Annotated in this window: 102 protein-coding genes and 1 tRNA gene (1 of these 103 running past the window's edge); 57 read left to right on the plus strand and 46 right to left on the minus strand. The window is 70.7% G+C overall.

Features of this window, described 5'->3' with window-relative positions; genetic code table 11:
• The first annotated feature begins 47 nt into the window (after positions 1-47).
• The 3 genes from ACF1B9_RS08640 (at position 48) to ACF1B9_RS08650 (ending at position 2,681) form a co-directional block, all read left to right on the plus strand.
• Positions 48-533: a peroxiredoxin family protein gene (locus ACF1B9_RS08640; protein WP_391741440.1), complete on the plus strand. Its 486-nt coding sequence runs from the start codon at positions 48-50 to the stop codon at positions 531-533.
• 120 nt (positions 534-653) lie between these two features.
• Positions 654-1,163 (plus strand): hypothetical protein, encoded by a 510-nt coding sequence (locus ACF1B9_RS08645; RefSeq protein ID WP_376278345.1) that lies wholly within the window; start codon positions 654-656, stop codon positions 1,161-1,163.
• 69 nt (positions 1,164-1,232) lie between these two features.
• Positions 1,233-2,681: a flotillin family protein gene (locus ACF1B9_RS08650; protein WP_391741439.1), complete on the plus strand. Its 1,449-nt coding sequence runs from the start codon at positions 1,233-1,235 to the stop codon at positions 2,679-2,681.
• Positions 2,682-2,748: 67 nt separating this feature from the next.
• Here the strand turns inward: ACF1B9_RS08650 and ACF1B9_RS08655 are convergent, their stop codons facing one another.
• The gene (locus tag ACF1B9_RS08655) at positions 2,749-3,144 is read right to left on the minus strand and encodes a nitroreductase/quinone reductase family protein (RefSeq protein ID WP_391741438.1); all 396 of its coding nucleotides are present in this window, start codon (positions 3,142-3,144) and stop codon (positions 2,749-2,751) included.
• Positions 3,145-3,751: 607 nt separating this feature from the next.
• Between ACF1B9_RS08655 and ACF1B9_RS08660 the strand changes: the two genes are divergently transcribed.
• The 6 genes from ACF1B9_RS08660 (at position 3,752) to ACF1B9_RS08685 (ending at position 9,821) form a co-directional block, all read left to right on the plus strand.
• Positions 3,752-4,201, plus strand: a complete 450-nt coding sequence (locus ACF1B9_RS08660; protein ID WP_391741436.1) for a helix-turn-helix domain-containing protein — start codon at positions 3,752-3,754, stop codon at positions 4,199-4,201.
• 22 nt (positions 4,202-4,223) lie between these two features.
• Positions 4,224-4,598: a hypothetical protein gene (locus tag ACF1B9_RS08665; RefSeq protein WP_391741434.1), complete on the plus strand. Its 375-nt coding sequence runs from the start codon at positions 4,224-4,226 to the stop codon at positions 4,596-4,598.
• 340 nt (positions 4,599-4,938) lie between these two features.
• Positions 4,939-7,092, plus strand: coding sequence for an FG-GAP repeat domain-containing protein (locus ACF1B9_RS08670; protein WP_391741433.1), 2,154 nt, complete (start codon positions 4,939-4,941; stop codon positions 7,090-7,092).
• 346 nt (positions 7,093-7,438) lie between these two features.
• Positions 7,439-7,909 (plus strand): TrkA C-terminal domain-containing protein, encoded by a 471-nt coding sequence (locus ACF1B9_RS08675; protein ID WP_351071796.1) that lies wholly within the window; start codon positions 7,439-7,441, stop codon positions 7,907-7,909.
• 2 nt (positions 7,910-7,911) lie between these two features.
• On the plus strand, positions 7,912-9,159 hold the full coding sequence (locus tag ACF1B9_RS08680) for a cation:proton antiporter (RefSeq protein ID WP_391741431.1): 1,248 nt from the start codon (positions 7,912-7,914) through the stop codon (positions 9,157-9,159).
• Positions 9,160-9,365: 206 nt separating this feature from the next.
• The gene (locus tag ACF1B9_RS08685) at positions 9,366-9,821 is read left to right on the plus strand and encodes a TerB family tellurite resistance protein (RefSeq protein ID WP_351071801.1); all 456 of its coding nucleotides are present in this window, start codon (positions 9,366-9,368) and stop codon (positions 9,819-9,821) included.
• Positions 9,822-10,193: 372 nt separating this feature from the next.
• On the opposite strand, the gene ACF1B9_RS08690 is transcribed toward ACF1B9_RS08685, so the two are convergent.
• Positions 10,194-11,264: a PucR family transcriptional regulator gene (locus ACF1B9_RS08690; protein ID WP_391741429.1), complete on the minus strand. Its 1,071-nt coding sequence runs from the start codon at positions 11,262-11,264 to the stop codon at positions 10,194-10,196.
• A 277-nt stretch (positions 11,265-11,541) separates the two neighbouring features.
• On the opposite strand from ACF1B9_RS08690, the gene ACF1B9_RS08695 reads away from it, so the two are divergent.
• The 4 genes from ACF1B9_RS08695 to ACF1B9_RS08710 all read left to right on the plus strand — a co-directional run bounded on the left by ACF1B9_RS08695 (position 11,542) and on the right by ACF1B9_RS08710 (position 21,747).
• Positions 11,542-12,270: a hypothetical protein gene (locus ACF1B9_RS08695; protein ID WP_391741427.1), complete on the plus strand. Its 729-nt coding sequence runs from the start codon at positions 11,542-11,544 to the stop codon at positions 12,268-12,270.
• Between the two features lie 108 nt (positions 12,271-12,378).
• On the plus strand, positions 12,379-14,538 hold the full coding sequence (locus ACF1B9_RS08700; protein WP_391741426.1) for a flotillin family protein: 2,160 nt from the start codon (positions 12,379-12,381) through the stop codon (positions 14,536-14,538).
• 198 nt (positions 14,539-14,736) lie between these two features.
• Positions 14,737-19,728, plus strand: a complete 4,992-nt coding sequence (locus ACF1B9_RS08705; RefSeq protein ID WP_391741425.1) for a DNA repair ATPase — start codon at positions 14,737-14,739, stop codon at positions 19,726-19,728.
• A 30-nt stretch (positions 19,729-19,758) separates the two neighbouring features.
• Positions 19,759-21,747 carry an NAD-binding protein gene (locus tag ACF1B9_RS08710; protein ID WP_391741424.1) on the plus strand — a complete coding sequence of 663 codons (1,989 nt, stop codon included), beginning with the start codon at positions 19,759-19,761 and terminating at the stop codon, positions 21,745-21,747.
• Between the two features lie 77 nt (positions 21,748-21,824).
• On the opposite strand, the gene ACF1B9_RS08715 is transcribed toward ACF1B9_RS08710, so the two are convergent.
• The 3 genes from ACF1B9_RS08715 to ACF1B9_RS08725 all read right to left on the minus strand — a co-directional run bounded on the left by ACF1B9_RS08715 (position 21,825) and on the right by ACF1B9_RS08725 (position 25,873).
• Positions 21,825-23,096: a choice-of-anchor A family protein gene (locus ACF1B9_RS08715; RefSeq protein ID WP_391741422.1), complete on the minus strand. Its 1,272-nt coding sequence runs from the start codon at positions 23,094-23,096 to the stop codon at positions 21,825-21,827.
• 112 nt (positions 23,097-23,208) lie between these two features.
• Positions 23,209-24,339, minus strand: coding sequence for a tryptophan--tRNA ligase (trpS, locus tag ACF1B9_RS08720; RefSeq protein ID WP_391741421.1), 1,131 nt, complete (start codon positions 24,337-24,339; stop codon positions 23,209-23,211).
• A 394-nt stretch (positions 24,340-24,733) separates the two neighbouring features.
• Positions 24,734-25,873, minus strand: coding sequence for a Fic family protein (locus tag ACF1B9_RS08725; RefSeq protein ID WP_391741419.1), 1,140 nt, complete (start codon positions 25,871-25,873; stop codon positions 24,734-24,736).
• Between the two features lie 136 nt (positions 25,874-26,009).
• Between ACF1B9_RS08725 and ACF1B9_RS08730 the strand changes: the two genes are divergently transcribed.
• The 3 genes from ACF1B9_RS08730 (at position 26,010) to ACF1B9_RS08740 (ending at position 28,354) form a co-directional block, all read left to right on the plus strand.
• On the plus strand, positions 26,010-27,101 hold the full coding sequence (locus ACF1B9_RS08730; protein WP_391741417.1) for an LLM class flavin-dependent oxidoreductase: 1,092 nt from the start codon (positions 26,010-26,012) through the stop codon (positions 27,099-27,101).
• Positions 27,102-27,124: 23 nt separating this feature from the next.
• Complete coding sequence (locus tag ACF1B9_RS08735) at positions 27,125-27,778, plus strand: FMN reductase (RefSeq protein ID WP_391741527.1); 654 nt, start codon at positions 27,125-27,127, stop codon at positions 27,776-27,778.
• A gap of 153 nt (positions 27,779-27,931) precedes the next feature.
• On the plus strand, positions 27,932-28,354 hold the full coding sequence (locus ACF1B9_RS08740) for a universal stress protein (RefSeq protein WP_391741416.1): 423 nt from the start codon (positions 27,932-27,934) through the stop codon (positions 28,352-28,354).
• 79 nt (positions 28,355-28,433) lie between these two features.
• Here the strand turns inward: ACF1B9_RS08740 and ACF1B9_RS08745 are convergent, their stop codons facing one another.
• A complete protein-coding gene (locus ACF1B9_RS08745) occupies positions 28,434-28,868 on the minus strand; it encodes a hypothetical protein (RefSeq protein ID WP_391741414.1) in 435 nt (144 codons plus the stop codon).
• A 119-nt stretch (positions 28,869-28,987) separates the two neighbouring features.
• On the opposite strand from ACF1B9_RS08745, the gene ACF1B9_RS08750 reads away from it, so the two are divergent.
• The 4 genes from ACF1B9_RS08750 (at position 28,988) to ACF1B9_RS08765 (ending at position 33,237) form a co-directional block, all read left to right on the plus strand.
• Positions 28,988-29,869 carry a hypothetical protein gene (locus ACF1B9_RS08750; RefSeq protein WP_391741413.1) on the plus strand — a complete coding sequence of 294 codons (882 nt, stop codon included), beginning with the start codon at positions 28,988-28,990 and terminating at the stop codon, positions 29,867-29,869.
• Between the two features lie 123 nt (positions 29,870-29,992).
• On the plus strand, positions 29,993-30,946 hold the full coding sequence (locus tag ACF1B9_RS08755; RefSeq protein WP_391741411.1) for an NADP-dependent oxidoreductase: 954 nt from the start codon (positions 29,993-29,995) through the stop codon (positions 30,944-30,946).
• Between the two features lie 34 nt (positions 30,947-30,980).
• Positions 30,981-31,256 carry a DUF2630 family protein gene (locus tag ACF1B9_RS08760; RefSeq protein WP_391741410.1) on the plus strand — a complete coding sequence of 92 codons (276 nt, stop codon included), beginning with the start codon at positions 30,981-30,983 and terminating at the stop codon, positions 31,254-31,256.
• Positions 31,257-31,278: 22 nt separating this feature from the next.
• Positions 31,279-33,237, plus strand: coding sequence for an FUSC family protein (locus tag ACF1B9_RS08765; protein ID WP_391741409.1), 1,959 nt, complete (start codon positions 31,279-31,281; stop codon positions 33,235-33,237).
• Positions 33,238-33,276: 39 nt separating this feature from the next.
• On the opposite strand, the gene ACF1B9_RS08770 is transcribed toward ACF1B9_RS08765, so the two are convergent.
• Positions 33,277-33,678, minus strand: coding sequence for an RNA-binding S4 domain-containing protein (locus tag ACF1B9_RS08770; RefSeq protein ID WP_351071840.1), 402 nt, complete (start codon positions 33,676-33,678; stop codon positions 33,277-33,279).
• Positions 33,679-33,781: 103 nt separating this feature from the next.
• Between ACF1B9_RS08770 and ACF1B9_RS08775 the strand changes: the two genes are divergently transcribed.
• Entirely contained in the window at positions 33,782-34,105 is a 324-nt protein-coding gene (locus ACF1B9_RS08775; RefSeq protein WP_391741408.1) for a hypothetical protein, read from the plus strand.
• A 473-nt stretch (positions 34,106-34,578) separates the two neighbouring features.
• Positions 34,579-36,321, plus strand: coding sequence for a VWA domain-containing protein (locus ACF1B9_RS08780; protein ID WP_391741407.1), 1,743 nt, complete (start codon positions 34,579-34,581; stop codon positions 36,319-36,321).
• Here the strand turns inward: ACF1B9_RS08780 and ACF1B9_RS08785 are convergent.
• Positions 36,255-37,502: a sensor histidine kinase gene (locus tag ACF1B9_RS08785; protein ID WP_391741406.1), complete on the minus strand. Its 1,248-nt coding sequence runs from the start codon at positions 37,500-37,502 to the stop codon at positions 36,255-36,257. The two genes, ACF1B9_RS08780 and ACF1B9_RS08785, sit on opposite strands and share 67 nt — an antisense overlap.
• Positions 37,499-38,152 carry a response regulator transcription factor gene (locus tag ACF1B9_RS08790; RefSeq protein WP_376209250.1) on the minus strand — a complete coding sequence of 218 codons (654 nt, stop codon included), beginning with the start codon at positions 38,150-38,152 and terminating at the stop codon, positions 37,499-37,501. The genes ACF1B9_RS08785 and ACF1B9_RS08790 overlap by 4 nt, the downstream gene beginning before the upstream one ends.
• Before the next feature lie 159 nt (positions 38,153-38,311).
• On the opposite strand from ACF1B9_RS08790, the gene ACF1B9_RS08795 reads away from it, so the two are divergent.
• Positions 38,312-38,464: a hypothetical protein gene (locus ACF1B9_RS08795; protein WP_391741405.1), complete on the plus strand. Its 153-nt coding sequence runs from the start codon at positions 38,312-38,314 to the stop codon at positions 38,462-38,464.
• 131 nt (positions 38,465-38,595) lie between these two features.
• Here the strand turns inward: ACF1B9_RS08795 and ACF1B9_RS08800 are convergent, their stop codons facing one another.
• Complete coding sequence (locus tag ACF1B9_RS08800; protein ID WP_391741403.1) at positions 38,596-39,219, minus strand: hypothetical protein; 624 nt, start codon at positions 39,217-39,219, stop codon at positions 38,596-38,598.
• A 50-nt stretch (positions 39,220-39,269) separates the two neighbouring features.
• Here ACF1B9_RS08800 and ACF1B9_RS08805 point away from each other — a divergent pair, with 50 nt between their 5' ends.
• A complete protein-coding gene (locus ACF1B9_RS08805) occupies positions 39,270-39,773 on the plus strand; it encodes a hypothetical protein (protein WP_391741402.1) in 504 nt (167 codons plus the stop codon).
• A 42-nt stretch (positions 39,774-39,815) separates the two neighbouring features.
• A complete protein-coding gene (gene metG, locus ACF1B9_RS08810) occupies positions 39,816-41,420 on the plus strand; it encodes a methionine--tRNA ligase (protein WP_391741400.1) in 1,605 nt (534 codons plus the stop codon).
• 163 nt (positions 41,421-41,583) lie between these two features.
• Here metG and ACF1B9_RS08815 read toward each other — a convergent pair whose 3' ends face one another.
• From ACF1B9_RS08815 to aspS, 4 genes are all read right to left on the minus strand, one after another.
• Positions 41,584-41,868, minus strand: a complete 285-nt coding sequence (locus tag ACF1B9_RS08815) for a hypothetical protein (protein WP_391741399.1) — start codon at positions 41,866-41,868, stop codon at positions 41,584-41,586.
• 66 nt (positions 41,869-41,934) lie between these two features.
• Complete coding sequence (locus tag ACF1B9_RS08820) at positions 41,935-42,783, minus strand: L,D-transpeptidase family protein (protein WP_391741398.1); 849 nt, start codon at positions 42,781-42,783, stop codon at positions 41,935-41,937.
• Positions 42,784-43,013: 230 nt separating this feature from the next.
• Positions 43,014-43,706 (minus strand): dioxygenase, encoded by a 693-nt coding sequence (locus ACF1B9_RS08825; RefSeq protein ID WP_391741397.1) that lies wholly within the window; start codon positions 43,704-43,706, stop codon positions 43,014-43,016.
• Positions 43,707-43,873: 167 nt separating this feature from the next.
• Positions 43,874-45,658, minus strand: coding sequence for an aspartate--tRNA ligase (gene aspS / locus ACF1B9_RS08830; protein WP_391741395.1), 1,785 nt, complete (start codon positions 45,656-45,658; stop codon positions 43,874-43,876).
• Between the two features lie 195 nt (positions 45,659-45,853).
• Here aspS and ACF1B9_RS08835 point away from each other — a divergent pair, with 195 nt between their 5' ends.
• Positions 45,854-47,947: a SpoIIE family protein phosphatase gene (locus ACF1B9_RS08835; protein WP_391741393.1), complete on the plus strand. Its 2,094-nt coding sequence runs from the start codon at positions 45,854-45,856 to the stop codon at positions 47,945-47,947.
• Between the two features lie 47 nt (positions 47,948-47,994).
• Here ACF1B9_RS08835 and ACF1B9_RS08840 read toward each other — a convergent pair whose 3' ends face one another.
• The 3 genes from ACF1B9_RS08840 to ACF1B9_RS08850 all read right to left on the minus strand — a co-directional run bounded on the left by ACF1B9_RS08840 (position 47,995) and on the right by ACF1B9_RS08850 (position 50,724).
• The gene (locus tag ACF1B9_RS08840) at positions 47,995-49,095 is read right to left on the minus strand and encodes an AI-2E family transporter (protein ID WP_391741392.1); all 1,101 of its coding nucleotides are present in this window, start codon (positions 49,093-49,095) and stop codon (positions 47,995-47,997) included.
• 84 nt (positions 49,096-49,179) lie between these two features.
• Complete coding sequence (locus ACF1B9_RS08845) at positions 49,180-50,136, minus strand: pirin family protein (RefSeq protein WP_351071882.1); 957 nt, start codon at positions 50,134-50,136, stop codon at positions 49,180-49,182.
• Positions 50,137-50,283: 147 nt separating this feature from the next.
• Entirely contained in the window at positions 50,284-50,724 is a 441-nt protein-coding gene (locus ACF1B9_RS08850) for an SseB family protein (RefSeq protein ID WP_072487501.1), read from the minus strand.
• A 170-nt stretch (positions 50,725-50,894) separates the two neighbouring features.
• On the opposite strand from ACF1B9_RS08850, the gene ACF1B9_RS08855 reads away from it, so the two are divergent.
• From ACF1B9_RS08855 to ACF1B9_RS08880, 6 genes are all read left to right on the plus strand, one after another.
• A complete protein-coding gene (locus ACF1B9_RS08855) occupies positions 50,895-52,721 on the plus strand; it encodes an acyl-CoA dehydrogenase (RefSeq protein WP_391741391.1) in 1,827 nt (608 codons plus the stop codon).
• A gap of 168 nt (positions 52,722-52,889) precedes the next feature.
• Entirely contained in the window at positions 52,890-53,513 is a 624-nt protein-coding gene (locus ACF1B9_RS08860; RefSeq protein WP_391741390.1) for a Uma2 family endonuclease, read from the plus strand.
• A gap of 102 nt (positions 53,514-53,615) precedes the next feature.
• Positions 53,616-54,914 carry a M18 family aminopeptidase gene (locus ACF1B9_RS08865; RefSeq protein WP_391741389.1) on the plus strand — a complete coding sequence of 433 codons (1,299 nt, stop codon included), beginning with the start codon at positions 53,616-53,618 and terminating at the stop codon, positions 54,912-54,914.
• 105 nt (positions 54,915-55,019) lie between these two features.
• Positions 55,020-55,241 carry a DUF6458 family protein gene (locus ACF1B9_RS08870; RefSeq protein ID WP_391741388.1) on the plus strand — a complete coding sequence of 74 codons (222 nt, stop codon included), beginning with the start codon at positions 55,020-55,022 and terminating at the stop codon, positions 55,239-55,241.
• A 132-nt stretch (positions 55,242-55,373) separates the two neighbouring features.
• Positions 55,374-58,160, plus strand: coding sequence for a BTAD domain-containing putative transcriptional regulator (locus ACF1B9_RS08875; RefSeq protein ID WP_391741387.1), 2,787 nt, complete (start codon positions 55,374-55,376; stop codon positions 58,158-58,160).
• 173 nt (positions 58,161-58,333) lie between these two features.
• Entirely contained in the window at positions 58,334-59,089 is a 756-nt protein-coding gene (locus ACF1B9_RS08880; RefSeq protein WP_391741386.1) for a hypothetical protein, read from the plus strand.
• Positions 59,090-59,197: 108 nt separating this feature from the next.
• Here the strand turns inward: ACF1B9_RS08880 and ACF1B9_RS08885 are convergent, their stop codons facing one another.
• The gene (locus ACF1B9_RS08885) at positions 59,198-61,024 is read right to left on the minus strand and encodes an NHL domain-containing thioredoxin family protein (protein ID WP_391741384.1); all 1,827 of its coding nucleotides are present in this window, start codon (positions 61,022-61,024) and stop codon (positions 59,198-59,200) included.
• Between the two features lie 82 nt (positions 61,025-61,106).
• Here ACF1B9_RS08885 and ACF1B9_RS08890 point away from each other — a divergent pair, with 82 nt between their 5' ends.
• A complete protein-coding gene (locus tag ACF1B9_RS08890; protein WP_391741383.1) occupies positions 61,107-61,601 on the plus strand; it encodes an LURP-one-related/scramblase family protein in 495 nt (164 codons plus the stop codon).
• A gap of 143 nt (positions 61,602-61,744) precedes the next feature.
• On the opposite strand, the gene ACF1B9_RS08895 is transcribed toward ACF1B9_RS08890, so the two are convergent.
• The gene (locus tag ACF1B9_RS08895) at positions 61,745-62,545 is read right to left on the minus strand and encodes a carbon-nitrogen family hydrolase (protein ID WP_391741382.1); all 801 of its coding nucleotides are present in this window, start codon (positions 62,543-62,545) and stop codon (positions 61,745-61,747) included.
• Positions 62,546-62,875: 330 nt separating this feature from the next.
• Here ACF1B9_RS08895 and ACF1B9_RS08900 point away from each other — a divergent pair, with 330 nt between their 5' ends.
• Positions 62,876-63,700, plus strand: coding sequence for a maleylpyruvate isomerase family mycothiol-dependent enzyme (locus tag ACF1B9_RS08900; RefSeq protein ID WP_391741381.1), 825 nt, complete (start codon positions 62,876-62,878; stop codon positions 63,698-63,700).
• Between the two features lie 114 nt (positions 63,701-63,814).
• Here the strand turns inward: ACF1B9_RS08900 and ACF1B9_RS08905 are convergent, their stop codons facing one another.
• Positions 63,815-65,125, minus strand: a complete 1,311-nt coding sequence (locus ACF1B9_RS08905; RefSeq protein ID WP_391741380.1) for a nitrate/nitrite transporter — start codon at positions 65,123-65,125, stop codon at positions 63,815-63,817.
• A complete protein-coding gene (locus tag ACF1B9_RS08910; protein WP_391741379.1) occupies positions 65,122-65,844 on the minus strand; it encodes a GntR family transcriptional regulator in 723 nt (240 codons plus the stop codon). The genes ACF1B9_RS08905 and ACF1B9_RS08910 overlap by 4 nt, the downstream gene beginning before the upstream one ends.
• A gap of 220 nt (positions 65,845-66,064) precedes the next feature.
• On the opposite strand from ACF1B9_RS08910, the gene ACF1B9_RS08915 reads away from it, so the two are divergent.
• Both ACF1B9_RS08915 and ACF1B9_RS08920 read left to right on the plus strand, forming a co-directional pair.
• Positions 66,065-66,964: a serine hydrolase gene (locus ACF1B9_RS08915; protein WP_351071906.1), complete on the plus strand. Its 900-nt coding sequence runs from the start codon at positions 66,065-66,067 to the stop codon at positions 66,962-66,964.
• A gap of 357 nt (positions 66,965-67,321) precedes the next feature.
• Positions 67,322-67,507: a hypothetical protein gene (locus tag ACF1B9_RS08920; protein ID WP_391741378.1), complete on the plus strand. Its 186-nt coding sequence runs from the start codon at positions 67,322-67,324 to the stop codon at positions 67,505-67,507.
• 5 nt (positions 67,508-67,512) lie between these two features.
• On the opposite strand, the gene ACF1B9_RS08925 is transcribed toward ACF1B9_RS08920, so the two are convergent.
• Positions 67,513-67,947 (minus strand): VOC family protein, encoded by a 435-nt coding sequence (locus tag ACF1B9_RS08925; RefSeq protein WP_391741377.1) that lies wholly within the window; start codon positions 67,945-67,947, stop codon positions 67,513-67,515.
• A 195-nt stretch (positions 67,948-68,142) separates the two neighbouring features.
• Between ACF1B9_RS08925 and ACF1B9_RS08930 the strand changes: the two genes are divergently transcribed.
• Positions 68,143-68,331: a hypothetical protein gene (locus tag ACF1B9_RS08930; protein ID WP_391741376.1), complete on the plus strand. Its 189-nt coding sequence runs from the start codon at positions 68,143-68,145 to the stop codon at positions 68,329-68,331.
• Between the two features lie 82 nt (positions 68,332-68,413).
• On the opposite strand, the gene ACF1B9_RS08935 is transcribed toward ACF1B9_RS08930, so the two are convergent.
• Positions 68,414-68,593 (minus strand): DUF397 domain-containing protein, encoded by a 180-nt coding sequence (locus ACF1B9_RS08935; protein WP_391741375.1) that lies wholly within the window; start codon positions 68,591-68,593, stop codon positions 68,414-68,416.
• Positions 68,590-68,958 carry a DUF5753 domain-containing protein gene (locus ACF1B9_RS08940; RefSeq protein WP_391741374.1) on the minus strand — a complete coding sequence of 123 codons (369 nt, stop codon included), beginning with the start codon at positions 68,956-68,958 and terminating at the stop codon, positions 68,590-68,592. Before ACF1B9_RS08940 ends, ACF1B9_RS08935 begins: the two co-directional genes overlap by 4 nt.
• A gap of 107 nt (positions 68,959-69,065) precedes the next feature.
• Here ACF1B9_RS08940 and ACF1B9_RS08945 point away from each other — a divergent pair, with 107 nt between their 5' ends.
• Positions 69,066-69,245 carry a hypothetical protein gene (locus tag ACF1B9_RS08945; protein ID WP_391795898.1) on the plus strand — a complete coding sequence of 60 codons (180 nt, stop codon included), beginning with the start codon at positions 69,066-69,068 and terminating at the stop codon, positions 69,243-69,245.
• Between the two features lie 138 nt (positions 69,246-69,383).
• Here ACF1B9_RS08945 and ACF1B9_RS08950 read toward each other — a convergent pair whose 3' ends face one another.
• From ACF1B9_RS08950 to pdhA (ACF1B9_RS08960), 3 genes are read right to left on the minus strand one after another with little or no spacing between them, the layout of a single operon-like run.
• Positions 69,384-70,778, minus strand: coding sequence for a dihydrolipoamide acetyltransferase family protein (locus tag ACF1B9_RS08950; RefSeq protein ID WP_391741371.1), 1,395 nt, complete (start codon positions 70,776-70,778; stop codon positions 69,384-69,386).
• Between the two features lie 10 nt (positions 70,779-70,788).
• Positions 70,789-71,769, minus strand: coding sequence for an alpha-ketoacid dehydrogenase subunit beta (locus ACF1B9_RS08955; protein WP_351071911.1), 981 nt, complete (start codon positions 71,767-71,769; stop codon positions 70,789-70,791).
• Positions 71,770-71,771: 2 nt separating this feature from the next.
• Positions 71,772-72,989, minus strand: coding sequence for a pyruvate dehydrogenase (acetyl-transferring) E1 component subunit alpha (gene pdhA / locus ACF1B9_RS08960; protein ID WP_391741370.1), 1,218 nt, complete (start codon positions 72,987-72,989; stop codon positions 71,772-71,774).
• Positions 72,990-73,329: 340 nt separating this feature from the next.
• Between pdhA (ACF1B9_RS08960) and ACF1B9_RS08965 the strand changes: the two genes are divergently transcribed.
• From ACF1B9_RS08965 to ACF1B9_RS08975, 3 genes are all read left to right on the plus strand, one after another.
• Complete coding sequence (locus ACF1B9_RS08965; protein ID WP_391741524.1) at positions 73,330-73,989, plus strand: response regulator; 660 nt, start codon at positions 73,330-73,332, stop codon at positions 73,987-73,989.
• 133 nt (positions 73,990-74,122) lie between these two features.
• Positions 74,123-74,551, plus strand: a complete 429-nt coding sequence (locus tag ACF1B9_RS08970; protein WP_391741369.1) for a pyridoxamine 5'-phosphate oxidase family protein — start codon at positions 74,123-74,125, stop codon at positions 74,549-74,551.
• Between the two features lie 126 nt (positions 74,552-74,677).
• A complete protein-coding gene (locus ACF1B9_RS08975; RefSeq protein WP_391741522.1) occupies positions 74,678-75,670 on the plus strand; it encodes a phosphotransferase in 993 nt (330 codons plus the stop codon).
• Between the two features lie 46 nt (positions 75,671-75,716).
• On the opposite strand, the gene ACF1B9_RS08980 is transcribed toward ACF1B9_RS08975, so the two are convergent.
• Positions 75,717-77,345, minus strand: coding sequence for a protein kinase (locus ACF1B9_RS08980; RefSeq protein WP_391741368.1), 1,629 nt, complete (start codon positions 77,343-77,345; stop codon positions 75,717-75,719).
• Positions 77,346-77,639: 294 nt separating this feature from the next.
• Between ACF1B9_RS08980 and ACF1B9_RS08985 the strand changes: the two genes are divergently transcribed.
• The 6 genes from ACF1B9_RS08985 (at position 77,640) to ACF1B9_RS09010 (ending at position 85,301) form a co-directional block, all read left to right on the plus strand.
• The gene (locus ACF1B9_RS08985; protein WP_391741366.1) at positions 77,640-79,289 is read left to right on the plus strand and encodes a protein kinase; all 1,650 of its coding nucleotides are present in this window, start codon (positions 77,640-77,642) and stop codon (positions 79,287-79,289) included.
• A gap of 161 nt (positions 79,290-79,450) precedes the next feature.
• Positions 79,451-80,146, plus strand: a complete 696-nt coding sequence (locus tag ACF1B9_RS08990) for a hypothetical protein (protein ID WP_391741364.1) — start codon at positions 79,451-79,453, stop codon at positions 80,144-80,146.
• Positions 80,147-80,229: 83 nt separating this feature from the next.
• Complete coding sequence (locus tag ACF1B9_RS08995) at positions 80,230-80,859, plus strand: PadR family transcriptional regulator (protein WP_391741363.1); 630 nt, start codon at positions 80,230-80,232, stop codon at positions 80,857-80,859.
• A 157-nt stretch (positions 80,860-81,016) separates the two neighbouring features.
• On the plus strand, positions 81,017-81,790 hold the full coding sequence (locus ACF1B9_RS09000; protein WP_391741362.1) for an ABC transporter ATP-binding protein: 774 nt from the start codon (positions 81,017-81,019) through the stop codon (positions 81,788-81,790).
• Positions 81,787-84,633, plus strand: a complete 2,847-nt coding sequence (locus ACF1B9_RS09005; protein ID WP_391741361.1) for an FtsX-like permease family protein — start codon at positions 81,787-81,789, stop codon at positions 84,631-84,633. Before ACF1B9_RS09000 ends, ACF1B9_RS09005 begins: the two co-directional genes overlap by 4 nt.
• A 119-nt stretch (positions 84,634-84,752) precedes the next feature.
• Positions 84,753-85,301: a bacterial proteasome activator family protein gene (locus tag ACF1B9_RS09010; RefSeq protein ID WP_351071932.1), complete on the plus strand. Its 549-nt coding sequence runs from the start codon at positions 84,753-84,755 to the stop codon at positions 85,299-85,301.
• A 241-nt stretch (positions 85,302-85,542) separates the two neighbouring features.
• Here the strand turns inward: ACF1B9_RS09010 and ACF1B9_RS09015 are convergent, their stop codons facing one another.
• The 7 genes from ACF1B9_RS09015 to pdhA (ACF1B9_RS09045) all read right to left on the minus strand — a co-directional run bounded on the left by ACF1B9_RS09015 (position 85,543) and on the right by pdhA (ACF1B9_RS09045) (position 94,633).
• Complete coding sequence (locus tag ACF1B9_RS09015; protein ID WP_391741360.1) at positions 85,543-86,529, minus strand: NAD(P)H-quinone oxidoreductase; 987 nt, start codon at positions 86,527-86,529, stop codon at positions 85,543-85,545.
• A gap of 222 nt (positions 86,530-86,751) precedes the next feature.
• Positions 86,752-87,888 carry a potassium channel family protein gene (locus ACF1B9_RS09020; RefSeq protein WP_391741358.1) on the minus strand — a complete coding sequence of 379 codons (1,137 nt, stop codon included), beginning with the start codon at positions 87,886-87,888 and terminating at the stop codon, positions 86,752-86,754.
• Positions 87,846-89,342: a molybdopterin molybdotransferase MoeA gene (locus ACF1B9_RS09025; RefSeq protein WP_391741357.1), complete on the minus strand. Its 1,497-nt coding sequence runs from the start codon at positions 89,340-89,342 to the stop codon at positions 87,846-87,848. The genes ACF1B9_RS09020 and ACF1B9_RS09025 overlap by 43 nt, the downstream gene beginning before the upstream one ends.
• 644 nt (positions 89,343-89,986) lie before the next feature.
• Positions 89,987-90,835 carry a DUF6457 domain-containing protein gene (locus ACF1B9_RS09030; RefSeq protein WP_391741356.1) on the minus strand — a complete coding sequence of 283 codons (849 nt, stop codon included), beginning with the start codon at positions 90,833-90,835 and terminating at the stop codon, positions 89,987-89,989.
• A gap of 98 nt (positions 90,836-90,933) precedes the next feature.
• Positions 90,934-92,442 (minus strand): dihydrolipoamide acetyltransferase family protein, encoded by a 1,509-nt coding sequence (locus ACF1B9_RS09035; RefSeq protein WP_391741354.1) that lies wholly within the window; start codon positions 92,440-92,442, stop codon positions 90,934-90,936.
• Positions 92,442-93,473, minus strand: a complete 1,032-nt coding sequence (locus tag ACF1B9_RS09040; RefSeq protein ID WP_391741353.1) for an alpha-ketoacid dehydrogenase subunit beta — start codon at positions 93,471-93,473, stop codon at positions 92,442-92,444. The genes ACF1B9_RS09035 and ACF1B9_RS09040 overlap by 1 nt, the downstream gene beginning before the upstream one ends.
• The gene (gene pdhA / locus ACF1B9_RS09045) at positions 93,470-94,633 is read right to left on the minus strand and encodes a pyruvate dehydrogenase (acetyl-transferring) E1 component subunit alpha (protein ID WP_391741351.1); all 1,164 of its coding nucleotides are present in this window, start codon (positions 94,631-94,633) and stop codon (positions 93,470-93,472) included. Before pdhA (ACF1B9_RS09045) ends, ACF1B9_RS09040 begins: the two co-directional genes overlap by 4 nt.
• Before the next feature lie 260 nt (positions 94,634-94,893).
• Here pdhA (ACF1B9_RS09045) and ACF1B9_RS09050 point away from each other — a divergent pair, with 260 nt between their 5' ends.
• Positions 94,894-95,400 carry an Lrp/AsnC family transcriptional regulator gene (locus ACF1B9_RS09050; protein ID WP_391741521.1) on the plus strand — a complete coding sequence of 169 codons (507 nt, stop codon included), beginning with the start codon at positions 94,894-94,896 and terminating at the stop codon, positions 95,398-95,400.
• A 180-nt stretch (positions 95,401-95,580) separates the two neighbouring features.
• Here the strand turns inward: ACF1B9_RS09050 and ACF1B9_RS09055 are convergent, their stop codons facing one another.
• Positions 95,581-96,174: a TetR/AcrR family transcriptional regulator gene (locus ACF1B9_RS09055; RefSeq protein WP_351071955.1), complete on the minus strand. Its 594-nt coding sequence runs from the start codon at positions 96,172-96,174 to the stop codon at positions 95,581-95,583.
• A gap of 123 nt (positions 96,175-96,297) precedes the next feature.
• Between ACF1B9_RS09055 and paaN the strand changes: the two genes are divergently transcribed.
• Positions 96,298-97,998 carry a phenylacetic acid degradation protein PaaN gene (gene paaN / locus ACF1B9_RS09060; RefSeq protein ID WP_391741350.1) on the plus strand — a complete coding sequence of 567 codons (1,701 nt, stop codon included), beginning with the start codon at positions 96,298-96,300 and terminating at the stop codon, positions 97,996-97,998.
• A 210-nt stretch (positions 97,999-98,208) separates the two neighbouring features.
• Here paaN and ACF1B9_RS09065 read toward each other — a convergent pair whose 3' ends face one another.
• The 3 genes from ACF1B9_RS09065 to ACF1B9_RS09075 form a co-directional block, all read right to left on the minus strand.
• Positions 98,209-98,859, minus strand: a complete 651-nt coding sequence (locus tag ACF1B9_RS09065; protein ID WP_391741348.1) for a TrmH family RNA methyltransferase — start codon at positions 98,857-98,859, stop codon at positions 98,209-98,211.
• A gap of 131 nt (positions 98,860-98,990) precedes the next feature.
• A complete protein-coding gene (locus ACF1B9_RS09070) occupies positions 98,991-100,283 on the minus strand; it encodes an HTTM domain-containing protein (protein WP_391741347.1) in 1,293 nt (430 codons plus the stop codon).
• Positions 100,280-101,041 (minus strand): DUF5819 family protein, encoded by a 762-nt coding sequence (locus ACF1B9_RS09075; protein WP_391741346.1) that lies wholly within the window; start codon positions 101,039-101,041, stop codon positions 100,280-100,282. Before ACF1B9_RS09075 ends, ACF1B9_RS09070 begins: the two co-directional genes overlap by 4 nt.
• 119 nt (positions 101,042-101,160) lie before the next feature.
• Between ACF1B9_RS09075 and paaA the strand changes: the two genes are divergently transcribed.
• From paaA to ACF1B9_RS09105, 6 genes are all read left to right on the plus strand, one after another.
• On the plus strand, positions 101,161-102,165 hold the full coding sequence (paaA, locus tag ACF1B9_RS09080) for a 1,2-phenylacetyl-CoA epoxidase subunit PaaA (RefSeq protein WP_391741344.1): 1,005 nt from the start codon (positions 101,161-101,163) through the stop codon (positions 102,163-102,165).
• Positions 102,162-102,452, plus strand: a complete 291-nt coding sequence (gene paaB, locus ACF1B9_RS09085) for a 1,2-phenylacetyl-CoA epoxidase subunit PaaB (protein WP_327368469.1) — start codon at positions 102,162-102,164, stop codon at positions 102,450-102,452. The genes paaA and paaB overlap by 4 nt, the downstream gene beginning before the upstream one ends.
• A complete protein-coding gene (gene paaC / locus ACF1B9_RS09090) occupies positions 102,449-103,150 on the plus strand; it encodes a 1,2-phenylacetyl-CoA epoxidase subunit PaaC (protein WP_391741343.1) in 702 nt (233 codons plus the stop codon). Before paaB ends, paaC begins: the two co-directional genes overlap by 4 nt.
• Positions 103,144-103,650: a 1,2-phenylacetyl-CoA epoxidase subunit PaaD gene (gene paaD / locus ACF1B9_RS09095; protein ID WP_391741341.1), complete on the plus strand. Its 507-nt coding sequence runs from the start codon at positions 103,144-103,146 to the stop codon at positions 103,648-103,650. Before paaC ends, paaD begins: the two co-directional genes overlap by 7 nt.
• Positions 103,651-104,709, plus strand: a complete 1,059-nt coding sequence (locus ACF1B9_RS09100) for a 2Fe-2S iron-sulfur cluster-binding protein (protein WP_391741340.1) — start codon at positions 103,651-103,653, stop codon at positions 104,707-104,709.
• A gap of 136 nt (positions 104,710-104,845) precedes the next feature.
• Entirely contained in the window at positions 104,846-106,045 is a 1,200-nt protein-coding gene (locus ACF1B9_RS09105; RefSeq protein WP_391741339.1) for an acyl-CoA dehydrogenase family protein, read from the plus strand.
• A 113-nt stretch (positions 106,046-106,158) separates the two neighbouring features.
• On the opposite strand, the gene ACF1B9_RS09110 is transcribed toward ACF1B9_RS09105, so the two are convergent.
• The 4 genes from ACF1B9_RS09110 to ACF1B9_RS09125 form a co-directional block, all read right to left on the minus strand.
• On the minus strand, positions 106,159-106,503 hold the full coding sequence (locus ACF1B9_RS09110) for a rhodanese-like domain-containing protein (protein ID WP_391741337.1): 345 nt from the start codon (positions 106,501-106,503) through the stop codon (positions 106,159-106,161).
• A 46-nt stretch (positions 106,504-106,549) separates the two neighbouring features.
• Entirely contained in the window at positions 106,550-107,539 is a 990-nt protein-coding gene (locus ACF1B9_RS09115) for a hypothetical protein (RefSeq protein ID WP_391741335.1), read from the minus strand.
• A 58-nt stretch (positions 107,540-107,597) separates the two neighbouring features.
• Positions 107,598-109,049, minus strand: a complete 1,452-nt coding sequence (locus ACF1B9_RS09120; protein WP_391741334.1) for a DUF2252 domain-containing protein — start codon at positions 109,047-109,049, stop codon at positions 107,598-107,600.
• 162 nt (positions 109,050-109,211) lie between these two features.
• Positions 109,212-110,348: a hypothetical protein gene (locus tag ACF1B9_RS09125; RefSeq protein WP_391741332.1), complete on the minus strand. Its 1,137-nt coding sequence runs from the start codon at positions 110,346-110,348 to the stop codon at positions 109,212-109,214.
• Between the two features lie 87 nt (positions 110,349-110,435).
• Here ACF1B9_RS09125 and ACF1B9_RS09130 point away from each other — a divergent pair, with 87 nt between their 5' ends.
• Positions 110,436-110,906 carry a MarR family winged helix-turn-helix transcriptional regulator gene (locus ACF1B9_RS09130; protein WP_391741331.1) on the plus strand — a complete coding sequence of 157 codons (471 nt, stop codon included), beginning with the start codon at positions 110,436-110,438 and terminating at the stop codon, positions 110,904-110,906.
• A 214-nt stretch (positions 110,907-111,120) separates the two neighbouring features.
• On the opposite strand, the gene ACF1B9_RS09135 is transcribed toward ACF1B9_RS09130, so the two are convergent.
• The 3 genes from ACF1B9_RS09135 to ACF1B9_RS09145 form a co-directional block, all read right to left on the minus strand.
• Positions 111,121-111,780, minus strand: coding sequence for a response regulator transcription factor (locus ACF1B9_RS09135; RefSeq protein ID WP_351071995.1), 660 nt, complete (start codon positions 111,778-111,780; stop codon positions 111,121-111,123).
• 28 nt (positions 111,781-111,808) lie between these two features.
• Positions 111,809-113,530, minus strand: a complete 1,722-nt coding sequence (locus ACF1B9_RS09140) for a sensor histidine kinase (RefSeq protein ID WP_391741329.1) — start codon at positions 113,528-113,530, stop codon at positions 111,809-111,811.
• Positions 113,531-113,781: 251 nt separating this feature from the next.
• Positions 113,782-113,864, minus strand: a tRNA-Leu gene (locus tag ACF1B9_RS09145).
• Positions 113,865-114,179: 315 nt separating this feature from the next.
• Between ACF1B9_RS09145 and ACF1B9_RS09150 the strand changes: the two genes are divergently transcribed.
• Positions 114,180-114,186, plus strand: partial view of an FhaA domain-containing protein gene (locus tag ACF1B9_RS09150; RefSeq protein WP_391741328.1) — the 5' end (the start) only. Its footprint extends 866 nt past the window's final position; the window shows 7 of its 873 coding nt (coding positions 1-7); its start codon is at positions 114,180-114,182; its stop codon lies off the right edge, out of view.

Consider the following 114,186-nt stretch of genomic DNA (forward strand, 5'->3'; position numbering starts at 1 on the left):
GCACCACCCGGAACACTTCCGCAGCACCGAACCTCGGAGGAACCGACATGGGATCGTCACCGCACATCGGCCGGACCGCACCGGACTTCACGCTGCCGGGCGGCGCGCTCACCGGCGAGACGTTCGAGCGCCGCGACTACACCCTCTCCGCGGCACAGGGGCGCGCCGTGGTCCTCGCGTTCTACCCGGGCGACAACACGGCCGTGTGCACCAAGCAGCTCTGCTCGTACTCCTCGGGCATGGAGACCTTCGACGAACTCGACGCGGAGGTCTGGGGAATCAGTCCACAGGGCGTGGACAGTCATGAGTCCTTCGCCCGCGCCCACGGACTGCGGATGCCGCTGCTCGCGGACGCCGGACGGGAGACCGCCCGCGCGTACGGCGTCGCGGCGCCCGGGATCGGGGTGCGCCGCGCGGTCTTCCTCATCGGACCGGACGGCGTACTGCGCTGGAAGCATGTGGCGCTCCTCGGGGCCACGTTCCAGTCCCTGGACACGTTGGCCGAACGACTGTCCGGCATCAAAACCGCATAAAGATTGCCGGAACCCGGCAGTGTCCGTTGCCGGGCGCGTGTGGGAGCATGCAGCAAGTTCGACGGAAATGTTCGGGGGAGACATGCGCGGGGGATTCCGGAGACCGGGGAAGGTGATCACGTGACGTTGTTTCTCGGTCTCGGAATCGCGGGAATCGTCCTGCTCGCCCTGTCCCTGATCTTCGACGGGATCCTCGAAGGCCTTTTCGGAGGCGTACTGGACGGCCTCTTCGACGGCCTCCTGTCCCTCCCCGTCATCGCCGGATTCCTCTCCATGCTCGGCTTCGGCGGCGCGATCGTGCTCGGCACCACCGGCGCGGGGACGGTCGTCGCCACCGCGGCCGGAGTGCTGGCGGGGATCGTCGCGGCCTGGCTGACCTGGAAGTTCAGCAAGGCCCTGATGAGGGACCAGACCAGCACCACACCGCGCGGCGAGGATCTCGTCGGCACGTCCGGGTCGGTCGTCACGGCCATCCCGGCCGACGGCTACGGCGAGGTCCTCCTGCGGCTCGCGGGCCAGCCCGTGAAGCTGGCGGCGAAGAGCCCGGTTCCGGTCGCACGCGGGACCGAGATCTGGGTGGAGGCGGCGCTGTCGACCACCTCGGTCGCGGTGCGCCCCGTCGAGCACTGAGCACCGTCAGCCGTTACACCGTCCGAAAACAAGCTGCCGTCCCCGCAGGGAGGCAGGGGGGACACCCTTATGAGCCCAGTCGTGACCGCAGTCGTCGGAGTCGTCGTACTCCTGGTCCTGCTCGCCCTCGTCGTCATCACCCGCTACAAGGTCGCCGGGCCCAGCGAGGCGTTCATCATCACCGGACGCCGCGGCAAGAAGTCGACCGACCCGGTGACCGGCCGTACCAGCATCGACAACAGCGGCCAGAAGGTCGTCGTCGGCGGCGGCGTCTTCGTCGTCCCGTTCGTCCAGCAGAAGTTCACCCTGGACCTGTCCAGCCGGCACATCCCGGTGGCCGTGCGCGGAGCCGTCACCCTGCGGGGTGTGAAGTCCAACCTCGAAGGCGTCGCGATCGTCAAGGTCGGCGGCAGCGAGGAAGCGATCCGGGCCGCCGCCCAGCGATTCCTCCAGCAGCAGGACGGCATCGTCGGCTTCACCCAGGAAGTGCTCTCCGGCGCCCTGCGCGCCATCGTCGGCCGGATGTCGGTCGAGGACATCATCCGCGACCGCGCGGCGTTCGCCGGTCAGGTCGCGGAGGAGGCCGAGGCCAGCCTCTCCGGCCAGGGCCTGATCCTGGACGCCTTCCAGATCCAGGACATCACCACCGAGGGCTCCTACCTCGAAGACCTCGGCCGCCCCGAGGCCGCCCGCGCCAAGCAGGAGGCGGACATCGCCGAGGCGATCGCCAAGCGCGCCTCCGAGCAGGCCCGGCTCAAGGCGGCCGAGGAGATCGCCATCGCCGAGCGGACCTTCTACCTCAAGCAGGCCGAGATCAAGGCCGAGACGGAAGCCGCCGCGGCCAAGGCCAACGCGGCGGGCCCGCTCGCCGAGGCCGCCCGCCAGCAGGAAGTTCTGGAGGAGCAGGAGAAGGTCGCCCAGCGGCAGGCCGCACTGACCGACCGCGAGCTCGACACCAAGGTCCGCAAGCCCGCCGACGCCGCCCGCTACCAGGCCGAGCAGGAAGCCGAGGCCCGCCGGATCGCCCAGGTCAAGGAGGCCGAGGCGGACGCCGAGCGCTCCCGGCTGACCGGTCAGGGCGAGAAGCTGCACCGTTCGGCACTCGCCGACGCCGTACGCATCGAGGGCGAGGCGGAGGCCGCGGCCATCGCGGCCAAGGGCGCCGCCGAGGCCGAGGCCATGCAGAAGAAGGCGGACGCGTTCGACCGCTACGGCGACGCGGCCGTGCTCCAGATGCTGGTCGAGGTGCTGCCGCAGGTCGTCGCCAAGGCGTCCGAACCGCTGAGCGCCATCGACAAGATGACCGTGATCTCGACGGACGGCGCGAGCCGGCTGTCGCGTACCGTCACGGACAACGTCGCGCAGGGCATGGAACTCCTCAGCTCCGCCACGGGGGTCGACCTCGCCGCCCTGCTGAAGAACCTCAAGGGCTCCGGCGCCACGGCGGAGGTCCCGGCCCAGCCGGCGACCGCCGCCCCGGCCGGCGACCAGAACGGCAAGATCGAGATCACCGACTGATCCGGCACGCCGACGCCCCTACGTGCCCGGGTGGTCCCACACCACCCGGGCACACCCATGTCCGGACTCAGTCCGCGAGATCCACCCGCACGGTCAGCAGGTCCGTCCCCAGCGCCCGCACCGCGGCGCTGTTGTACCGCGGCAGCTTCTTGAGCCGGGCACGGGCGTCGTCCTCGGGCAGGAGGTGGGCGGTACCGGTGTGCCACCGCCCCTTGATCCTGACCCGGACCCGGGGGTCGGCCTGGATGTTGCGGATGTAGTGCGACTTCTCGCCGTACTCCGACACCAGCCAGAACTCCCGGCCCACGCGTCGGCCGCCCACCGGCGTGGGGCGCGGGAGGCCCGAGGTGCGGCCCGTCGTCTCCAGGAGGGTCTGCGACCGCAACCGCCGGGTGAGCGGGTTGGCGACATGCCGCTGGAACGCCGTGACCGCCCGGAACTTCAGATCCCGAAAGTCCGCCATCGCGTGCTCCTTGCGCCCGTAGCCGCCCATGGGCATCCCGGTCGATCCCTGACGACTGTGACCGCGAGCTTACGACCCTGTCGCCGCATCACGGAGGCTGCCGGAAGCGGGCGTGGCGGCCTGCCCGAAGCGGCTTTTCTCAGGGCGACTTGACCAGCCCCGGAAAGCCGACCGCGAGCCACGGGGGCGAGCGAAGCGGGAACGTTCCCCGCGAGGGCTGAGCCGAGCGCACTGACCGACCTTGCGAACGGTAGGCGGACCAAGCATCTGCGGTGCTCCGATCCGACCCAGCAAGGGACTCGCCGACGCAGCGGGGCCACCCCTCACCCTGACACAGAAAGCCGAGCAGTGCCGCGGCGAGACATCCGTCGGCTCCCTGCTCAAGCTCGCCCACGCACCGAACACGGACACATCCGTGGTCCTGCCGCCACCCACATATCCAGTCCGAGGGCCTCGCCAAGCCGGTGAGCAGCAGCACCGGGAAGCAGAGCCAGCCACTCCCACACAGGGCAAGGCGGGACGCATTCTCCCCGGTTGCCCACGCCGGACCATCCGGTTACAGTTATTGCAGATACATTCACCGGCGGGTCAGCGATGGGAGGCGGCCATGGCTCGTTCCAGCGTTCTTGCCCATGCCGAGAAGGTCGAACCGGATCCGTCGCACCAGTGCGCGCTCGCCGCGACTGCTCGGATGGCGCCGGAGTCGGTCGAGGTGTTGGTGCGCACCCCGGATGGCGGCGAACTGATACTGCCGGGGGAACTGGTCCGCATCCTTCTGGCCTCGGCCGGTGAGCTGTCCCGCGGACATGCAGTTACGGTACTGGCGTCCGAGGTGCAGTTGTCGCCCGCTGAGACCGCTGAACTCCTGGGCCTGTCCCGGCCGTTCGTCTCCCGCTTGCTCGATGTCGGCGACATCCCCTCGACGAACCTGCCTGGCAGCAGCCACCGAGTGGTCCGCCTTGCGGACGTACTGGCGTTCCAGCAGCGGCGCGAGCGCCGCAGGGAGGGGCGGCGTCAGATCGCGGATGCCTTGGAGGGCGTCGAACCGCCCTATTGATTGCGGGTGTCATCGGCAGCCAGTGAAGGAGAAGAGGGGGAGCGTGGCAGCGCGGGTCTTTGTGGACCCCAACGTCTTGTTTCCGTTCTCGGTGATGGACGTGATGCCGGCCCTCACTGAGGACTCCGTCCACGAGATCGTGTGGTCCGAACGGCTGCTCGCGGAGTGGGAGCGGGTCATCGTCCGGGAGGGCAGGCGCTCGGCAGCGGTGGCTGCCGCGGTCGCCCAAGCCGTCCGACGTTTCTTCGCCGACTGTGAGATCGAGGCAACGGCCTACAGGCATCTTGTGGACGAAATGCCGGGTGATGACCCCGACGACCGGCACGCGCGCGGGTTGTCGAGGTGTCGGCCGTATTCGACACAGGATTCGCCGAGTTGGACCGCCTCGGCCCGGTAGCCGAGATCGACGCACTGCACGGCCGGCCCCCGCAGTGCGGTCGCCGATAGCTGCAGATCACCGGCCTCAGCTGCGAGGCGGAACGCGTGCGCACCGCCGCCACCTCACCGTGGCCGACGCGGACAGCTCCTGGAGGGGCGATCCCGGTCCGGCGGGTGATGCTGTCCATGTCGGGCCGGCCGAGACCCTGCCGGTGCTGCGCGCGCCGACCGAATCCCTCTGAGCAGGGGGAGGGAAACCCCGAACGGGCCGATCTTGGCTGATATACGCTGCGCCTGATTTGATCGAACAGTTCGGCGAATCCGCGCCGCCGGATACGCCTGCCCGGGGGGGCATTCCCATGACTTCGCACTCCCGCGTGGTGCTCGGCATCGCGCTCACTCCCATCCTCGCTCTGGCGGCCGCGGCCCCGGCCGCCGCCCACCCCACCGCCACGGTCGCGGCCGCCGGCGCCACCGCCACGGCCGCCGTCGAGACGCGTGTGCCGGGCCCGTGGGGCACCCGCACCCTGCACGCCCCGAGCCCCGACCCCGCCTCCGCCTCGGGCGGGCTGTACGCCCTGGAGTCGGCCGGGGACGGCGCCCTCGTCTCCCTCACCGGCGACGGGCTCTCCCGTTCCACCCGGATCCGGCCCGCCGGCAGCACCCGTTGGCTCGCCCCGCAGACCTGGCCGGACGCCGGCGGGTACAACACCGAGCTCGTCTCGCTCAACGACGGCTCGGTGCGCCTGGTCTGGCGGGCCAAGCGCGCCGACGACCACAACGACTACTGGCTGAAGGTGGCCACCCTCGCGCCCGGCGCGACCGCCTTCTCCGAGCCCGAGTACGTCGCCGCGGTCCCCGAGAAGGGCTACCACCATCTGGCGGCGGCCCCCCATGGCCGGCTGGTCGCCCTGTGGTCGGTCTCCGGCGTGGTGAAGGCCGCCGAGAAGACCGGCCCGCAGGCCGCGTGGACCGCTCCGGCCGACCTCGACGAGCAGCCGCCGTCCGGCAGCCGGGACATTTCCGCCATGGACCTGGCGGTGGCCAAGGACGGCACCGCCCTGCTGGTGTGGCAGTGGCAGGCGAGCAAGGCCGTCGTCGCCCTGGAGAAGGCCCCCGGCGCGTCCGCCTGGACCGCGGTCAAGGGCTTCCCGGTCCCGGGCGTGGACCTGGCGCGCCCGAAGGTGTTCGCCGATCCACGGGGCGGCTTCGACGTGTTCTACGACGACACCGCGCACCTCATGCACACGCGCCGGCCCGTCGGCGCCACGCAGTGGAGCACCCCGCGGTCCGCCGCCGGCTCCGGCAGCACGTACGGGATGACGGCACCCGTCCACCTGCCCAACGGCGACCTCTTCGTCGCCGGCGGGCCCGGCTACTCGACCGGCCCCTGGTACGCGGTGCGCTCGGCGGCCACCGGCGCCTGGCAGCCGTACACGCAGCGCTTCTCCACGCACAAGAAGGTGCGCGCGGTCGACGCGGCCGCCACCTCGGGCGGCACGGTCACGGTGACGTGGCGGGAGGGCTACTCGGGCGAGGAGTACACGATGGCCGCCGTCTTCAAAGGCGGCACCTGGTCCGCCCCGCGGCGGCTGAGCGCGACGAGTGCCCGGTCCACCGGGGCGCCCCAGGTGGCCCCCGATGCGCTCGGCCGACCCGTCGTGCTGTGGGACGAGTACAAGCTGACCAAGACGAACAGCATCGTCCTGGACGGCGTCCACCAGGCCACCACCACCAGCCGCGCGCTGCCCAAGTGGCGTGACCACACGGACGACGGCAAGTCCGACCTGTTCGGCCGGAACAGCACCGGGCTGAAGGTGTACGCGGGCGACGCGACGAAGCTGTCCGCGGGGCAGCGCGCGAGCAGCTGGCCGACGGGCACGCTCGTGCTGCCGTTCGGCGACCTCGACGGCGACCGCTGCAACGACGTGTTCGTCCGCTACCCGAAGGGCGAGGCCCGCGTCTACCCGACGATCTGCGGCGGGCTGCCCGACCAGCAGTCGTTCCACGTCAAGGTCTCCTCGGACTGGAGCGGGTACGACGCGGTCGTCTCGCTCGGCGACGTGACGGGCGACGGCCGGGCCGACCTGCTGGCCCGGTCCGCCTCGACCGGGAAGCTGTACGTGTACGCGAACAACGGCGCGGGCGGCTTCAAGGCCCGCTCGCTCGCCGCGTCCGGTATCGGCGGCTACAAGAGGCTGATCGCCGCCGGGGACCTCGACGGTGACGGCAAGAACGACCTGCTGGCCCTCGACGCGTCGAACGAACTGTGGCGGTTCCGAGGAACCGGCGCCGGCACCTTCAAGCCCCGGTCGTTGGTCTTCAAGGACTGGGGCACCTCCTACAAGGACGTGGTCGGCGGGCTCGACCTGTCCGGGGACGGCCGGGCCGACCTGGTCTCTCTCGACAAGAACGGCCGCGCCTGGCTGAACCGGGGCAACGGTCACGGCGGCTTCGCCAGTCGGTCGCAGATCGGCAAGGCCACGAACTGGTCGGACATCCGCATCTCCTGACGGTGCGGATCCGGGGGCCGGCTTCGCGTCGGGTTTCCGGTTCCGGCGGGCCCGGCCGGTCCACCTCACCCCGGAAGGGACAGGTGGACCGGCCGGGCCCGTTCCACGTACGCCGCCACAGCCACCGCGTCCACGGCGGCCGGGTCAGGCACCCGCAGCCGCACCGCGACGCCCGGCCGAGCAGGGCGCCAAAGCGGTCTCAGCGGTCGGAGGGCATGACGCACGCCGGATGCGAACCCGGCAGCCCCGCGCCCCGGAGGCGGCGGGATCCTCCGGATAGGGTAATGGGCATCTAAAGAGATCACCAAGTGCGTCGCCGCGCCGCCGCACCCCTCGGGAGGACGTCATGGGAACCCACCGCACCACGCTGCCCGGAGTCGGTGTGCAGTACGACTACACGACCGAGTCGGGACAGCACATCTCCGTCGTCGTCCACCACGACGGGCGGCGGTTCATCGGCTTCTACGACCAGGACGACCCTGATTCGTGCCGCCTCTCGGTACCCCTGACACCGCAGGAGGCCACCGGCCTCGCGCACCTCATCGACTCCGCGCCCATCGACGCGGTACGCACCGAGGGCATCGATCTCGTCACCGAGCACATACCGCTCGGAACCCGCTCCCCCTACGGCGGGCGGCTGCTCGGCGACACGAAGGCGCGGACGCGGACGGGGGCCTCGATCGTGGCCGTGCTGCGGACGCACAGTGCGCATCCGTCTCCCGGGCCGGACTTCCGGCTGGCCATCGGGGACACGCTCGTCGTCGTGGGTACGAGGGAGGGCGTCGACGCGCTCTCCGAGATCATTTCGGAGGGCTGACCGTGCACGACACGACCGCGCTGCTGGTGGAGCTCGGCTCCGTCATTCTGGGACTCGGCATCATCGGGCGCTTCGCCGGGCGGATAGGGCTCTCGCCGATCCCGCTGTACCTGCTGGCGGGACTCGCCTTCGGGCAGGGCGGGCTGCTGCCGCTGGGGGCCAGTGAGGAATTCACCGCCGTCGGCGCCGAGATCGGCGTCATCCTCCTGCTGCTCCTGCTCGGCCTCGAATACAGCGCCTCGGAGCTGGTGACCAGTCTCAAGACGCAATACCCCTCCGGGGCCGTGGACTTCGTGCTCAACGCGACCCCCGGAGCGGTGGCGGCGCTGCTGCTCGGCTGGGGGCCCGTGGGGGCCGTGGCGCTGGCCGGCGTCACCTGGATCTCGTCGTCCGGGGTGATCGCGAAGGTGCTCACCGATCTGGGACGGCTGGGAAACCGGGAGACACCCGTCATCCTGGGCGTGCTGGTCATCGAGGACCTGTCGATGGCCGTGTATCTGCCGCTGCTCACCGCGATGCTCGCGGGAGTGGGGCTCGCCGGCGGCAGCATCGCGCTGCTCATCGCGCTCGGTACCGTCGGGTTCGTGCTCTATCTGGCGCTGCGGCACGGACGGCTGATCAGCCGGGCCGTGTCCTCCGACAATCCGGAGATGCTGCTCCTGGTCGTACTCGGCCTGACCGTCCTGGTGGCCGGTGTGGCACAGGAGTTGCAGGTGTCCGCGGCCGTCGGGGCGTTCCTGGTCGGCATCGCGCTGTCGGGCGAGGTCGCCGAGGGGGCGCGCAAGCTGCTGACCCCGCTGCGGGATCTGTTCGCCGCCGTCTTCTTCGTGTTCTTCGGACTCTCCACCGACCCCTCCGCGATTCCTCCGGTGCTGCTTCCGGCGGCGCTGCTGGCGATCGTCACCGTCTTCACCAAGATCGGCACCGGCTGGTACGCGGCCCGGCGGGCCGGGATCGGTTCGCGCGGACGGTGGCGGGCCGGCGGAACGCTCGTCGCCCGCGGTGAGTTCTCCATCGTCATCGCCGGCCTGGCCGTGGCGACCGAGCCCCGTATCGGGCCCATCGCCACCGCGTACGTCCTCATCCTCGTCATCGTCGGACCGCTCACCGCCCGCTGGACCCAGCCGGTCGTGGCCCGGATCCAGACGTGGCGCGGCCGGGACGGCGGGGACACCACGGGCAGCGCCCGGCTTCCCACGGCCCGGCCGGCGCCCGCCGCGCAGGAGGAGTTCGCCTCGTCCGCCGACTGAGGCCGGACGAAGCGATCGGGACGACGTTCCAGCCCGAGGCCCGGACAGCGCACGGGGCCCGGACGGCGCACGGGCCCACCGCGCCCGCGGCATCGCACTCACCACCGTTTCCGGACACGGCGGGCACCCGCCCTGCTAATTTCTACACGTCTGTAGAGTTGGATTTCGTTCCGGCAACACAACGCAACGCAACGTATGGAGACGACATGGCACTGTGGGATCGGATCAAGGAATCCGCTTCGTCGATGCAGTCGCAGCTGGAAGCGAAGAAGAACGACCTGAAGAGCGGTGCGTTCCGCGATGCGAGCATGGCGATGTGCGCCCTGGTCGCCGCCGCCGACGGTTCCATCGATCCGTCCGAACGCCAGCGTGTCGCCTCGCTGATCGCCACCAACGAGGTTCTCCAGAACTTCCCGGCGGACGATCTCCAGCGCCGCTTCAACGAGTATGTGAACAAGCTCACCGCAGACTTCGCCTTCGGCAAGGTCAGCGTGCTCCAGGAGATCGGCAAGGCGAAGAAGAAGCCCGCCGAGGCGCGTGCCGTCATCCAGATCGGCATCGTCATCGGCGGCGCCGACGGCGACTTCGACAAGACGGAGCAGGCCGTCGTGCGGGAGGCGTGCTTCGCACTCGACCTTCCGCCGCACGAGTTCGACCTGTAGGACCTCTCGTTCGGATCACGCCGGGCTCGCGTGCCCCGGTGGCCGATCCCGGCTGATCCGGACGAAAGACCCGAGGTACCCCGCGCGGAGCGGCCTCCCGGCCCGCCCTCCGTACCGCCGGAGCGTCCGCGGACCGACCGACCACCGGTCCGCGCCCGGCAGGCCGGGGGTGCGCCGGGGTCACGGTCCTCACCGTCGATCCCCCACTGACCGCGCAGGCCCCCGGACGGACCGCCCCCGCCACGGCCAGGGTGCGCCGGCCCGGCCCGTACCCGAGGTCGGGCCCCGCCGCCGCCACCCGTTGCGGACGTTGACGACCGGTCGGGCAGGACCCGGCGCCCGCACGGGGCCGCGCGGTCGGTGCGGGGCGGGTCACAGATCCTTGGACGGCCAGTCCAGCAGCCGGGCGCCGATGACCGCCGTCTGCAGGGTGTATCGGTGCATCGGATCGGACGGATCGGCACCCGTCAGCTGATGGATCCGCTCCAGCCGGTAGGTCAGCGCCCGCACGCTCAGCGACAGCCGCCGCGCCGTCTCGGCGGCCACACAGCCCGAGTCGAAGTAGACGGTGAGCGTCCGCAGCAGGGGTTCGGCGCCGCCGCGCGCCTGCTGGAGCGGGCCCAGTTGACTGCGCACCAGATCGGCCATCGCCTGCCGGTCACGGGTCAGCACCGGATAGACCAGCAGGTCGGCCGCGTACAGCACCGGATCGTCCAGATCCATCCGCTCCGCGAGATCGAGTGCGTCGAGCGCCTCGTCGTAGGACTGGACCACGCCGCCGGGGCCCCGGTGCGGGCGGCCGACGGCGACCCGGCCGCCGTCCGTCGCCGCGTGCGACTGCTTGGCGAAGTACCGCAGGACATCGGGCTGGCTGCCGGGAGCGATGCAGACCAGCCGCCCGTCCTTCGTCGTGATCAGGATCTTCCGGCCGCTGAACCGCGTGAGCAGCGCCGCCTCCACGGTGCGCGGTACGGAGTCCGTCTCGGTGTACGCCTGCGGGCCCGTCGCCACCGCGACCGCGTGGGCGCGCGAAAGGCGCAGCCCGAACCGGGTGGCCCGCTCGGCGAGCCGGCCCAAGTCGCTGCGCCCGTACAGCAGATCGTCGATGAACTCGCGGCGGGCCGCCTCCTCGCGCCGCACGGTGAGCCGCTGGGCCCGCTCGAAGCCCTCGGCGAAGGCGTCGACGGCCTGCTCGACCGCGGCCAGCACGGAGCCGGTGGACGCGTCATCGGCCGACGCGGCGCGCGGCCAGTCGGTGCGGGTCGCGGCGAGATGGAGGCCGACCAGGGCTCGCAGCTGGCATCCGGCCTCGGCGGCCTCCCGGCCCAGGACCCGGCGGGTGTCCAGCTCGTCCCGGGTCAGTCGGCGCCCGGTGGCGGCGACATCGGCCAGTATGCGGACGTAGTCCCCCAGATACTCGTCGGAAATCTCCGGCACCGCCACGCGTACTCCTCCACTCCTGAACCGACCTCGACACCCACCTCAACGCACACCGGCCGGTGCCGGTGCCCGGCATCGAGAGCGTACAAAGATTGCCGGATTCCGGCAGTGCCATGCCATGGCTTCGAATGACACGATCAGGTCAGCACCAACCGGGGGAACACGGGGGATACGGGGGAAGATCCGGCTGCTGCGGCGCCGCTGTCCGCGGGCCGCAGCACCGGAATCGCCACCGGAACCACCACCGCAACCGCCCCCGACGACAGGGAGGGGGTGGACGATGCGGGAGTTCCTGAGCGCGACAACCGCCTTCCCGGCCGTCCTGTTCGCCGCCGCGCTGGCCGTGGTCGTCTTCTTCTGGCTCCTCGTGCTGGCCGGTGCGGCCGATCACCATTCCTTCGACGGGGACCTCGACACCGGCATGGCCGGGATCGGCGGAGTGCCGGTCACCGTCTCGGTGTCCGTGATGGTCGTCGTCGGCTGGTTCACGAGCCTGGCCGGTACGGTCCTGCTGCACCGCAGCGGTGTCACCGGCCTCACCCGCGCCGGGCTGGCCTGTGCCGTGCTCGCCGGGGCGCTGCTGACCGCCTGGGCCGTGATGCGGATGCTGGTGCACTGGGTGCGCCGGCGGTTCCCGGACGAGCCCCCTCCGTCGCGGCAGGACTTCCTCGGCCGGGTCTGCACGATCCGTACCGGTTCCGTCAGTGCCGACTTCGGCCAGGCCGAGGTCGCCGCGGCCGACGGCTCCACCGCGATCGTCCAGGTGAGGCTGTTGCGTCCGACGGACGGCCCGGAGGCCACGGACGACGCGGACGACACGTGTGCCACGGACGACGCGGTTCTCGTCTCCGGCAGTGCGGGGCTTCTCTACGCGTACGACGACGAGGGCGAGTTCTTCTGGGTCTCGCCGTACGACAGGGCGCTGGACCCTGGACCGCCGAAACCACGCACGAGCCCGCGCCAGGACACCGGTCCCGCGTCACGCCGGACTCCGCGCCGCGCCGGCTGACCGACCTGCCCGTACCCGTCGCGGTCGCGGTCGCGTCCGACGACCGCCCGGCCGCCCGTCCGGGCCCCTCTTCCTCTCCACCTTCCTCACCAGCCGTCAAGGACTGCCATGGATGCCATCACCCTGGGCTTCGGTGTGCTCGTAGCCGTTGTCCTGCTCATCGCCGTCGCCCTGCTTCTCGTCATCAGCCGGCTCTTCCGCAAGGTGGAACAGGGCAAGGCACTGATCATCTCCAAGACCAAGAAGGTCGATGTCACCTTCACCGGGGCCGTCGTCCTGCCGGTGCTGCACAAGGCCGAGTACATGGACATCTCGGTGAAGACCATCGAGATCCGCCGCACCGGGCGCGAGGGCCTGATCTGCCAGGACAACATCCGCGCCGACATCCACATCAACTTCTTCGTACGCGTCAACAAGACCGTCGAGGACGTCATCAAGGTCGCTCAGTCCATCGGCACGGAGCGGGCCAGCGACAAGGTGGCGATCCAGGAGTTCTTCGCCGCGAAGTTCGCCGAGGCGCTCAAGACCGTCGGCAAGCAGCTGGACTTCGTCGATCTGTACACCAAGCGCGAGGAGTTCCGGGACCGGATCATCCGGGTCATCGGCACGGACCTGAACGGCTACCACCTCGACGACGCGGCGATCGACTTCCTGGAGCAGACGCCCATGGCGCAGCTCGACGGCGCCAACATCCTCGACGCCCAGGGCATCCGCAAGATCACCGAGCTGACGGCGATCGAGCACGTGCGCACCAACGAGTACCAGCGCACCGAGCAGAAGGAGATCACCCGGCAGAACGTCGACGCCCGCGAGACCATCCTGGAACTGGAGCGCCGGCAGGCCGAGGCCGAGATCAAGCAGCGCCGCGAGGTCGAGACGCTGCGGGCCCGCGAGGAGGCCGCGACCGCCAAGGTCCAGGAGGAGGAACGGCTGGGCGCCCAGGCCGCGTTCATCCGCACCGAGGAGCAGCTCGGCATCCAGCGCGAGAACCAGGCGCGGGAGATCGCCGTCGCACAGAAGAACCGCGAGCGGGTCATCGCCGTGGAGAACGAGCGCATCGAGAAGGACCGGCTGATCGAGGTCATCGGGCGCGAGCGGCAGACCGAACTCGACCGGATCGCCGCGACGAAGGAGGTCGAGGCCGAGCGCCGCGAGGTCGCCGATGTGATCCGGGAGCGGATCGCCGTGGACCGCACGGTCGCCGAGCAGGAGGAGTCCATCAAGACCCTGCGGGCCGTCGAGGAGTCGGAGCGCACCCGCAAGTCGGTCATCATCGCCGCCGAGGCGGAGGCCCAGGAGAAGCTGGTCAAGGACATCAAGGCCGCGGAGGCGGCGGAGGCGGCGGCCGGCCACCTGGCGGCCGAGCAGCTGACGCTCGCCGAGGCCCGGCTGAAGACGGCGGACCTGGACGCCCAGGCGAAGCTGCGGCTGGCCGAGGGCATCCAGGCGGAGTCCGCGGCACCGGGCCTCGCGGAGGTCCAGGTGCGCGACGCGGAGGCCGACGTCATCGAGAAGACCGGTCTCGCCGAGGCCGAGGCCGCGTCCGCCCGGCTCAAGGCCGAGGCGGAGGGGGCCAGGCTCAAGGCGCTGGCCACCGCGGAGGGCACCCAGGCCCAGGCGACCGCCGACGCGGCGATGATCGGCGAGAAGCTGAAGGCCGAGGCCGCGGGCCTCACCGAGAAGGCCGCCGCGATGGCGGCGCTGGACGACGCCTCGCGCGGTCACGAGGAGTACCGGCTGCGGCTCGCCGCGGAGAAGGAGATCCGGCTGGCCGGGCTCGATGTGCAGCGGCAGGTCGCCGAGTCGCAGGCGACGGTGCTGGCCACGGGGCTGGAGAACGCCGACATCGACATCGTCGGCGGGGAGTCGGTCTTCTTCGACCGCCTCGTCTCGTCCATCTCGATGGGCAAGAGCTTCGACGGCTTCGTGGAGAACTCGGACACGGCGAAGGCGCTCGCGGGTCCGTGGCTGAACGGCACCTCGTCGTTCACGGACGATCTGACGCGGGTGCTGGGCTCGGTGTCGACGGGGGACGTGCAGAACCTCACCGTGTCGGCGCTGCTGATGCGGATGATGCGGACGCCGGGCGCGGGGCTCGCGCCGGGGCAGGCGCAGAAGCTGCTGACGACGGTCCAGGAACTGGGCCTGGCCGACGTGCCGGTGTCCGCGGTGACCGGGGCGGCCGGCGGCACCGCGGTGAGCGGTCCGACGGCCACGGCGGGTGACTCGGACGTACCCGCCGCACGGAACGGGTCGCCGGTCGCGTAGGGCCTCTCGTTCGGATCACGCCGGGCTCGGGTCCTGATCCGGCCTGATCCGAACGAAGGACCCCAGCGGCATCCGGGGCCGGGCGGCAGGGCCCGGCCCCGGGCGACCCCCGGGCCCGTCCGGTGACCGCTCCCCGTCCCCAGCACCGGGCGGGCCCGCACCACCCGCACCACAGACCTCGTAGGGAAGGCCGTACGTATGGAAACCGACACCACGACCGCACCGCCCGCCGGCGGCCCCGTGGACGCGGGGACGTACGACGTGCTGCGCCGCCGGCTGGCCGACCGGGCCGCCGAACTCGCGAGCCGCGCCGAGACGCTCAACGCGCGGCGCACCGAGGAGTTCGGCTCGACCGAGCTGCGGCTCACCGGCTCCGAGCGGATCCGTACCGAGCAGGCGTCCGTGCCCCGCGACCTGGTGGCCGTCGGCGGCCGGCTGCTGTTCGGCTTCGAGCGGGGCCCGGGGGCGGCACAGCCGCCCGAGGTCGCGGACGTACTCGCGCTGTACGACCCGGAGTTGACCGCCCAGGACCAGGGCGGCCTGCTCGGCGACGAGGCCTTCGTACGCGAATTCACCGCACTGCACCGCTACTACCGCGACGCCCGGCTGCTGCGGCTGCGCCGCGTGGACGGCAGGCTGCTCGCCGTCTTCCGTACCGGCGAGAGCGCCGACGGCATCCGCGTACTGCGCTGGGCGCTCGCCCCGGACGGTTCGCCCGGCGCCTTCCTCGACGCGCGCGGCGACCGCGACCACGTCTTCCCGCCGTCGCACGACTTCACCTGGACCGTCGCGGGCCGCGAGTCCCACGTCCTGGGCCGGCACCCGCACATCGCGGTGGGCGGGGACGCGGACGGCACGGGCGCCGCCCTGTTCGTCGACACGCTCGGCGGCACCCTCACCGTCAAGACGGTCGACGACACCGACACCCCGGACGGGATCTACAAGGAGCCGGTCACCGAGCCCCTCCAGTCCCTCGCCGACGCGGATGTCGAGCATGCCGTGATCGGACCGCTGGTCCTGCTCCGCGTGCGCCCGTACAACGAGGAGTCGTGGCGGTACCTGGTCTTCAACACGCTGCTCGGCACGGTCCTGCGCCTGGACGGCATCGGGCCCGCCTGCCACCGGCTGCCGGAGGACCAGGGGATCATCTTCCCCGGCGGCTACTACCTCACCACCGGCACCGTGAAGACCTTCGACATCGCCGAGCCGCTCACCGACCCGGCCTTCGAGGGCGTGGTCCGCTCCCCGAACGGCGAGGACGTCCTGTACGTCTTCCGCTCCCCCGACGACGGCCGGAGCCTGCTCCTGCCCTACAACCTGATCCGGCAGGAGGTCGCCACCCCGCTCCAGGGCCGCGGCCACGCCCTGCTCGACGACGGCACGCTGGTCCTGCTGCGCTCCACCGCCACGGGTGACGAACCGGCCCGGGTCCACCCGGTGCAGCGCTGGCTGACCCCCTACGTCTCCGACACCCACGCCGCCTCCCGCCCCGCCGGGTCCGGTCCGCTCGCCCGGGTCGGCAACGCCGATCTGGTGCGCGGCATCTCCGACTGCCTGGCACTCGCGCACAGCGCCGCCGAGACGACCCCGACCGCCGCCGTGTACGCCCAGCTGGTCGCGGACTGCACCCGCGCCACCGACCGCTACCACTGGCTCACCGACCCCGACCTCGGCGCGCTCGCCGCCCCGCTGGCGGAGCTGCGGGACACCGCCCAGCAGGTCCTCGCCGAGTTCGAGACCGTGCGGGAGCTGACCCGGCAGGCCGCCGACGCCCTCACCGGGACGGCCGACCGGCTCACCGCGCTCGTCCGCCGCATCCGTGGCGAGGCGCCGCGCACGGCCGCCGCCTGGGTGGCCCAGCTCACCGAACTGCGCCGGGCACACGGTCATTTGGCGACCCTCGCCGAGATGCGGTACGCGGACACCGAGCGGATCGCCGAGCTGACCACCGCCACGGCCGACGACATCGACGCGGCCGGCCGGCGCGCGGTGGCGTTCCTCGGCCGGGACGACGCGTTCGCCGGCTACCACGAGGACATCGCCCGCCTGGCCGCCGAGGCCGCCGCGCTCACCACCGTCGTGGACGCCTCGGCGCTCGGCGACCGGCTGACAGGGATGACGGAGGGCCTGGGCACCGTCACCGACGTGGTCGGCGGGCTCGACATCGGTGACGCGACGGTCCGTACGTCGATCCTGGAGCGGATCGCCGAGGTCCTCGGCGGGGTCAACCGGGCCCGCGCCGTCCTCGACGCACGACGCCGCGAACTCCTCGACCACGAGGGCCGCGCCGAGTTCGCCGCCGAGTTCGCGCTGCTCGGGCAGGCCGTCACAGGGGCGCTGGCCGCCGCCGACACCCCGGACGCCTGCGACGACCAACTGTCGCGGCTGCTGCTCCAGTTGGAGAACCTGGAGTCGCGGTTCGCGGAGTTCGACGACTTCCTCGCCGAGCTGGCCGAACGGCGCACGGAGGTGTACGAGGCGTTCTCGGCGCGCAAGCAGACCCTGCAGGACGCCCGCGCCCGGCGGGCCGAGCGGCTGGCGGATTCGGCGGCCCGGGTCCTGGAGACGGTCTCCCGGCGGCTGGCCGCGCTGCCCGACCTGGACGCCGTCCACACGTACTTCGGCTCCGACCCGATGGTCGCCAAGGTGCGCCGCACCGCGGACGAGCTGCGCGAGCTCGGCGACCCGGTGCGCGCCGAGGAGCTCGACGGCCGGCTGCTGGCCGCCCGGCAGGAGGCCGGGCGCGCCTTGCGCGACCGCGGGGAGCTGTACGCGGACGGCGGCGCCACGATCCGGCTCGGCCGGCACCGGTTCGCGGTGAACACCCAGCCCTTCGACCTGACGCTCGTCCCGCACGGGGACCGGCTCGCGTTCGCGCTCATCGGCACGGACTACCGGGCGCCGGTCACCGACCCGGAGTTCAAGGCCACCCGCCCGTACTGGGACCAGACGCTGCCCTCGGAGTCCCCGCACGTCTACCGCGCCGAGCACCTGGCGGCCCGGCTCCTGGACGAGCACGGCGCCGACGCCCTCGCCGCCCTGGACGCCTCGGAACTCGCCTCCCTGGTACGGGAGTCGGCCGCCGCCGCGTACGACGAGGGCCACCAGCGCGGTGTCCACGACGAGGACGCCGCCGCGATCCTCACCGCCCTGCTCGGCCTGCACGCCGGGGCCGGACTGCTGCGCCGCCCGCCCGCCGTGCGAGCGGCGGCGCAGCTGTTCTGGGCGTACGGGACGGACGAGGTTCGGCGCACCTCCTGGACCCGGCGGGCCCTCTCGCTGGCCCGCGCGCGTGAAACGTTCGGCCTCGCCCCGGCCGTCCAGGCGCTCCAGGAGGAGTGGGCGGACGTCATCCGGGCCGAGGAGTCCGGGGGCTCCGGCGTCCGGGGCGCGGACTGCGGGGCCGTCGCCGCGTACCTCTTCGAGGAGCTGACGAGCGGACCGGCCGGATTCGTCACGAGCGCCACCGTGCGCACGTTCCTGGACAAGTTCCGTCGCGCGACCGGCTCTTCGGCGTACGACGAGGATCTCGCCGCCCTCCACGACGACCTCCGTGCCCGGCGTCAGCTGGTCGAGGGCTGGCTCGTCCCGTACGCCGCCGCGAGCGGCAACGAGATCGACGCGGGCGATCTGGCGGAGGCCGTCGCCGTGGAACTGTGCCCGGAGCCGCTGCTCGACCGGTACGAGTGCGAGGCGCCGCTCACCGCGACCGTGGACGGCCTGCTCGGCACCCATCCACGCATCGAACGGGGCCGGCTGACCGTCCGCATCGACGAACTCCTCGCCCGTACCGCCGAGTTCCGTGCCGGCACCGTTCCCGGGTTCCGGGCCTACCAGCGTCGGCGCACCGCACTCGTGGCCGCCGAACGCGCCCGGCTGCGGCTGGACGACCACCGGCCGCGCGTCATGTCGGCGTTCGTCCGCAACCGCCTCCTGGACGAGGTGTATCTGCCGCTGATCGGCGACAGCCTCGCCAAGCAGCTCGGCACCGCCGACGCCGAGCGGCGCACCGACTCGCAGGGCCTGCTGCTGCTGGTGTCGCCGCCCGGCTACGGCAAGACGACGCTCATGGAGTACGTGGCCGACCGGCTCGGACTGGTCCTCGTCAAGATCAGCGGGCCGAACCTCGGCCACGACGTGACCTCCCTCGACCCGGCGCAGGCGCGCACCGCGACCGCCCGCCAGGAGATCGAGAAGATCAACTTCGCCCTGGAGACGGGCAACAACACGCTGCTCTACCTCGACGACATCCAGCACACCTCGCCCGAGCTGCTTCAGAAGTTCATTCCGCTCTGCGACGCCACTCGCCGGATCGAGGGCGTGCGGGACGGCGAGCCGCGCAGCTACGACCTGCGGGGCAAGCGGTTCGCGGTGTGCATGGCGGGCAATCCGTACACCGAGTCGGGGGCGCGGTTCCACGTCCCCGACATGCTCGCCAACCGGGCCGACGTGTGGAATCTCGGCGAGGTGCTGAGCGGCCGGGAGGACGTCTTCGCGCTGAGCTTCGTCGAGAACGCGCTGACAGCCAACCCGGTGCTGGCGCCGCTCGCCGGGCGTTCCCGCGAGGATCTCGCCCGGTTCCTGCGGCTCGCCTCCGGCACGGCGCCCGCAGTCGGCGCGGACCGGTTCGACCATCCGTACGCGCCCGCCGAGGCGGAGCGGATCGTCTCGGTCCTGCGCCATCTGCTGACCGCGCGGGACACGGTGCTGGCCGTGAACGCCGCGTACATCGCCTCGGCCGCGCAGACGGACGCGACGCGCACCGAACCGCCGTTCCGGCTGCAGGGCTCGTACCGCAACATGAACAAGATCGCCGAACGGATCGTGCCGGTGATGAACGACGCGGAACTCCTCGCCGTCATCGACGACCACTACGCGGGCGAGGCCCAGACGCTGACCACCGGCGCCGAGTCCAACCTGCTGAAGCTCGCGGCGCTGCGCGGCCGTCTCACCGCCGAGCAGTCCGCGCGCTGGTCCGCGATCACCGCCTCCTACGTCCGCACGCAGACGCTCGGCGGCCCGGACGGCGACCCCGTGACACGGGCGGTCGCCGCACTGGGGCTGCTCGCGGACCGGATCGCGGCGGTGGAGTCGGCGATCGTCCGGGCCACCGACCCCCGCCATCTGCTCGCGGGCCCGCCGCCCCGGCACGCGGCGCCGCCGCCCGATGTTCCACAGGAAGATCACTGACAGCCCGGGTACGACGGAGAGGATCAAGGCATGCTGGGCACCGTGCCTCCATTTCCCCAGCAACCCCAACGCTCTCCGTTCAGCGGACACATGGTCGTCTGCGGTGACGACGCACTGGCCCAGCGGCTCGCCGTGGAGCTGCGCTATGTGTACGGGGAGAGAGTCACCCTCGTCCTGCCGCCCCGACGCGACGCGCGCCGGTCCGAACTGCCGCTGACCGGGCGGGGCCGGGCGGCGGCGCTGTTCGGCCGGATGTCGCAGGCGATGAACCGCAACGGCGGGAACGGAGCCGCGGGTGGTACCGGGGACGGCGACACCGACGCCGGGGTCGAGGCGGTACGCATCCTGGAGGCGCCGGAGCCCTCCGACGAGGTCTTCGAGGAGGCGGGCGTCGAATCGGCCGCCGCGCTGGCCCTGGTCTACGACGACGACGAGCGCAACATCCGCGCCGCGCTGACCGCCCGCCGCCTCAACCCCCGGGTCCGGCTGGTCATCCGGCTCTACAACCGCAAGCTGGGCCAGTATCTGGAGACCCTGCTCGACCAGGCCGCCGCCGTCTCCGCACCCGGCCTCGACCCGGCCGCGCTGGACGCCTCGACCACCGTCCTGTCCGACGCGGACACCGCCGCGCCCGCCCTCGCGGCGACCGCCCTCACCGGCTCCAGCAAGGTCATCCAGGCGGAGGGCCTGCTGCTGCGCGCCGCCGAACGCACCCCGCCCGGGGACGGCCGGGTCGCCGACCCCGGCCTGTGCACCCTCGCGCTGCTCTCCTCCACCACCCATGACCCGGCGGGCACCGAGGGATCCGACAGCAGTGGCGACGAGGGACCTCAACTCCTTCCCGACGAAAGCCAGGTGGCTGCGGCGACGGGCCGTGGCACGGTCGTCCTGGAGGCGGTCAGCCAGTCGGGCCCGGCCGGTCCGCCGCCCCGGATGGGCGGCCGGGGCGCACCGCTCGGCCAGGTCTTCTCCCGGCGGCTGCGCTGGTCGGCGCTGGGGGTCGGGCTGGCCGTCGTGGGCCTCGCCGTCGCCTCCTGGCTCACCACCGGCGACCATCCGGCGCACGCCGCGTATCTGACGCTGCTGGACCTGTTCGCGATGGGCGACCCGGCGATCGGTGATCCGACGGCACGTCAGATCCTTCAACTCCTGTCCGGCGTGGCCGGCCTGCTGCTGCTCCCCCTGCTCGTGGCTGCCGTGCTGGAGGCGTTCGGCTCACTGCGTACGGCGTCGTCGCTGCGCCGTCCGCCGCGCGGTCTCTCCGGCCATGTGGTGCTGCTCGGTCTCGGCAAGATCGGTACGCGGGTCCTGGTCCGGCTGCGTGAGCTCGGCATTCCCGTGGTGTGCGTGGAGGACGACCCGGACGCGCGCGGCATCGCCGTGGCCCGGCGGCTGCATGTCCCGGTGGTGCTCGGCGATGTCACCCAGGAGGGCGTGCTGGAGGCGGCGAAGATCCAGCGCGCCCGCGCGCTCCTCGCCCTGACCAGCGTCGACACCACCAACCTGGAGGCCGCGCTGTACGCCCGCTCGGTCGAGCCGAACCTGCGCGTCTCCCTGCGTCTGTTCGACGACGAGTTCGCCACGGCCGTCTACCGCACCCTGCGCGCGGCCCACCCGCAGGCCCTCACCCGCTCCCGCTCCGTGTCCCACCTGGCCGCCCCGTCCTTCGCGGTCGCCATGATGGGGCGGCAGATCCTGGGCGCGATCCCGGTCGAGCGGAAGGTGATGCTGTTCGCGGCGGTCGAGGTCGCGGGGCACCCGCAGTTGGAGGGCCGCACGGTGGAGCAGGCGTTCCGGGCGGGTGCCTGGCGGGTGCTGGCCCTGGACGCCACCCCGCCCGAGGACCGGCGCCCGGACCTGGCGGTGCCCGCACCCGTCTCCACGGACCGTCCGTCGGGACTGGTCTGGGACCTGCACCCGGGGTACGTACTGCGCCCCCAGGACCGGGTGGTGATCGCCGCGACCCGCCGCGGCCTGGCCGAACTGCTGCGCCGCCGCGTCTCGTTGACGCACCGCTGAGCCGGGCGGGTCGCGGGTGTCGGGTCCGCCCGGAGCGGCGGCGGGGGGCCCCGCCCGAGCAGGCGGGGCCCCGGGTGTCAGGCCCGCCTGGAGCGGCGGCGGGCCGCCACGACCAGACCGGTGCCCGCGGCGAGCACCACGGCGGTGCCGATGACCAGCGGCACCGTGCCGCTGCTGCCCGTCGAGGCCAGGTCGCCACCGCCGGCGCCGGGCGCCGTGCTCTGCGACGGGGCGGGCGTGCCCGGTGCGGCGGGTCCGGAGGAACCGGCGGACGGCGTGCCGCTCGCCGGGGGCGGCGTCGCGGAGTCGGAGGGAGTGCCGGTCACCGGCGGCGTGGTCCCGGGTGTTGTGCTCGGCGTCGGCGTGGCGGACGGGGTCTTCCCGGTCTCCGGGAGGCAGCCGCTGAAGGGGAAGTGGTGCGTCTCCGCTCCGCCCGAGCCATGCAGCGAGGCCACCCACACGGAGCCGTTGACCGGTGCGCCGGTGCCCAGCTCCAGGTGCGCCCGGGGGGCCAGCACACTGCCGGGCCAGGCCGCCGAACTGCTCTTGGTGACCGTGCGGGCCTCGGGGAAGTTCCACAGCAGCCGGGCGCGGATCGTGCCGTCGGAGGCGCTCTGGAGCTTGTCGTCCAGTACGTAGTCCTGGCCGCCGGAGAGGAAGAAGCCGGTGGTGCCGGCCTTGGCCATGTCGTAGTTCTCGCCGCTCACATTGACGATCGCGGTCGCGCCCGCCGGAACCTTGAGGTAGACGTCCTTGGCCTGCTCCAGCTGATCGGCCGTCACGTTGAAGACGTTACGGGTGGCGTCGGCGCCCTTCAGGGTCAGCTTGGCGCCGTCCGCTGTCACGTCGGCACCACCGGTCACCGGCTCCTCGGCCAGCGCGGAGGAGTAGGACCGGAGCTTGGCGAACTCGGCATCGAAGTCGATCAGCCCGGCGTTCTGACGGAAGGCGCCGGAGTGCAGCTCGACGGCGCGGTCCCGGACCTGGCCGCCGACGACCGCGTCGCCCTTCATCACCGCGGTGACCGACCCGCCGTTGAGCAGATCGCCGCGGACCACGAGCGAAGCCCGGCCGGGCAGGGCGTCGACCTCCGCCGCCGTGAGCTCGTTGGCGACACTGAAGCCGCCGCGGAAGTCGGCGTTGCCACCGACGGCGACGGCACCCTCCGCGTCGGGTGTGTGGACGTCGTCACCGAGGACGAACTCGCCGTACTTTCCGGCGATTTCGAAGGCGTCGGTGGCGCATCCGGACGAATCGGCGGGCGCGGCCTGGGCGGCCGGGACGGCCGCGAGGCCGAGGACGAGGGCTCCACCGAGCACAGTGGCTGCGGCGGTTGCGGTTATGCGCATGGGGCGTGATTCTCCCGCGGAGGTGATGGTAAAGATTCCGTGGTGGCTTTGCCCATAGTTTTCACACCTTGAGACATTGGTCAAGACCAATGCCCGAAGCACCGACGAAGCGTCAGGAAAGGGAGCTATGTCCGGGTGTCGCCGGTGAGGTGTCGGGGCACGGCATCCGGCGCGCCCCGACACCCACACCAGGCACCTGGAGGAGGCCCCCCATGGCCTCCCGCACCTCCGCCAGCGTCGCGTCGGCCACGGCGTTGGCCCGCTCGTTCCCCGCCCGCAGCACCGACCGCACGTACCCCATGTCCCGCGCGTACTCCGCCCGCCGGGCCCGGATCGGCGCCATCCTGCTGTTGACGGCCTCGGTCACCGTCCGTTTGAGAGCGGCGGCGCCCCCGCCGCCGATCTCCTCCGCCACGGTGAGCGGGTCGCGGTCCAGACAGAGCGCGGCCAGCAGCACGAGCGAGGACACCCCGGGCCGGGTCTCCGGTTCATAGGTGATGTGCCGCTCGGCATCCGTCCTCGCACCCTTGATCAGCCGCGCCGTCTCGTCGGCGGTGGCGGCCAGCGCGATGGAGTTGCCGCGGCTCTTGCTCATCTTGGTGCCGTCCGTGCCGAGGAGGAGCGGCGCGGCGGAGAGCAGGGCGTCCGGCTCCGGAAAGACCGCCCCGTACCGCTCGTTGAAGCGGCGGGCGACGGTCCGCGTCACTTCGAGGTGCGGCAGCTGGTCCTGCCCGACGGGGACGAGGTTGCCCTTGCAGAACAGGATGTCGGCCGCCTGGTGCACGGGATAGGTGAACATCAGCCCGCTGACGGTGGACTGCCGGGAGTGCGCGATCTCGTCCTTGACGGTGGGGTTGCGGTTCAGCTCGGCGACGGAGACGAGGCTGAGGAAGGGCAGCATCAGCTGGTTGAGCGCGGGCACGGCACTGTGGTTGAAGATCGTCGAGCGTTCCGGGTCGATCCCGATGGCCAGGTAGTCCAGCAGCAGCCCCTCTGTGATCTCGGTGAGCCGTTCGGCCACGTCCCGGTCGGTCAGCACCTGGTAGTCGGCGATGATCACGAAGACGTCCACCCCGAGCTCCTGGAGCCGGACGCGGTTGTGCAGGGTTCCGAAGTAGTGCCCGAGGTGGAGCGGCCCAGTGGGCCGGTCCCCGGTCATCACGCGGAACCGGTCGGGCGCCTGCCGGATCCGGGCCTCCAGCTCGGCGGCGTGCTGCTCGGGCGATGCGGTGACGGTACTCATGGGGGTCTCTCTCCTCGCGATGCTGGCGCTGGTTGCGTGGAGGACGACCCGCCGTGGTCTCACCGGCATCCGTACCCGTACGAGGGCAGAGGAAAGGGCCGTCCATTTCGAACGGCCCTTGTTCCGTGCATAGGGAAGGCGGCCGCTCCTAGGAGGAGCGCCACCAGTTCCGGCACGGGATGGAGGTCATGGTCCGAGCTTAACGGGCGCAAGCTCCGCCCACACGACTTTTCCCGGCCCGCACCGCGCGCCGTACCCACACTCTCCCGTCCGGGCGAGACGCGGGCGTGCCGCCCGGCATTGGTCAGCAGCTCGGGGAGCAGGAGAACGTCGCGCTCCCGGGGCGCGCCGAGGACGATCTGCCCGGACCTCTCGGCTACGCGGCACCGCGCGATCATGTGGCATACGGGTTGCTGATGGTGTGATGCCGACGCGCGGTGGCCAGCACCCGCTCCGGAAACCGCGGCCCGGCGACGTAGTGACGGCCTTTCGTCCGGCCCACGGCCGTCAGCAACTGCGCCTTGGTGAGTGCCTGCAGATCCCGCGTGGCCTGCTGCGTGTTGATCGCCTCGGCCTTCTCGTAGCGGCTGCGCCGCACCCGGCCGACCATGGCCACCTCGTGCAGTGCGGTGACCTGCCGCTCCGTGACTCCGTGCTTACCTGACTCCTCCATCAGTTGCGTCCAGCAGTCGTTGGAACGGTCGACACGGCGTTGCACCCGCTGTGTCTGCTGGTGGTAGGCGAGCAGGTTGAATTTGATCCAGGGCAAGGTGTCGCGCTCCGGCGACCAGACCGGCCCTCCGACCTCTCGCAGCACCTTGTAGTACTCCCAGGTGTTGCCCGGCATGCCCAGCCATTCCTCGATCGAGGAGAACTCGGGGGCGAGAACACCGCCGCGTGCGATGAGAAGGGTCTGCAGCGAGCGGGACATGCGGCCGTTGCCGTCGGACCAGGGGTGGATCTTCACCAGGTTCAGATGGGCCATGGAGGCACGGAGCAGGACATGACTGTCCAGGTCGCCTTCGTTGAGCCAGTCCACGAGCTCGGTCATGAGCCCGGGAACCCGTTCCTGGTCGGGGCCGTCGTAATCGGTGGCGAGTTCGTCGCCCGGTGCGGTGATGCGGATCGAGGTTCTGCGCCACTGCCCGGCGAGCCTGCGGGGGTGGTGATGCCCCTGGAGCATCCAGTGCAGGCTGTTGAGGAGTTCCTTGCTGTAGCGGAAGTCAGTCACATCGTGCAGCGACTGGATGTACGTCATGGCCTGTTGGTAGGCCAGGGTCTCCACCTTGTTCTCGTCGCTGGCCTCGACTTCACGCTCGCCGTCCATCAGGTCGGCAACGTCCACGGCATCGACCCGGTAGCCCTCGATCGTGTTCGACGCCGCGATGGCGCTGGCCGTCAGGGCCTTGCGAAGATCAAGGGTCCACTTCGTCGGAGCCTGCTGCACCGCATACCGCAGCTGTTCACGCAGGTCGTTGATCTGCTCCAGGACCTGAAGGTCGGCCGAATCCAGGCGTGGCATCTCGTACAGCATGACGCAATGATACCCAGTGCCTATCATCACCGCCCCGCCCAGCCCACCGGGGCGGAATAGGTCACGAGGGCGTTCCGTTGTAGGGTGTGTTCACATAGTTCAATGTTCAACCAACTTGCTTCTGGAGGCGGGCGCCATGGAGTTCGGGATCTTCACCGTCGGAGACGTGACCACGGACCCGACGACCGGCAGGACACCGAGCGAGCACGAGCGGATCAAGGCCACCGTCGCCATCGCACAGAAGGCGGAGGAGGTCGGTCTGGACGTCTTCGCGACCGGCGAGCACCACAACCCGCCGTTCGTCCCGTCCTCGCCGACGACCACGCTCGGCTACCTCGCCGCCCGCACCGACCGGATCATCCTGTCCACGTCCACGACGCTGATCACCACCAACGACCCGGTGAAGATCGCCGAGGACTACGCGACGCTCCAGCACCTCGCGGACGGCCGCGTCGACCTGATGATGGGACGCGGCAACACCGGACCGGTCTACCCCTGGTTCGGCAAGGACATCCGCCAGGGCATCCCGCTCGCCATCGAGAACTACGCCCTGCTGCACAAGCTGTGGCGCGAGGACGTCGTGGACTGGGAGGGCAAGTTCCGTACGCCGCTGCAGTCCTTCACCGCGACCCCGCGCCCGCTGGACGGCGTCCCGCCGTTCGTGTGGCACGGCTCGATCCGCTCCCCGGAGATCGCCGAGCAGGCCGCGTACTACGGCGACGGCTTCTTCCACAACAACATCTTCTGGCCCATCGAGCACACCAAGAAGATGGTGAACCTCTACCGGCAGCGGTACGCGCACTACGGGCACGGCACCGCCGAGCAGGCCATCGTCGGACTCGGCGGCCAGGTGTTCATGCGGAAGAACTCGCAGGACGCGGTACGGGAGTTCCGCCCGTACTTCGACAACGCGCCGGTCTACGGACACGGTCCTTCCCTGGAGGACTTCTCCCGGCAGACCCCGCTGACCGTCGGCTCCCCGCAGGAGGTCATCGAGCGGACCCTGTCCTTCCGGGACGCCGTCGGTGACTACCAGCGCCAGCTGTTCCTGATGGACCACGCGGGACTGCCGCTGAAGACGGTCCTGGAGCAGCTCGACATCCTCGGCGAGGAGGTCGTCCCGGTGCTGCGCAAGGAGTTCGCCAACCTGCGGCCGGCCGGAGTCCCGGACTCCGCCCCTGTCCACCCGGCCGTCGCCGCCCGCACCACCACCACGAAGGAGGGCTGACCACCGTGTCCACCACGCCCGGCGTGTTCGCCACCGAGCCCTTGAGGATCGTCGCCGTCTCGGCCGGACTCAGCCGGCCGTCCTCGACCCGGCTGCTGGCCGAGCGGCTGGCCGGCGCCGCCCGCGAGCGCCTGCTGGCCGAGCAGGACCGCACGGTCGAGGTGCGGGTGATCGATCTGCGTGACCTGGCCGTCGACATCGCCCATCACCTGGTGACCGGATTCCCGCCGGGCGCGCTGGACGAGGCGATCAAGGAGGTGACGGAGGCGGACGGACTGATCGCCGTCTCGCCCGTCTTCACCGCCTCCTACAGCGGACTGTTCAAGTCGTTCTTCGACCTGATCGACAACACGGCGCTGACCGGCAAGCCCGTCGTCATCGCGGCGACGGGCGGCACCGCCCGCCACTCGCTGGTCCTGGAACACGCGATGCGTCCGCTCTTCGCCTACCTGCGGGCCACGGTCGTACCGACCTCCGTGTACGCGGCGTCGGAGGACTGGGGCTCGTCCGGCGACGAGTACACCGACGGCCTGCCGTCCCGGATCCGGCGCGCGGGCGGCGAGCTCGCGGCCATGGTCGCGGGCGGCCGGGCGGCCTCCGGGGCACCGAGGACCCTCGGGCTCGACGACGAGATCGTGCCGTTCGAGCAGCAGCTCGCCGACCTCCGACTGGACTGATCGGCCCCCCGGACAGGGGCCGGGAGGCCCTACCACCCGAAGCCCTGTCCGGTTTGACTAGAGTTGGACTGAAAGACGCGTCGTGCGGCGTTCTCCCGCAGGAGTCCCGCACGACGCCTCTGCACACTGAGCCGAACCGAGCTGGAGGCAGAGATGGGCAGGATCGTGGTGGGCGTTGACGGCTCCGATTCGTCGGTCAGGGCGCTGCACTGGGCCGTACGCCAGGCGGAGCTGACCGGTGACACCGTCGAGGCCGTCAACAGCTGGGAGTACCCCGCGACCAGCTGGGCGTCCATGATGCCGGGCATGCCGGAGGACTTCGACCCGCAGGCGGTCGCGACCGTGGCCCTCACCGAGACGCTGGAGGAGGCCCTGGGAGCCGAGGGCGCGGCCGAGGTCAGCAAGGTCGTGGTGATCGGCAACCCGGCCCAGTCCCTGCTGGAGCGCGCCAAGGGCGCGAACCTGCTGGTCGTCGGGGCACGCGGTTACAGCGGCTTCAAGGCGACCCTGCTCGGCTCGGTCAGCCTCCATGTCACCCAGCACGCACCGTGCCCGGTGACGGTCGTACGCGACTGAGCACGGCCGCGTACAGGTCAGGACAGGGGAACGGGCCCGCGCCGAGCGCGGGCCCGTTCCCCTGTCCGATGCGCCGGGGCTACGCCCTCTGCCGCTTCGAGGCGCCCACGTCTTCCCGTGTGTAGAAGATGTAGAACGTCGTGATGAACATCCCGAGGCCGACCGCCAGTCCCAGTGCCGAGGACCGCAGCACACTGGAATCGGTCAGTCCGACCAGCAGGCCGATCGCCGCGGCCATCAGCGCGCCGTACGCCACCGCCCGGACCAGGGGCAGCATGGTGTGCTGGATGCGACCCAGCCCGAAGCACAGGGCGGCGAGCACCGCGGCGCCGATCAGGCCGTACCAGAACTGCCGGAAGCCGCTCGCGCCGTTGTTGCGGAGGATGAACGAGGCGTAGAGGCCGTACGCCGCGCCGAGCGTGGCGGGAATGGCCCAGGCGCGCGCACTGTGCCGACGTGTCCGTGCCCCGGGCCGGGCCCGTCGGTGGGTCGGCATCGCTGCATGAGTGGCCATGGCGGAGAACTCCTTCCGTCGCCCCTTTTCCCTCCAGAGCACACCCGGCCGCGCCGCCCGGCAACTCGGATGGCCTACGGCCCGGGGCGTGCCGCTTCCGTACGGGATTCCCTGGAGGGGTGCGGTATCTATCGACGACTCTGGCGGCGGCGGTGCTGGTGCTGCTCGCCGTGCTCGTCCCGCTGAGCGCGCTCGCCGCCTGGGTGGATCTGGAGATCGACAACACGGACCGTTACGTCGCCGCGGTGGCCCCGCTCGCCTCCGACCCCGAGGTGCGGAACACCGTCGCCGACCTCATCACCGACGCGACGATGAAGCAGATCGAGGCGGGGGCGCTCCAGAACACCGTGCGCGACTTCCTCCACCAGGCAGTCATGTCCTTCACCACCACCGACGCCTTCCAGAACGCGTGGAACGCCGCCAACCGCACCGCCCACCAGGCTGTCACCGCAGCGCTGAACGGCAACACCGGCGAGGCCGTGACCATCGATCTTGCCCCTGTGACCGAGCAGGTCAAACGGAACCTGGAGGACCACGGGGTGCCGTTCGCCGACCGGATTCCGGTTCAGCACACCGACATCACGCTCATCTCCGCCGACCGCGCCGACCAACTGCGCCAGAGCTTCCGGTTGCTGCGGGCCGGCAGCGTCTGGCCCGCCGTGGGCACGGTCGTCCTCGCCGCCCTGGCCGTGGTCGTGGCCTGGCTGCGCGGCGGACCGGGGCGCGGGCGCTCCGCGCGCGCCGCGCTCTCGGCCACGGCGGTGACCGGGCTCGGCTTCGCGCTCGGGGCGCTCGTCCTGCGCGCGATGGTCGCGGTCGCCCGCGCCCGGGTGCTCGCCGAGGTGCCGGACAGCGAGACGGGCGGTGCGGCGGCGGTGTACGACGCGCTGACGAGCTCACTGCGCACGACCGCGTGGATCGTGTTCGGTGCGGGGCTGGCGGTCGCGCTGGGCGCGCTGCTCGGGCGGCTGTGGGCGGTACGGCGGCGCACGGCTCCGTAACGGCACGGGCCGGGGCGGCACGGGCCGTACGGGCGGGCCGGGGTTCGACGTGCGGCGCGGGACCGGCCGGGGAAGAGTGGTTCTCGTGACCGCCGGATCAAGGACGACTGAGAGGTCTTCCGTATGCGAGCCATAGCCGTCGGCGCGTTCCAGGCCGACCCCGAACTGGTCGAGATGCCCAAGCCCGAGCCGGAAGCCGGTGAGGTGCGGGTCCGGATCGAGTACGCCGCACTCAACCCGTGCGACTGGCAGGCCGCCCCCGACTCCCTGGACGACGAACTCGCTCCGCGGGTGTTCCCGCTGGTGGTCGGCGTGGACTTCGCGGGCCGGGTCGACATGATCGGCAGCGGCGGCAACCGGTTCCGGGTCGGTGACCAGGTCTTCGGCCGGGTCCCCGGGTCGGCGACCGGCACCGGTTCCGGTACGTACTGCGACTACGTGTCCGTACCGCAGGACTCCGCCATCACCCTCGTCCCGCCCGGTCTCTCCCTGCGCACCGCCGCGGCGCTGCCGTCCGCCGGGATGGCCTCCGCCCAGATCCTGGAGACCGCGGTGCTCCGCGGCCACGAGAGCCTGCTGGTCATCGGGGCCGCGGGTGGCGTCGGCAGCTGTCTGACCCAGCTCGCGGCGGCCCGCGACGTACGCGTGATCGCGGCCGTGCGCGGCGACGAGCACGGACGGATGGAGGCCCTGGGCGCCACCGCCACGATCGACACCACGGACCGCCCCCTCGAAGCGGCGGTACGGGAAAGCTTCCCGGACGGCGTCGACGCGCTGGTCGACCTGGTCTCCCCCACCCCGGACGACTTCGCCGCCCACGCCGCGCTCGTACGCGACTGCGGGATCGCCCTCACCACCCGGGGCGTCGCCGCCGGCGCCGCTCTCCCTCCGGGCGTGACCGGCATCGACTTCCGGCTCGACCCCTCCCCGGTACTGCTGGACGTCCTGGCCGCGGGCGCCGCCGAGGGCGTACTGCGCGTGCCCATCGACATCGAGGTCCCGCTGGAGAAGGCCCCGCAGGCCCTCGACCGCAACCGGACGGGCGGCGCACGCGGCAAGACCGTCATCGCGCTCTGAAGCCCACCCCGCGCGCACGACCGAAGGAGGCGTCATGGACGACCGGGAACGCGACATCGAGCGCGAAATCGAGCACGACATCATCGACAGCATCGGCGGACTCATCTCCGAGGAGCGGGACCTGCGCAACCGCTCCGACCGGGAAACGGGCCTCACCGTGGACGAACGGATCCGCCTGCGTACGGTGGAGGTCAGGCTCGACCAGTGCTGGGACCTGCTGCGACAGCGCCGCGCCCTCAGCGAGTTCGGCGAGGACCCGTCCGCGGCGAAGGTCCGGCCGGCCGCCGAGGTCGAGGGCTACCAGGGCTGACCGAGCGACACAGGGGGACGCGTTGACCGACACGGAGGCCGATTCCGGACGCAGGCGTACCGCCCCACCCCCCTGGCTCCTCAGCGGACTTCGCCCCCAGCCGTCCACCCCCATCGCCCGGGCCGCTGTCGTCCGCGCCTCCATCGCCCTGGCCGCGCCGCTCGCGGTCGGCTTCGCGCTGGACCGGCCCGCGTACGGCGCGCTCGTCTCCATGGGCGCGCTCTCCGGCGTCATCGGCGACACCGCCGACGCGTACCGGATGCGCATCCTCAACATCGCCGTACCGCAACTCTTCGGCGCACTCGGCATCATGCTCGGCACGCTGGTGTACGGGGCCGGCTGGGCAGCCGTGGCCGCGCTGTCCCTGGTCGGTCTGGTCTCCGGAATGATGTCGACGATCGGCGCCATCGCCTCCGTGTCCGGGCTGCTGCTCCTGCTCAACGCGGTCGTCGGTGCCGGACTCCCGATGCCGAACCCCTGGTGGGTGGCGCCGCTGCTGCTGACGGTCGGCGGACTGTTCGTCCTCGCCATGACGCTGCTGGCGTGGCCGCTGCGACGGAAGCTGCCGGAACGGGGCGCGGTCGCGAGCACCTACCTCGCGGTCGCCGACCTGCTCGCCGCCGCCGGCACCGACGCCTACGAGGAACGGCGACAGGCCGTCACCCAGTCCCTCAACACCTCCTACGATCTGATCCTGGCCCGCCGGGCCCGCTACCACGGCCGCAGCAACGCCGGGGTGCGGCTGCTCGCGCAGCTCAATGTCGTCATCCCGCTCGTCGAGGCGGCGCCCGCCGTGCACGTCCGGCGGCGCCCGCTCCCGGACGAGATCCCGGCGGCGGTGCGTGAACTGGCCGCCGCCGTCGAGGAGAGCCGCACCGGCGGTGCCGAACTCACCCTGCCCGCCCCGGACTCGCCCGCGACCAGGGCGGTCGACGGCGCGCTGCGGCACGCGGCGGTCGTCGTGCACAAGGCCGACCCCGATCCGTACAACGTCGACGACCGGCTCGGCCGCCCCGCCGCGCTCGGGGTGCGGATCCGGCGGACGACCCGCGACGTGCTGCTCTCCGGGGCCTCCTGGCGGTACGGGCTGCGCCTCGCCCTCTGCATCGGCCTGGCGCAGGCACTGACCTCGCTGATCCCGGTGCCGCGCTCCTACTGGGTCGCGCTGACCGTCACGTTCGTCCTCAAGCCGGACTTCGGCTCGGTGTTCTCGCGCGCCGTACTGCGCTCGGTGGGCACGGCGGCCGGTCTCGTGATCGCCGCGCCGGTGCTCGCCGCGGTACCGATCGGCTGGTGGGACGTGCCGGTGATGGTGGTGCTCGCGGCGCTGATCCCGGCGCTCACGGCGAAGGGGTACGCCTTCCAGACGGCAGCCATCACCCCGGTCATCCTGCTCCTGTCCGACCTGCTGAACCACCAGGGCTTCCACCTGGTCTGGCCGCGCTTCCTGGACAGCCTGATCGGCTGCGCCATCGTGCTGGTGGCGGGCTATCTGCTGTGGCCGGAGAGCTGGCACGTCCGGGTCGGGCACCGGCTGGCGGACGCGGTCACGGACATCGCCGACTACGTGGCGTGCGCGTTCGAACCCGGCGGCTCCGGCGACCGGGCGGAACGGGTGCGGGCCCGGCGCCGCATCTACCGCGATCTGTCGGTCGTGCGCTCCGAATTCCAACGCGCCCTGACGGAGCCGCCCCCGGTCGGCACCCGGGCCGCCGCGTGGTGGCCACTGGTCGTCGCGGTCGAACGCATCGTGGACGCGACGACGGCCGCCCGGGTCCGCGTCGACCACGGAGCACCGGAGCCACCCGCCGCGGAGGTCGCCGAGGTCCAGCGGCAGTTGCGGGAACTCGCGAACGGCATCCGTGCGAGCGAGGTCCTGGTCGGCGTGCGCGCCGAACTGCGGGGCGACGAGGAGGGGGTACTGGCTCCGCTGCGCCGGGAGGTCGCGGCGGCACGCGCCATCGCGTCCCCGCAGCCGTAGCCGCGGTCGCCGTCTCCCGTCACCGCGCGGTGCCGGCCGTCAACCCGTCGGACCCGATCCCCGCAGCCGCTCCATCTCCCGTCGGTCCCGCTTCGTCGGCCGCCCCGCGCCCCGGTCCCGTACCGGAACCTGGATCGCCGCCTCGCGCGGCGGCGGGGGCGGACTGTTGTCCACGAAGCACTCCGCCGCCACCGGGGGACCGACCCTCTTCTTGACGAGCTTCGACACGACGACGATCCGGTCCCGGCCCGCGTGCCGGAGCCTTACCTCGTCGCCGACACGCAGTGTCTGGGCGGGCTTGGCGCGCTCGCCGCCGACCTTCACATGGCCCGCGCGGCAGGCGGCAGCGGCCTGCGAGCGGGTCTTCGTCAGCCGGACCGACCAGATCCAGACGTCGACCCGAACGCTTCCCTCCGCCTGCGGCGCCTCACCGGAAACCATGCAACCGACTCTAGTCCCGTACTTCGCGGGTCGTTGATTCGTATGGTGTGACCGGTCCGGGAGTGTCCTGGGCCGGTCGTATGACGTTGGTCCGGGTGTGTCGATGACTTCCCGGCCCCCGCGGCGTCAGATGCGCGCTCGCGCCGCGCTGATCCAGGTCATCTGCCTGGCCTTGCTCGTCTTCTACCTCATCGAGCGGCAGGTCAGACGAGCACTCGGCCCCGACGAGACCATGCCCGGCCTCTATCCGGACAACCGCCGCGTCCGCCCCACCGGCCGGATGATCCTCCACCACCTCGGCGAACTCACCCTGCGAATCGGCAACGCCATCAACCCGCCAACCGTCCAGATCAACTGCGGCGTCCAACTCCACCTCCTCGATCTCCTCGACAGCGACATCGGACAAACCCGCTGGCCACAAACCTGAAACGGTCACCTGCGAAGTACGGGTCCAGTGCGGCGCACGCGTCGGGTCAGGCCGGATCGGGTCGGGTCGGAACCGTGCCGGGCCGGGCCGGGGTGGGAGCAGATCGGGCCGGGATCGGCCGAAGTCGTTGATGTCCTCACCCCAGTTACGGCGCTTCCGCCTCACGCTCGCACGCCCCGGGGCGCGTGCACGAGGCGGAACAACGATGTGACTGACCGCTTGTCAGACACATCGGCCACTCGCACCGGCAGGACCATCCGGGACCGAACAGGCCCATGCGAGCGGAGTACGCCGGGTCCGTCCGGCATGCGCAGGGCTTGGCCCGAGCTCGGTTGCGGCACAGTTGTCCCACGGGCGGGCCGCGCCACCGAACGGCCGGATCCGGCCGCTAACCTTACGTATCCGTCCTGGCCAGGGATGAATCCCGCAGGTCGGACATTTATCGCACCCAACTCACGCGAAAGGCCTCGCCCATGGGCATTCGGAGCTTGCTGCGCAAGGTGTTCGGCCGCGACCGCGCGGAGCAGGACGCGTCGGCGCCGGCGCCGACGGCCACGGTCCCGCCCCAGACCGAACGCACCGCGTCCGCGGAGTCGGAGCCGGTCGCGGCCACGGTGGACGAGCCGGCTACGGAGACCGCCTCGGTGCGCGAAACCACCCCGGTCACCAAAGCCTCGGTACCGGCCCCCTCTTCTCCTCGGTCCGCCATCGGCGACAGCGGCCTGGCATCTGACCTGGTGGCGGCGGCCTTCGACAAGGCGTCCCTCCCCACGGTCCCGGCACAGGGCTCGGCCCCGAAGTCGAAGCCGGTGGAGCCGACAGAGGCCACAGTCACCGAACCGGAGGTCGCCGAGGCCGAGGTCACGGAGCCGGAGCCGGAGGTCGCCGAGGCCGACCCGGTTGCCGCGAAGGCCGACGAGGCCGAGGTCGCGGAGCCGGTCGCCGAGGAGCCGGAGAAGCCGCAGGCCGAAGCCGCGGAGCCGGAGGTCGCCGAGGCCGAGCCAGTGGCCGCGAAGGCCGACAAGGCCGAAGCTGCGGAGCCGGTCCCCGAAGAGCCGGAGAAGCCGCAGGCCGAAGCCGCGGAGCCGGAGGCCACGCCCTCCGTCGCGGAGGCCGAGACCACGCCCGAGCGCGTAGCCGAGCCGCAGGCCGAGCCCGAGCCCGTAGCCACTGACGCCACGCCTGAGCCCGTCGCCGTCGAGGCCCCGGCCGAGCCCGCCCCGATCACCATCGAAATGGACCCGGAGCCCGAGGCGGAAGCGGAGTCCGAGGCGGAAGCGGAACTCGCCCCCACGGCCGACGCCACGCCCGAACCGGAGCCCGAAACGGAACCGGAACCCGCACCCGCCCCCGCAGCCGACACAGCCCCCGAAACAGCACCGGAGGCAGCATCCGAGGCGGCCCCCGAATCAGCACCGGCACCGGCCGTCGAAGCCGCACCGGACGCCGAAACCTCGCCGGTCACCGAAGCCGCACCGGACGCCGAAGCCTCGCCGGTCACCGAAGCCGCACCGGACGCCGCCGGCAAGCCCGCCCTCCCCCTCGCGCGGGTCAAGTCCCGTGCCCCCGGGCTCGTCGACTCGTACAAGGCCGCCCAGGGCGGGCTGAAGACGCACGGGCTGACCGGGCTGCGCGCCACCGTCTACCTGGTCCTCGACCGCTCCGGCTCCATGCGGCCGTTCTACAAGGACGGCAGCGCCCAGCACCTGGGCGACCGCACCGTGGCCCTCGCCGCGCACCTGGACGAGAGCGCCACCGTCCCCGTCGTCTTCTTCTCGACGGACATCGACGGCACCGGCACGGTCGACCTCGCCGCCCACGAGGGCCGGATCGACGAACTGAACGCGGGCCTGGGCCGCCTCGGCCGGACGAACTACCACCGCGCCGTCGAAGAGGTGGTCGCGCACTACGAGAAGTCGGAAGCGACCGGTCCGGCTCTGGTGATCTTCCAGACGGACGGCCCGCCGGACGCCAAGCAGGCCGCCAGGCAGGCGCTCGCCGATGCCGCGCGGCTGCCGCTGTTCTTCCAGTTCGTCGCGTTCGGCGAACAGGACGCGAAGGGCTTCGACTTCCTGCGGAAACTGGACGTCCCGAACGCCGGGTTCTTCCACGCGGGCCCCACCCCTCGCGAGATCGCGGACACCACGTTCTACCGCGAGGTCCTCGCCGCCCTCCCCGCCTGGATCGCGGACCGCGAGGCGGCCGTCGAGAGCTGATCCGCCGGCAGGCGTACGGTCACGGCGAGCCCGCCCTGGGGGCCCGGCACCGCCGTGACCGTACCGCCGTGGGCCACCGCGATAGAACGCACGATCGAGAGGCCGAGACCTGAGCCCGGCCCCATCCGGTCCTTGCCCTCACCCCGGCGGAACGGCTCGAACAGCCCTGGGATGTCCGCCGCGTCCACCACCGGCCCGGTGTTGCGCACCTCCATCAGCGCCCCGTCCCCGGCCGTCACCAGGGACACCTCCACCGTCCCGTCCGGCACGTTGTACGTGACGGCGTTGGCCAGCAGATTCGCCACCAGCTGGGCGAGCAGCATCCGGTTCCCCCGCACCGCACAGGGCCCGGCGTCGACCTTCACCCCCGGGTGCCGGGCCGTCTCCTCCGCCACCACCTGCGCGAAATCCACCGCTTCCTGCTCGCCCGTCACCAGCCCGCGCTCGCTGCGCGCCAGGACCAGCAGCCCCTCGATGAGCCGTTCGCTGCGCCGGTTGTTGTCCAGGAGCGTCTTCCGGGTCCGTACGAGATCGTCGGGGGACGGGTCGTCCAGACCGATCTGGATCGCGGCCCGCTGGGTGGCGAGCGGTGTCCGCAGCTCGTGGGAGGCGTTGGCGATGAACCGGCGCTGGCTGTCGAACGCCTTCTCCAGCCGGGCCAGCAGCGCGTCGAGCGTGTCGCCGAGCTCCTTCAGCTCGTCGTCCGGGCCGCTGGACGCGATCCGTTCGTGCAGGGTGTGCTCGGACAGCCGGCGCGCCTTGGCGGTCATGGCGTGGACGGGCCGCAGCACCCGGCCCGCGGTCCACCACCCCACGCCGACCGCGCAGGCCGTCATCACGAGCAGCGCGGCCGCGGACCAGATGAGCAGCTGGTGACCGGCCGCGTCGCTGACGTGGTCCGTGAGGTCGTAGACGGTGGGCGGCCCGAGACTGCGCCGGGTGATGAGGGGGCCGTTCACCGCGTATCCGGGCTGGACGACCGCGGCCGTGCGGGCGATGGCGCGCGCCTGGGAGTCCGTGCCCGCGCGCGAGGCGAGGTTGACGGTGGCGAGCAGTGCCGTCCCGAGGACCAGGAACACCCCGCCGTACACGAGCGCGATCCGGGTCCGGATCGTCGAGTGCTGGACGTGCGGGACGCGAGCGGCGCGCAGGACGCGCGGGAGGCGTGACGGGCGCTTCACAGGGCGTACCCCACGCCCTGCACCGTACGGATCAGGGCCGGCTCCCCGAGCTTGCCGCGCAGCTTGCTCATGCAGACGCGGACTGCGCCGGTGAACGGATCGGCGTTGGCGTCCCAGGCCCGCTCCAGCAGCTCCTCCGCGCTGACGGTCCCGCCGTCGGCCTCCAGCAGCAGTTGGAGCACCGAGAACTCCTTCGGCGAGAGGTCCAGCTCCCGCCCCTCCCGGGAAGCGGTGCGCCGTACGGTGTCGAGCCGGATGCCGTGCCGCTCCAGCTGCGGCGGTACGGGGCGGGCGCTGCGCCGCCGCAGCGCCCGTACCCGCGACACCAGCTCGGGGAACTCGAACGGCTTGCCCAGATAGTCGTCCGCGCCGAGATCGAGCCCCGCGACCCGGTCCTCCATGGACACGGCGGCGGTGAGCATCAGAATCCTGGTCCGGGACCCGGAGGCGACCAGTCCGCGTGCCACGTCGTCGCCGTGCACCCGTGGCAGGTCGCGGTCGAGAACGACGACGTCGTAGTCGTGCAGTCCCAGGTAGGCGAGGGCGGCGTCACCGCTGTACACCGTGTCGACGGCGAACCCCGCCCGCCGCAGCCCGGTGGCGACCAGCTCCGCCAGGATCTCCTCGTCCTCGGCGACCAGTACCCGCATCGTGATGTCCCTTGCCTCGTGCATGCGTGTCCACTCCCTCCCAGGATGCGTCTTTGCTACGGGAAGGTATGTTTCGCAAAGGTCTCCGCACACCCGGCCACCGGGCTCCCGGAACCAACTCTGGCCTCAACCACGTTACGTACTTGAGGTGTTGAACCCATGTATGAACGGGGACGTATGGTGACCGGTTCCACACACGGCGACGACTGGCTCGACCTGGCGGACGCCCTCGATCTGTTGCGCTCCCAGGTGGCCGAGTCGCAGCGCAGGGCCCGGCGTTCAGAGGACGTACAGATCGGCGACTGGGAGTAGGCGGCCCGGATTCCGGGCGGGACGCGCCGGGCGTGCCGGACGAGACGTACGGGGTGGGGTGCCGTGGACGAACACCGTGTGGTCCGCATCCATGTCCGCCACCGTGACGGACGTACGCGCACCGGCTCGGGCTATCCGGTCGCACCCCGGCTGGTGCTGACCGCAGCACACCTGCCGGCCGAGGAGGCCGAACCCCTGGTCGCCGTCCCCTCGGCCCCCGCCACGCAGGCGGACGCCCACGCACGGCGGCCGGCCGACCCCGCGCCGCCGGACACCGCCGCGCGACCGGCTCCCGCCGCACCGCCCTTCACCGAGTGGCCCGCGCAGCCCGTCTGGCCGCGGCTCGACGATTCGGTCGACGCGGCGCTGCTCCACATCACCGCGGCCGACCGGCGGCCGCCTGCCTGCTCGCACGGGTCGGGGGACTTACGCATCCAGCGCTGGGGACGGCCGGTCACCGACACCGCGCGTTGCAGGGGCGCGGGCGAGAGCAGGTCGGCCAGGTCCGCGGCCTCGGTCTCGGGGCGCAGACCGGTGTGGGCGGTGAGCGTACGGGCGAAGGCGTCGTCCCGCAGCAGCTCATGGCTGCGGGTGGCGGACAGCCGTGCGCCGGTGCGGGCTCCCCGGTCGTGCCGGACCACTCCCAGCAGCAGCGGGCCGCTGAACACCGCGGCGCGGCTCGCCCGGTGGCTGGTGACCACGATGCGCTCGCACGGCTGGGCCGCCGGTTTCATCCGGAGCGAGCTGCCGGACACCGCCGCGGCACTGCTCCCGCACCGGCTTCGCCCGGATCCAGCACCCCGCCGTGTTCGTCGTCGACTACGCCGAGTCCCGGCCCGATCTCATACGGGAGCTGCTCCGCCAGTCGCTGGAGTGCGTCCACCCCGTGCGGATCCTGCTGCTGTCCCGTTCGATCGGTACCTGGAAGACGGAAGCGCGGGACGCCTCCGCCGCGGTGCACGAACTCCTGGGCCTCGCCCCGTTCACCCTTCTGCCGGCCCTGGACGACTCGGTCGTCGACCGTGACTCCGCGTTCGCGCAGGCGGCGAAGGACCTGGCGGAACTGCTGGGGCAGGTGTCCGACCACCACGGCGTGGACTGGCCGTCGGTGGCCCGGTCGGTGATCCCGCCGCCCGCGACGGACCGGCCCGTCTTCGAGGCGGCGCTCACCATCCACTGCCGTACCGGCCACGTCGACGGCACCGCCCTCCCGCTCGCCCCCGTCCCGGCCGGGGGGATGGATCTCCCCGCCTATTCGGTCTTCGTCGAGGACCCCTTCCTTCCCTGGTCCGGGGGCGGCCGACCGTAATCGGTGTGAGTCGATCTTCCGCTGGCCGTTAGGATTTCGACCATGGCGGCCACTGGATCCGAGAAGCAGGGGGCGACGGCGTACTACGTCTCGACCCCCATTTACTACGTCAACGACGCTCCTCACCTGGGCCACGCCTACACGACCGTCGCAGGCGACGTGCTCACGCGCTGGCACCGCCAGCGCGGCGAGAAGGTGTGGTACCTCACCGGCACGGACGAGCACGGTCAGAAGATCATGCGCACGGCCGAGGCGAACAACGTCACCCCGCAGGCCTGGTGCGACAAGCTCGTCGAGGAGGCGTGGAAGCCCCTCTGGGAGCACCTCAACATCGCGAACGACGACTTCATCCGTACCACGGAGAAGCGCCACACCGACCGGGTGCAGGAGTTCGTGCAGGACCTGTACGGCAAGGGCGAGATCTACAAGGGCGGGTACGAGGGCCCGTACTGCGTGGGCTGCGAGGAGTACAAGCTCCCCGGCGACCTCATCGAGGACGAGAACGGCGTCAAGCTGTGCCCGATCCACAAGAAGCCGGTGGAGATCCTCAAGGAGGAGAACTACTTCTTCAAGCTGAGCGCCTACGGCCCGAAGCTGATGGAGTTCTACGCGAACAACCCCGGCTTCATCCAGCCCGAGTCGGCCCGCAACGAGGTCGTGAACTTCGTCAAGCAGGGTCTGCAGGACCTCTCCATCTCCCGTTCGACGTTCGACTGGGGCGTCCCGGTGCCGTGGGACGAGAAGCACGTCATCTACGTGTGGGTCGACGCCCTGCTGAACTACGCCACGGCGGTCGGCTACGGCGCCAACCAGGAGAAGTTCGACGGGACCTTCCCCGCCGACGTCCACCTGGTCGGCAAGGACATCCTCCGCTTCCACGCGGTGATCTGGCCCGCGATGCTGATGGCGCAGGGGCTGCCGCTGCCGGGCCGGGTCGCGGCCAACGGCTGGCTGATGGTCGGCGGCGAGAAGATGTCCAAGTCGAACCTGACCGGCATCAAGCCGCAGGACCTGACCTCGCACTTCGGCGTGGACGCGTACCGCTGGTACTTCCTGCGCGCCATCGCGTTCGGCAGCGACGGCTCGTTCTCCTGGGAGGACTTCTCCGCCCGCTACACCTCCGAACTCGCCAACGACTACGGCAACCTCGCCTCGCGCGTCGCCGCCATGGTCGGCAAGTACTTCGGCGGGGCACTTCCCGAGGCCGCCGCCGCGGGTGACGCCGAGAAGGCGGTCCAGGAGGGGCTGGCGAAGGCCGTCGCCACGGCCGACGAGAAGATCGGCGAGGAGCTGGACTTCCAGGCCGGCATCCTGGCGGTCTTCGACTTCGTGAAGCAGGTCAACGGCTACATCACGGAGCAGGAGCCCTGGAAGGTCGCCAAGGACACCTCCCCCGAGGGCCAGGCCCGCCTCGCGACGATCCTCTACACGGCCGCCGAGTCGCTGCGCGGTGTCGCGGTCCTGCTGAACGCCGTGATGCCGGAGACCTCGCAGAAGCTGTGGGACTCCCTGGGCGCCGAGGCGTCCCTGGGCGCGCTGTCCGACCAGCGCGTACAGGACGCGGGCACCTGGGGCCGGCTCCCGGCGGGCGCGACGGTGACGAAGGGCGCGGTGCTGTTCCCCCGCCTGGAGGAGAAGCCGGCGTAACCGGACGTACACACGGGGAAGGGCCGGGACCGCACGACTCGGGTTCCGGCCCTTTCCGCTGCTCTGCCGCTTCCGGGTCAGCGAACCCAGTTCTTCAGCGGCTCGGTGTCCAGTTCGATGCCCACGGGGTCGGGCAGTTCCACGGACTTCCCGTATGGCACCGTCAGCTTGCTCGTACCGCACGCCATCGGGCCGCGAGCGCGTTGCCCTTGCGGTACGCCCCGATGCGCAGCCCTTGCGCGGCAAAGAGCCAGTTGCCCGGATCGGCCCGGATGCACAGCCGCGTCAGCCACTCGATGATCCGCCCGTGGTCCCCGTCCGGCAGAGCCTTCGCTCCCGGTTTCCCGTTCACGAACTCCCACCGCGGTGCCTCATCGAAGCGAGCAATGCGACGGGCGAGATCCTCGAAGACCTCCTGGGTCAGCACACCTTCCTCGCCCACGCGCATCACTGCCTCCCGACGGAAACCGGGCTGCGTCCAGCGTACGGGCGCCCCACCCGGCCCGTACCCGGTTCACCGCTCCAGCGCCTCCACGTCCCCCATCACGACGACCGGCTTCTTCTGGGGATCGAGAAGGCGGAGCAGTTCCCTCATCCGGTCCTCGGGGAGGGAGACGCAGCCCTGGGTCGGGCCGCCGTGGTCCGCGTGGATCCAGATGCCGCCACCCCGTTCCTTGCCCAGCGGACGCTCCGGGTCCAGGGGGGAGGTGCCGGGGGTCCGGTTGTAGTCGACGGCGACGACATAGTTGAAGGAACCTTCGAGGGACTCCCCGTCGAACCCCTCGCCGCTCACGGCGAACGACGGGCTCTGGTTGTACGGGAACGTGGTGCCCGGGGGTGCGAGCAGGCCGCCCGCGGCCGTCAGCCCGTAGACCCCGACCGGGGTGCGGAGGTCGTCCTCCCAGTGCTCGTCCGTCCAGCCGTTCAGGGCGTTGCGGGCGGGCCAGCGGTCCGTCGCCGCGCGCCAGCCCCGGGCGGGATCGTCACGGGTGTAGAGGACCGCGGTGGACAGGCTGGAATTGTAGAAATCGCCGGTGACGACGAGCGCCTGCTGGGAGTCCGTCGGGATCTCGGCCCGCATCTGCGGCCCCAGCGCGGGGATCTCCCGGGGGCGAAGGCGCGGGGCCGCCGGGGCGGGGGCGGCCTTTCCCCGTATCCCGTCGGCCTGCGGCCCCCCGACACCGGCGGAGGCCGTGGCGGATGCGGGGGCAGATGCCGGGGCGGATGCCGGGACCTTGCGGGTGGCTATGTCGGTTTCGGAGGTGTTGTCGCAGGCGGTGAGCAGCAGGATCGCGGTGACGCAGGTGCCGGCGCGGACGGCGTACAGGGGACGCCGGGCGGCCGACGGACAGAATATGGACACGGGCACTCCTCAGCGGTCGTGGGCGCAGGCTGTTCAGGCGGGCTCCCCGTCACGCATCGTCCCGCCGAACCCAGTTAACGCCGCGACCCGCGAGCGCGAATCCGCACGAGGGCCATACGGCTGTACCGCCCGCAGGGCACACCCGCAGGCAGGGCCCGGAACCGCTGGTCGTCCACGCGGGTTCCGGGCCCTTCGTCTCCGTGCGGGGAGAGCAGGCGGCTGAGGCCCGGTCAGAGGTCCGTGCCGTCGTGCGTCTCGTCCGGGTCCACGCCCATCGTGATCAGGCCGACGACGCCGCGCGCCATGTGACGCTTGCGGTACGAGAGCTTCATCAGCCCGCCGGTGACCCCGCTCTGGTCGTAGACGGTGTCCTCGGTGAGGGTGGTACGGGTGGTGGTGCTGGTCGAGTACGGCTCGATCTTCGCCGAGTCGAGGACCGCCGACTCCGCGAAGAAGAACTGCCCCGTGTGACAGGTGTGCCCGCCCTCGTACCCGGCGTCGGTCATCTTCCCGCCGACGTGCACCTTGGTGTGGATGTGCACGCAGCGCCCCTGGTACCAGCCCGGGAAGATCGTCTTGAACTCCACGTACCCGTGTTTGTCGGTCAGCTGGGTGCCCCTCAGGTAGCGCTCGTCATCGGTGGGCTCACTGTGCCCGCCGCCGGGGCCGCCGGACGGCGGCGGGCCGGTGGGGACGTCGGTCGGCGGGGTGCCCCCGTCGCGGGTGGTCTCCGAGGTGAGCCGGTAACAGGCCTCGCCGTGTTCGCCCCCGGACTTCTCGGCACCGGTCGTGTCCTCATCGGCCGAGGCACTGGCGACGGCGTCCGCCCCGATCCCGGCGGCCACGATCACCGCACCCCCGGCGAGCACCACTCGACGGCGGGACATGTCCTTCTTGTGCGCGGGCCCTTGAGTCTCTGTCATGAACGCCGAGGCTAGACAGGGAAGTCGGGAAACGGATGGGTGTGAGCTGTGTGTTGCTGTGAGGTCCGGACGTAAGTCGTATACCCGTGTCCCAGGCCCAACGACGTCAGCGAACAGCCCCCAGCCGGACGGCCGGGGGCTGTGGAACCGGGACAAGCGGCGCGTGGCTACTTCTCCGTCTTGTCCTTCGCCGTCGCCGCCGGCTTGCGGAGCTGGATGTTCAGCTCGCGCAGGCGGGACTCGTCCAGCTCCGTCGGGGCGCCCATCATCAGGTCCTGGGCGTTGCCGTTGAGCGGGAAGGCGATCGTCTCGCGGATGTTCGGCTCGTCGGCCAGCAGCATCACGATGCGGTCGACGCCCGGGGCGATGCCGCCGTGCGGCGGGGCGCCGAGGCGGAAGGCGCGGAGCATGCCCGCGAACTCGTGCTCGACGGTCTCGCGGTCGTAACCGGCGATCTCGAAGGCCTTGAGCATCACGTCGGGCTCGTGGTTACGGATGGCGCCCGAGGACAGCTCGATGCCGTTGCAGACGATGTCGTACTGCCAGGCGAGGATGTCGAGAGGGTCCTTCTCCTCCAGGTCCTTCATGCCGCCCTGGGGCATCGAGAAGGGGTTGTGCGAGAAGTCGATCTTGCCGGTGTCCTCGTCCTTCTCGTACATCGGGAAGTCGACGACCCAGCAGAACCGGAAGACGCCCTCCTCGAAGTGGCCGGCGCGCTTGGCGGCCTCGACGCGGACGGCGGACATGATCTTGGAGACCTCGTCGAACTCGCCCGCGCCGAAGAAGACCGCGTGGCCGGGGACGAGGGACAGACGCTCGGTGAGGGTCTTGATGTCGGTCTCGGTGAGGAACTTGGCGATCGGGCCGGTCAGGCCGCCGTCCTCGCCGACACGGACCCAGGCCAGGCCCTTGGCGCCGTGCTGGACGGCGTAGTCGCCGAGGCCGTCGAAGAACTTCCGGGACTGGCCCGCCGTGTCCGGGACCGGGAGGGCGCGGACGTGCTTGCCCGCGAAGGCCTTGAACTCCGAGTCGGCGAAGATGTCGGAGATGTCGACCAGCTCCAGCTGGGCGCGCAGGTCCGGCTTGTCGTTGCCGTACTTCAGCATCGCCTCGCGGAACGGGATGCGCGGGAACGGCGAGGTGACGTGGCGGCCGTTGCCGAACTCCTCGAAGAGCTCGGTCATCAGCTTCTCGATCGGCCGGAAGACGTCCTCCTGCTCGACGAACGACAGCTCGACGTCGAGCTGGTAGAACTCGCCGGGCGAACGGTCGGCGCGGGCGTCCTCGTCGCGGAAGCACGGCGCGATCTGGAAGTAGCGGTCGAAGCCGGAGATCATCAGCAGCTGCTTGAACTGCTGCGGGGCCTGCGGCAGGGCGTAGAACTTGCCCGGGTTCAGGCGGGACGGGACGACGAAGTCACGGGCGCCCTCGGGGGACGTCGCCGTGAGGATCGGGGTCGCCAGCTCGTTGAAGCCGAGGGCCACCATCTTGGCGCGGATGGAGGCGATGACGGCCGAGCGCAGCATGATGTTGCGGTGCATGCGCTCGCGGCGCAGGTCGAGGAAGCGGTACTCCAGGCGCCGCTCCTCGTTGACCCCGTCCTCGATGTTGATCGTGAAGGGCAGCGGGGCGGCCTCGCCCAGCACCTCGACCTCGGTGACCTCGATCTCGATCTCGCCGGTCGGCAGCTCCGGGTTCACGTTGTCGGCACCGCGCGCGGAGACCTTGCCGTCGATCCGTACGACGGTCTCCTTGGTGAGCTTCGCGAGAGCCTCGTTGCCGGGGGTACCGGGACGGGCGACGAGCTGCACCAGACCGTAGTGGTCGCGCAGATCGATGAAGAGGATGCCGCCCAGGTCTCGGCGATTGTGCAGCCAGCCGCTCAGCCGGACGTCGGTGCCGACGTCAGAGGCGCGGAGCTCGCCGCAGGTGTGTGACCTGTACCGATGCATTCTCGTTCATCCAGTCTTCGCGATTCGGGGTGGATTCAGCCTCCCCAGGCTACCGCTCGCACCCGCACCGATTCATTGACATTGACATTTCAAGATCATCGGGGGGCTCGGCAGGCGGGCCGGGACCGTGCCCGGCGGGCCCCGGTCGTCCGTCCTCGGTGGCGTTTGCCGAGCAGATCTTCTTAAAGTGGGGCAATGCGCACCGAGGACGTCCTGGCCGCGACCGCGACCGGCCTGTGGCGCTGGGACGACGCAGCCGGGACCGTCACGCTCGATGCCGAGGCGGCCCGGCTGCTCGAGCTGCCCGCCGCAGCCGGTGTCTTCCGCGAGTCCGCGGTGCGTTCCCGCTTCCACCCGGTCGACTGGAACGAGATCTACGGAGTGGTGAATCTCGCAGTGGCCGAGGGCACCCTCGCCGAGGCCCGGCTGCGGATCGTGGACGAGCACGGCCGGGTGCTGCGTACCGTGCGCAGCCGTTCCAAGCCGTTCCCGTCCGAGACGCCGACCAGCACGTCCTATGTGCTGGTCGGCACGCTCCAGGAGGTCGCCGAGCCGCAGCCGGGCACCACCGGGGCGCACACCCCCATCACCGGCGACTGGCGCCGCTCCCGTGAGGCGTTCCTGCTGGACGCGGGCCGGGCGCTGGCCGAGGCCCGGTCGACCGCGGAGGTGCTGCGGGTCGCCGCCTCGCTGTCCATGCCCGGGTTCTCGCCGGACGGCCTGGCGGTCTTCGGTGTCTCGGGCGAGCGGCTGACGATCATCGGGCACCACGGGCACAGCGTGGGCGACGACGGCCCGTTCAACGACATGCCGCTGGAGACGGACTATCCGGCCGCCGAGGTCGTACGGACGGGACGCGCGATCTACCTGCCCTCGCCCGAGGAGTACAGCCGCCGCTACCCGTCCACCTGGCCGCTCGCCAGCCGTTTCGGACGCCGCTCCTGGGCCTTTCTGCCGCTGATCGTGGCAGGGCGGACCATGGGCGCCTGGATGGCAGGCTTCCGGCACCCGGTGTCGTTCTCGCCGGACGAGCGTGCCGTACTGACGACCGTGGCCCGGATGCTCGCCCAGGCCCTGACCCGTGCCGGGGTCGCCGAGACGGAGCGCGAGCTGTCGCTGGGGCTGCAGCGCTCGATGATGCCGTCGCTCGGCCCCGAGATCCCGGGGATGACGGTCGCCGCCCGCTATGTCCCGACCGGTGGCGGGCTCCAGGTCGGCGGCGACTGGTACGACCTGATCCCCCTCCCCAACGGCCGCATCGCGCTCGTCATCGGTGACGTCCAGGGCCACGACGTGCGTGCCGCGGGCCTGATGGGCCAGTTGCGGATCGCGCTGCGCGCGTACGCCTCCGAGGGGCATCGCCCGGACGCGGTGCTCTCCCGCGCGTCCCGGTTCCTCTCCGGCCTCACCGACGCGTACGAGGACGGGGCGGGGACGGGGCTGCGCTTCGCGACCTGTCTGTACGCGGAGGCCGACCCGGAGACCGGCGTTCTCGACATCGCGCGGGCCGGCCACCCGGATCCGGTGGTGATGACGGCCGACGGAACCGCGATGATCCGCCAGACCGAGGGCGGGCTGCCGCTCGGCATCGAGGCGGACGCCGACTACCCGACGACCCGGCTCACCCTGGAGGCCGGCGAAACGATCATGCTCTGCACCGACGGGCTGATCGAGACCGGCGGCCACGATCTGGCGACCGGCTGGATCCGGCTGCGGCCGATCCTGGAACAGCGAACGGCCGACCTGGAGAAGCTCGCCGACGCCCTCGTGCAGGCCGTGCACGGGCCGACGTCGCACTACACGACGGGGCCGCTGGCGGACCGCCGGGAGGACGACATAGCGGTGCTGCTGCTGCGGCGCGACGGAGGGACGCCGCGGGAGACCGCACGGCGCACCGCGCTGACCATCGCGCAGGCGGAACCGCAGCGGATCGCGGCGGCCCGGCAGCATCTGCGGGAACTGCTCCACGACTGGGCCGATCCGGAGCAGGTCGACGCGGCGGTGCTGATGATCTCCGAGATGGCCACCAATGTGCTCGTCCACACGGACGGGGACGCGCTGATGGTCGCCGAGGCGACGGGGGAGCCCGGGGAGCGGCGACTGCGGGTGGAGGTGGCGGACGCCAGCGACGAGCTGCCGCACCGTCGGCGGCCCGGGGAGATGGCTTCCAGCGGGCGGGGGCTGGTGCTGATGGAGATGCTCGCCGATGCGTGGGGGGTGGATCCGCAGGGGGTGGGGAAGTCGATCTGGTTCGAGCTGTACGAGCCGGGGCCGGACGAGGAGGGCTGAGCCGGGCCGTCACGTCCGGGCTTCCGCGTGGACGGACACGGCCCCGGTCAGGCGTCGGGCGGGGCCGGGGAGGGGGCCGGGCCACCGGGCTCGCCGCCCTCGCTCTCCGCTCCCCGCTCCCCCCGCAGTTCGCCGACGATGCCGAAGGCAGCCGCGCAGACCGGTACCGCGAGCAGCATGCCCAGCAGTCCCGCCACACCGGCGCCCGCGGTGATGGCGATCATGATGGTGGCGGGGTGCATCTGGACCGTACGGCTCTGGATCACCGGCTGCAGGACGTGGCCCTCCAGCACCTGAACGGCGAGCACCACCCCCAGGGCCCACAGCGCGATGACGAACCCCCGGTCGGCGAGCGCGACCAGTACCGCGACCGTGCCGGAGATGAAGGCCCCGAGATAGGGGATGTAGGCACCGACGAAGACGAGCGCGCCGAGCCCCACCGCGCCGGGGACGCTCAGGATCAGCAGGCCGACGGTGATGCAGGTCGCGTCGATCAGCGCGATGAAGGTGGTGCCGCGCATGAAGCCCTGGACGGCTTCGAAGGCCCGCCGCCCCATGGCCTCGACCAGCTCTCCGGTGCCGCGCGGGGCGACCGCGTGGGCAAGGTTCGCGGCCCGGTCGGAGTCGCGCAGGAAGAAGAAGGTCAGCAGGAGGGCGAGGACGCTGGTGGCGATCAGCGAGCCGATCAGGCTGAGCCCGGAGAGGAGTCCGCCCGCCGCGCTCGCGCCGAACTTCTCAAGGATTTTCTGGGCGTTGGCGACGAGGTCGTCCACATGGATGTTCTTGCCGATCCCGAAGTGGTCGACGACCCACTGCCCGGTGTCCTTCAGCGAGCGGACGATCTGGGGGCCGGAGTCGACGAGCGCGGTGACGACGATGTATCCGGCGCCGCCGACCACCGCGACGAGCAGGGCGCATGTGAGCCCCGCGGCCAGTGAGCGGTTCAGCCCGCGGCGGGTCAGCCGGCGATGGACCGGCCCGAGCAGCGCCGTGCCGAGCAGGGCGAGCAGCACGGGGGTGACCGCGGTCTTGAAGGTGACGCACAGCCAGACGGCGACCGCGGCGACCCCGGTGACGAGGAGAACGACACCGCACCAGGCCGCGGTACGCCGCGCGCCGTCGGGCAGGAGGGGCTTGGGGGTCTGCACCCTCCCACCCGATCACGGCGTGGGTGTGATGTCCCGCTTGCGTGGCCGTACGGGTGACGGGCTGTCACACGTCGGCCGCGGGGGTCACATTCCGTGGACGGCGGGCACCGTGCCGAGGCGGCCGGCCTGGAAGTCCTCGAAGGCCTGCTTCAGTTCGGCCTGGCTGTTCATCACGAACGGCCCGTAGTGCGCCATGGGCTCGCGGATCGGACGGCCGCCGAGCAGCACGACCTCCAGGTCCGGGGTGTTGCCGTCCTGCTTCTCGTCCGCGCGGACGGTCAGCGAGGAGCCGGCGCCGAAGACCGCGGTCTGCCCCATGTGGACGGGGCGGCGCTCCGCACCGACGGTGCCGCGGCCGGCGAGCACGTACGCGAGTCCGTTGAAGTCCTCGCGCCACGGCAGGGTCACCTCGGCGCCGGGACGGACGGTGGCGTGGATCATCGTGATCGGGGTGTGGGTGATGCCGGGACCCTCGTGCCCGTCGAGCTCACCGGCGATGACGCGGAGCAGCGCGCCGCCGTCCGGGGAGGCGAGGAGCTGGACCTGGCCGCCACGGATGTCCTGGTAGCGGGGGGCCATCATCTTGTCGGCCTTGGGCAGGTTCACCCAGAGCTGGAGGCCGTGGAAGAGGCCGCCCGACATCACCAGGGACTCCGGCGGGGCCTCGATGTGGAGGAGGCCGGACCCGGCGGTCATCCACTGGGTGTCGCCGTTGCGGATGGTGCCGCCGCCACCGTTGGAGTCCTGGTGGACGAAGGTTCCGTCGATCAGGTACGTGACGGTCTCGAAGCCGCGGTGCGGGTGCCAGGGGGTCCCCTTCGGCTCTCCGGCCGCGTACTCCACCTCGCCCATCTGGTCCATCATGATGAACGGGTCGAGGTACTTGTAGTTGATCCCGGCGAACGCACGGCGAACCGGGAAGCCCTCCCCCTCGAATCCGCTCGGCGCCGTGGTGACGGCGAGCACGGGGCGGGCCGTGGCGTCGCCCGAGGCGGCGACCTTGGGCAGGGTCAGCGGGTTTTCGACGGTCACTGCGGGCATGGGAGCCACCTCCGGGTTTGTCCTGAGCCCAATTTAGTTGAATGGTGAACATCCTGCAAGGCGCCATCCATTCCCGCGCTCCGGCCGGACGACGAGAAGGGGCCCGTACCTGGCGGTACGGGCCCCTTCGGGAACGAAAAGCGAATCTCAGCCGTACATACGGCGCATCGCGAAGTCGACCATCTGCTCCACGGCCTTGGCGTCGAAGACCATGCGATGCTCACCCTCCATGTCGAGGACGAACCCGTAGCCGGTCGGCAGCAGGTCGATCACCTCGGCGCCGGTGATCACGAAGTACTTGGACTCCTTGCCCGCGTACAGCCGGAGCTCCTTGAGCGTGGTGAACATCGGGATCACCGGCTGCTGCGTGTTGTGCAGCGCGAGGAAGCCGGGGTTGTCGCCGCGCGGGCAGTAGACCTTCGACGTCGCGAAGATCTGCTGGAAGTCCTCGGCGGACAGCGAGCCGGTGGTGAAGGCACGTACCGCGTCCCCCAGGGAGGGCGGCGAGGGCTCGGGATACAGCGGCTGCTCGCCGTAGCCGCCACCCATCTGCTGCTGTGCACCCGGGTTCTGGTCGTAGCCGTACATACCGCAAAGAGTAATCGGCCACATCGGGCCCTTGAGGGGTTGCGTCTTATTACTGGCGGGTAGCATCATCGTAGAGGTCAGCTGATATACCCACGCCAGCTCGTCGCCCGCCCGGTCCACGCCCCCTCCCGGGGCGCTGCGCGCCACTGCTATTGATTACGGAGCCTTCCATGGGGCACTACAAGTCGAATCTCCGCGACATCGAGTTCAACCTCTTCGAGGTCCTCGGGCGCGACAAGACGTACGGCACCGGCCCGTTCGCCGAGATGGACGTCGAGACGGCGAAGAGCATCCTCGACGAGGTCGGCCGTCTCGCGGAGAACGAGCTGGCCGAGTCCTTCGCCGACGCCGACCGCAACCCGCCGGTCTTCGACCCGGAGACCAACACCGCGCCGGTCCCGGAGACCTTCAAGAAGTCGTACCAGGCCTTTATGGACTCCGAGTACTGGCGTCTGGGCCTGCCCGAGGAGATCGGCGGCACCACCTCGCCGCGCTCCCTGATCTGGTCCTACGCGGAGCTGCTGCTCGGCTCGAACCCGGCCGTGTGGATGTACTCCTCGGGCCCGGCGTTCGCCGGCATCCTCTTCGAGGAGGGCAACGAGGCACAGAAGAAGATCGCCGAGATCGCCGTCGACAAGCAGTGGGGCTCGACGATGGTGCTGACCGAGCCGGACGCCGGCTCGGACGTCGGCGCGGGCCGCACGAAGGCCGTCGAGCAGGAGGACGGCTCCTGGCACATCGAGGGCGTGAAGCGCTTCATCACCTCGGGCGAGCACGACATGTCCGAGAACATCATCCACTACGTGCTGGCCCGCCCCGAGGGCGCCGGTCCCGGCACGAAGGGCCTCTCGCTCTTCATGGTCCCGAAGTTCCACTTCGACTGGACCACCGGCGAGCTGGGCGAGCGCAACGGCGTGTACGCGACGAACGTCGAGCACAAGATGGGCCTCAAGGCGTCCAACACCTGCGAGATGACCTTCGGCGACCAGCACCCGGCCAAGGGCTGGCTGATCGGTGACAAGCACGACGGCATCCGCCAGATGTTCCGCATCATCGAGTTCGCCCGCATGATGGTCGGCACGAAGGCCATCGCGACCCTGTCCACCGGCTACCTGAACGCGCTGGAGTACGCCAAGGAGCGCGTCCAGGGCACCGACCTCTCGCAGTTCATGGACAAGGCCGCCCCCAAGGTCACCATCACGCACCACCCCGACGTGCGCCGCGCGCTCATGACGCAGAAGGCGTACGCGGAGGGCATGCGCTCCCTCGTGCTGTACACCGCCACCGTCCAGGACGCGATCCAGGAGAAGGAGGCCGCGGGCGAGGACGCCAAGGCGCTGCACGGCCTCAACGACCTGCTGCTCCCGATCGTGAAGGGCTACGGCTCCGAGAAGTCGTACGAGCAGCTGGCGCAGTCGCTCCAGACGTTCGGCGGCTCCGGGTACCTCCAGGAGTACCCGATCGAGCAGTACATCCGTGACGCGAAGATCGACACGCTGTACGAGGGCACGACGGCGATCCAGGGCCAGGACTTCTTCTTCCGGAAGATCGTCCGCGACCAGGGTGCCTCGCTGAACGCCCTCTCCGAGGAGATCAAGAAGTTCCTCGCCGGCGCCCAGGGCAACGAGGAGCTGTCCGGCGCGCTGGACTCGCTCGCCAAGGCCGCCGTGGACCTGGAGGCGATCGTCGGCACGATGATCACCGACCTGACCGCGACCGGCGAGGACGTCAAGAACATCTACAAGGTGGGCCTCAACACCACCCGCCTGCTGATGGCCTCCGGCGATGTCGTCGTCGGCTACCTGCTGCTCAAGGGCGCGGCCGTCGCGGCCGAGAAGCTGCCGACCGCCGCGGCGAAGGACGTCGCGTTCTACCAGGGCAAGATCGCCGCCGCGAAGTTCTTCGCCGCGAACGTCCTGCCGGGCGTCTCCACCGAGCGCGCGCTCGCGGAGTCCGTCGACAACTCGCTGATGGAGCTGGACGAGGCCGCGTTCTAGGGCCGCGACCGGCAAAGTTTGCGCGACGGGTCAAAGCTTGCCGCGAGGGGCACTGGCCTCAGGCCCCGCTCACGATCGTCAACACGCACCGTCACCCGGACACGCTTTCGGGTGGCGGTGCTGTCGTATCAGCTGGGTACGCTGGCTGCAGGGCTCAGAATCCCGTCCATGGGAGGAACCATGACCGCCGAGGCACTGCCCGAAGCGTCGCAGCTGCGGCGCGACGATTCCAAGTGGCCGGTCCCGCCTGAGGACGGCTACACCGTGGACGATTTCTTCACGCTTGACCTCCCGCCGCACACAGAGCTGATCGACGGGAGCCTGGTTTTCGTGAGTCCGCAGCGGAACTTTCACACGCTGGCGATGTATCTGCTGGAGCAGGGGCTGCGCCAGCACGTTCCCGAGGCTCTGCGAGTGCGCCGGGAGATGGCCGTCGTGCTCGGTAAGCGCAATGTCCCAGAACCTGATCTCGTCGTGGTGAAGGCTGACGGCGTAGGAGGCCCACGACAAACACGCTACGAGGCCGCCGACGTCCTGCTCGCCGTCGAGGTGGTCTCCCCCGACTCCGAGGACCGCGACCGCGACACCAAACCTCACAAGTACGCGGCGGCGGGCATCCCGCACTTCTGGCGGGTCGAGATGAGCGGCGAGCACGACCAGCCCGTGGTGTGGACGTACGAGTGCGACGAGGTGACCAAGAAGTACGTCTCCACCGGCGTACACCGCGACCGGCTGAAGCTCTCCGCCCCGTACGACATCGACATCGACCTGACCGCCATCGACCAGCTGTAGGTCCGGTCTCCCCACATCCGCCCCGGTCTCCGCGGACGCGCCGCGGCGCCGCCGCGGGAGAGCGGTGAATCCGGCCGGTCCGGCCTCGTTACAGTGAAGAACATGAGTTCCTCCCTCCGCTTCGACCGCGGCCACACCGACGACCTGATGGCCTTCCTGATGGCCTCCCCCTCCCCTTACCACGCCGTGGCCACTGCGGCCGAGCGGCTGGAGAAGGCCGGGTTCCGCCAGGTCGAGGAAACCGCGGCCTGGGACGGCACCACCGGGGGGAAGTACGTCCTGCGCGGCGGTGCGATCGTGGCCTGGTACGTGCCCGAGGGCGCCTCGGCCCACACCCCGTACCGGATCGTCGGAGCGCACACCGATTCGCCGAACCTGCGGGTCAAGCCGCTGCCCGACACCGGCGCGTACGGCTGGCGCCAGGTCGCCGTGGAGATCTACGGCGGAACGCTCCTCAACACCTGGCTCGACCGGGACCTCGGCCTCGCCGGCCGGATCTCGCTGCGCGACGGCACGCACCGGCTGGTGAACATCGTCCGGCCGCTCCTGCGCGTACCGCAGCTGGCCGTGCACCTGGACCGGTCGGCCAACCCCGACGGCCTGAAGCTCGACCGGCAGAAGCACATGCAGCCGATCTGGGGGCTCGGGGAGGTCGAGGAGGGCGACCTGATCCGGTTCGTCGCCCAGGAGGCGGGCGTCGACGCCGAGGACGTGACCGGCTGGGACCTGATGCCGCACGCCGTCGAGCCGCCCGCCTACCTGGGCCGGGACCGCGAGCTGCTGGCCGGGCCCAGGATGGACAACCTGCTCTCCGTGCACGCGGCGACCGCCGCGCTCGCCACCGTCTCCGGGCAGCCGGACACCGAGCTGCCGTACATCCCGGTCATGGCCGCCTTCGACCACGAGGAGAACGGCTCGCAGTCCGACACCGGCGCCGACGGACCGCTGCTCGGGACGGTCCTGGAGCGTTCCGTCTTCGCCCGCGGCGGTGCGTACGAGGACCGTGCCCGTGCCTTCGCCGGGACCGTCTGCCTCTCCTCCGACACCGGCCACGCGATCCACCCCAACTACGCCGAGCGCCACGATCCGACCCACCACCCGGTGGTCAACGGCGGACCGATCCTCAAGGTCAACGTCAATATGCGGTACGCGACCGACGGCAGCGGCCGGGCCGTGTTCGCGGAGGCGTGCCGGAAGGCCGACGTGCCGTGGCAGACGTTCGTCTCCAACAACTCGATGCCGTGCGGCACCACGATCGGCCCGATCACCGCCGCCCGGCACGGCATCCAGACCGTGGACATCGGTGTCGCGATCCTCTCGATGCACAGCGCCCGTGAGCTGTGCGGCGCCGACGATCCGTATCTGCTGGCCAACGCGCTGGCGGCGTTCCTGGCGGGCTGAGTCCCCCACCGCCCCGACCACGGTCCCGGGCATGGCCGTCACCGGGCCGGGTACGCGATCCGTACACCGGCCCGGAACCGCCGGGCCGTCGAGGAGGCGGGAATCATGGGACTCGGAGGATGCATCGTCCTCATCGGCGTCGGCGCGATACTGGCCTTCGCCACGGACTGGAAGCTGGACACCGTCGACGTCGACCTGGCCGGCTGGATCATGATGGTCGTCGGCATCATCGGGGTCTTCGTCTACGCGAGCATCGCGCGCCGCCGCCGGATGGTCGTGCCGCCCGGCACCACGATCGTGTCCGAGGACGAGCGCCGCCACCCCTGACCCACGACGACTCCCGGATCGTGCCCCGCCGACCCGGCGGTGACGCCTCGCCGACTCCGCGGCACCCCCGATATCCTGGGACTTCGCCTGTGCCCCCACCACAGGTGCACCCGCCCGGAAGGGGAGCCGTACGTGGAGTTCCGGCTGCTCGGCACCGTCTCCGTCGACACCCGCACCGGGCCACTGCCCCTCGGCCCCGCCAAACGCCGCAGCCTGCTGGCCGCGTTGCTGCTGTCCGCCAACACACCTGTGTCCATCGCCCGGCTGACGGACTCCCTGTGGGACGACGAACCCCCGCTGCACGCCCGCAGTGTCATCCAGGGCCATGTCTCCCGGCTCCGCGCCCTCCTGGTGGGCGCGGACGCGGAAGCGTACGGGGTGGAACTGATCACGCTCGGCGACGCGTACGTGCTGCGGTTGCCGGAGACCCTGCTGGACTCGCAGCGGTTCGAGGAACTGCTGGTACTGGCGCGGGAGCAGCGCAGTCCCGCCGACTCCGTACTGATGCTCAAGGAGGCCCTGTCCCTGTGGCAGGGCCCGGCGCTCACCGGTGCGTTCACCGGCCCGCCGCTGCAGGCCGCCGCGCATTCTCTGGAGGAGTCCCGGCTGGCGGCGGTCGAGCAACTGGCGCACTTCTGCACGGCGCTGGGAGAGCACAGCCGGGCCGCGTCGGTGCTGCGGGCGGAAGCGGTCGCGCATCCGATGCGGGAGTCGCTGGCGGCGGCCCTGATGACGGCGCTGTACCGGGCGGGGCGTCAGTCGGAGGCCTTGGACTGGTTCCACCGCACGCGGCGGCTGCTCGCCGACGAACTGGGGATCGACCCGGGACACGAACTCGCCGACGCGTACGCTCTGATCCTGCGCGGCACCCCCGGACCGGATGCGCCGGTCGGCCCGTCCGGTGGCACGGAGGCCGGGGCGGGTACGGAGGCCGGGGCGGACAGCACCCCCGGCCCGCCGCTTCCCCGCTCCCCGGCCCCGCACCCCTTCATCGGCGAACCGCACCCCACCGACCTGCTGCCGCGCGCGCCCCGCGGCTTCCACGGCCGGGTCGCCGAACTGGCCGCGCTCAGCCGGGCCGCGGCGGGCGAGGCGCCCATCTGTCTGGTCACCGGACCGGCCGGCGTGGGAAAGACCGCGCTGGCCCTCCAGTGGGCGCACCGCAACTCCACCGCCTTCCCGGACGGCCGGCTCTTCGCCGATCTGCGCGGATTCAGCGCCACCGGTGAGCCGACGCTCATCGAGGTCCTGCGCGAGTTCCTGCTGGCGCTCGGCGTCGCGCCGCGCCGCATCCCGGAGTCCGCCCCCGCCGCGGCAGCGCTCTTCCGGTCCCTGACCGACCGGCGCCGGCTGCTCGTCGTCCTCGACAACGCCCACAACTCGGCCCTGGTCAGGCAGCTGCTCCCGGGCGGCACGGACTGCGTCACGCTGGTCACCAGTCGGCACCGGCTGGAAGGCCTCATCGCCTCGGACGCGGCCCGTCCCGTTCCGCTCGACGTACTCGAACCGCAGGACAGCACCGCCCTGTTGGCCGGCGTGCTCGGCGAGGAACGGGTCCTCGCCGAACCCGTGGCCGCCCGCCGGCTCGCCGGACTCTGCGGAGGACTGCCGCTCGCCCTGCGCGTCACCGCGGCCCGGCTGGCCGGACGCCCGCAGCGGACCCTGGCCGGTCTGGCCGACGAACTCGCCGACGAACACAGTCGGCTGACGTACCTCGACGTGGACGACACCGGCGTCTCCGCCGCGCTCCGGCTGACCGTGCAGCAGCTGCCGCCGGACGCCGTCCACCAGTTCACCCGGCTCGGCCACCACCCCGGCAGCCACTTCGACCCCTACACGGCCGCCGCGCTCGCCGGTACGGACCCGGTCGCCGCGGCGGCCGCACTGGACCGGCTCTCCACCGCGCACCTCGTCACCGAGACGGCGCCGGGCCGCTGGATCCTGCACGACCTGGTACGCCTCTACGCGCGCGGCCTGGATCCCGCGTCCGGGCCCGAAGCCCTCATCGGTGTCCTCGACCACTACATAGCGACGGCGCTCGCCGCCGCCGACACGGCCGAACCCGGCGGTGAGCCCTGCTTCGTCCTGCCGGACGGCTTCCGCCGCCCCGCCGCCGTCAGGGACTTCACCGACCGGGCGGCGGCGATGCGCTGGCTGGCCGACGAGCGCGACGACCTGGCCCTGGCCGCCCACGCGGCCCGGACCGCCGGACTCGACGACCGGACCTGGCGGATCATCCTGCTCCAGTGGCCGCAGGTGGTGTGGCGGGTACGGGACAGCTGGACCCCGCTGCTGGAACTGGCGCTGGACTCGGCCCGTACCCGGCACGACCCTTACGCCGAGTCACGGGTGCTCAATCTGCTGGGCTGGGTGCTGACCGAGGAGGGCAGGACCGCCGAGGCCGTCACCCTGCTGGAGCGCTCGCCCGCCCTCGCCCGACAGGCCGGCGACCGGCTCGGCGAGGCGACCGCACTGGTCAACCTGGCCATCGTGCAGGCCGAACAGGGCGGGCTCGACGCGGCGCTGGAGGGCTGCGCACGGGCCGTCGGCCTGGCCCGCGAGGAAGCCGACGCACACACCGAGATGCTCGCCCTGCAGCACCTCGCCCGGATGCAGCTCACCGCCGACCGCCCGCAGGAGGCGCTGCACTCCGCCCGCACGGCGCTCGACCTCGGCCCCGAACACGAGGAGGTCGCGCGCCGGGTGCTGCTGCTGACCGTCAGCGGCGAGGCCCGGCTGGCGCTCGGCGAGGAGGACGAGGGCATCCGGCTGCTGGACCTGGCGGCCGGAGAGGCGGAACACGCGGGTTACGACGACGGCGCGGTCCGGGCCCTCGAAGCGCTGCTGCGGGTGACGGCACACACGGAGTACCGCAAACGGTACGAAGAGGCGGTCCGGCGGCTCGCCGACGACGAGTGAGCCGCGCGCCCGCACGGTGACGTGAGCGTGCGGCCGCGAGCGTCAGCGGGACGTCAGCGGGACGTCAGCCGAACATGAGCGGCGCGCCCGAGACTCATACGTGTCAGCAGGTCAGGGGCGCGTTCGCCACATGACCAGGCGTCCGCCGCACCGTCACACTCGGGGGAATTTCCATGAGTACGCTCCGCCACCGCACCACCGTCCTCGCCGCCGCGACCACCGCCGTCCTGGCCCTGGCCCTCACGGCCTGTGGCGGAGACGGCTCCGGTACGAAGTCCGCCGGGCCGGCGAGCGACGCCGCAGCGGCTGCCGCTTCGACGGACGCCACCCAGCCCGCCGCCGACGCCACGATCACGGGCACCTCGAAGACCGGCGGTGCCGGGCAGAACACCGGAGCCACGAAGACGGGCACCTCGAAGACCGGCGCGTCCAACGGCAGCGCCAAGACGGGCGGCAACACCAGCGACAGCTACGCCTACACGCACCCGTGCAAGAGCGGGGACCTGTCGGTGCGCGTGTACCCCCGCGAGGGCTCGGCCACCCAGCAGGTGATCGAGGTCAACAACGTCGGCGCGAACTCCTGCGGCCTGAGCTACTTCCCGCGGGTCAGCCTGGGCGCCGCGAAGGCCTCGGACCACAGCTCCGACATCAGGCCGATCGTTCCCGGCGGCCTGGGCGGCGCACCCGCGTACCCGGTCAGGCCCAAGACGGCCGCCCTCGCGGTGATCGACCTCAACCCGAGCGGTGCGAACGGTCTGACCTGGATCAACGAGATGAACGTGCTCGCCGACGACGACCACATGCCCAACGCGGAGACGCAGAACTTCGAGCTCGGCCCCGATGTGAAGGTGCGCGACCCGAAGCTCGGCCTGTACCGGAGCACGGTCGCCGAAGCGGTGACCTCCATGAAGCAGGCGGGCACCTCCTGACCCGCTGAGCCGGGCCGTACGACGAGGCCCCGCGGGACGCGGCCCCACCCCGCCGCACACACCGCCCCCGGCGCACGACGCCCTCCGTATCCGGGGCTCCGCGCACCGTCAGGCCCGCTCGTCCATCCCTGCCAGCACCAGCGGCAGCCGGGGCGTTCCCTCCGCACTCACGCGGACGGGGACGCCCCAGTCCTGTTGGTGGACATGGCAGGCCGGGTACTCGTTCGCGGGGTCGTCGTCGCAGGACGCCGCCATGGCGGACACGTGCAGGACCCCCTCGGTGACGCCGTCGGCCAGGACCAGGTCGCGGAAGAGATCGGTACCGGGACCGGAACCCTGCGCGAGCAGCTCGGGCGGGGTCGCCGAGACCAGCAGCCGGGTCGAAGGACCGTACCGGGTGTCCAGCTTCTGCCCGGCGGGGGCCTGGAAGACCACATCGAGCCGGAGCGTTCCCGGAGCGATCTCGGTGGCTGCGCGCTGCGTGTGATGCGCCTGGCCGGAGACACGTACGGCCTCCTCCGGGAGCCGCAGCCGGGTCAGCCGGTGCCGGGCGGACTCGACGACGACGAGAGCGCCGTCGACCAGCACCGCGTCGCTGGGCTCACGCAGATCCGTGGCCAGGGTGGTGACCTCGCCGCTCACGGGGTCGTAGCGCCGCAACGCGTGGTTGTACGTGTCGCAGACGGCGACGGACCCGTCGGGCAGCGCGGTCACGCCCAGCGGGTGCTGGAACAGTGCCTGATCCGCTCGGCCGTCGCGGTGTCCGAAGTCGAAGAGGCCGGTGCCCACGGCCGTACGGACGGCGAAGCCGGTGCCGTCGCGTTCGACGTACCGCAGGGCGGACGTCTCCGAGTCGGCGACCCACAGCCGCTCCCCGTCGGCCGACACGGCGAGCCCCGACGGCTGGGCGAACCAGGCTTCGTCGGCAGGCCCGTCGACCAGGCCCTCGTTGGTCGTGCCCGCCGCGACGCGCACGGTCCCCGTCCCGGGGTCGTACGTCCACAGCTGGTGCACGCCCGCCATGGCGATCCACAGCCGGTCCGCGAACCAGGCGACGTCCCAGGGGGAGGAGAGGTCGACCTCGCGGGCCGGGCCGGCCGTCGGCGAACCCTGCCACCACTGGCGGCCGGTGCCGGCGAGGGTCGTCGTGATCCCGGTGGTGAGGTCGAGGGCGCGGACGGCGTGATTGACCGTGTCGGCGACCGCGATCCGGCCGTCGGGCAGCACGGCGAGTCCCTGGGGCTCGGAGAACCGGGCCTCGTCGGGCCCGCCGTCGGCGAATCCCCGGTCGCCCGTTCCGACATGGCGGCGGACCGTTTCACCGTCGCTTTCGATCTCGACCAGGCGGTGCCGGGTGGTGTCGGAGACCAGGAAACCGCCGTCGGGCAGAAGCAGGGCCTTGCCGGGGAAGCGCAGATGCGTGGCGACCGGCTCGGGCGCGACATAGGGGCCGTCACCGCGGCGCAGTGTGCCCTTCGCCCCGTGCTCCGCCTCCAGCTCCTCGACCAGCTTCTCGATGGCGTGCGCATGTCCCTCACCCGCGTGCTGGGCGACGACATAGCCCTCGGGATCGACGACGACGAGCGTGGGCCAGGCCCGTACGGCGTACTGCTTCCAGGTCCCCAGCTCCGGGTCGTCGAGGACCGGATGGTGGACCTCGTACCGCTCGACGGCGTCGACGACTGCCTGGTGCTCGGCCTCGTGCACGAACTTCGGCGAGTGCACACCGATGATCACGACGGTGTCGCGGTGCTTCTCCTCCAGCTCGCGCAGCTCATCGAGGACATGCAGACAGTTCACACAGCAGAAGGTCCAAAAATCCAGGATCACAATGCGTCCTCGCAGGTCAGCGAGGGTGTACTGCTGGTCGCCTGTGTTGAGCCAGCCGCCCTTGCCGATCAGCTCGGGGGCCCTGACGCGCGCACGTGTTGCCATGTGAACAGTCAACATCACCGTGGCCCGCGCGCATTCCTGAGGGTCCACGCATTCCGGGGCGTCCTGGGGGAACCTGTGAGCCATGAGATTCCTGGTACGCGAACGGCTCTTCGCCATCGGTGACGACTACTGGATCGAGGACACGGACGGCCGCAAGGTCTTCCTCGTCGACGGCAAGGCCCTGCGGGTGCGTGACACCTTCGAGCTGAAGGACGCGCAGGGCCGGATCCTGGTCGAGATCCGGCAGAAGCTGCTCAGTCTGCGCGACACGATGCTCATCGAGCGCGAGGGCGAGGAGCTCGCCAAGGTCAAGCGCAAACGGCTGTCGCTGCTGCGCAACCACTACCGGGTCACGCTGGTGGACGGCACCGAACTCGATGTCAGCGGCAAGATCCTGGACCGCGAGTTCGCCATCGACTACGACGGGGAACTGCTGGCCCAGATCTCGCGACGGTGGCTGACCGTCCGGGACACGTACGGCATCGACGTCGTACGGGAGGACGCCGACATGGCGCTGCTGATCGCCGTATCCGTGTGCGTCATCGTGCTCGCCGACAAGGAGCGCGACAACGACTGACGGGCACGGAGACCGAGCCCGTCAGGCAGCCGAGGGCCCGCCCATGGAGGTCGGAACCCGCCCACGGCCCGCGGGCCGTGGGCAAAATCGCCGGGGGGCGGGCCCTCCGACGGCGGCCGGGCCCGGTTTCACGTGAAACGGGACTACTTGACCGTCTCGGGCGGGGCCAGCCCCAGCCGCCGGTCCTTGAGCGCCGGGAACTGCTCACGCGTGGCGGCGACCTTCGACGGGTCGAACTCCACGCTCAGCACCTCCTCGTCCGCGCCCGCCTCGGCGAGCACCTCGCCCCATGGGTCGACGACGATGCTGTGTCCGGCCTGCTGGATTCCGGCGTGGGTGCCCGCGGTGGCGACGGCCAGCACGTACGACTGGTTCTCGACGGCACGGGCCTGGGCCAGCAGTGTCCAGTGGGAGCGGCGGCGCTCGGGCCAGCCCGCCGCGACGATCAGCGTCTCTGCACCCGCGTCGACCAGACCACGGAACATCTCCGGGAAGCGCAGGTCGTAACAGGTGGCAAGGCCCAGCGTGGTCTCCGGCAGAGCGACCGTGACCAGTTCCTCGCCGGCGCCCATCATGACCGCCTCGCCCTGGTCGAAGCCGAAGCGATGGATCTTGCGGTACGCGGCGGCTCGCTCGCCCTCGGGCGTGAAGACGAGCGCGGTGTTGTAGAGAGTGCCGTCGGCGGCGCGCTCGACGAAGGAGCCCGCGTGCAGCCAGACCCCGGCATCGGCAGCGGCCTTCGCCATGATGTCGTGGGTGGGCCCCTGGAAGGGTTCGGCCTCGTCCTCGAAGGCCGTGTAGGCGAAGGCGCCGACGGGCCAGAGCTCGGGAAGAATCACCAGATCCGCACCGCGCTGGGCCGCGATCAGCGAAGCCGCACGCTCCCTGCGGGAATTGACGGATTCGTCCGGGTCTACTGCGATCTGGATGAGGGAGGCGCGCACACTACCACCGTCCTGGCATTCGAGCCGTCAACACAGGCCTACGATCGTCACACGAAAGCACTGCCGGGGTGCCTGCTCGCAGCGTAACTTAGAGCGTCCGGCGACTGGGGGGTGGACGAAGGAGCGGGGCTGGGTGCGTGCAGCTGCGAGGCGGAGGAGGGAGCCAACGCGGAGCGTTGGTGACCGACGACAAGCCGCAGATGTGCGTGCCCAGCCCCGTGACGCCACCCCCCGGTCACCGGACGCTCTGAGCGACTGAACCTCCCACGCAGCCCGCCGCCCGCGCCCAGCACTCCAGCCCATGCACCGCAGAACCGCACGAGGGGTCCCGTGACCGTCCATCCCAGCCTCCAGACCTACGCCGATGCCTGGACCCACTCCATCGAGTCGATAGCCGAGCTGGTGAAGCCGCTCGCCGAGGGAGAGTGGAACGCCCGTACACCGTGCCCCAACTGGTCGGTGCGCGACATCGTCTCGCACATCATCGGCATGGAGTCCGAGCAGCTCGGCGATCCGCGTCCGATCCACACGCTGCCGCGCGACCTCTTCCATGTGCAGAGCGACTTCGCTCGCTACATGGAGATGCAGGTCGATGTGCGGCGTCACCACACCGCGCCGGAGATGACCTCCGAGCTGGAGTACACGATCATTCGCCGCGCGCGTCAGCTGCGCAACGAGACGCGTGACCCCGAGACCATGGTCCGGGCGCCGCTGGGCGCCGAGCAGACCCTCGAACTCGCGCTGCGGATGCGGGCCTTCGACGTCTGGGTGCATGAGCAGGATCTGCGGACGACGCTGAGGCAGCCCGGCAATCTGGACTCTCCCGGCGCCTCCGTCGTCCGGGACACCCTGCTCGCCGCGCTGCCGAAGGTGGTCGCCAAGGACGCGGGCGCGCCGAACAACTCGGCGGTCGTGCTCGATGTGCACGGGCCGATGGAGTTCCTGCGCACGGTCAGGGTCGACGCGGAGGGACGCGGTTCGGTGGACGGCTCGCCGTCGCTGGGTCCCGCGGTGACGCTCGCGATGGACTGGGAGACGTACTTCCGCCTCGCCTGCGGGCGGGTGCGCGTCGGCGCGGTCGCGGACCGGGTCAAGATCGAGGGCGACCAGGAACTGGCGGCGGCGATCCTGCAGAACTTCGCCGTGACGCCGTGACGCTGCGAGGCCCTGAGGCCCTGAGGCCGTAGCGCCCCGGCGCCGTGCCACCGCGGGTCGGCGGCGCCCGTCGTGCGAAGACGGGCGCGCCGCCGATCCGGCGCGACAGCGGCGTCACGCGGGTACGTGCACGGCTTCCACGCGGCTGATCACATGGTGGTCCCGCTCGCGGTGCGTGGCCCGGGAGTGCAGTCGCAGGATCTGTACGACGCCGAGCGTCTCCAGCACGAAGACCGAGGCGAACGCGATCCGGTAGTTGTCGCCGGTCGCGTCCAGCAGCACACCGACGGCGAACAGTGTGGTCATCGAGGCGACGAAACCGCCCATGTTGACGATGCCCGACGCGGTGCCCTGGCGCTCCGGCGGGTTGGCGGGCCGTGCGAAGTCGAAGCCGATCATCGAGGCGGGACCGCACGCGCCGAGCACCACGCACAGGACGATCAGCAGCCACATCGGCGCGTGGTCGCCCGGGTAGAAGATGGTCGACGCCCAGAGCAGGGCCGTCACCGTGACCGTCCCGAGGGCCAGCGGGGCGCGGGCCGCGTGGTGGCGGGCGATGATCTGCCCGTAGACCAGCCCGAACGCCATGTTGGAGAGCACCACCAGGGTGAGCAGCTCACCGGCCGCCGACCGGCTCAGCCCCTGCGCCTCCACCAGGAACGGCAGACCCCACAGCAGCAGGAAGACCATGGCCGGGAACTGCGTGGTGAAGTGCACCCACATGCCGAGCCGGGTGCCGGGCTCCCGCCAGGAGGCGGCGATCTGCTTGCGCACATAGGCGGCGCCCGCGTGCTCGACGGGTGGCGGCTCGTGGCCCTCGGGGTGATCCTTCAGGAACAGCAGAAGCAGGACGAGAACGAGAACCCCGGCGACGGAGCTGCCGGCGAACGTGGTGGTCCAGCCGAATCCGTGCAGGGCCCGCGCGATGAAGAGCGTCGAGACGAGGTTGCCCGCCATCCCGAAGAGCGCGGCGACCTGACCGATCAGCGGACCGCGCCGGGCCGGGAACCAGCGCGCGCCGAGCCTCAGCACGCTGATGAACGTCATCGCGTCACCGCAGCCGAGCAGCGCCCTGGACGCCAGCGCCATGCCGTACGAGGGGGAGAGCGCGAAGCCGAGCTGCCCGAGTGTGAACAGCACGGCCCCGAGGGTGAGGACCTTCTTGGTGCCGAGCCGGTCGACCATCAGGCCGACGGGTATCTGCATGCCCGCGTAGACGAGCAGCTGAAGGATGGAGAAGGTGGAGAGCGCCGAGGCATTGACGTGGAACCGGTCAGCGGCGTCGAGTCCGGCCACGCCCAGGCTGGTACGGAAGATGATCGCGACGAAGTAGACGGCGACACCGATGCCCCACACCCACACGGCACGCCGGCCACCGGGTGGATCACCGGGCAGGGAGAGGGTGGGAGCGGCGGCAGAACTCACCGGTCCTCACCCCTGACCAGCACCTTGACCCGGCTGACATGACGCCGCACGACCTGCGCGGCACCATCGGCGTCACCGGACCGGATGGCCTCCAGCAGCTCGCCGTGCTCGGTGATGTTCGCGGCGATCCTTCCCGGATGCGCCTCCATCACGGCGACGCCCATCCGCAACTGCCGGTCGCGCAGCTGGTCGTAGAGGCGCGAGAGAATGTCGTTGCCCGCGTTGCGCACGATCTCGGCGTGGAAGCAGCGGTCCTTCACGGACACCGCGGCCAGATCCCCGGCCTGAGCCAACTGGCGCTGCTCCTCCAGGAGTTCTTCGAGCCGTCCGATCAACTGCGCGGAGGCGGGCACGGCCTTGCGGGCCGCGAACTCCTCGACCAGCAGCCGGGTCTCCACCACGTCCGCGATCTCCTGCGCGGAGACGGCGAGCACGAGAGCACCCTTCTTCGGATACAGCTTGATCAGCCCCTCGACCTCCAGCCGCAGCAGCGCCTCCCGCACGGGCGTACGGGAGACACCGACGGCCTCCGCGAGATCACCTTCGGTGAGGAGCGTGCCGCCCTCGTAGCGACGGTCCAGAACCGCTTCCTTGATGTGGGTGTAGACGCGCTCGGCGGCGGGGGGCTGCTTGACGGTCGACTTCGTCGGCTTCGCGGCGGACTTCACGGCGGACTTCACGGGGGGCTTCACAACTGGGGGCGCGGCAGGCATGCACACAGCATAGATACAAGATGCGTACATGGTGGCACCCGTCCGGGATCCGGACAGGTCCTTGCCTGCTCCGGACAGACCCGCGCCCCACCGCGGAAGAAGATCCGCGCCGCACTTCCCCGAAATTGCCCCAGGAATCAGCACATCCTTCCACCCGTCTCATGAGTCTCACCACCGAGCGGCACCCTCATGTGGCCGCATTCCAGGGGCATTTGGAGCGTTCAAGTTGAAAATCGGCATTAAGGGCATAAACCGCGTTTCCGCCACTGCCACCGTGGCTCTCACCGCGGGTGCCGTCATCGCGGGCAGCGTGTTCGCCTCCACGGCGCAGGCTGCCACGCCGCCCACCCCCACGATCACCGCCAAGGGCGGTTTCGTGATGAACAACGGCACCGCGAAGACCCTGTTCACCAAGGCCGCGGACACCCGTCGCTCCACCGGTTCCACCACCAAGATCATGACCGCCAAGGTCGTCCTGGAGCAGAAGAATCTGAACCTGGACTCCAAGGTCACGATCCAGAAGGCGTACAGCGACTACATCGTCTCCAAGGGCGCCTCCTCGGCCCACCTGATCGTGGGCGACAAGGTCACGGTCCGTCAGCTGCTGTACGGCCTGATGCTGCCGTCCGGCTGCGACGCCGCGTACGCACTGGCCGACAAGTACGGCTCCGGCACCACCCGTGCGGCCCGCGTGAAGTCGTTCATCGGCAAGATGAACGCCTCCGCGAAGTCCCTCGGCCTGAAGAACACCCACTTCGACTCGTTCGACGGCATAGGGAACGGCTCGAACTACTCGACGCCGCGCGACCTGACGAAGATCGCCAGCAGCGCGATGAAGAACTCCACGTTCCGCACGGTCGTGAAGACCAAGTCGACCAAGCAGAAGGTCACCACGAAGTCCGGCGGTTACCGCTACATGTCGTGGTCCAACACCAACACCATGCTCAGCAGCTACAGCGGGGCGATCGGTGTGAAGACCGGTTCCGGCCCGACGGCCAAGTACTGCCTGGTCTTCGCCGCGACCCGCAACGGCAAGACGGTCATCGGCACGGTGCTCTCCTCCACGAGCGCGACCACCCGCACCGCGGACATGAAGAAGATCATGGACTACTCCTTCAAGAAGTAGCCCACGCCCGATCGCGGCGAAGCCCGATCACCACAGCACCTGGAGGGCCCCGCGTCGGCGGGGCCCTCTCGCGTCCACACCGCCCCTCTGCCCCGGGCCGGGAGAAACGCCCCGTCTGCTCTCGCACCGTGGAGAGACCCTCGGAGCCGCCGGCCCCCGCCCCTTCCCGGCCGCGGGCCCTTCCGTCCGAGCTCACGAGTGACGTTCGCGGTGTTCCGGCAGTCATGCCGCACGGGGAGATTCACCCGCTGGCCCCGTCCCGTGTCGAGATGTCGGGAGAGACCGTCGTCATTTCGTACCGGATCCATCACGGCGAGCCGGGCTCCGTGGAGCGCGGACTCCACGGGAGACTTCATCGTGCGCAACGCCGCATTCTTCGCCCGTACGGAACAGCGTGCGGTGAGCTACTGTTCGGAGTACCGCTGCTGGAAGTACTCGGTGTTCGGCACATACCCGGGCGCCCTCCTGACGGAGGCGTTCCGGGCCGCCGCGTCGGAACGGGCGGGAACACCGTGGCCCCCCACCCACTGTCTCCGCCCGTGAGCACCTCAGTCGAGACAGAACTCGTTGCCCTCGACGTCCTGCATGTTGATGCACGACTCGTTGTCCTCGTCGGCATACAGCACGTTCGTGCACACCGCGCCGAGCGCCACCAGCCGATCGCGTTCGGCCTCAAGCACGGCCAGCCGTTCCGCACCCACGAGACCGGTGCCGGCCCGCACGTCGAGGTGCACCCTGTTCTTGGCGACCTTGCCCTCGGGAACGCGCTGGAAGTACATGCGTGGGCCCTCCCCCGTGGGATCGGAGCACGAGAACCATGCCCCCCGCTCCTCGGGCGGCAGCGACGCGTTGTAGTCGTCCCAGGTTTCGAAGCCCTCCGGCGGGGGCGGTGCGACGTACCCGAGCACCTCGCACCAGAAACGAGCGACACGCTCGGGGTCCGCGCAGTCGAAAGTGACCTGGATCTTCTTGACCGATGCCATCCGGCCACCCTAACAGCGGGCCTCCGAAGGCCAGTTCCCCTTTTTTGAGCCCGCGATTCTCAGCGCCCTTCCAGACGCTGACGGCACCTCGAAAAGGGAGTTGACGGTTTCCGTACGATGGAGAGGCAACGCATCAACGCCCGCCTCCGGCCACGCGCCGGGCGGGCCGAGCGGGGGAAGAAAGGTGCGTGCCCGGTGTACGTCGGGCTCCTCTCCACGATTGCCGCCGTGCTCTACGGAGGCACGGTCTCCGTCCTCGCCCTCACCGCGACCTTCGCCCGTCGCCGCGTACTACGGCGCGAAGCACGCAGTACCCTCGCCCTGCTGGTACCGGGGAGGGCGGTGGAGTCGCAGCGCTGGACGAATGAGTCCGAGATCGTCTGAGCGTCTGGACACCCTCGCAACGGCACTCCACGGACGACAAGGCTGACCAGCCAGTGAAGCGATCACTGATCGCAGGTCGGTCCTACGGCCGGACCAGCCCGGCCCGGAAGGCGTCCCAGGCGGCGGGAGCGAGGACGAGGACGGGGCCGTCGGGCCGCTTGGAGTCGCGGACGGCCACCGTGGAGGAGACGTTGCGGGCAACCTCGACACACTCGCTCGACGTCGCGCTGTAGCTGGACTTGTAGAAGCGGAACGCAGTCACAGGTGCTCAAGCCGGCGTGCCATCACCGCGGGTCCGCCCATCAGTTGACGGAACGCAGCTTCCCAGACGACGGCATGGATACGCAGGGGTGTGTCGCCGTACAGCCTGGCCTGGCGCTTCGCTCTGCCCGCGACGACGTCCTCAATTCTGTCGATGTCGTCCCATGACATGTCAGCCACACCCATGGCCCGCGTGTATTCAGCGGTCTGGAACAAGCCGGGGATGAGAGCCATCTGCCACTGCCGAACCTTGACCGCAGCGTCCTCCATCGCGATGTACTCCACCTGCGTCGCAAGAGTTGGGGTCTCGTTCCACCACCCTTTGATCTTGCGTCTCTCGCGATCGGTCTTCGCCGGCTCCAGCAAGTGGCCGAGGATCCTCGGCTCGCTGACTCCGTAGAAAGTGCAGAGCGCTGCGATATCCGGATCCCGCACCGGAACGGCATCCGGGCCTGTCCGGCGACGCGGCATTGATGGTCAGCGAGTTGGCGACCAACGCGTTACTGCACGGCGCCATCCGGGGGCGGCTCTTCCGCGTCCACCTCACGCTCACCGCGACCGCGCTCCGTATCTCGGTCAGCGACCCGCGCGGCGAAGACCTGCCGGTCCCGCGCGAGGCGACGGCCGAGGAGTGCTATGGGCGGGGCTCCTGATCATCGCGCGGCTGGCGGACCGCTGGGGCGTCGAGCCGCGCACCGTCGGCAAGACCGTGTTCGCCGAACTCGCCCTGCGGCAGGGGCCGGACATGCCGATGGGCCCGCGCGAACTTCGCGCGGGCCCATCTCGTACAGCTACGCCCAGGTGATCAGCCGCTTCGGCTGTTCCAGGATCGCGGCGACATCCGCCAGTACCTTGGAGCCGAGCTCGCCGTCGACCAGACGATGGTCGAACGACAGCGCCAGCGTGGTGACCTGACGGGGCTTCACCTTGCCCTTGTGCACCCACGGCTGGAGCTTGATCGCGCCGACCGCGAGGATCGCCGACTCGCCCGGGTTCAGGATCGGCGTACCCGTGTCGACGCCGAAGACACCGACGTTGGTGATGGTCACCGTGCCGCCCGCCATCGCGGCCGGGGACGTCTTGCCCTCGCGGGCCGTGGAGACCAGCTCGCCCAGTGCCGCGGCGAGTTCCGGCAGGGTCTTGTCGTGCGCGTCCTTGATGTTCGGCACGATCAGACCGCGCGGGGTGGCGGCGGCGATGCCCAGGTTCACGTAGTGCTTCTGCACGATCTCCTGGTTCGCCTCGTCCCAGGCGGAGTTGACGTCCGGATTGCGCCTGATCGCGACCAGGAGGGCCTTGGCGATGATCAGGAGCGGGTTGACCCGGACCCCCGCCATGTCCTTGTCTTCCTTGAGCTCCGCCACCAGCTTCATCGTGCGCGTCACATCGACGGTCACGAACTCCGTGACGTGCGGCGCGGTGAAGGCGCTGTCGACCATCGCCTGGGCGATGGCCTTCCGTACGCCCTTGACCGGGACACGGGTCTCCCGCACGCCCGCGACGACGGGGGCCGGCACCTCGGGGGCCGAGGACACGGTGGCCTCCACCTCGACCGGGACCTCGGCCTGGGCCGGCACGGTCGTGGCCGCCGCGTGCACGTCCGCGCGGGTGATGATGCCGCCTTCACCGGTCGGCACGACCGTCGCCAGGTCGATGCCCAGGTCCTTGGCCAGCTTGCGCACCGGCGGCTTCGCCAGCGGCCGGCTCTCCGGGACCACGGCGCCGTGGCCGTTCATCTCGCTCTGGATCGCCGCAGCGGCAGCGGGCACCGCCGTCGTGGCGCCCTTGCGGGCACGCCGCTTGGTCGAGCTCTCGGCGACGCCGTACCCCACCAGAACGGGCTGACGGCCCTTGGGAGCCTCGGGCTCCGGTTCGGCCTCGGCGACCGGCGCCGGAGCGGCGTCACCGCTGCCCGGTGCCACGTCCACCGCGATGATCACCTGGCCGACGTCCACGGTCGTGCCCTCGGGGAAGCGCAGCTCATGCACCACCCCGTCGAACGGAATCGGCAGCTCCACGGCCGCCTTGGCCGTCTCGACCTCGCACACGACCTGGCCGTCGGTGACGGTGTCGCCGGCCTGGACGTACCACTTGAGGATCTCGGCCTCGGTCAGTCCCTCGCCCACGTCGGGCATCTTGAACTCACGGAAGCGAGCAGCGTTGGAAGTGTCGGTCATCGTTGTCACGCCCCAGTCCTCAGTACGCCAGCGCGCGGTCGACGGCGTCGAGCACACGGTCGAGACCCGGCAGGTACTCGTCCTCCAGCCGCGCCGGCGGGTACGGGGCGTGGTAGCCGCCGACCCTCAGCACCGGTGCTTCCAGGTGGTAGAAGCAGCGCTCGGTGATCCGGGCGGCGATCTCGGCCCCGGAGCCGTAGAACACCGGTGCCTCGTGGACCACCACGAGCCGTCCGGTCTTCTCGACCGAGGTCTGGATGGTGTCGAAGTCGATCGGGGACATGGACCGCAGGTCCAGCACCTCGATCGACTTGCCCTCCTCCTGGGCGGCCGCGGCCGCTTCCAGACAGACCTTCACCATCGGGCCGTAGGCGACGAGCGTGAGGTCGGAGCCGGTACGCGCCACCGTGGCCCGGTGCAGCGGGCCGGGAATGGAGTCGGTCTCGACCTCTCCCTTGTCCCAGTAGCGGCGCTTCGGCTCGAAGAAGATGACCGGGTCGTCGCTCTGGACGGCCTGCTGCATCATCCAGTAGGCGTCGCTCGCGTTCGAGGGCGAGACCACCTTCAGGCCCGCGACGTGCGCGAACAGGGCTTCAGGGGACTCGCTGTGGTGCTCGACGGCACCGATGCCGCCGCCGTACGGAATCCGCACGACGACCGGCAGCTTGATCTTGCCGAGCGCCCGCGCGTGCATCTTGGCGAGCTGCGTGACGATCTGGTCGTAAGCGGGGAAGACGAAGCCGTCGAACTGGATCTCCACGACGGGCCGGTAGCCGCGCAGGGCCAGGCCGATCGCGGTGCCGACGATGCCGGACTCGGCGAGCGGGGTGTCGATCACCCGGTCCTCGCCGAAGTCCTTCTGAAGTCCGTCGGTGATCCGGAAGACCCCGCCCAGCTTGCCGACGTCCTCGCCCATGACGAGGACCTTGGGGTCGGTGTCGAGGGCCTTGCGCAGCGACTCGTTGAGCGCCTTCGCGATGGACATCTTTTCCATGGCCATGGCTACTTGCCTTCCTCGGCGGAGTCCGCGAACGATGCCTGGTACGCGGCGAACTGGGCGCGCTCCTCGTCGACGAGCGGGTTCCCGTCGGCGTAGACGTGGTCGAAGATCGCCATCCGTTCCGGATCGGGCATCGCCCGCACCGCCTCACGCACCCGCTTGCCGAGGGCTTCGCTCTCCTCCTCCAGCGCGGTGAAGAACGCCTCGTCGGCGGCGCCCTGCTTCTCCAGGTACGTACGCAGCCGCAGGATCGGGTCCTTGGCCTCCCAGGCTGCGCGCTCCTCGTCCGCCCGGTACTTCGTGGGGTCGTCGGAGGTGGTGTGCGCGCCCATGCGGTAGGTGAAGGCCTCGACGAGCGTGGGCCCTTCCCCCCGGCGGGCCCGCTCCAGCGCCGACCTGGTGACGGCCAGGCAGGCGAGCACATCGTTGCCGTCGACCCGGACACCGGGGAAGCCGAAGCCCTGCGCGCGCTGGTAGAGCGGGACGCGGGTCTGCTTCTCGGTCGGCTCGGAGATCGCCCACTGGTTGTTCTGGCAGAAGAAGACGACCGGGGCGTTGTAGACCGCGGAGAAGGTGAAGGACTCGGCGACGTCTCCCTGGCTGGAGGCACCGTCGCCGAAGTACGCGATCACGGCCGAGTCCGCGCCGTCCTTGGCGACGCCCATGGCGTAGCCGGTGGCGTGCAGGGTCTGCGAGCCGATGACGATCGTGTACAGGTGGAAGTTGTTGCTGTTGGGGTCCCATCCACCATGGTTCACACCGCGGAACATGCCGAGCAGATTGGTCGGATCGACCCCCCGGCACCAGGCGACGCCGTGTTCGCGGTACGTCGGGAAGACGTAGTCGTCGTCACGCAGGGCCCGGCCGGAGCCGATCTGGGCGGCCTCCTGGCCGAGCAGCGAGGCCCACAGACCCAGCTCGCCCTGGCGCTGCAGGGCGGTGGCCTCGGCATCGAAGCGGCGGGTCAGGACCATGTCCCGGTACAGACCGCGCAGCTCCTCGGCGGTCAGGTCGATCCGGTAGTCCGGGTGCTCCACGCGCTCGCCCTCGGGCGTCAGCAGCTGTACGAGCTCGGGCTCGGAACTCTGTGGCGTCCTGGCGGGCGTCTTCGCGGACGTCCTGGCCGGCGTCTTGGCGGACGTCTCAGCGGCTGTCTTAACGGCGCTGGTCCGCTTACTGCTGCGTCGCGTTTTGCTCGCGGCAGTGCTCTCCACGGTCACGTGCGTGCTCCTCCGTCGGTCCGGCCCCCGGGGTCTGCCGGGAAGCCAGTGCGGCTCGCCTGTGTCCGTACCCGTGCACGGGGTGGGTGCCGCTCGGTCCGGAAACAGGCGTGACAGGTGCCCCGGCGAGCGCCCTGCCAAAAGCACGTTACCCAGTACGCCGCTTAACTGCGAAACCCTATCTGACCTGCGATTTTGCTTGGATTTCCAAGTAAATCGAAAAAGTCGGGAACTCTCGCTGGTCACAGCACTGGGAACAGCCTCGCAGGCCGCCGGAACAACGGCACGTTATCCCGCCGTTCGGCGGCAGGGAAGAGGCGAGTGTGTGACACTGCGTTTTGTGCGCGAACAAGGAAAAATCACTGTTTTTCTGCTGGACGATCACGAAGTCGTCCGGCGCGGGGTCCATGAATTGCTCTCGGTCGAGCCCGACATCGAAGTCGTCGGCGAGGCCGGCACGGCGGCCGACGCGCTGGTCCGCATTCCCGCGACCCGGCCCGACGTGGCGGTGCTCGACGTACGGCTGCCGGACGGGAGCGGGGTGGAGGTCTGCCGGGAGATCCGTTCCCAGGACGACAGCATCACATGCCTGATGCTGACCTCGTACGCCGATGACGAGGCGCTCTTCGACGCGATCATGGCGGGCGCCTCGGGATATGTGCTGAAGGCGATCCGCGGCAACGAACTGCTGAACGCGGTACGGGACGTGGCGGCCGGGAAGTCCCTGCTGGACCCGGTCGCGACCGCCCGGGTGCTGGAGCGGCTGCGCGACGGCAAGAAGGGCCGCGGCGACGACAAGCTCGCGCGCCTCACCGATCAGGAGCGCAAGATCCTCGATCTGATCGGCGAGGGGCTGACGAACCGGGTGATCGGCGAGCGGCTGCATCTCGCCGAGAAGACGATCAAGAATTATGTCTCCAGTCTGCTCTCCAAGCTGGGCATGGAACGGCGCTCGCAGGCCGCCGCGTACGTCGCCAGGCTGCAGGCGGAGAAGCGCTGAGCGGCGCGCACGACGGGCGGACGCGGGCGGGGCGGTCGCGCTCCCGGGCGAGTGATCTTCGGGACTTTGGTCCCGCACCACCTGGGGCCGCAGCCTCTTTCCACGGACTCTCCGGTGACGGAGAGTGGACGGCATGCCCTCTGAGCAACTCCACGCGCTCGAACTGCTCGGCCGTGTCCCCTACGGCCGGCTGGCGACGAGCATGCGGGCCCTCCCGATACTGGCGGTGGCCCGCCACATCGTGGTCGACGGCCGTGTCGTCCTGCGGATGCACGGCGGCCTCGGCTACCACGACGCCTGCGACGGCACGGTCGTGGCGTACGGGGCGGACAACTTCAACACCGCGCCCTCGGGGGACGGGGGCGAGCTGTGGTCCGTGCAGTTCACCGGCCCCGCCGAGATCGTGCACCCGACCGCCGAACAGCAAGGCCGCTTCGGTATCGCCCCCGCCCGGGTGAACGGGGAGCCCTTCACCCCCGCGTTCCTCGGGGTCGACCCGCACTTCGTCTCCGTGCACACTCTGGGCTTCCACGCAAGTCAGCCGATCGGCAACGCAGCGTGATCTAACATCTGGTGAGTGCCGCGCTCATCTGTAACCCTTCCGTCTGCTCCACCGGCCGGCGAGGTGCTGCGCTCATCCGTGCCCCGCTCCTCCGTGTCCCGGCCGCCCGTTCCTCCGGTGGACGAGGTGCTGCGCCGCTATCCGGACGCCGGTACGCCCCTCACCTGCAAGCCCGTGACCCAGGGTTTGCTCAACCACGGCTACCGCGTCTCCACCACCCGCGGCTCGTACTTCCTCAAGCACCACCTCGACGACTCCACCGGCGACCGCGCCACGATCGTCCGCCAGCACCGCGCCACCCAGCGGCTGCAGTCACTCGGCGTGCCCGTCGCCCCGCCCCTGGAGGACACCGAGGGCGGCACGGTCACGGAGATCGGTGGCCGGTGCTACGCCCTGCACCCCTGGGTGGACGGGCTGCACCGGGTCGGCGCCCAGCTCACCACCGCCCAGTCGCAGCGGCTCGGAGCACTGCTCGGGGCCGTGCACACCGGCCTCGAACAGGTCATGGAGACGGGCTCGGGGCCTGCCGGGCGGCCCGGCGGACACCGGAGCGCCGACCCCGTCGACACCTTCGCGCTGATCGAGGACCTGCTGGCGGCCGCACGCGGGCGCCGCCCCCGGGACTCCTTCGACGAGCTGGCCGAACACCGCCTCCTGGAACGGCGCACCCTGCTGGAACAGCACGCCGGCCGCAGGCCTCCCACCCCCGACATCCCGGCCACCGGCTGGGTGCACGGCGACTTCCACCCGCTGAACGTCCTCTACCGGGGCACGGACCCGGTCGCGATCCTCGACTGGGACCGGCTCGGCGTCCAGCCGCGCGCGGAGGAGGCGGTACGGGCCGCGGTGATCTTCTTCGTCCAGCCGGCCGGGAAGCTGGAGCTGGAGAAGGTACGGGCGTACGCGGGGGCCTACCGGCGGGCGGCCGGGGCGGGGGCGGGGGAACTCGCCGCGGCGGTGCACCGGGTGTGGTGGGAACGGCTCAACGACTTCTGGATACTGCGCTGGCGCTACTGCCTGGACGACCGAAGGGCCGACCCGCAGTTCCCTGCGGTGTCGGCCCTGGCGGTCTGGTGGACGCGCGAGTACCAGGCGGTGTGCGAGGCGTTCACGGGGTGAGTGAGCCCGCCCTGTGCGGGCCACCGCACAGGGCACGGAACGCCGGTTACGGGGAGGTGCCCGCCACGTTGCCGGTCCCTGCGGACGTGCCGGTGGTGGTACCGGCGGCCTCGCCACCGGCACCGCCGTCGGCCGTACCCGTGCCGCCGGGGGTCCCGGTGCCGCCGTCGGTCGTACCGGTGCCGCCGTCGGTCGTGCCCGTACCACCGTCGGTCGTACCGGAACCTCCGTCGGTCGTGCCCGTACCTCCGTCGGTCGTGCCGCCCGTGACCGGTGTGGACGGCTCGGTCGGCGGCGGCTCGACGGGCTGGCTCGGGGTGTACGACGGGGAGTAGGAGTGCCGCGGCGGCGTGTTCTGCTGGTTGCCGGTGGAGTTCTCCGGCTGCCGACTCTGCTCGTCGCTCTGCCGGTCGCTCGGTGAGGGCGAACTCTCGGGCGACGACGACGAGCTGGACGTCTCTGTGGGCTTCTTCTTGTGCCCGCCGTCGTCGCCGCTCGCCGCGTTGACGGCCATGGCGACGCCGGCCCCGATCGCGATCAGCGCGAGTACGACGAAGAGCCACAGCTTGCCCCGGCCGCCGCCGCCCTGCTGTCCGCCCTCGTAACCACCGTCGTCCGGGTTCATCGGCGGCAGGATCGGGCCCTGCGAGGTGTCCCCGTACTGCGGGTGTCCCATCGCCATCGTGCCCCCGGCGACGCCCATGGGCGGGGTGTGTCCGCCTTCGTGCATCGCTACGGGGCCGGTGTTCCACGTACCCGTGTGGCCACCCTGCACCTGAAGCATCTGCAGGCTGTACTGGACGAGCCCGCGCATCTCCTCGGCGCTCTGGAACCGGTCGTCCGGATCCTTCGCGAGCGAGCGCATGACCAGCCCGTCCAGCTCCGGCGGAGCCGCCTCCAGCACGTCGGACGGCGGAACCGGAATGTCCTGCACATGCTGGTACACGACGGAGAGCGGCGTCTCACCCGTGAACGGGGGCCGCAGCGCCAGGAGTTCGTACAGCAGACAGCCGGTGGCATAGAGGTCGGAGCGGTGGTCGACGGCCTTGCCCAGCGCCTGCTCCGGGGAGAGGTACTGCGGCGTGCCCATGACCATGCCGGTCTGCGTCATCGTCGACTGCGCGCCGTGCAGCGCACGGGCGATGCCGAAGTCCATCACCTTGACCGCACCCGAGTCCGTGATGATCACGTTGGCGGGCTTGATGTCACGGTGCACGATGCCGTGCTGGTGCGAGTACGCGAGGGCTTCCAGCACGCCCGAGACGATGATCAACGCCTGCTCGGGCGGCGGGGCCTCGGCATTGAGCAGCAGATCGCGGATGGTGCGGCCCTCGACGAGCTCCATCACGATGTAGGGGACGGTCTGGCCGCCCACGACGTCCTCGCCGGAGTCGTACACGGCGACGATCGCGTGGTGGTTGAGGCCGGCGACCGACTGTGCCTCGCGCGTGAACCGGGCCTTGGAGACCGGGTCCTCGGCGAGATCGGAACGCAGGAGCTTGACCGCGACTGTCCGTCCCAGCCTGACGTCCTCGGCCGCGAAGACCTCCGCCATGCCGCCCCGGCCGAGCCGGTGGGTCATCCGGTAGCGCCCGTCACCGACGACGCCGCCGATGCCCCAGGAGTCGGTGCCATCCGAAACTCCGCCGCCGTTTGCTTCGGAATCGGGTGCCATCAGTCCTCGCCGTCGTATCTGTCCGCGCGTCCGCGGGTTCTCACGGTGTCTAGCTGCATTGCCACGTCACGCTACAGCCTCTGCCGGACACACCGTTTCCGAGAGGGACGGGCCATCCAACCGGCCGGCGTGCCGCGCGCGCAAATTCCATGCGCTTCCTGTAACGCTTCCGAGACGCTTCTTGTGCGTAGGGTCACGGAACGGGCACCTGGCTTGACGTGTCGTACCCCTCGGGCAGACTTGGCGCGTAATAGGGATCATCGCGTCAGTCGCGCGCCGAGGGGGAAGCAAGTCATGAGCCAGGACGGCGCACACGGCGCTCAGGGGCGCTATGCCGGCGGTTCGGTCGCCGGCGGCCGATACCAGCTGCGCGACCTGCTCGGCGAAGGCGGGATGGCATCCGTATACCTGGCGTACGACTCCGCACTGGACCGCCAGGTCGCGATCAAGACGCTGCACACGGAGCTGGGACGCGAACAGTCCTTCCGCGAGCGGTTCCGGCGCGAGGCGCAGGCCGTCGCCAAGCTGCAGCACACCAACATCGTCTCGGTCTTCGACACCGGTGAGGACGAGCTCGGCGGCGCGCTGATGCCGTACATCGTCATGGAGTACGTCGAGGGGCAGCCGCTCGGCTCGGTGCTCCAGGCGGACATCCAGAGCTACGGCGCGATGCCGGCCGACAAGGCGCTCAAGGTGACGGCCGACGTGCTGGCCGCATTGGACACCAGCCACGAGATGGGTCTGGTCCACCGCGACATCAAGCCCGGCAACGTGATGGTGACCAAACGCGGCGTCGTGAAGGTCATGGACTTCGGCATCGCCCGCGCCATGCAGTCGGGCGTCACGTCGATGACGCAGACCGGCATGGTCGTCGGCACCCCGCAGTACCTCTCCCCCGAGCAGGCCCTGGGCCGCGGGGTGGACGCGCGCTCCGACCTGTACTCGGTCGGCATCATGCTGTTCCAGCTGCTGACCGGGCGCATCCCGTTCGACGCGGACTCGCCGCTCGCCATCGCGTACGCGCATGTCCAGGAGGAGCCGGTCGCGCCCTCCGCCATCAACCGGTCGATCACCCCGGCGATGGACGCGCTCGTGGCCCGCGCGCTGAGGAAGAACCCGAACGAGCGCTTCCCCAGCGCCGCGGCGATGCAGGACGAGATCGCGCGCGTGCTGAGCGCGGGCGGGCAGACCGGCGCCCCGGCGATCGTCGCAGGTGGCGGCGCACCGTCGAACAACGGTTCGGGTGTCGGCTCGGCGGTCTTCCCGCCGGTCGACCAGTCCACCTCGGCGCCGCAGAACGTCCAGACGCCGTACCAGCCGGGCCCGTACCGGTCGGGGCCGTACGGTGCGCCGACCCCGGCCCCCACACCGGCTCCGTCGTACGGATATCCGCAGTCGGCTCCGGCGTACCAGGGCCAGGCGCCGATGTCGCCTATGTCGCCGATGCAGCAGCAGACCCCGCCGCCGTACACGGTCCAGCCCCAGACACAGACGCATGGCGGCTCCGGCGGCGGCTCCAAGCGGAACATGCCGGTGATCGTCGGCTCGATCGTGGTCGCGCTGATCGCGGTCGGCGGCCTGATCACGGTTCTCTCGCTGAAGGGGGACCCGCCTTCGGGCGGCTCCTCCGCGAACGAGTCGCCGGCCGCGAGCGAGCACAAGGATCCGGAGCGGAACCGGACGATGAAGACCGAGGACTGCACGGACGCCTTGGAGGACTCGGACGACCCGGAGAAGGTGGACGCGCCGAAGTTCCTGTACAAGGACTTCCTCTCCGCGAAGGCCTGCGCGGATGCGGCGGGCTGGACCGTCAAGAAGATCAAGGTGCCGGGGAACGCGTACGCGGAGGACCAGGTCATCGACCAGTTCCCGACCTCCGGAACGGCCGTCGACAAGACGGGCGCCCACTTCGAGCTGCGCGTCGCGACGGGCGACCCGGCCTGAGCGGGCGCACGCGCGGAGGCGCGGCTCTCCGGGGCCGGTGCGAGCCCAGGGAGAGTATGGCGAGCCCAGGGGCGCGATATGCCCAAGATGCCGGACATATCGTCACATGTGACGCTGCCCTCATGGCTCCAGGACTTCTCCCTTCACGGTCCACGAGGTGCGTGGTCGGTCTCATATTCTCGGCGGGCGCCGCGCTGGGGGCCGCCACGGTCGAGGCGCACGCCCAACAGCGCGCACCCGACGGGGCGCCCGGAGCGGTCGGCGCCTCGGTGACGCCGCCCCCGGCCGCACCAAACGCACCTTCCACCCGCCCCACGCCCGCCGGTGTCGAACCGTCAGCCGACGCTTCGGCGGCCCCCTCCACCACCCCTTCGGCCGAACCCTCGGCGATATCCACGGATGACACCTCGGCCGCCCCCGCAACCCCGGCGTCCTCCCCCTCCCCTTCTCGCCCCCCTTCCCCGTCCGCCCCCGCCGATCCGTCCGCCCCCGCCTCCGCCTCCCCCAGCGCCTCGGCCGCCGAAGGGTCGGCACCCCCCGACGCCCAGCCCCCGCTCGCCGGGCGCGAGGCCGGGGAAGGAAGACCGCGCCCCGGACGGCCGCTCGCTCCGTGGGGCCTCGCACACGCGGACAGTTCCGCCGACGGGACCGACACACGCCCTGCGGCGAGCGATCCGGGGCCGGCGCCCGGCGTGACACCGGCGGCGGACACATCCCCCGCAGCCGGTCGGCTCGCGCCCCAGGCCCTCGACGGCCCCGTCGTGCGACAGGTCCGGCACGTGTCGCTGGGTGCCGGAATCGCACTGATAGGACTGGGGCTCGGCTTCCTGGCACTCCGTATGCGCCGCTCGAACTGAGACGCCCCGCACCCTCCCCAGCAGCGCCCACACGCTCCGGCCGCGACTTGCGCCCACCAACATACTCGGTATACATACTCAGTATGTCGATCCGTCACGGGCTGCTGGCCCTGCTGGAGCGGGGACCCAGATACGGCTCCCAGCTCCGTACCGAATTCGAGTCGCGCACCGGCTCCACCTGGCCGCTCAACGTCGGCCAGGTGTACACGACACTGAGCCGGCTGGAGCGCGACGGCCTGGTCGTCCAGGACGACGAGGACGACCAGGGGCACGCCCTCTACGCCATCACCGACGACGGCCGTACCGAACTGCGGAGCTGGTTCGAGACGCCCGTCGACCGCAGCAGTCCACCGCGCGACGAGCTGGCCATCAAGCTCGCCATGGCGGTCGGCGCGCCCGGTGTGGACCTCCGCGCCGTCATCCAGTCCCAGCGCCGCCACACCGTGAAGGCGATGCAGGACTACACCCGCCTGAAGGCGCAGGCGCTCACCGATGCCCCGGCCAACCGCGACGAGGTCGCCTGGCTGCTCGTGCTCGAACAGCTGATCTTCCAGGCGGAGGCCGAGGCCCGCTGGCTGGACCACTGCGAGTCCCGGCTGGTCCGTCTCGCCGAGGCCGCCGCCACGGAGCCGGAGCCCGAGGTACGCGCGACCGGGCGCGCCCCGGCCGTCCGCACTCCTGCCCCCGCCGCCCGCCCGCGCGGCCGGCGCTGACCACACACCACCGCGCGTACGCATCCCGGCTTCCGGCACCACGACGGACCACCGCGTACGCGCCTTGTGCCGACCACGGACCGCCTCGGCGCCCCGATGTCGGCCCCACAACTCGGTCCGTCGGCCCCACAACTCGTTCCAAGGGGGAACCACCACCATGTCCTCGCGCGCCCCGTCCCGGTCCGCGTCCGGCTCACCGCCGGCCGCGGACACACCGGTGCTCGAACTCCGAGCACTCACCCGCACCCACGGCACCGGCATCGCCGAGGTGCACGCCCTGCGCGGCATCGACCTCTCCGTGCGCACCGGTGAACTGGTCGCCGTGATGGGCCCCTCCGGCTCCGGCAAGTCCACCTTGCTGACCATCGCGGGCGGTCTCGACACCGCGACCAGCGGCCAGGTCGTCATCGAGGGCCAGGACATCTCCGGCCTCGGCCGCAAGGGCGTCGCCGCCCTGCGCCGCCGCAGCATCGGCTACGTCTTCCAGGACTACAACCTGATCCCGGCGCTCACCGCCGCCGAGAACATCGCCCTGCCGCGCGAGCTCGACGGCGTCTCCGTGCGCGCGGCGCGCAAGGAGGCGCGCGCGGCGCTGGAGGAGATGAGGCTCCTGGAGATCGCCGACCGGTTCCCGGACGAGATGTCCGGCGGCCAGCAGCAGCGCGTCGCCATCGCCCGCGCGCTCGTGGGGGACCGGCGCCTCGTGCTCGCCGACGAACCGACCGGGGCGCTCGACTCGGAGACCGGCGAGGCCGTGCTCGCGCTGCTGCGCAAGCGCTGTGACCAGGGCGCGGCCGGAGTCATGGTGACGCACGAGCCGCGGTACGCGGCCTGGGCGGACCGGGTCGTCTTCCTCCGGGACGGATCGCTCGTCGACCAGACGCTCACCGCCGACGCCGACTCGCTGCTGGCCGCCGAGGGCGCCGAGTGAGCGTCTTCACGGGCTGGCGCGCCTCCCTCCGCATGGCCAGGCGCGACGCGATGCGCGCCAAGGGCCGCAGCGCACTGGTGGTCGCGATGATCGCGATACCGGTACTCGGCGTCACGGCCCTCGATGTGACGTACCGCAGCGAGAATCCGTCCATCGCCGAGAAGCTGACCAGCGAAATGGGCTCCGCCGACGCGCTGTTCAGCGACGAGATGATCGGGCCCATCGAGCAGCTCCCCGATGGGGCGGTGAGGAACATCTACATGGGCGTGGACGACGCACCGCCCGTGGAGAACGGCGACCCGCTCGACATCAGGACGATATTCCCCAAGGGCTCGCGGGCGATCAGCGTCCAGTCCGTCCCGGCGAGCGTCACCACCCGGTACGGCGTCACGAACACCGACATCGTCGAGTTCCGGACGTCGGACGCGATGGCGCGCGGCAAGATCGACCTCGTGCGCGGCGCCTACCCGCACGGCAAGGACGAGATGGCCGCCACCGAGCCGTTCCTGGAGGCGACCGGGCTGCACGTCGGCTCGACCACCACCGTGCGCAACTCCGGCCGGACGTACACCATCACCGGCGCGGTCGAGCTGCCCAGCGATCTGAAGACCGAGGCGCTCTACGCCGAGCCCGGTGCGGTCATCGCGCCGTGGCAGGACAGGGCCGACCACGACAAGAAGGTGCTTCCGCCGAACGCCGGGTCCACGGACTGGCTGGTCAAAGGCCCCGCAGGGGTGGGTGTGACCTGGCCGCACGTCCTGGAGGCCAATAAGGCGGGCGTGCTCGTCACGTCCCGGCAGGTCGCCCTCGACCCGCCGCCGGACTCCGAGGTCCCGCTGATGGCCCGGAACCCACGGTTCGCCGACGGAGGCTCCGGAGAGCTCAGCACGGCACTCGTCACCGTGATCGCCATGGCGGTCCTGGAGATCGTGCTGCTCGCCGGGCCTGCCTTCGCCGTCGGTGCACGCCGTTCCCGCCGTCAGCTCGGCCTCCTCGGCACCTGCGGCGGAGACAAACGTCATGTCAGGGCCGTGGTGCTCGGTGGCGGTCTGGTGCTCGGTGGCATCGGAGCGGTGACGGGTGTCGTGCTCGGCCTCGGACTCACCGCGGCTTTCCAGCCCATGATCGAGAACTGGGCCGGACACCGGTTCGGCTCTCTGACGATCGCGCCGCTGGAGTTGCTGGTCATCGCCGCGATCGGCCTGATCACCGGCTTGTTGGCGGCGTTCGCCCCGGCGATCGTGGCGAGCCGGCAGTCCGTGCTGGAGTCGCTGACCGGCCGCCGGGGCGTCCGTCGCTCCTCGCGCGTGCTGCCCGTCCTGGGCGCCTGCGTGCTGGCGTTCGGTGCCGCGATCGCCCTCTACGGCGGCACCAGCGGGAACGCGACACTCGTCGTCGCGGGCTCGATGGTCGCCGAACTCGGGCTGCTCGGCTGCATCCCGGTGATCGTCGGCCTCCTCGGGCGGCTCGGCCGGAGGTTGCCTCTCGGGCCCCGGATGGCGCTGCGCGACGCGGCCCGCAACCGTGGTCGTACCGCTCCCGCCGTCGCCGCGGTGATGGCGGCGGTCGCGGGTTCGGTGGCCGTCGCCACGTATACGTCCAGCCATTCCGCCGAGCTCGAGTACAACTACATCCCTTCGCTCACCAAGGGGACGATCGTCGTCTCGTCCTTCGACGAGAAGGCGGCCGAGCGCCTCCTGCCGGCACGGACGGCGGTGGAACGGAACATGGCCGTCACCAGCGGGCACGCGGACTTCCAGCGGGTCTGGGCAGGCAGTGACTGCAACCACTACGAGGAGAACCACTGCGGCTCGCTGGAACTGGTCAGGCCCACCGGCAAGGCCCACAGCTGCCCGCTCACCCGCAAGGGAGCCAAGGAACTCGCCGCGCGGCTCTCCGCCGACGAGCACAAAAAGCTGATGCGGTCCCCCGCCTGCCTCACCGACGTGATGGCGTCGGGTCTCTTCAGCACCGATGAGAGCAACATCGTCGTCGCGGACGCGGCCCTGCTCGACACGTACGTGAAGCTCGACGACCCCGCGGCCGCCAAGGCGCTGGCAGCGGGCACCCCGGTGCTGCTCAACCCGGTGTACGCGGAGAACGGCGAGGTGACCGTCAAGGCGGTCCACCAGTACAGCGAGAAGGACAAGACGTACGGGAAGCAGCATCCGGGCAAGGCGCGGACCACCGTGGACAAGCTGAAGGTGTACGTGGCTCCCGCGAAGTACGCGTCCACCCCCGGAATCCGCATGATCCTTCCGGAGCGGACCGCGGAGCGGCTCGGCCTGCACACCAGGGCGGCCGGAAGCGCGTATGCCGTCGCCCATGCCCCGACGAACGCCGAGGACCAGCGCGTCTCCGATGCCATCGAGCAGGCCGGCGGCGGCATCTGGGTGCAGTCCGAATACGGCCTCGGCCAGCAGGACAACACCGTACTGCTGATCCTGTCCCTGTTCGCCGGCGTGGTGACGCTGGGCGCGGCCGCGATCACGACGGGCCTCGCCAAGGCGGACGCGGAGGCCGATCTCAACACCCTCAGCGCGGTGGGCGCGCCTCCGGGCGTCCGGCGGAAGCTGTCCGGCTTCCAGTGCCTGGTGGTGGCGCTCACAGGTGTGGTGCTCGGCACACTGGCCGGCCTGGTGCCCGCGGTGGCGCTGCGCCTCGTCGACCTGCGGGAAGCCCTGAAGGCGATGCGGATCGACCCCACACAGTCGGCGTACACGCCGATCGTGCTGCCCTGGGCGACCATCGGTCTGCTCGTCGTGTGCGTTCCGCTGCTGGCCGGGGTGCTCGCGGCGGCGTTCACACGGTCGCGCGTGGTGGTGGCACGGCGGGCCGGATGAGCGCGCGGGTGGTGCGGTGAGTGGCCTGACCGGCTGATTCGGTGCCCCTGCGCACGGTGGATCAAGCGTTTGCGGGGGCACCACCGTGTTGTACGGCAGGTGTGCGAGACAATGACGCCATGGAGATGCCGAGGAATGAACGGTCGCAGGAGCACCCTCAAGTCCTGGTGGTGGGGCAGGACGGCATGGCGATCGGCGGCGGTGGCACTGACGACGAATCGCGTGAGGTCCCGGTGACGGAGATGGTCGAACAGCCCGCGAAGGTCATGCGCATCGGCAGCATGATCAAGCAGCTCCTGGAGGAGGTCAGGGCGGCTCCTCTCGACGAAGCGAGCCGGGTCAGGCTCAAGGAGATCCACGCGAGTTCCGTGAAGGAGCTGGAGGACGGCCTCGCGCCGGAACTGGTGGAGGAGCTGGAGCGGCTCTCCCTGCCGTTCACCGAGGAGTCGGTGCCGTCCGAGGCGGAACTCCGGATCGCGCAGGCCCAGTTGGTGGGCTGGCTGGAGGGCCTCTTCCACGGCATCCAGACGGCGTTGTTCGCCCAGCAGATGGCGGCGCGGGCACAGCTGGAGCAGATGCGGCGCGCCCTTCCGCCGGGGAGCGGTCACGAGGACGAGGACGGCAGCGGGGACCAGCACGGGGCCATCAGGACCGGCCCGTATCTCTAGCCAGTCCGTACGTCGCAAGGCGGAGGAGGGAGCCATGGCGGCGCCATGGCGACCGACGACAACGCGGCGAGGCGCGGCACCGGGGCACGCGAGCCCGGCATGATCCGACGAGAGGCCCTGGGCCCGGCGCACATGGTCGACGACCTGTGCACCGGGCCTTTTCCCGCACGATGCGGGAGGCACGGGCGGGGATGTGGCGTGGAGCGTGTGGCTCGGGGGTGTGGAGCGGGGAGGCGGCGCGTCAGCCCGCGGGGGTCTGCAGAAGCACCTTTCCGATGTGCGCGCTGGACTCCAGCACCCGGTGGGCCTCGGCGGCGTCGGCCATCGGCAGCGTACGGTCCACGATCGGCCGGACCACGCCGTCGGCGATCAATGGCCAGACGTGCTCGCGCACGGCGGCAACGATGGCGGCCTTCTCGACGAGCGGGCGACCGCGCAGCGAGGTCGCGGTGATGGCGGCCCGCTTGTTCAGCAGGGCGCTCAGATTCAGCTCGCCCTTGGCGCCGCCCTGGAGGCCGATGATGGCCAGCCGGCCGTTGACGGCGAGCGCCTTCACGTTCCGGTCCAGGTACTTCGCGCCGACGATGTCGAGGATGACATCCGCGCCGACCCCGTCCGTCGCCTTGCGCAGCTCCTCGACGAAGTCCTGTTCCCGGTAGTCGATCAGGATGTCGGCGCCGAGTTCCGCGCAGCGCTCCAGCTTCATCGGGCCACCGGCGGTCACCGCGACCTGTGCGCCCACGGCCTTGGCGAGCTGGATCGCCATGGTGCCGATGCCGCTGGACCCCCCGTGCACCAACAGGGTCTCGCCGGGGCGAAGGTGAGCCACCATGAACACGTTCGACCAGACGGTGGCCGTCACCTCGGGCAGCGCGGCGGCCGAGGCCAGGCCGACACCGGCAGGTACGGGCAACAGCTGTCCGGCGGGTACGGCGACCTTCTCCGCGTAACCGCCACCGGCGAGCAGCGCACACACCTCGTCGCCGACCGACCAGCCGGTGACACCGGGCCCGACCGCCGAGATGTGGCCCGCGCACTCCAGGCCCGGGTACGGGGACGCGCCGGGCGGCGGGTTGTAGAAACCCTGCCGCTGCAGCACGTCGGCGCGGTTGACCGCGCTGGACACGACATCGATGAGGACCTCGCCCTCGCCGGCTACCGGATCGGGCACCTCGGCCCACACGAGCGCCTCGGGGCCACCGGGTTCGGGGATCGTGATCGCATACATGGCGGCGAGGCTACTCCGTGACGCGGGCCGGACGACGGTGTCACGGCGGTGGGCCAGGAGGCAGCGGCGGGCCGGGCGGCCGGCGCTGACCGGCGGCTGGCCGGGCGGCCGTGGCTGGAACGGCCATGACCGGGGCGTCTGGGCGTCGGGACGCCGGGACGCCGGGAGCCCCCTTCATGGAGGCCCGCGCCGACGGAGGCGATCCACTCCGGAGCGACACCGCTACGGGAGCGGGCCCCCCGTGACCGGGTTGCTCACCGGCGGCTCGTTCGAGGCGCGCACGATGGTGATCAAACGGTCCGTCAACTGCAGTGGGCTGGCCGCCGGGTCGTCGTAGCCGATCAGCCGATGCCCCCGCAGCACGCTGACCACGAGATCGCCGGTCTCCCGGACGTTCTTGCCCACCTCGGCCTTTATCACCGGCCGCTCGACGAGATCGAGACCGCTGCCCTGCTGGATCAGGTCCTCCATCACCGTGCCCGCGCTGGGGCTGAGAACGGAGAGGCCGAGCAGTCGGCCCGCCGCGCTGGCGCTGGTGATCACGGCGTCCGCGCCGGACTGCCGCAGCAATGGAGCGTTCTCCTCCTCGCGCACCGCGGCGACGATCTTCGCGCCGCGGTTGAGCTGTCGCGCCGTCAGAGCCACCAGCACCGCCGTGTCATCGCGCTGAGTGGCGATGATGATCTGCCGTGCCTTCTGGAGCTCGGCCCGCAACAGCACCTCGCTGCGGGTCGCATCGCCGACCACTCCCACGAACCCCTCGGCGTTGGCGATCTCGATCACCTTGGTCGCCGGGTCGACGATGACGATCTGTTCCTTCTTCAGGCCGGTGGCGCGCAGGGTTTGGATGGCCGAACGTCCCTTCGTGCCGAAGCCGACGACAACGGTGTGGTCACGCAAGTTGGTTCTCCAACGCTTCAGCCGAAAGTCCTCGCGGGTCCGTTCCGTAAGGACCTCAAGAGTGGTGCCGACCAGGATGATCAGGAAGAGCACCCGCAGCGGTGTGATGAGCAGCACATTGGTGAGCCTGGCGACATCCCCGTACGGGGTGATGTCGCCGTAGCCGGTGGTGGAGAGGGTGACCGTCGCGTAGTACACCGCGTCCAGCAGGTCGACGTTGTTGTCTGCGGCGTCGTGATATCCGCCGCGGTCGAGCCAGACGATCAGCACGGTGACGGCGAGCACCATCAAGGCCATCAACAGTCGCTTGGCCACCTGACGCGCCGGCCCGTCGACGACCCTGCGCGGGAGCAGCACCCGCGTGGGCGCGACGTACTCGTCGGCACGCCTGGCCATCGCGTCGTGACCGGGAAGTTTCACGTGAAACACCCTTCCGTCCACGGCGTCGCCGAGGCCCACGGTAGGTCGAGGATCTCCACCTCGGTGCCGGACCGTACCCCGCCGGGTGGCACGACGGCCAGCCCGTCCGCCGCAGCAACCCCCCGGAGCATCGCCGGACCGTTGTAATGCAGCGGCACGACATGCTCGGCGCCGCTGCCGCTTCCCATGCTGCCGAAGCCGCCGACGCCGGCACCCGCCCTGCCCGCTCGGTGGACGACGGGCACCAGACGGGTGTCGTGCGGATGCCCGTGCACCTCGTCGCGCACGACGACCCGGTGCGATGTCTCCAGTGCCCGTCCCGTCAGCCCACGGAGCAGCGGTTCGGCAAGCGTGAGGAGCCCGGATACGGCGGCCAGGGGGTTGCCGGGCAGCCCGACGAGATACGGGCCCGCGTCGGAGTCCTTCGTCCTGAGTCGGGCCAGCAGCATCGGATGGCCGGGGCGGACGGCAACTCCGTCGACCAGCAACTCGGCTCCGATCTCGGCAAGGACCGGGTGGACGTGGTCGACAGGTCCCGATGCCGTGCCGCCGGTGGTGATGAACAGATCGGCACCGGACGTGGTGAGAGCCCGCCGGAGGGCGTTCACGTCGTCGCCGAGGCGCCGCGGCGCGGAGACCTCGGCGCCCAGCGCGGACAGCCAGGGGCCGATCATCGGGCCGAGCGCGTCACGGATCAGCCCGTCGTGCGGCAGGCCGCTGGTCAGCAGTTCGTCACCGAGGACGAGGACCTCGACACGAGGGCGGGTGACAGCGAGCAACTCGTCGTACCCGGCAGCGGCGGCCAGACCGAGGACAGCGGGCGTCACCAGGGTTCCGGCGGGAAGGAGTTGATCTCCAGAACGGCATTCCTGGCCACGAGGCCTGATGTCCTGCCCGGGGAGCACCTGGTCTTTCGCGTGAAGCAGCCCTTTGGCCTCGTCCACGTGAGCGTGTTCGCTGCGGATCACGGCGTTGGCGTCCGCCGGGATGCGCGCGCCGGTGGCGATCCGTACGGCATCCCCGTCGGGGAGTACGGCGGGGGCGCCGTGTCCGGCGAGGATGCCGAGACCCTGGCTGGGGCGCGAGCCGGCACTCGCGTCCCGGGCTCCCTCCTTGCCCCGGACTTCCGCCCTGTCGTCGGCCCCCTCTCTGTTCCCGGCTCCCTCTTTGCCCCCGGGTTCGTCGAACTCGCGGATGGTCCACGGCCCCGGCCCGGTGACGACCCAGCCATCCATGGCGGAGGTGTCGAAGGACGGCAGGTCGGTGAGTGCCACGAGCGGCTCGGCCAGTACGCGTCCGACTGCCTGATCGAGGGGGATCCGCCGGGCGTGGACGGGGACGTCGCGGCCCGAACGTGCGGCCAGGGCGCGGGCCGTTTGCCAGGGCGTCGCCGGGCTGTGCCGCTCACGTCCGCCGGGCCGGTCGGCGCTCTGGTCCGGGGGCGGGACCGCAGCTGCGTCCGCACCCTCCTCAGCGGGCCGGGGCGGGTTCATGAAATGCGGCCGACCCGGTGCGCGGGATCGATCCGGGGAACACGGCTGCTCCGACGATCGGGAGTCCGCGCGGTGGGGCTCGTCCGCCGGCCGAGGCCGGCCGGCGAGGTGGGACTGAACCGCAGAGTGAGATCGCCCTGTGGACCAGGCCTCGCCCGGCGACCGGCGCACGACCAGAGCGAGCGCCTGCTCAACGGCCCGTTCCTCCTCGGCAGCCCGCAATTCCTCCGGGGTCGGTCCCCGATCCGCCGACGAAGAACGTCCGCCTCCTGAGGGCGAGCCGACCACCGAGGACGAACCGCCCGCCGTACCCGCGGCCAGAAACCGGTCGCCCTCCGAAGACACCGCACCCGCCGGAGACACCCCGACCGCCGGAGACACCCCGACCGCCGGAGACCCTCCGCCCGCCGAGGAGAGAGCGGCCTGCGGGAACGAACCGCCGCCCGTCGAGAACGGATCGGCCGCCAGAGAACTGTCGCCGGACTCCGATCCACGATCGGCCGAAGCCGGACGGTCGCGGACAGGGGGCCCGACACCCGCCGAAGCCCCGACGCCCGCCGAGGGACCGGCGCCCATCGAGGGACCGGCGCCCATCGACGCGACGTCGGCGGCAGGAGGCAGGTCGGATCTGCTGTCGTCGGCCGTCATTGCGTCTCGTTCTCGTCCGCCCACCGAAGGGCGAGCGCGGCGGCCCTGCGAGCGGCCTCGGCAACCGCCGCCGGGCCGTCACCGTCGCTGCTCGCCTTCGCTGCCGCGTAGCCGACCAGGAAGGTCGTCAGGGGCGCGGCGGGCCGGGCGACGCCGTGAGCGGCGTCACGGGCCAGATCGAGCAGGACGTCGGTGTCGACGTCGAGTTCGATGCCCAGTTCGCTCTTGACTGCGGTGATCCATTCATCCAGCACGGTTCCATGCTCTCTGATGCGGGCACGGGCCGACGCAATGTCCTGCCAGGTGTCGCAGTCGAAGGAGGCGAGAGGGCCGGCCTCCACCCGGGCGAGATCGAGCTCATTCGTCAGCAACCGCAGGGGAAGCCCGGACAGACTGCCGTGCTCGGCGGCGAGCAGGGCGAGCTCGCGGCGCAGCGGTTCGGCACGGTAGACGGCGACGAGAGGCTGATCGCGACCGTCCTGATCGGTGCACAGGGCCCCGTCGCGCTGTCCTTCACCGGCGGCGGCCAACAGAGCTCCGACAGTGCCCTTCCCCAGGAACGGCAGATCGGCCGAGAGGACGAGGACCCGCTCCGCGGTGGTACGTCGAACCCCGACGTCGAGCGCAGCCAGTGGGCCGCCACCCTGCGGTTCTTCGCGCGTCCAGATCACTGTGCGCACAGTGGGCCGCCGCCCACCCACCACCACGGTGGCCGAGGCATCGGCGCAGGCCGCGAGCACACGGTCGAGCAGCGCACGGCCACCGACCAGGATCCCCGGCTTGTCGGCGCCGCCGAGCCGCTTGGCAGCTCCTCCGGCCAGAACGATGGCGTCATACGCGGTCATGCATCCGAGTATGCGGGCCGCGGCCTCCCGTCGATCCGCCCCGTCCGCAATCCGGCGGATCGACGAGGGGGAGAACGAGAGCCCGCGGCCGATCCGGCCTACAACGTGCGCAGCAGCAACGCCGGTTGCTCCACGCAGTCGGCCACGTAGCGCAGGAACCCGCCCGCCGTCCCGCCGTCGCAGACCCGATGGTCGAAGGTCAGCGAGAGCTGGACGACCTGGCGTACGGCCAGCTCGCCCCCGTGCACCCACGGCTTGGGAACGATCCGGCCGACGCCCAGCATGGCCGCCTCCGGGTGGTTGATGATCGGGGTCGAACCGTCGACCCCGAACACCCCGTAGTTGTTCAGCGTGAACGTGCCGCCGGTCAGCTCCGCCGGGGTCAGCCTGCCGTTCCGGGCCGCCTCGGTGAGCCGGGCGATCTCGGCACCGATCGAGTCGACGTTCCCGGCGTGCGCATCCCGGACGACCGGGACGACCAGGCCCCTCTCGGTCTGGGCCGCGAACCCGAGATGGACCTCCGGCAGCCGTACGACCTCCCGCGCCTCCGCGTCCACCGTGGAGTTGAGCTCGGGGAAGCGGGCCAGCGCGGCGACGCAGATACGCGCCAGCAGGGCGAGCACCGACACCTTGGGGCCGGCGGCCGGACCACCGGCGCTGTTCATCGCGGATCTGGCGGCCATCAGCTCGGTGGCGTCGGCGTCGACCCAGCACGTGGCATCGGGGATCTCCCGCCGGCTGCGCGCCAACTTGTCGGCCACCGCGCCGCGTACACCACGCAACGGGATCCGCTCCACGGCCGGGCCGGCCGCCCCCCGCGCCGGCGGGGGCCGCAACGACGGTTCCGAAACCGTCCCCGGCATCGATCCCGGCTCCGGCACGGGAACCGGGACCGGGACCGTGGTCGGAAGAGGAGTCGCCCTCTGTTCGTCCTTTGCCCTGATCGCGGATTCAACGTCGGCCCGCAGGATCAGCCCGTCGGGCCCGGACCCCGCCAGTTGCCGCAGGTCGAGGTCGTGCTGCCGCGCCAGCTTCCGTACCAGCGGGGAAACCACGGCCACCGGCCCCCGCACCGGGTCCGCGTCCGGCACAGATGCGGAACTCGCGGCCTCAGCCGTCGCATGTGAGGCAGCAGGCGCCCCCATCGCCTCGGGGCGAACCCGCCGACGGCGCGCCAACGGTGCGCCCGTCCCGTACCCGACCAGCACATTCCCGGACGACTCCGCCCCACCCGAGCCGAATCCCGGCCCCGCAGCCGACGCCACCACCGCGGTCCCGGCCCCCGAACCCGAGCCCGCGCCCGTCCCCGCGCCCGCCGATCCCCCGGACCCCGAGGCTCCCTCAGACCCCACGGCTCCCTCGGTCCCCACCGCCACCGTCAGCAGCGGCGCCCCGACCGGAAGCTCCACGCCCTCCTCGCCGAACCGCGCGGTCACCACGCCCCCGTACGGGCACGGCACCTCCACCATCGCCTTGGCCGTCTCCACCTCGACGACCGGCTGGTCGATGGCGACGACATCGCCGACCTCCACCAGCCAGCGCACGATCTCCGCCTCGGTCAGCCCCTCGCCGAGGTCCGGCAGCTTGAATTCGAGTACCTGAGGCATCAGTTCTCCGCCTCCCACTGCAAGCGGGCCACCGCGTCGAGCACCCGGTCCACGCCCGGCAGATGGTGCCGCTCCTGCATCGGCGGCGGATACGGAATGTCGAACCCGGTGACCCGTAGCACCGGCGCCTCCAGATGGTGGAAGCAACGCTCGGTGATCCGGGCCGCGATCTCGCCGCCCGGACCGCCGAAACCGGAGGACTCATGGACGACCACTGCACGCCCCGTACGCCGCACGGAAGCGGCCACGGTCTCGTCGTCGAACGGCACCAGTGAGCGCAGATCTACGACTTCGAGATCCCAGCCCTCTTCGACGGCCGCTTCCGCGGCCTCCATACAGACCGGCAGCGACGGCCCGTATGTGATCAGCGTCGCGCTGCGCCCGGGTCGACGGACGACGGCGCGTCCGATCGGTTCCACCATCACCGGAGCCTCGGGCGACCAGTTGGCCTTCGACCAGTAGAGCCGTTTCGGCTCCAGGAAGACCACCGGGTCGTCGGAGGCGATCGAGGCCCTCAGCAGCCCGTACGCGTCCTCGACGGTGGCGGGCGTGACGACCTGGAGGCCGGGCGTCGCCATGTAGTACGCCTCCGAGGAGTCGCTGTGGTGCTCGACCCCGCCGATCCCGCCGCCGTACGGCACCCGCACCGTGATCGGCAACGGCATGGCACCGGCCGTCCGGTTCCGCATCTTGGCCACATGGCTCATGAGCTGCTCGAACGCGGGATAGGCGAAGGCGTCGAACTGCATCTCCACCACGGGCCTCAGCCCGTACATCGCCATGCCGACAGCCGTGCCGAGAATGCCCGCCTCGGCCAGCGGGGTGTCCGTGCAACGGTCCTCGCCGAATTCCTTCGCCAGGCCGTCGGTGATCCGGAAGACGCCACCGAGTGTGCCGACATCCTCGCCGAGGACGTGCACCGTCGGATCCTCGGCCATCGAGTCGCGCAGCGCTCGCCCGAGCGCCTGCGCCATGGTGGCGGGTTTGGCCTTCGCCGTACGCTCTCCGGCCGGCGCCGCTGCGGTGGTCATCGCCCTTCCTCCACGTCGTTGTGGCCGTGCTGGTCCTGCTCGGCGTCCAGCTCCACACGCAACCGCGCTGCCTGCTCCCGGAGTTGCGTGGTCTGTTCCGCGTAGACATGGGCGAAGAGATCCATCGGGTCGAGCACCGGATCGGCGTTCATCCGCTCGCGCAGAGCCGCCGCCATCCGCTCCGCGGCCACGCGCGCCTCCTCGATCCCGTCGTCGCCGAGCAGCCCCCGCCCGGTCAGCTCCCGCTCCAGGAGCTGGATCGGATCGTGCGCACGCCATGCCTCCACTTCGCTCTCGACGCGGTACCGAGTGGCGTCGTCGGCGTTCGTATGGGCGTCCATGCGGTACGTCACCGCCTCGACGAGCGTCGGACCGACACCGCTCCGGGCCCGCGCGACCGCCTCGCCGAGGACCTGGTGCACGGCGGCCGCGTCGTTGCCGTCCACCAGCCGGCCCGGCATCCCGTACCCCACGGCCTTGTGCGCGAGGGACGGCGCGGCGGTCTGCTTCGCCAGCGGTACGGAGATCGCGAAACCGTTGTTCTGTACGAGGAAGACGACCGGGGCTCGCCAGACAGCCGCGAAATTCAGCGCCTCGTGGAAATCGCCCTCACTGGTCCCGCCGTCACCGACCATGGCCAGCGCCACCACGTCGTCGCCCTTCAGACGCGCCGCGTGCGCCAGGCCCACGGCGTGCGGCAGCTGGGTGGCGAGGGGCGTGCACAGTGGTGCGATGCGGTGCTCGCGCGGGTCGTAACCGGTGTGCCGGTCACCGCGCAGCAGGGTCAGGGCCTCGACCGGGTCCAGGCCGCGCGCCACGGCCGCCAGCGTGTCGCGATAGCTGGGAAAGAGCCAGTCCCGCTCCTCCAGCACCAGGGCGGCCGCTATCTCGCAGGCCTCCTGCCCCGTGCTCGACGGGTAGACGGCGAGTCGGCCCTGCTTGGTGAGAGCGGTCGCCTGTGCGTTGTACCGCCGGCCGCGGACCAGCTCCGCGTAGAGCCGCAGCAGCAGTTCGGGATCGGCATCGGCCGCGGCGTCCGTGCCGAGCACACGGTACGGCTCGGGGTCCGGGAGCAGCGGCGCGGGATCCGTGAGCGGCTTCCAGGCCGGGGGCGGCGTGGGCCGGTAAGCAGCCGCGCCGGGCAGCTCTTGGACCGTCATGACAAGCACCTCCTGCATCGAGGGTTTCGAGCGGCTTCTGGCGACATCGGGGGTCGTCCGATGTCGAGGGTGTCGAAATACATCGAAATGTCGAGCGCTGTCCGAGGCACGGATGTGGCGTGCCTCACCTACCGATTGTTCGGTCGCGAGCGCATTTTGGCTACAGGCGCCTTCAGCCTGTGGACAAACGGTTCTCCACAGCCTGGGATAGGGACAGGTCGTCCAGGACAGGGAGGCGCGGGCACATGTCAGCTGAACAAATGGCCGATGGGGGCGAGGGCTCCGGCCAGGTTCCGCCCGCGCGCCCGCTCGACGCCATCGACCGCGACATCCTGCGGCTGCTCCAGACGGACGGCCGCGCCTCGATACGCTCCGTGGCCGATCGTGTCCATGTGTCCCGGGCCAACGCGTACGCCCGGATCAACCGGCTCGTCGAGGACGGCGTGATCCGCGGTTTCAGCGCGCGGGTGAACCATGAACGGGCGGGGCAGGGCGCCTCCGCGTACATCACGCTCAAGATCGTCCAGAATTCCTGGCGTACTGTTCGCGAGCAGCTCCAAGCGCTGCCGGGGGCCACTCACATCGCGCTCGTCAGCGGCGACTTCGACGTCCTGCTGCTGGTGCACACTCCGGACAACCGGTCACTGCGCGAGCTGGTCCTGACCAGGATCCAGGCCATCCCTGAGGTCCTCTCCACCCGCACACTTCTGGTGTTCGAGGAGACGGACCTTGCCCCGGGCCCGGACCGGCCCACCGAGCTCACGTGACGGAAACCGGAATCCGAACCAGGAGCACAACTCGCTCCGCCACGGGGCTCGTTCACGCGCGCAACCCGCTCACGCACGGAATCCCTTCGGAAGCCGTGCCGACGGACAGGAATCCGGGCTAACGCAACAAAGCGGTCACGCTGCAGGACGGCGGCCCGACCCTCTCCCGACGACAACGGTTCAGCGGCTGGACCGCATCCCGTCGAAGGCGACCCGGACGAGCGTGTCGGCCAGCCGCTCCCCGTCGGCACCACCGTCCGGTTGCGGGCGGTACCACTCCACCAGCGAGTTGACCATTCCGAAGAGCAGCCGTGTCACCAGCCGTATGTCCACGTCGGAGCGGAGATCGCCGTCCGCGACCGCCGCTCTCAGCAGATCGGTCACCCGATGGTCGAACTCGCGGCGGCGCTCCATGGCCCAGCGCTCGGTCTTCGTGTTTCCCCGTACGCGCAGCAGCAGCGTGACGTAGGGCAGTTCGGCTATGAGCACATCGACGGTACGCCGGGTGACGTACTCGACCTGCTCGATCGCACGTCCCTGCGTCGCCCCCGGCTCGTCGAGAATCCCGAAGAGCCCGTCCAGCGCCCGGCTCACCGCACGGCGCAGCAGTTCCTCCTTGCCCGCGACATGGTGGTAGATGGACGACTTGGAGATGCCCGCCGCCTTGGAGAGATGCTCCATGGACGTGCCGTCGTAGCCGCGCTCGTTGAAGACACGGACGGCGACGGTGAGCAGAGTCTCCGGGGTGTACGTGTCCCGCTTGGCCGTGGTCATGTCCGCGATCCTCCCCTACGAGTTGTCCACAGGTTTGGCGGGCCCCCTTGTCCCGACCGATCGTTCGGTTACTCTAACTCTGTCCGCCCGTCCCTGCCCAGCTCGATGAGGAGTTGGTCCGTCATGGCCGCCGAGCTCTCCCCGCACCTGCTGTCCGAGAAGCACCGCCCCACGCTCGACCAGGCCCTCGACGCGATCCGTACGCGCGCCTACTGGTCCCCGCACCCCGAGCATCCGAAGGCGTACGGCGAGGGCGGTGCCCCCGGCAGCCTGAGCGCCGCCGAGGGCAAGGCCGCCTTCGACGCCGTGCTGCACACCCGGCTCGACCTCGGCCAGCCGGGCACCGACGGCTGGACGGGCAAAGAGATCTCTCCGTACGGGCCCGAGCTGGGCGTCGAGTATCCGCATGCCGACCTGGACGTCCTGCTTCCCGCGATGCGTACGGGCATGGCCGCCTGGCGTGCCGCGGGCCCCGAGACCAGGGCCCTGGTCTGCCTGGAGATCCTCGCGCGCATCAGCGCCCGGACTCATGAGTTCGGCCACGCGGTGATGCACACCAGCGGCCAGGCCTTCATGATGGCGTTCCAGGCGGGCGGCCCACACGCCCAGGACCGGGGCCTGGAAGCGGTGGCGTACGCGTACGAGGAGCAGATCCGCACCCCGCGGAGCGCCGACTGGTCCAAGCCCCAGGGCAAGCGCGATCCGCTCCGGCTGCACAAGTCGTTCGTCGCGGCACCCCGTGGCATCTCGCTCCTGGTCGGCTGCAACACGTTCCCCACGTGGAACGGCTATCCCGGGCTCTTCGCCTCCCTGGCCACCGGCAATCCCGTCCTGGTCAAGCCGCATCCGCGCGCCGTGCTCCCGCTGGCGCTCACGGTGCAGCTGGCGCGCGAGGTGCTCGCCGAGGCGGGCTTCGACGCCAACTTGGTCGCTCTGGCCACCGAACGACCGGGTGAGGGCATCGCGAAGACCCTGGCGGTCCGCCCCGAGATCAAGATCATCGACTACACCGGATCCACCGCCTTCGGCGACTGGCTGGAGGCCAACGCCCGCCAGGCCCAGGTCTACACGGAGAAGTCCGGAGTCAACACGATCGTCCTCGACTCCACCGACAACTACCAGGGGATGCTCGCCAACCTCGCGTTCTCCCTCTCTCTGTACAGCGGCCAGATGTGCACGACCCCACAGAATCTGCTGATTCCCCGGGACGGCATCACCACCGATGCCGGCGACAAGACGTACGACGAGGTCGTCGACGACATCGCGGTCGCGGTCAGCGGACTGCTGGGCGACGACTCCCGGGCGAACGCGCTGCTCGGCGCCCTGGTCAACCCCGATGTGAAAGCCCGTCTGGACGCGGCCGCGGAGCTGGGGAAGGTCGCCCTGCCCTCCCGCGAGGTGGCCAACCCGGAATTCCCCGACGCCGTGGTCCGCACCCCTGTCGTCGTCAAACTGGACGGCGCCAAGCCGGACGACGAGGAGCACTACCTGTCGGAGTGCTTCGGGCCGGTCTCCTTCGCGGTGGCGGTCGACTCGACCGCCGACGCCGTGGAACTGCTCCGCCGCACGATTCGCGACAAGGGTGCGATGACGGTGGGCGCGTACACCACCTCACCGGAGGTGGAGCGCGCGGTGGAGGACGTCTGCCTGGACGAGTCGGCCCAGCTCTCGCTGAATCTGACCGGTGGGGTGTACGTCAACCAGACTGCGGCGTTCTCCGACTTCCACGGTTCGGGGGGCAACCCGGCTGCGAACGCGGCCCTGTGCGACGGGGCCTTTGTATCAAACCGTTTCCGTATGGTGGAAGTCCGTCGCCAGGCGTAGTCCTCGTTCCGAGCCATCGGCCCGCCCCCTCCCTGCCCCGCCCGGACGTCCACGCCCTCCGGCCGGAGTGGGGCCTCGCCCGGAGGTCCCTCGCCCATATGAAAAGGGCGGGTGGAGGGGGCGGGTGGAGGGGACAGCGGGCAACCGGATGCCCCGTCCGTGCACGTGCCCGTACGTCGCCCCGTACCCGTACCGCGCCGGCTGCCTGCGTCAGACCTCTGGATTCCGTCCATCCCCCGGAATCTCCGCATACCTCTGCACCCACGCGTGCATGGCGATCGCGGCCGCGGCCCCCGCATTGATCGACCGCGTCGACCCGAACTGCGCGATGGAGCACACCATGGCCGCGTGCTTGCGGGCCTCGTCGGTCAGTCCGGGCCCTTCCTGCCCGAAGAGCAGCACACACCGCCGCGGCAGCTCGGTCCGCTCCAGCGGCACCGCCCCCGGCAGATTGTCGATCCCGATGATCGGCAGCGCCTCCGCCGCCGCCCACGTCGTCAGCGACTCCGTGTCGGGGTGGTGCCGCACATGCTGGTACCGGTCGGTGACCATCGCACCGCGCCGGTTCCAGCGCCGCCGCCCCACAATGTGGATCTCCTTGGCGAGGAAGGCGTTCGCGGTGCGCACCACGGAGCCGATATTGAAGTCGTGGCCCCAGTTCTCGACCGCCACGTGGAAGTCATGCCGCCGTAGGTCCAGATCGGCGACGATCGCCTCCCGCGTCCAGTACCGGTAGGCGTCACCCACATTGCGCCGGTCACCGTGGGCAAGCAGTTCGGGGTCGTACCGCTCGTCCGCGGGCCAGGGGAGCGGGTGCGGCCCGACGCCGATCTCCGTCCCGAATCCGTCGTCGTACTGCATCGGTTCCGCGGACTGACCAGGATCTGCCGTCGGAACGGATGTGCCGGACGGTTCCCACCCCGCGGATTCCCCGGTCGACGCTCTCCCGCCGGGGCCGCCGATGCCACCAGTGCTGCTGCCGCTCTCACTACTCACCCGACGAGCGTATGGCCCCCGTCGCCGCTGTGCTGCGGGGCCTCCTCGTCATCGACGGCCCGCCGCGGCCCAGGCACCTTGCCCTGGCGCGAGAACAGCAGCTCCCGTCCGAGCGTCACCCGGCCGCCGAGCCACACGAGGAAGACGGTCGGCAGGAAGACGGCGTCGGCGGCGATCATCGCCATCGAGAAGAAGGGCAGCCCGAGCAGCAGGGCGATTCCGGCGTGCTCGCACATCATGACGACGAGCAGGACGTTCTTGACCCGCCGGTTGAACAGCGTGAAGGGGAAGGCGACCTGCACGACGACCGTGCCGTACGTCAGCAGCATCACCATCACACCGTTGGAAGCGAGGATGTCGGACAGCGCGGGCCAGGGCGTGAAGTAGTCGAGCTTGAGCGGGTAGTACAGCGCCGTGCCGTCCTGCCACCGCGACCCCTGGATCTTGTACCAACCCGCCGTCGCATAGATCAGACAGACCTCGGCCATGATCACGACGAGGGTCGCGTTGTGGGCGAGGTTGGCGATGACGTCGAGCAGAGTGCGCGCCTCGCTGTGCGGCGCGCGGCGGTTCACGGCCCACCAGACGCCCTGGCCGACCCAGAGGACCCAGAAGAGAACCGGCAGCCACCAGGTGCCGCCGAGGCCGTCCGTCACGGTGGCCACGATCAGGACCAGGCCCAGCAGTCCCCAGAGAACCGGACCGGCCACGTTCCCCCGCACCGAGCGCCGAGGATCATCGGCGTCCACTGCCGCTTCCGCGTCCTCACCCGCTTCTGCTGCGCCATCCGTCTCCGCCGCACGGGCTGCACGAGCCGCGCGCCGGGCGTCCAACGACCAGACCTGTGCGCAGCGCGTCAGCACGAGGTAGATCGCCATCAGATGGATGACGTTGTCGCCGCCGTCACCCATGAAGATGCTGCGGTTCTGGAGGGAGAGCACACCGACCATGAACAGGACCGACGTGGCACGGGTGTGCCAGCCGACCATCAGCAGCGCGGCGGAGAGCAGTGCCACCGCGTACACGATCTCGAACCAGACCGCACTGTCCGACCACATGAGCGTGGTGAAGGCTTGATTGCCCGATATGAGCTGCTTCGCCATGTCCCAGCCCCATGGGCCGTCGGGGCCGTACATCACGTGGCGATGCGGCACTTCACGCAGCAGGAACAGCAGATAAGTGGCGGAGAATCCGATCCGGATGACGGCGCTCTGGTACGGGCCGAGAGCCGAGGAGGTGATGCGCTGGATGCCGCGGGCGAGCTTGCGATCGAAGGCGAACGTACTCATTTGCCCGCCCCCTCGGCGTTCTCGGGAAGGTCGGCGGGGGTTACGGTCCACCAGGGCAGCACTCGGTAGGACGGCTTCGTGCTGATCTTCTCCTCGCTCCAGCCGGGCGCCCCGACCGACCGCGTCTCGGAACGGATCTGGATACGCTCGACGGTGCCCCCGTAGTCGTGCTTGCCCAGGCGCGCCATCACTATTCGGCGGAGGTAGCGCTCGGACAGCTCACCACGCAGACCGTTCGCCCGGTTCTCGTTGTCGTGGGAGCCGATGTAGAAGTCCCAACCGCGACGCAGCTCGTTCTGGTGGATGTGGCTGGGGAGGAGATTGCCGCGTATCGCGCGGCCGTCCTCCGCCGAAAGGCTCATCCAGGGTGTGGTGCGGCGGGCGTCGGCGCCGACTATCTCGGCCCGCACATGAACGGCCACGTTCTGCTGAAGCGGATTCGGAGCGAAGAGCTTCCAGTTCTGTTCGAACTCGGGGTAGATCCACTCGTCGACCGCTTCGCCGTGCTGCTTCGTCAGCGTGTTGGAGGGTGCGACATGGAGGAACACCATGGCCAGCTGCACGCAGGCGACCAGCCCGATGACGGACAACGCGATCGCGGCCACGATCTGGTACGGAAGCGACAGGGCGGCCATGCCGGCGCCGGCGCACGGCCCCGGCCCCTGAACAACATCGGGCGCCGTGTTCTCGCCCCGCCCCGGCCCCGGCCCGGCGCTCCCGTTCCCGCCTTCGGCGCTCCTGTCGTCGTACGAATCCATCCCGCCCCGATCCCCGTCGATCCCCGGTCCGTCATCCACAGGGTTGACACCCTACGGGCCGCCGACTCACCATTGAAGACATTGAACCGAACGATCGGTCGGTCGGTAGGGAGTCCGGGATGACGGCAGTGACTGCGAGCCAGGCGGCGCAGGCGGGAGCAGGCGGGCCCGAAGGGGCGGGCGAGGCCCTGGAGGCAGGCTTCGACGCCGCGGTCGCGGCGGACGAGCGCATCGAGCCGCGCGACTGGATGCCGGATGCGTACCGTGCCTCGCTGGTCAGGCAAATGGCCCAGCACGCCCACTCCGAAATCATCGGAATGCAGCCGGAGGCCAACTGGATCTCGCGGGCACCCTCGCTGCGCCGCAAGGCGATCCTCATGGCCAAGGTTCAGGACGAGGCCGGACACGGGCTCTATCTGTACAGCGCCACGGAAACGCTCGGCACCAGCCGTGAGGAACTGCTCGACAAGCTCCACGCGGGCCGCCAGAGATATTCGTCGATCTTCAATTACCCCACGCTGACCTGGGCGGACGTCGGAGCGATCGGCTGGCTGGTGGATGGCGCCGCGATCACCAATCAGGTACCGCTCTGCCGTTGCTCCTACGGCCCGTACGCCCGGGCGATGGTGCGCATCTGCAAGGAGGAGTCCTTCCACCAGCGCCAGGGGTACGAGCTGCTGCTCACCCTCAGCCGCGGTACCCCGGCACAGCACGAAATGGCGCAGGACGCGGTGAACCGCTGGTGGTGGCCGTCCCTGATGATGTTCGGTCCGCCGGACGACGCATCGGCGCACTCGGCGCAGTCGATGACCTGGAAGATCAAGCGGCACTCCAACGACGAACTGCGGCAGCGCTTCGTGGACATCTGTGTCCCACAGGCCGAAGCTCTGGGGCTCACCCTTCCGGACCCGGATCTCCGGTGGAACGAGGAGCGCGCACAGCACGACTTCGGAGCGATCGACTGGAAGGAGTTCCAGGAAGTCCTCAAGGGCAACGGCCCCTGCAATGAGCAGCGCCTCACCCAGCGCCGCCGGGCGCACGAGGAGGGGGCCTGGGTCCGGGACGCGGCGACCGCGTACGCCGAGAAGCACACAGCACCGAGGAACGGGGAGGCGACGGCATGAACAGCTCGACCGAATGGCCGCTGTGGGAGGTGTTCGTGCGTTCGCGCCGCGGGCTGTCCCACACCCACGCGGGCAGCCTGCACGCCCCGGACGCGGAAATGGCCCTGCGCAACGCGCGCGATCTGTACACGCGCCGCTCCGAGGGAGTCTCCATCTGGGTGGTCCCGTCCGCACAGGTCACGGCCTCCTCGCCGGACGAGAAGGATTCCTTCTTCGAGCCGGCCGGTGACAAGCCCTACCGGCACCCGACGTTCTACGAGATCCCGGAAGGGGTGAAGCACCTGTGACCGCGGCTCTCGCCCTGGGCGACGACGCGCTGGTGCTCTCGCACCGGCTGGGGGAGTGGGCCGGCCACGCCCCGGTGCTGGAAGAGGAAGTGGCCCTGGCCAACATGGCCCTGGACCTCCTGGGGCAGGCCCGAGTGCTGCTCTCCCTCGTCGGGGACGAGGACGAGCTGGCGTATCTGCGTGAGGAACGCGCCTTTCGCAACGTCCAACTGGTCGAGCAGCCCAACGGCGACTTCGCCCACACCATCGCCCGCCAGCTCTACTTCTCCGGCTACCAGCGAGTGCTGTACGAGCAGCTGTCGGCCGGTGACGGCCCGTTCGCCGGCCTGGCGGCGAAGGCGGTCAAGGAGGTCGCGTACCACCAGGACCACGCGGAGCACTGGACACTGCGGCTCGGCGACGGCACGACCGAGAGCCACGAGCGGATGCAGCGCGCGGTGGATGCACTGTGGCGGTTCACCGGCGAATTGTTCCAGCCCGTCGAGGGTGTGGACATCGACTGGCAGTCGCTGCGCAGCGGCTGGCTGGAGTCCGTCACCACGGTGCTGGAGCAGGCCACGCTGACCGTGCCGGACGGTCCGCAGTCCGGAGCGTGGACGGCGGGCGCGGGCCGTCAGGGCATCCACACCGAACCCTTCGGCCGGATGATCGCCGAGATGCAGCATCTGCATCGCAGCCACCCGGGGGCGTCATGGTGACCGAGACACTCCTGGAGGAGGAGCTGCACCGGATCGCAGGCTCCGTGCCCGATCCGGAACTGCCGGTGCTGACTCTGGACGAACTGGGCGTACTCCGGGGCGTGGACGTGCTCGCACCCGGCAAGGTGACCGTGCGTCTCACCCCGACCTACACCGGCTGTCCGGCGATCGAGGCCATGTCCGCCGACATCGAGCGAGTGCTACATGACCACGGCATACCGGAGGTCTCCGTGGTCACGGTGCTCTCGCCGGCCTGGTCCACGGACGACATCAGCGCGGAAGGGCGGCGCAAGCTCGCCAAGTTCGGCATCGCGCCCCCGCGCCCGCACGGCGTCAAGGTCCCCGCGGGCGGCCCGGTGCCGCTCACGCTCTCGGTGCGTTGCCCGCACTGCGGCTCGACCGATACGGAGCTGCTGAGCCGGTTCTCCTCCACCGCCTGCAAGGCACTGCGCCGGTGTGTGACATGCCGCGAACCGTTCGACCATTTCAAGGAGTTGTAGATGTTCCATCCGCTCCGGGTCCGTGCGATCGAACGGCTCACGGACGATGCGGTGGCCGTCACCCTCGCCGTGCCGCCTGAGCTTCGCGAGACCTTCCGACACAAGCCGGGACAGCACCTCAATGTGCGCTACGCCGTCGACGGCGAGGAGATCCGCCGCTCGTACTCGATCTGTTCCCCGGTCGTCGAGGAACCAGCCGATCCGGTACTGCGCGTGGGGATTCGGCTCGTCGATGGCGGCGTGTTCTCCACCTACGCACTGAAGGAACTCGCCGTCGGTGACCTGGTGGAGGCGATGCCTCCGATGGGCCGCTTCCTGCTCACACCACGCGCCGGACGCTTCGCGGCGATCGTCGGAGGCAGCGGGATCACACCGGTGCTGTCGATCGCGGCGACACTGCTGGCACGGGAGCCCGACGCCGGTTTCTGTCTGATCCGCAGCGACCGGACCGCGGTCTCGACGATGTTCCTGGACGAGGTCGCCGACCTCAAGGACCGCTACCCTGACCGGTTCCAGCTGGTGACGGCGCTCTCCCGGGAGGAGCAGCAGGCAGGTCTTCCGTCCGGGCGACTGGACCGGGACCGGCTCACCGGACTGCTGCCCTCGCTGCTCCCGGTGACAGAGGTGGACGGCTGGTATCTGTGCGGCCCGTTCGGGCTGGTCCAGGCGGCCGAAAGCGCACTGCACGGCCTGGGCGTGGACCGGACCCGTATCCACCAGGAGATCTTCCATGTGGACGACGGCCCGAACGCGCCTGCCCGCATCCGGGCCGAGACACCGGCGCACAGCAGACTCACCGCAACCCTGGACGGCCGCTCCGGCACATGGCCGGTGCAGGACGGCGAATCACTGCTGGAAACCGTGCTGCGCAGCCGCTCCGACGCACCGTACGCCTGCAAGGGCGGTGTGTGCGGGACCTGCCGGGCGTTCCTGGTCTCGGGCGAAGTGCGGATGGACCGCAACTTCGCGCTGGAACCCGAAGAGACGGGTGCCGGCTATGTGCTGGCGTGCCAGTCCCATCCGGTCACTCCGGAGGTGGAGCTCGACTTCGACCGCTGACCACACCCCCGGCCCGCTCCTCCCCCTCCCCCCTCACAGCCCATGCCCTGCCTGTTCCCTTCTCATAGAACGTGTTCTATCTTGACGAACCGTCAGATCCGGTCACGAGGGCAGCGGTTGGCGGGAGGCCAGGGCAGTGGACTTCACCTTCACCGAGGAACAGCAGGCAGCCACGGAGGCGGCGAGAGCGGTCTTCTCGGGCATTGCGCCGGACGGGGTTCCCAGCCCCGCTCTCGTACCGGGCGCAGTGTCCGAGGACATCGACCGGCCCCTGTGGGCCGGGCTCGCGGCGGGCGACCTGCTGAGCCTGACACTGTCGCCGCAACACGGCGGCGCCGGACTCGATCTCGTCGCGCTCTGTCTGGTGCTGCGCGAATCCGCCAAGGTGCTTGCACGGGCGCCGCTGCTGGAGACGTGTGCGGTCGCGATGGCGCTCCAGCGCTACGGCGACCGCGGGCTGGCCGCCGAGTTGCTCCCCCGGGTCGGCCGGGGCGAATTGGTCCTCACCGTCGGGGCCAACGGCCGCTCCGGCCACGATCCGGCCGAACTCGCCGTCACCGCACGCCGGGTCGTTCCCGCGCCGAACGACCCGTCCGGCGAGGGACCTGGCGAGGCCCCCACGGATGCCGCCGATGACGCTGTGGACTGGGTGCTCGACGGCGTGCAGTCAGGGGTGCCCTGGGCACAGGCCGCGGACTGGATCGCGGTTCCCGCCCACACGGGCGAGGGCCGAGCCGTTGTCGCCCTGATCCGGTCCACCCAAGACGGCGTCACCCTGGCCGAGCAGGTCTCCACCAGTGGCGAGCTGTTCGCCGAGGTCCGGCTGGACTCGGTGCAGATCGACAACCGTGCGCTGATGGACGCCGCCGGGGCCTGGGACTGGCTGCGCGCCCTGCTCACCACGGGGACCTGCGCGCTGGCGCTCGGACTGGGTGAGGCCGTACTCGCCATGACGAGCGATTACACCGGCAAGCGCGAACAGTTCGGCTTTCCGGTCGCGACCTTCCAGTCCGTCGCCGTACAGGCCGCGGACCGTTACATCGACCTGCGCGCCATGGAAGTGACGCTCTGGCAGGCGGCCTGGCGGATCTCCACCGGGGCCGACGGCGCGCTTCCCGCCGAGGGCGACATCGCCGTGGCGAAGATCTGGGCCTCGGACGGTGTCCGGCGGGTCGTACAGACCGCACAGCATCTGCACGGGGGCTTCGGCGCGGACACCGACTATCCGCTGCACCGCTTCCATGCCTGGGCGAAGCAGATCGAACTCTCCCTCGGTCCGGCAGCGGCGCACGAGGAAGCGCTGGGCGACCTGCTGGCCGCGCACCTCCTCGGCTGAACCCGACCAGGACCTGACCTACACCGTCCGCCGTGACCTCGACCGTCCGCTATGACCTCGGCAGACACCGGCCGTGAGTGCCGGTGCCTCGGTGGCCGGACAGCCACCAGGGCTCAGAGGACGAAGGCAGCGGAGCCGTTGTCGGTGACCATCGGACGTCCGGCGCCGTCCCAGGCGAGCATCCCGCCGTCGATGTTCACGGCGTCGATGCCTTGCTGCACCAGGTACTGGGTGACCTGGGCGGACCGGCCACCGACCCGGCACATCACGTGTACGCGCCGACCGTCCTCGGCAGCCTCGGTCAGCTCACCGAAGCGCCCCACGAAATCGCTCATCGGGATGTGCAGGGCGCCCTCGACATGCCCGGCCGCCCATTCGTCGTTCTCCCGGACATCCAGCACGAAGCCGTCCGACGGAACCGCCGCGACGTCCATCGAGGGCAGCGGGGCGAAATTCATGGGTCATGCCTTCTCTCGTACGTACGCTCCGAAGTCACCAGGAACGCTACTGCACCAGAGCTGCCAGCTCCGCCTCTCGCTGAGAGACCTCGCCCAGCAGCTGATCGGCGATCTCGTCGAGCAGCCGGTCCGGATCATCGGGAGCCATCCGCAGCATGGCTCCGATGGCGCTCTCCTCAAGCTCCCGGGCGAGCACCGTGAGGAGCTCCTTGCGCTGGGTCAGCCAGTTCAGCCGGGCGTAGAGCTCCTCGCTCTCGCTCAGCTCCGCCTCCGGCACCACCGGCCCCGACGCCCACTCCTGCGCCAGCTCCGTCAGAAGCGCCTCGTCCCCGCGCCCATAGGCGGCGTTGACGCGGGTGATGAACTCCTCCCGGCGTGCCCGCTCCGTCTCGTCCTGTGCCAGGTCCGGGTGGGCCTTGCGCGCCAGCTCGCGGTAGAGCTTGCGCGCCTCTTCGGTCGGCCGGACCCGCTTGGGCGGCCGGACCGGCTGCTCGGTCAGCATCGCCGCCGCCTCGGGGGACAGCCCGTCCGAGTCGATCCAGTCGTGGAACAGCTCGTCGACGCCCGGCATCGGCATCACGATCGCCCGGGCCTCCTGTGCCTTGCGGAGGTCCTCGGGGTCACCGGTCCGGGCAGCGCGGGCCTCCGCGATCTGGGCATCGAGCTCATCGAGGCGGGCGTACATCGGACCGAGCTTCTGATGGTGCAACCGGGAGAAATTCTCGACCTCGACCCGGAAGGTCTCCACCGCGATCTCGAATTCGATCAGCGCCTGCTCCGCCGCCCGCACGGCCTTGGCGAGCCGAGCCTCGGGCCGGGCCCCCTCAGCGGCCCCGCCGGTCTCCTCGGCAGTCCCGCCGACAGCCCCGCCCGTCTCCTCGGCAGTTCCAGCGGCAGCGTCCGCCTCCGAACCGGCACCAGCACCGCCCGGCCGCACATGGTGCGCATCCTGCTCGTGGTGCTCGTGCTGCCGGTCGTTGTCCTGCCGGTCTTCGTCGTTCCGGGTGGTCGGCACCCCGGCGGCTTCGTGGGTCACCCGTCCAGCGTATGGCCACCACCGGCGCCCCGAGGACGCACGGTCGGCTCGATGTGCCTCACACGCCCGTTTCGGCGGCTATTCGACCTGCTCCGACGGCCCGCACCAACTCCGCGTGGTCCGCCTCGGTACGGTCCGCGTACATCACCGCGAACGCCGCCACCGCTTCGTCCAGCTCCTCGTTCTTGCCGCAGTAGCCCGCTATCAGCCGTGGATCCGCGCTGTGCGCATGGGCCCGCGCGAGCAGCGCACCGGTCATCCTGCCGTAGTCGTCGACCTGGTCGGCCGTCAGAGCCGCCGGATCCACACTGCCCTTCCGATTCCTGAACTGCCGCACCTGGAAGTGCCGCCCGCCGACGGTGGCCCACCCCAACAGGATGTCGCTGACGACCTGCATCCGCTTCTGCCCGAGAACCACCCGACGTCCCTCGTGCGCCACCTCCGGCACATCGAACCCGACAACCGGCAGATATGGAGCCAGCACGGAGGGCCGTGCCTCCTTCACCTGCAGGACCAAGGGCTCACCCCGGTGATCGAGCAGAAGCACCACGTACGACCGGGTGCCGACGCTCCCCGTGCCGACCACCCGGAACGCCACATCGTGGATCGCGTACCTGGCGAGGAGCGGCACCCGGTCCTCGGAGATCGTGCCCAGGTAGTCACCGAGCCCAGCCGCCACCGCCGCTGCCTCCTCGTCCGGCACCCGCCGCAGCACCGGCGGCGCATCGACGAAGCGGCGTCCGCCGTCCCCGGAGTCCTCGGTGGACTTGGCCGCGAAACGGGCGCTGGTGTTGTTGCGGGCCTTCTCCGAGACGCGCTCCAGGGTGCCGAGCAGATCCCGCGCGTCCGTGTGTGAGACCAGCTCCTCGTCAGCGATGGCGTTCCAGGCGTCGAGCGCGGGCAGTCTGGCCAGCAGTCGCATCGTCCGCCGGTACGCGCCCACTGTGTCGTACGCGCCCCGGCGGCAGGTGTCCTCGTCCGCTCCAGCCTCCCGGCCGGCAAGCACCAGCGAGGCCGCGAGCCGCTTGAGGTCCCATTCCCAGGGGCCGAAGACGGTCTCGTCGAAGTCGTTCAGATCGATGACCAGGCTGCCCCGCGCATCGCCGTACAACCCGAAATTCGCCGCGTGCGCATCGCCGCAGAGCTGCGCGCCCACGCCGCTGACCGGTGAGCCCGTCAGGTCATGGGCCATCAGCCCGGCCGAGCCGCGCAGAAAGGCGAACGGTGTGGCCACCATCCGCCCCACCCGGATCGGGGCGAGAGCGGGCACTCTGCCCCGACTGGACTCCTCGACCGCCCGCACGGCATCGGGCCGGCCAGATGGAAGGACCAGGGAGGAGTGAGAGGCCCGTGGCACCCTCTCCCGCAGCGCCTTGCCCGCCTCCTTGGGCGACTGCGACGCGCTTCCGCCCGCCACAGCCGCTCGCCGCGCGAATCCGGGCACGACCGGAATGCGCGGACCCCCTGCAACACCCCGCTGAACAGGCACTGTCGCTTCGATTTCGCCCATGGCGCGCGGCCTCCCCCGTCCTCGCCCTGCGCTCCTGGCCCGACGCCCTGTCGCAGATCAATTGCGACGAAGGTACCGCCGTCCGCCGAAAGCCGCCCGCCCCTGTGGAGAACTCACTGACCGACCTGTGGACAACGTGGTTCGGACAACTCTCTGCCCTGGTCAGACGGCGACGGCTTCTTCCAGCTCTTCCTCCAGCTCTTCCGCGCCGTCCGCCCCGGTCGGGGCTTCGGCCCTGACGTGCCGCCCCCGTCCCTGTGCTCCTCCGGCCTCGACGGATCCGGCGAGGGCGGGAGCCGTCTCCGTTGCGGTCTTCCGCCGCTTCGCCTCGGCCAGCCCTGCCAGGCCCATCACTGCCAGACCCGCCACGAACCAGAGCGCCAGCACCAGCACCTGCCGGCCGAGCGCATGTCCGCCGAAGTACACATGGCTGCGCACGCCCTCGACGAAGCCCGCACCGTTCCAGAACGAGTGCAGCGCGCCGAAGAACCCGGGCTGCAGTTCGGGCCGGAAGATGCCGCCCGAGCTGGTGAAGTTGAGCATCACGAAGAGCACCATCACTCCGAGCGTCGTCCACCGTTTGAGGAAGGTGTGCAGCCCGACGCCTATCAGCAGAATGCCCGCCGAGTAGAGCCAGGCCATCGCCCACAGACCGCCGAGCCCGTGATCCACGAGGCCGAACATCGGGCCGGCGAACACCGCCCCGATCACGCTCACCACCAGGGATGCGGCGACCGCCAGTGCGGCCCTGATCCGCAGCCCCAGCACCGCGCCCGCGCCGCCGATCACCGCGACCGACGCGTAGGAGCCGATGCTCACCGCGACCAACAGGAAGAAGATGCCCTGGCCGGTCGGATCGCCCGCGGCCGTCGGGGCGGTGTCGGTCACCTTCAGCGGGTGCCCCTGCTCGGCCGCGACCTTGGTGAAGACCTTCTCGACGACCGTGGCGCTGGTGTCGGAGGATGCGCTCGCCACCAGCAGCTCGGGGTACTTCCCCGGCAGGTAGGCGCCGTAACTCGCCTGGTCCCTCAGGTTGTTCTCGGCGGCCGCGCGATCAGGGACCGTGCGCACGCTCAGCGCCCCGTCGCCCTTGTCCTGCAGTGTCTGCGCGAGTACCCGCGCACTCGGCCCGGATCCGACCACGTCCACCCGCAGATCATGCGGCTCGGGGGCGTGGAACGCCCCGAGGTAGGCGAGCCCCATGCCGATGCACATCAGCAGTGGTGTGACGAGATGGCTCAGCACATGACGCAGAGCGGCGGCGGTGGAGCCGGCGGCGGCACTCGGGCCCGAGGACATGCGGAACTCCAATAGTTGGCTTTTACAACCCCTAATCCGTTGTACTATACAACTGAAATCCTGAGGAAGGCGAAGGAAGGCGGATCAGTGCCAGGCACTCCCGGAGAACGCGAAGAATCGCTGGACGTCATCCAGCGCGAGCTCACCGCCTTCGCACGCCGCGCGCGAGCCGCAGCGGCCCGCCTCCACCCGGAGCTGCCCCTGGTCTCCTACACACTGCTGGCCCACATCGACGACCGGCAAGGCTGCCGCGCAACCGATCTGGCCGCGCACTACATGCTGGACAAATCAACAGTCAGCCGACAGATCGGCACTCTGGAGAAACTGGGGCTGGTCGAGCGCCACCCCGACCCGGACGACCACCGCATCCAAGTACTGCACCCCACCGAGGCCGGAACCCAGGCGCTCGCCTCGACGCAGGCCAGCCGCCGGGCCGCCTACCAGGAGCGCCTCGCGGACTGGACGGCGGACGATCTCGCCAGGTTCGCGGAGTACCTGCTGCGCTACAACTCGGCAGGCGGCACGAGCACAACCGCCCCGCACGCACCGAAGACCTGAGCCGGCAGAACAGCGCGCGAACCACTCGCGCCCCGGGCGCACGCCCGCCTCGCCGCCTGAACCGTGCGAGGGGGGGCCGGGGCCCGGCAGTCAACGACTGCGGACGCCCCGGCCCCCTCGTGCACGCGAGCACACTTCCCCCACGCGGGAATGCTTCCAATCGGGCGTTTCACGTGAAACACGCCCCAACCCGCCGAGCCCGCCCCACGGCCTTCTAGAGCCCCGCATCCCTCGCCAGCAACGCGGCCTGCACCCGGTTCTCGCACCCCAGCTTCGCCAGGATCCGGCTCACATAGGTCTTCACCGTCGCCTCGCTCATGTGCAGCCGCCGTCCCGCATCCGCGTTGGAGAGCCCCTCCCCGAGCAGAGCAAGCACCTCGCACTCGCGCCCGCTCAGCGCCGCCACCCGCCGCCGCGCCTCTTCACCTCGGACCGCCGCCCGTCCCAGGGTCAACTGATCCACCACATGACGGGTGGCACCGGGCGAAAGATAGGCGTCTCCGGCAGCCGCCGCCCGCACTGCCTGAATCAGCTCGGTCGGGGCGGTGTCCTTGAGCAGGAATCCGGCACCCCCCTGTTCCAGCGCCCGCAGGACGTTCTCCCGCTCGCCGAACGTTGTGAGCACGATCACTCGCGCCGTCGGCGCCGCTGTTCGCAGTTCCGCCAGCGCCGTGAGCCCGTCCATCACCGGCATCTGGATGTCGAGCAGCACCACGTCCGCCGCATGGGCACGGACCAGCTCGATGGCTTCCCGCCCGTTCGTCGCCTCCGCGACGACCTCGATGGAACGGTCCGAGGTGAGGATCATGCGTATCCCGGCCCTGATGAGGGGCTCGTCGTCGGCAATGACGACTCTGATCGGCCGACCCGTCACTCGTACCCCCGTGCTCGTCCCGGACGCCTCACCTACTGGCGATCTCGTAGGACCTCTTCTCGATCAGCTTGCCGTCCCGGAAACAGAACCGGAACACCGGCTCGGTGTTGATGTCCGCACCTGTCTCCGAGGACATGAGAACCAGACACCGTGACCCGGCCGGCTTCTCGGGCCCCTCGCCGTCCAGCCCGGCCGCAATGAATGTATCCCCGGCGGGCAACTCTTCCCGCACCTCGTCCTCCGCCGTGCCGATCCTGATCGACCGGTACCGACTCGGGTCGATCATCGCCTTGTCCATCTCCTTCACCAAGAAGTACAGACCGAAGCCCCCGGCAAGCACCAGGAGCACCAGGGCTCCCGCCCCTATCCCGCAGCCCAGCGCGACCCCGCCGCCCGTCTTCCTTCCGCTGCCGCTCATCGCCAACTCCCGTTCGGAAACCGTCGCGTCCATGACCGGACCACCGTTCCCCCGCAGGACCCCCTGGGACTGCTGTCGGAAGTCGTCCTCCGCATCAACCATCGGCGTGACCGACATCCCGCCAGGCATGCCCTCGGCGCCGTACGGAAGCACGCCGGCCACCCGGAAGCCGCCGCCCTCGATCCGGCCGGTGTGCACCATGCCGCCGACCAGCCGGGCCCGCTCGTGCAGACCGGGCAGCCCCTGGCCGCCGCTGACCACCTCGCCCGCCGGCCGCGCCTGCCGCTGTGGACCATTGACGATCTCGACGACGAAGGAATCGGGCTCGTAGCGCAGCTCGACCTTGATCTCCGCACCCGGCGCGTGCTTGTACGCGTTGGTCAAGGCCTCCTGGACGATCCGGTACGCCGCATGGCCCGAGGCCGCCGCAAGTGTCCGGACCGTTCCTGTACGACGAAGCTCCACATCGCTGCCGGCGGCCCGCGCTGTCGCTGTCAGCTCCTCGATGCCCGCCGTGCCCCGCGCCGTGGGCTGCCCGCCCTCATCGCCCTGCGACGGCCCCTCGACACCGTCGCGGAGAATGCCGACGACCTCGCGCAGTTCGTGCATCGCATGGACCGAGGCGTCCCGCAGCACTCCGACCACTTCCCGCTGCCGCGCCGTCAGCTCGCGGTCGACCTCCAGCGCTCCTGTATGGACGGAGATGAGTGCCAGCCGGTGGCCGAGGCTGTCGTGCATGTCCTGAGCGATCCGCTGGCGCTCCATGAGCCGCGCCTGCCCGACGATCATGACCCGCTCCCGGACGAGCTGGGCATTACGTTCCTGCAGGGCGTGCAGCAGCGTCCGGCGCTGCGTCCAGTAGCGGCTGGCGAGGCCGGGCACGAGTGTCGTCGCCAGGAAGTAGAGGGTGGTGAACAGCACCAGGGTCAGCGGCCGCAATCCGGCCCAGTTCACCACGACGGCCAGACCGACGTAGACCGCGTAGGCAGCGGTGAAGGCTCCCAGAGCCCGCCCGGCTCCGGCGATCCGACGCCCGGAACTCCACGCCACCACCATCAGCAGCAGCGCGAAGCCATCGGAGAGCCCGGCCAGGGCTGCCGTGGCCACCAGCACGGTCACCGGCAGCCGTCGCCTCATCAGGGACAGCACCACGACCAGGGCCGAGACCGTCCACAGTCTCAGCCCACCGCTGCGCAGCAGCTCTTCCGTCCCGGCGGCGAGCAGCCCGAGCACCACGGCCAGCACGGCCTCTCCGGCCGTCCTGCGCCGGGACCACAGTTCGGGTGCCGCACACCACTGCCACCCGGCCCGGAGCTTCGATATCGCGTACACGTCCCGCACCCTAGGCACCCTCGCAGGCTCACGACGCCCCACTTTCGTCGCATCCGCCCACGACGAAAGTAGCCCGCACCCCGCTCAGCCCCTACCCGCCGCACGGAAGCCCCGGGACACCCAGGAGCACCGACGAACGCCACCTGGCACCCCGGCACCGACAAACATGGCCGCCCGTCGACGAAATATCGGTGTCCACCGGGGAACGAAGAAGCCCCACAGGCCGTTGGGCCTGTGGGGCTTCTCTCTTGTGCGCGAGGGGGGATTTGAACCCCCACGTCCCTAAGGACACTGGCACCTGAAGCCAGCGCGTCTGCCGTTCCGCCACTCGCGCAAGAGTGGTGTTTCCGGACTCTCTCACCGTTTGGTGTGAGCGCCTGGCGACATCCGGAAGATTAGCACGCTGGACAGGGTGGATTCACATCCGTTGTTTCACCGAACGCCTGGCGGGAACCGGGAACGCCGAACGGCAGCCCCCACTCCTCCTCAGTGCACCCCTGGTGCGGGACACTGTCAGGAGGCCGCCTCTACGATCCGTGTGAGAGGTGACACTCATCCACAGGGCAGACAAGGGGAACCAGCCGATTTCCCGACGCGTGGATACGATCAGTAAGCAGTACAGGGACGACTACAACGGAGGAGGTGCCCCATGGGAG

The organism is Streptomyces sp. NPDC014727 (assembly GCF_043083485.1).
Lineage (GTDB): Bacteria > Actinomycetota > Actinomycetes > Streptomycetales > Streptomycetaceae > Streptomyces.

Coding starts and splice junctions, on each gene's coding strand:
- ACF1B9_RS08640 (WP_391741440.1), top strand. CDS start 48: ATGGGATCGTCACCGCACATCGGCCGGACCGCACCGGACTTCACGCTG.
- ACF1B9_RS08650 (WP_391741439.1), top strand. CDS start 1,233: ATGAGCCCAGTCGTGACCGCAGTCGTCGGAGTCGTCGTACTCCTGGTC.
- ACF1B9_RS08655 (WP_391741438.1), bottom strand. CDS start 3,144: ATGGCGGACTTTCGGGATCTGAAGTTCCGGGCGGTCACGGCGTTCCAG.
- ACF1B9_RS08660 (WP_391741436.1), top strand. CDS start 3,752: ATGGCTCGTTCCAGCGTTCTTGCCCATGCCGAGAAGGTCGAACCGGAT.
- ACF1B9_RS08670 (WP_391741433.1), top strand. CDS start 4,939: ATGACTTCGCACTCCCGCGTGGTGCTCGGCATCGCGCTCACTCCCATC.
- ACF1B9_RS08675 (WP_351071796.1), top strand. CDS start 7,439: ATGGGAACCCACCGCACCACGCTGCCCGGAGTCGGTGTGCAGTACGAC.
- ACF1B9_RS08685 (WP_351071801.1), top strand. CDS start 9,366: ATGGCACTGTGGGATCGGATCAAGGAATCCGCTTCGTCGATGCAGTCG.
- ACF1B9_RS08695 (WP_391741427.1), top strand. CDS start 11,542: ATGCGGGAGTTCCTGAGCGCGACAACCGCCTTCCCGGCCGTCCTGTTC.
- ACF1B9_RS08700 (WP_391741426.1), top strand. CDS start 12,379: ATGGATGCCATCACCCTGGGCTTCGGTGTGCTCGTAGCCGTTGTCCTG.
- ACF1B9_RS08705 (WP_391741425.1), top strand. CDS start 14,737: ATGGAAACCGACACCACGACCGCACCGCCCGCCGGCGGCCCCGTGGAC.
- ACF1B9_RS08710 (WP_391741424.1), top strand. CDS start 19,759: ATGCTGGGCACCGTGCCTCCATTTCCCCAGCAACCCCAACGCTCTCCG.
- ACF1B9_RS08715 (WP_391741422.1), bottom strand. CDS start 23,096: ATGCGCATAACCGCAACCGCCGCAGCCACTGTGCTCGGTGGAGCCCTC.
- trpS (WP_391741421.1), bottom strand. CDS start 24,339: ATGAGTACCGTCACCGCATCGCCCGAGCAGCACGCCGCCGAGCTGGAG.
- ACF1B9_RS08725 (WP_391741419.1), bottom strand. CDS start 25,873: ATGCTGTACGAGATGCCACGCCTGGATTCGGCCGACCTTCAGGTCCTG.
- ACF1B9_RS08730 (WP_391741417.1), top strand. CDS start 26,010: ATGGAGTTCGGGATCTTCACCGTCGGAGACGTGACCACGGACCCGACG.
- ACF1B9_RS08740 (WP_391741416.1), top strand. CDS start 27,932: ATGGGCAGGATCGTGGTGGGCGTTGACGGCTCCGATTCGTCGGTCAGG.
- ACF1B9_RS08745 (WP_391741414.1), bottom strand. CDS start 28,868: ATGGCCACTCATGCAGCGATGCCGACCCACCGACGGGCCCGGCCCGGG.
- ACF1B9_RS08755 (WP_391741411.1), top strand. CDS start 29,993: ATGCGAGCCATAGCCGTCGGCGCGTTCCAGGCCGACCCCGAACTGGTC.
- ACF1B9_RS08760 (WP_391741410.1), top strand. CDS start 30,981: ATGGACGACCGGGAACGCGACATCGAGCGCGAAATCGAGCACGACATC.
- ACF1B9_RS08770 (WP_351071840.1), bottom strand. CDS start 33,678: ATGGTTTCCGGTGAGGCGCCGCAGGCGGAGGGAAGCGTTCGGGTCGAC.
- ACF1B9_RS08775 (WP_391741408.1), top strand. CDS start 33,782: ATGACTTCCCGGCCCCCGCGGCGTCAGATGCGCGCTCGCGCCGCGCTG.
- ACF1B9_RS08780 (WP_391741407.1), top strand. CDS start 34,579: ATGGGCATTCGGAGCTTGCTGCGCAAGGTGTTCGGCCGCGACCGCGCG.
- ACF1B9_RS08790 (WP_376209250.1), bottom strand. CDS start 38,152: ATGCGGGTACTGGTCGCCGAGGACGAGGAGATCCTGGCGGAGCTGGTC.
- ACF1B9_RS08795 (WP_391741405.1), top strand. CDS start 38,312: ATGTATGAACGGGGACGTATGGTGACCGGTTCCACACACGGCGACGAC.
- metG (WP_391741400.1), top strand. CDS start 39,816: ATGGCGGCCACTGGATCCGAGAAGCAGGGGGCGACGGCGTACTACGTC.
- ACF1B9_RS08815 (WP_391741399.1), bottom strand. CDS start 41,868: ATGCGCGTGGGCGAGGAAGGTGTGCTGACCCAGGAGGTCTTCGAGGAT.
- ACF1B9_RS08825 (WP_391741397.1), bottom strand. CDS start 43,706: ATGACAGAGACTCAAGGGCCCGCGCACAAGAAGGACATGTCCCGCCGT.
- aspS (WP_391741395.1), bottom strand. CDS start 45,658: ATGCATCGGTACAGGTCACACACCTGCGGCGAGCTCCGCGCCTCTGAC.
- ACF1B9_RS08835 (WP_391741393.1), top strand. CDS start 45,854: ATGCGCACCGAGGACGTCCTGGCCGCGACCGCGACCGGCCTGTGGCGC.
- ACF1B9_RS08845 (WP_351071882.1), bottom strand. CDS start 50,136: ATGCCCGCAGTGACCGTCGAAAACCCGCTGACCCTGCCCAAGGTCGCC.
- ACF1B9_RS08850 (WP_072487501.1), bottom strand. CDS start 50,724: ATGTACGGCTACGACCAGAACCCGGGTGCACAGCAGCAGATGGGTGGC.
- ACF1B9_RS08855 (WP_391741391.1), top strand. CDS start 50,895: ATGGGGCACTACAAGTCGAATCTCCGCGACATCGAGTTCAACCTCTTC.
- ACF1B9_RS08860 (WP_391741390.1), top strand. CDS start 52,890: ATGGGAGGAACCATGACCGCCGAGGCACTGCCCGAAGCGTCGCAGCTG.
- ACF1B9_RS08865 (WP_391741389.1), top strand. CDS start 53,616: ATGAGTTCCTCCCTCCGCTTCGACCGCGGCCACACCGACGACCTGATG.
- ACF1B9_RS08870 (WP_391741388.1), top strand. CDS start 55,020: ATGGGACTCGGAGGATGCATCGTCCTCATCGGCGTCGGCGCGATACTG.
- ACF1B9_RS08880 (WP_391741386.1), top strand. CDS start 58,334: ATGAGTACGCTCCGCCACCGCACCACCGTCCTCGCCGCCGCGACCACC.
- ACF1B9_RS08885 (WP_391741384.1), bottom strand. CDS start 61,024: ATGGCAACACGTGCGCGCGTCAGGGCCCCCGAGCTGATCGGCAAGGGC.
- ACF1B9_RS08890 (WP_391741383.1), top strand. CDS start 61,107: ATGAGATTCCTGGTACGCGAACGGCTCTTCGCCATCGGTGACGACTAC.
- ACF1B9_RS08925 (WP_391741377.1), bottom strand. CDS start 67,947: ATGGCATCGGTCAAGAAGATCCAGGTCACTTTCGACTGCGCGGACCCC.
- ACF1B9_RS08945 (WP_391795898.1), top strand. CDS start 69,066: ATGGTCAGCGAGTTGGCGACCAACGCGTTACTGCACGGCGCCATCCGG.
- ACF1B9_RS08955 (WP_351071911.1), bottom strand. CDS start 71,769: ATGGCCATGGAAAAGATGTCCATCGCGAAGGCGCTCAACGAGTCGCTG.
- ACF1B9_RS08970 (WP_391741369.1), top strand. CDS start 74,123: ATGCCCTCTGAGCAACTCCACGCGCTCGAACTGCTCGGCCGTGTCCCC.
- ACF1B9_RS08980 (WP_391741368.1), bottom strand. CDS start 77,345: ATGGCACCCGATTCCGAAGCAAACGGCGGCGGAGTTTCGGATGGCACC.
- ACF1B9_RS08985 (WP_391741366.1), top strand. CDS start 77,640: ATGAGCCAGGACGGCGCACACGGCGCTCAGGGGCGCTATGCCGGCGGT.
- ACF1B9_RS08995 (WP_391741363.1), top strand. CDS start 80,230: ATGTCGATCCGTCACGGGCTGCTGGCCCTGCTGGAGCGGGGACCCAGA.
- ACF1B9_RS09000 (WP_391741362.1), top strand. CDS start 81,017: ATGTCCTCGCGCGCCCCGTCCCGGTCCGCGTCCGGCTCACCGCCGGCC.
- ACF1B9_RS09010 (WP_351071932.1), top strand. CDS start 84,753: ATGGAGATGCCGAGGAATGAACGGTCGCAGGAGCACCCTCAAGTCCTG.
- ACF1B9_RS09015 (WP_391741360.1), bottom strand. CDS start 86,529: ATGTATGCGATCACGATCCCCGAACCCGGTGGCCCCGAGGCGCTCGTG.
- ACF1B9_RS09025 (WP_391741357.1), bottom strand. CDS start 89,342: ATGAACCCGCCCCGGCCCGCTGAGGAGGGTGCGGACGCAGCTGCGGTC.
- ACF1B9_RS09030 (WP_391741356.1), bottom strand. CDS start 90,835: ATGACCGCGTATGACGCCATCGTTCTGGCCGGAGGAGCTGCCAAGCGG.
- ACF1B9_RS09035 (WP_391741354.1), bottom strand. CDS start 92,442: ATGCCTCAGGTACTCGAATTCAAGCTGCCGGACCTCGGCGAGGGGCTG.
- ACF1B9_RS09040 (WP_391741353.1), bottom strand. CDS start 93,473: ATGACCACCGCAGCGGCGCCGGCCGGAGAGCGTACGGCGAAGGCCAAA.
- pdhA (WP_391741351.1), bottom strand. CDS start 94,633: ATGACGGTCCAAGAGCTGCCCGGCGCGGCTGCTTACCGGCCCACGCCG.
- ACF1B9_RS09050 (WP_391741521.1), top strand. CDS start 94,894: ATGGCCGATGGGGGCGAGGGCTCCGGCCAGGTTCCGCCCGCGCGCCCG.
- ACF1B9_RS09055 (WP_351071955.1), bottom strand. CDS start 96,174: ATGACCACGGCCAAGCGGGACACGTACACCCCGGAGACTCTGCTCACC.
- paaN (WP_391741350.1), top strand. CDS start 96,298: ATGGCCGCCGAGCTCTCCCCGCACCTGCTGTCCGAGAAGCACCGCCCC.
- ACF1B9_RS09065 (WP_391741348.1), bottom strand. CDS start 98,859: ATGCAGTACGACGACGGATTCGGGACGGAGATCGGCGTCGGGCCGCAC.
- ACF1B9_RS09070 (WP_391741347.1), bottom strand. CDS start 100,283: ATGAGTACGTTCGCCTTCGATCGCAAGCTCGCCCGCGGCATCCAGCGC.
- ACF1B9_RS09075 (WP_391741346.1), bottom strand. CDS start 101,041: ATGGATTCGTACGACGACAGGAGCGCCGAAGGCGGGAACGGGAGCGCC.
- paaA (WP_391741344.1), top strand. CDS start 101,161: ATGACGGCAGTGACTGCGAGCCAGGCGGCGCAGGCGGGAGCAGGCGGG.
- paaB (WP_327368469.1), top strand. CDS start 102,162: ATGAACAGCTCGACCGAATGGCCGCTGTGGGAGGTGTTCGTGCGTTCG.
- paaD (WP_391741341.1), top strand. CDS start 103,144: ATGGTGACCGAGACACTCCTGGAGGAGGAGCTGCACCGGATCGCAGGC.
- ACF1B9_RS09100 (WP_391741340.1), top strand. CDS start 103,651: ATGTTCCATCCGCTCCGGGTCCGTGCGATCGAACGGCTCACGGACGAT.
- ACF1B9_RS09110 (WP_391741337.1), bottom strand. CDS start 106,503: ATGAATTTCGCCCCGCTGCCCTCGATGGACGTCGCGGCGGTTCCGTCG.
- ACF1B9_RS09120 (WP_391741334.1), bottom strand. CDS start 109,049: ATGGGCGAAATCGAAGCGACAGTGCCTGTTCAGCGGGGTGTTGCAGGG.
- ACF1B9_RS09125 (WP_391741332.1), bottom strand. CDS start 110,348: ATGTCCTCGGGCCCGAGTGCCGCCGCCGGCTCCACCGCCGCCGCTCTG.